The organism is Longimicrobium sp., from assembly GCF_036399935.1.
GTDB lineage: Bacteria > Gemmatimonadota > Gemmatimonadetes > Longimicrobiales > Longimicrobiaceae > Longimicrobium.
This window is the reverse complement of sequence record NZ_DASWMD010000040.1, coordinates 1-107,837: the sequence shown is the minus strand read 5'-3', so window position 1 is coordinate 107,837 and position 107,837 is coordinate 1. Positions and strand designations below refer to the sequence as shown.

The following is a 107,837-nucleotide window of genomic DNA, read 5'->3' as shown; positions in this document are numbered from 1 at the left end:
TCAGTCCAGGATTTCGGTGACGACGCCGGCGCCGACGGTGCGGCCGCCCTCGCGGATGGCGAAGCGAAGCTCCTTCTCCATCGCGATCGGCGTGATCAGCTCCACCGACATCTGCACGTTGTCGCCCGGCATCACCATCTCCACACCCTCGGGGAGGTTGGCGGTGCCCGTCACGTCCGTCGTGCGGAAGTAGAACTGCGGGCGGTACCCGTTGAAGAACGGGGTGTGCCGGCCGCCCTCTTCCTTGGTCAGCACGTACACCTCGGCCTTGAACTTGGTGTGCGGCGAAATGCTCTTGGGCTTCGCCAGCACCATCCCGCGCTCGATCTCGTCCTTGGCCACGCCGCGAAGCAGCAGCCCCACGTTGTCGCCCGCGCGTCCCTCGTCGAGCAGCTTGCGGAACATCTCGACGCCCGTGACCGTGGTGCTCTTGGCCGAGTTCATCCCGACCAGCTCCACCGTCTCGCCCACCTTGATGATCCCGCGCTCGATGCGGCCCGTGGCCACCGTGCCGCGCCCGGTGATCGAGAACACGTCCTCGACGGGCATCAGGAACGGCTTGTCGGTCTCGCGAACCGGCTCCGGGATGTAGCTGTCGACCGCGTCCATCAGGGCGGTGATCTTCTGACCCCACTCGCTGTTCGGGTCGCCCGACTCCAGCGCCTTGAGACCCGAGCCCGCGATGATGGGAATGTCGTCGCCGGGGAAGTCGTACTCGCTGAGCAGTTCGCGGACCTCGAGCTCCACCAGCTCCAGCAGCTCCGGGTCGTCCACCATGTCGACCTTGTTCAGGAAGACCACGATGTACGGCACGTTCACCTGGCGCGCCAGCAGGATGTGCTCGCGCGTCTGCGGCATGGGGCCGTCGGCCGCCGACACCACCAGGATCGCTCCGTCCATCTGCGCCGCGCCCGTGATCATGTTCTTCACGTAGTCGGCGTGGCCGGGGCAGTCGACGTGCGCGTAGTGGCGCGCCTCGGTCTGGTACTCCACGTGCGCGGTGCTGATCGTGATGCCGCGCGCGCGCTCCTCGGGAGCCTTGTCGATGTTGTCGAAGCTGATGAAGTCGGCGAGCCCCTTGGCCGCCTGGATCCGCGTGATCGCGGCCGTCAGCGTGGTCTTGCCGTGGTCCACGTGCCCGATGGTGCCTACGTTCACGTGCGGCTTGTTGCGCTCAAACTTGGCCTTGGCCATTGGTTTGAATCCTCATTTTCGAGGTGGTGGAGAAATGGATGGCTGAATGGATTCCGCCCGGGCGGCGCGTCTTGCGCGCCCCCGGGCCGGCGAACCGCCTCAGCCGCGGCTCGGGTGGTCCGGCGTCTCCGCGCCGGGTCCCAAGAACAGCACACCTCACCGCCTCAGCCGCTGCGGCAAGGTGCTCGTGCCCCAAAAATCCGGGGGCAAGACGCGAAGAATAGCGACAGACGCCCCAAACGTCAACCCCTGGCTCGCCCCAGCCTCGTAAAAACAGTTTCACGCAGAGGGCGCAGAGAAAACGGAGAGGACGCAGAGGGGCTCGGTGAGTTCCTCTGCGTCCTCTCTTTTCCCTCTGCGACCTCTGCGTGAAACCGTCCTACGAGAGGACGGGCACAGGAGCGAGAATCAGCCGCGGACCTTGGCCACGATCTCTTCGGCCTTGCTCTTGGGCACTTCCTCGTACTGCGCGAACTGCATGCTGTACACGGCGCGGCCCTGCGACATCGACCGAAGCGACGTGCTGTAGCCGAACATCTCGGACAGCGGCACCATGGCGTTGATCACCTGGGCCTCGCCGCGCTGGTCCATCCCCTGGATCTTGCCGCGGCGGCTGCTGAGGTCGCCGATCACGTCGCCCATGTAGTCCGAGGGGGTGATCACCTCCACGCTCATCACCGGCTCCAGCAGCACCGGCTGGGCGCGGCGGGCAGCCTCCTTGAAGGCCATGGACGCGGCGATCTTGAACGCGATTTCCGACGAATCGACGTCGTGGTAGCTGCCGAACACCAGCTGCACCTTGACGTCGACCATGGGGTAGCCGGCCAGCACGCCGGTGTCCATGGCCTCGCGAAGCCCCTGCTCGCTGGGCTTGATGAACTCGCGGGGGATCACGCCGCCCACGATCTTGTCCTCGAAGACGAAGCCCTGCCCCGGGTCGGCCGGCATCATGTTGATGACGACGTGGCCGTACTGGCCGGAGCCGCCGGTCTGGCGGACGAACTTGCCCTCGACCTTTTCCACCAGCTTGCGGATCGTCTCGCGGTAGGCCACCTGCGGACGGCCCACGTTGGCGTCGACCTTGAACTCGCGGAGCATGCGGTCCACCAGGATTTCCAGGTGGAGCTCGCCCATGCCGGAGATGATGGTCTGGCCCGTCTCCTGGTCGGTGTGAACCCGGAAGGTGGGGTCCTCGTCGGCCAGGCGGCGCAGCGCCTCGCCCATCTTGTCCTGGTCGACCTTGGTCTTGGGCTCGATGGCGACGTCGATCACCGGCTCCGGGAACGTCATGCTTTCCAGCACCACCGGGTGCTCCGGGTCGCAGAGCGTGTTGCCGGTGGTGGTGTCCTTGAGGCCGATGGCGGCGGCGATGTCGCCGGCGCGCACCTCGGGGATCTCCTCGCGCTTGTTGGCGTGCATCTGGAGGATGCGGCCCAGGCGCTCGCGCTTGCCCTTGGTGCTGTTCAGCACGTGCGAGCCCGAGCTGATGACGCCCGAGTACACGCGGAAGAACGTGAGCTTACCCACGAACGGGTCGGTTGCGATCTTGAAGGCCAGCGCCGAGAACGGCTCGTCGTCGGTCGCGTGGCGCTCGATGGCCGCGTCGTCGTTCTCCGGGTCGGTTCCCTTGATGGCCGGGATGTCGACCGGGGCCGGCAGGTAGTCGATCACCGAGTCCAGCAGCTGCTGCACGCCCTTGTTCTTGAACGCCGAGCCGGTGAGCACCGGCACGATGGCGCCCGAGATGGTGGCGTTGCGGATGGCGCGGCGCAGCTCGGCCTCGGGGATCTCCTCGCCCTCGAGGTAGCGCTCCATCAGCCCCTCGTCGTGCTCGACCGAGCCCTCGACGAGCGCGAAGCGGGCGGCGGCGGCGCGCTCCCTGAGCTCTTCGCGAATGGGCTGCTCCGTCCAGTTCTTCCCCATGGTGCTGTCGTCGTAGATCAGCTCCACCTGGCGAAGGACGTCGACGATGCCGACGAACTTTTCGCCGTCGCCGATGGGGAGGTGGATGGGCATGGGGTTGGCGCCCAGCCGGTCGATGATCATGGCCACGCAGCGGTCGAAGTTGGCGCCGGTGCGGTCCATCTTGTTCACGAAGCAGATGCGCGGCACGCCGTACTTGTCGGCCTGGCGCCACACCGTCTCGGACTGCGGCTCCACACCGGCCACCGCGTCGAAGACGCAGACGGCGCCGTCGAGCACGCGGAGCGAGCGCTCCACCTCGACGGTGAAGTCCACGTGCCCCGGCGTGTCGATGATGTTGATGCGGTACATCTGGTCGAAGCGCGACCACTGGCACGTCGTGGCGGCCGACGTGATGGTGATGCCGCGCTCCTGCTCCTGCTCCATCCAGTCCATCGTGGCCGCACCTTCGTGCACCTCGCCGATCTTGTGCGTACGGCCGGTGTAGTACAGGATGCGCTCGGTGGTGGTCGTCTTGCCGGCATCGATGTGCGCCATGATGCCGATGTTGCGGTACTTCTCGAGCGGTGTGGTGCGGGCCATTGGATTTCGTCTATCGGTAGCGGAAAACACGGGGCGCAAAGGGCAGTTTCGCCCTTCGCGCCGCCGCGGCTTCCTGATCGATCAATTCAGCCGGGCAAGCGCCCGGCCTGCCTTTACCAGCGATAGTGGGCGAAGGCCTTGTTGGCTTCGGCCATGCGGTGCGTGTCGTCCTTCTTCTTGATGGTCGCGCCCTCGTTGCGGGACGCGGCCAGAAGCTCGGCGGCCAGGCGGTCGGCCATGGTCTTTTCGCCGCGGGCCCGGGCGTAGCCCACCAGCCAGCGCATGGCCAGCGCGGTGCGGCGCTCCGGGCGAACCTCGACGGGCACCTGGTAGGTGGCGCCGCCCACGCGGCGGCTCTTCACTTCCAGGACCGGCTTGGCGTTGTTCAGCGCCGTCTTGAAGACCGTTTCGGCCGGCTGGCCGGAACGCTCCTCGAGCGTCTTCATGGCGTTGTAGAAGATGCTCTCGGCCGTGCTCTTCTTGCCGTCGAGCATCAGCGTGTTGACGAACTTGGTCACCGAGTCCGAGCCGTAGACCGGATCCGGGATGATGGGGCGCTTGACGGCGCGTGTGCGGCGGCTCATGGCTTATCTCTTCCCCTTGCCGCCCTTGCCGGCCGGAGCGCCCTTGCCGGCGGGCTGGCCCGGCTTGGGCCGCTTGGCACCGTACTTGGAACGGCTCTGGCGGCGGTCGTTGACTCCGGACGCGTCGAGCGTTCCCCGGATGATGTGGTAGCGGACGCCCGGCAGGTCCTTCACGCGGCCGCCACGGATGAGCACGATGCTGTGCTCCTGCAGGTTGTGCCCCTCGCCCGGGATGTAGGCCGTGACCTCGAACCCGTTGGTCAGCCGCACGCGCGCGACCTTCCGGAGGGCCGAGTTGGGCTTCTTCGGGGTCGTGGTGTACACGCGCGTGCACACCCCGCGCTTCTGCGGGTTGTTGCGCATCGCGGGCGACTTGCTCTTGTTGATGAGCGTCTGCCGCCCGTGGCGGACCAGCTGGTTGATCGTCGGCATACTGGAAGAAGAACCTGTACAATGGACGAAAAAAGCAGGCGAGGAGCACGGGCTCCCCGCCGTCGCCAACACGCGGTTGTGCGACAGACCGGGAAAAGTAAGGCGTTTGCTGGGGTACGTCAAGGGGCCGCGGGCACCTTCGCCCGCGGCCCCTCTCCGTCTCTCCCGGACCGAAGGCCGGGCGGCAGCGCTCAGAAGAAGACCGGCTCCTGGTACGCCCCAAAGACCTCTTCCATGGCCGCGCGGATCTCGTACAGCGTGGCGTAGGCGCGGACGGCGTCGAGCATGGCGGGGACCACGTTCTCGGTGGTGCGCGCGACCTGCTTCAGGTGCTCGAGCGCGGCGTCCACCTGCGCCTGGTCGCGGCGCTGGCGCATGGCGGCCATCCGCTCGCGCTGACGGATCTCCGCTTCTTCGGTGATCTTGAGCAGCGGGATCTGCAGCTCCTCGCCCTCTACCGTGAAGTCGTTCACACCCACGATGGTGCGCTCCCCCCGCTCGATCTCCAGCTGCTGCCGGAAGGCGCTGCGGGCGATCTCGCGCTGGAAGTAGCCCACCTCGATGCCGGGCACCACGCCGCCCAGCTTGTCGATCTCGGCGAAGATGCGCTCGGCCTCTGCTTCCATCTGGTCGGTGAGCGCCTCGACGTAGTACGAGCCGGCCAGCGGGTCGATGGTGTTGGGCACCCCGGTTTCGTACGCCAGGATCTGCTGCGTCCGCAGCGCCACCTGCACCGCCCGCTCGGTGGGCAGCGCCAGCGTCTCGTCCATGGAGTTGGTGTGCAGCGACTGCGTGCCGCCCAGCACCGCGGCCATGGCCTGGTAGGCCACGCGGACGATGTTGTTTTCCGGCTGCTGCGCGGTGAGCGTCACCCCCGCCGTCTGCGCGTGGGTGCGCAGGCGCCAGCTCTCCGGGTTCTTGGCGCCGAACTCGTCGCGCAGGTGGCGCGCCCAGATGCGGCGGGCGGCGCGGAACTTGGCGATCTCCTCGAAGAAGTCGTTGTGGACGTCCCAGAAGAAGGAAAGGCGCGGCGCGAAGTCGTCGACGTCCAGCCCCCGCTCGACGCCCCGGCGCACGTACTCGAGCCCGTTCTTGAGCGTGTACGCCAGCTCCTGCACCGCGGTGGAGCCCGCCTCGCGGATGTGGTAGCCGCTGATGGAGATGGGGTTGTACTTGGGCGCTTCCTTCGACGCCCACTCGAACATGTCCTCGATCAGCCGCAGCGCGGGCTCCGGCGGGTACACCCACGCGTGCTGCGCCTGGTACTCCTTGAGGATGTCGTTCTGCACCGTGCCGCGAAGCTGGCTGAACGATACGCCCTGCCGCTCGGCCGCCACCACGTAGAAGCAGAACAGGATGATGGCCGGGCCGTTGATGGTCATCGACACCGACACCTTGTCCAGCGGGATGCCGTCGAACAGCGTCTCCATGTCGTCGAGCGACGAGATGGCCACGCCGCACTTGCCCACCTCGCCCAGCGACCGCGGGTGGTCGCTGTCGTATCCCATCAGCGTGGGGAAGTCGAACGCGACGGAGAGCCCGGTCTGCCCGCGCTTGAGCAGGAAGTGGTAGCGCTGGTTCGTCTCCTCCGCCGTGCCGAAGCCGGCGAACTGGCGCATGGTCCACAGCCGCGTGCGGTACATGGTGCCGTACGGACCGCGGGTGAACGGGTACTCGCCGGGCAGCCCGATGCGCTCGGCGTAGTACGCGGCTTCCTCGGGGGCGGGGCGCGGCCGGTCGAGCGGCGTGTACAGCGGCTCCACCTCCACCCCGGACACGGTGGTGAACGCGGCGTCGCGGGCCCCGGTGCGCTCGTACGCGCCCTCCCAGGCGGCCAGGTCGGCCTTCAGCCGCTCGATCTCGCGGTCCTTTTCGTCCAGGGCGCGGACCAGGTCGGGAGAGACGTTGTGCTCGACGGTGCTCATGTTGGTCCTCCGGCGGGGCCCAGCCCCAGTTGGTTCACGATGAGGTCGGCGACGGCGTACGGCGACACTTCTCCCCCTTCGAGCGCGGCCAGGTGCGACTCCAGGATCTGCTCGCCCGGGCCCCACTGCCAGGCGAGGCGACGCAACCGGCGCTCCACCACGGCGCGCACCCGCTCGGCCAGGCGCGCCTGGCGGCGGCGGCTCAGCTCGCCCGACTCGTGGAGATACACCCGATGCTGGTCGAGCGTTCGCGCCAGCTCCTCGAGCCCTTCGCCGCTCTGCGCGACCGTCTTGAGCACGGGGATGGCCCATTCCCCGCCCTGCTCGGCCGCGGCCTTCACCCCTTCGCGCGCGGCCTTCTGCACCGACTTGAGGCTGACGCCGTGGTGGCCCGCGTTCGTGGGCATGTCGCCCAGGCGCATGTGCAGCATCACCTCGATCTCCTGCGCCAGGCGGTCGGCGCCGGGGCGGTCGGCCTTGTTGATGACGAAGATGTCGGCCACCTCCATCAACCCCGCCTTCATGGCCTGGATGCTGTCGCCCGATTCCGGGACCAGGACGACGACGCTGGTGTCCGCCGTCCCCGCGATCTCCAGCTCCGACTGGCCCACGCCCACCGTTTCCAGCACCACGCGGTCGTAGCCGTAGGCGTCCAGCAGGTCGGCGACTTCCTTGGTTGTGGTCGCCAGCCCGCCCAGGTGGCCGCGCGTGGCCATGGAGCGGATGAAGATCCCCGGGTCGGTGGAGATGTTGGTCATCCGGATGCGGTCGCCCAGCAGCGCCCCGCCCGTGAACGGCGACGACGGGTCGACGGCGACGATCCCGATGCGCTCGTCCAGCGTGCGGAGGTGAAGCGCCAGCTTGGAGGTGAGCGTGGACTTGCCCGCGCCGGGAGGCCCGGTGATGCCCACGCGGTGCGCGCGGCCCATGTCGGCGTGCAGGTCGTGAAGCACGCGCTCGAACCCCGCGCGTCCGTTTTCGACGATGGAGATGGCGCGCGCGAGCGCGGTGCGCTGCCCGGCGCGGAAGCCCGTGAGCAGATCGGCGTGCGGCGCGGCTTGGATTTCGGCGGTCATCCCGGGAAAGTGCCGCAAACGCTGGCTTTGTGTCAAGCGAGCGAACGACCGTTCGAGCCCCCCCGGCCGTGCGCCGGCCGCCGGGGCACCGCCGCCCGTCACGGTGGCCCGGAATCAAACGTTCACCTTCCCGCTTGCCGCGGCGGCCGCACCCGCCTGCGCCCCACGACCGGACGCACCGCCTGCGAGCGCAGGCTTCCGGCGCACCGGAGGCGACGATATATTCTGCTCGGCGCAACCCGGCCTGCTCCGGACATCCTCGCAACGTGGCGCGCAACCTCGGCACGCCAGGCCCCCTGCCACCCACGCTGTCCCCCATGGCTGCTAGACGAATCCTCCTCCTTGCCGCCGCCCTGCTCGCGGCCTGCGGCGACTCCACGGGGTCGTCCGCGCCCGCCACCGTGGCCATCGTGTCGGGGAGCGGCCAGGCGGGCACGGTGGCGCAGGCCGTGCCCAACCCGCTGGTGGTGCGCGTGACGACCGCGGGCGGCGATGCGGTGCAGGGGGTGGCCGTGCAATGGGCGGTCTCGTCCGGCGAAGGGTCGCTCAGCGCGGCGTCCACCATGACCGGCGCCGACGGCCTGGCCCAGGTGCAGTGGACGCTGGGCCCCCGCGCCGAGGCGCAGACGGTGACCGCCACGGTGCAGGGGCTGGCGCCGGCGGTCTTCACCGTCACCCCCGCCCCGGGTCCGTTCGCGCGGGTGACCCTCTCCCCCGACAGCGTGGAGGTGGGCGCCGTGGGCCTTTCCGTCACGCTGCACGCGACGTGGATGGACGCGTACGGCAACTCCATGGAACGGCCCGGCGGGGTGGTCTGGACGTCCCTGGACCAGGCCGTGGCCCGCCTGGAAACGGCCGCCACCGCCAGCCAGATTCACGTGGTGGCGGTGGCGGGCGGACGCGCGCGCATCGTGGTGCGCACCGTAAACAACCGCGCCGATACCGCCGTGTTCTGGGTGCGGCAGCACCCCGCCAGCATCACCGTCACCCTGCGGGACGGGGCAACCGTCACCGAGGGCGACACCACGCGCGCGTTTGCGGTGGTGCGCGACGCGGGTGGAAACCCCATTCCCGGCGCACCGGTCACCTGGAGCACCACGGATCCCGCGGCCGCCACCGTGGACGCCACGGGCAAGGTCACGGTGCTGCGCCCCGGCCCGCTGAACGTGGTGGCGGCGTCGGGGAACGTGACCGGCACGGCCACGCTGCAGGTCAGCGGCATGTTCCGCGTGGCGTCGCTGGTAGCCGGGGGGCACCACAGCTGCGCGCTGACCGCCGCCGGGCAGGCGTACTGCTGGGGGTGGAACCAGGCCGGCCAGCTGGGGGTGCCCGCCCCCGCCGCCGAGGCCGACCGGTGGTCCGACGTTCCCGTCGCGGTGCAGGCCGACGTGCGCTTCACGGCGATCGCGGCGTCTGCGTATCCGTTCCCCCCCCGCCAGGCGACGTGGGCCTTCGAGGGCCACAGCTGCGGCATCGCCACGGACGGCGCGCTGCTGTGCTGGGGCGAGCACGCGCAGGGGCAGCTCGGCCGGCAGGGCACCGCTGCGACGCACGTGCCGGCGGAGGTGGCGGGGGGCCGCACCTGGGCGGCCGTGAGCACCGGCGGCCGCCACACCTGCGGGATCGCCACGGGCGGCCAGGCGTACTGCTGGGGGCTGGACGGCGGGGGGCAGCTGGGCGCGGCGGCGACGGAGCTGTGCCCGCCCGGCACCGGCGCGGGGCCCGACGAGCCGTGCGCCCGCACCCCCCAGCGCGTGCTGGGCGGGCTGGCGTTCACTCGCATCAGCGCGGGGCCGGCGCACACCTGCGGGCTGACGGCTGGGGGCGCGGCCTACTGCTGGGGCCGCAACGGCTCGGGCCAGCTGGGCAACGGGACCACCACGCAGGCGGACGCGCCCGAGGCCGTGCTGGGCGGCCACGCGTTCGTGGAGATCAGCGCGGGTGCATCGCACACCTGCGCCCGCACCGCCGCGGGGGCCGCGTACTGTTGGGGCGCCAACGACGAAGGCCAGCTGGGCAGCGAAACCCCTGGGCAGGCCACCTCGCCGGTGGCGGTCATGCGCTCGTTCACGGGGGCGGGGGATACGTACACGGCCGTGGAGGCGGGGTGGTCGCACAGCTGCGGGCTCCTCACCGGCGGCAGGGCATTCTGCTGGGGCAGCAACCAGCACGGCCAGACGGGGAGGCCCTTTTCCCAGTCCGCGCCGGTGCCCGTCGAAGTCGTGGGCGGCTTTCCCTTCGCCTCCATCTCTACCGCCGGCTTTCACACCTGCGCGGTACGCACGGCGGACAACGTGGCCCTGTGCTGGGGCAACGACTACAAGGGCAAGCTCGGCTCGGGTCCGTTGAATTTCGCGCGCCCGCTGCCCCGGCCGGTGCGGGCGCCGTAGCCGCGGGAATACGGGGCGGTCACGGGAACGGAGCACGGAAAGGACGCGGGCGCAGAGCTCACGTCCTTTCTCCGTTTCCCGGCGTCCTCCGCCTGTGTGAGTGCCTGAGTGCCGAGGTCGAAGTGCGCCCGTTGCTGGTTTTCTGCCGACGCCCGCACGAGCACCTTCCCTTCTGCCGAATTTTGTGACATGCTTCTGCCGGACGCGCCGTCACATTTTGCAAATTGAGGATGGATGGCGGATCGCACGGTCCTGCTGATCGGGGATGATGCGGAGGTTCGCGACGCCGTGCGTGCCGCCTGCCAGCGTGCGGGCGCGGGGTTGAGCGCCGCGGCGACGCTCGGGGACGGATTGCGCGCGCTCTCCGCCTCTCGGCATGACGCGACGGTGCTGCTGGCGTCGGCGGTGGACGAGGACGGGGCCGTCATCCGCCGGATCGCGGCGGCGCCCCACGCGGGGACGCTGGTGCTGGTGGCCCGCGCGCCGTCGCTGCGCCTGGCCATCGAGGCCCCGCGCCTGGGCGCGGCCGAGCTGCTGACCGTTCCGCTGGACGTCGACCGGCTGGCGGCCCTGCTCTCCCCCGCCCCGCCCGGCGGCGACGTCGTCGCGCTTCCCCCGCCCGCGGCCGCATCCGGGGACGAGCTGGTGGGGAGCAGCCCCGCGCTGGTCGAGGCCTTCCAGACCGTCGGCAGGGTGGCGGGAAGCGATGCCACGGTGCTGGTGACCGGCGAGTCGGGAACGGGGAAGGAGCTGGTCGCCCGCGCGCTGCACGCCGCCAGCCGGCGGGCGGGCGGCGCCTTCGTGGCCGTGAACTGCGCCGCCATTCCCGAGGACCTGCTGGAAAGCGAGCTGTTCGGGCACGAGCGCGGCGCGTTCACCGGCGCCGTCGCGCGCAAGGTGGGCCGGTTCGAGCGGGCGAACGGCGGCACGCTGTTCCTGGACGAGATCGGCGACATGAGCCTGGTGCTGCAGGCCAAGATCCTCCGGGCGCTGCAGGAGCGGGAGATCGAGCGGCTGGGCGGCGAGGAGCGCATTCGCCTGGACGTGCGCGTGGTGGCGGCCACGCACCGCGACCTGCCGTCGCTGATCGCCTCGGGCGACTTTCGCGAAGACCTGTTCTATCGCCTGGCCGTGGTGAGGCTGCACCTGCCCGCCCTGCGCGAGCGCCCCGGCGACGTGCGCGCCCTGGCGCTGCACTACGCGGCGCGCTTCGCGGGCGAGCACGGGCGCGAGCTGCGCGGCATCGCCGGCGCGGCCCTGCGCAGCCTGGAGGCCCACGCGTGGCCGGGCAACGTCCGCGAGCTGCGCAACGTGCTGGAGCGCGCGGTGCTGCTGGCCCCGGGCGATGTGCTGCAGGTGGAGCACCTTCAGCTGGGGCCCGCGGCCGCTCCGGCGAAGGCGGCGGAGGGCGGGGCCGAGTCGCTGCCCGGCTACTCCCTGGGAATGACGATGGCGCAGGCGGAGGCGCTTCACATCGGCCAGGTGCTGCGGCAGGTGGACGGGCACTTCGGGCGCGCCGCGGAGATCCTGGACATGCACCGCAACACCGTTTCGCGCAAAGCCATCGAGTATGGCGTGATCCCGGGGTGACATCCCCGAAGCTGCCCGGCGACCACGGGCTGTCATCCTGAGGCCCAGGCGCACCCGACCGGCCCGTAGCACCTGCTTCGCGGGCCGAAGGATCTGGCCTGGGGCGCGTACCAGCCCGGGCGCGGCAGCGGTCACCGTTGCCGCGGCCCCGGCTGCCGTGGGGCCCTCACCCCGCCGCGCTGACACGCGTGCGACCCTCTCCCACAAGCAGCGTGGGAGAGGGGGTCCACTACAGGCCTGGGCGTGTCCCAGGCGGAGCTTTGTGCTCGGGCCGGCGCCCCCCATCCCCAACCCTTCCCCCGCAAACTGCGCGGGGGAAGGGAGCCAGTCGAGCGCGCGCGGCCTGCCGTCGTGCAATCGAATTCTCATCTCCCCCGTGGGGTGTATGGCGGAGAGGCCGGGGGAGGGGGCGGCCGCGGCATTCGCCGGACCCCTGTCGAACCCCCGCCGTAGTTCTCTCCTCCTCCGGCGCGACACGCCGCCGAACCCAGATCGACGTCTCCCCACCCTGCCGGTTCCTGCAACGCGCTGCTACAAAAACCGGCAGCCTGCCCGTCGCGCGGCATCGCCGAGGCGGGTAAACGGGAGCAACGGCAACACTTTCCATCGGTCGCCGCCACGGAACGGCACGTGCCCTTGCATCGGCCCATGACCGCAGCCGACCGCCCGTCCATCGACCACGCGTGACCCAGCGACCCCTGAAGATCGACGCCGCGCTGAAGGCCATCCCCGAAACGGATGACCTGGCGCACCTGCGCCAGGCGCTGCTGTCGGTCTCGCGTGCGGACGGCGGGCTGGCGTGGGGCTCGGCGGGGGAGTACGGCACCATCGACATGCGCCTGGCGGACCCGGCTGCGCTGGAAGGCCAGATCGAAGCGCTCGCCGACCGGGTGCGCCGCCGCGTGGAGATGGTGATGCGCCACACCGTTCGCGCCCTGGCCGCACTGGAACGGGGCGACGTCGCCGAAGCCGCACGGCACCTGGTGGCCGCCGGGGAGGTGGAGGAGGGCGAGCGGCGGCTGCTCGCGGCCCAGCACTTCTACGAGCGGGCGCTGGAGTTCGGCCGCAAGCCGCGCGACCGCCGCGGTGAGGGCCTGGCGCTTCGCCGGCTGGGCCGCGTCGCCCGTGCGATGGGCCAGTGGGAGCTGTCCGCGAGGCGGTACGAGGAGGGCTACGAAGTGTCCGTCGCCCAGCGCGACGACATGGGCGCCGTGGTGGCGTGCCAGGGGCTGGGCAACGTGCACGTGGACCAGAGCCGCTGGAGCGAGGCGCGCGCCTGGTACCTGCGCGGCGTGGAGCGCTGCCCGGCACGCCCGTCCACCGTGGAGTACGTGCACCTGTGCGTGGGGCTGTCGGTCGTGGAACGCCGCCTGGGCGACCTCGGTGCCGCGGCGGAGTGGCTGGCGCGCGGGGAGGAGAGCGCCGCGGGGCTGGGCGACGCGGTCATGGGGTTCGTGGACCACGCCTGGGGGCGCCTGCACCTGGCCCGCGGCCAGGCGGCCGAGGCCGAAGCAGCCTTCGGCCGGGCACTGGCGCGGGAGCTGGACCCGGTCGTTCGCGTGGCGGTGATGGTGGGGCTTTCCGAGCCCCTGCTGCGCCAGGGCCGCGCCGGCGAGGCCTTCACCGTCGCGCGCGACGCCGAGGCGCTGGCCATCCACTCCCGCGCGGTGCTGAAGCTGCCGGACGTGTACCGGGCGCTGGGCGCCGCAGCGGCGGAGCGCGGCGACACCGAGGCGTTCCTGTTCTACGAGCAGGCGCTGGAGGTGTGCCGCGACCACGAGCTTCCCGCGTTCGAAGTGGCCGCGACGCAGCATCAGTACGGCAGGGTCGAGGCACGGCGGGGCGATTCCGAAGCCGCGGCCGCCCGGCTGCGCGAGGCGCACAGGTTGTACGCGGAGTTGGGCGCGCGGATGGAGGCGGAGGAAGTGGCGGAAGAGCTGGGGCGCATGGGCGCCGTGGCGGACGACGACGAACAGGGGCGGACGGCATGAAGATGATGGCGGGCGCGGCGGCGCTCCTGTTGGGATTGCTCGCCGCGGCGTGCAACGGCGAAGTGGTGGGCGGCGGCCAGCGCCCCGCCCGCGTGGAGGTGGTGTCCGGCGACATGCAGTCCGACACGGTGGGCAAGGAGGTGGCGCAGCCCCTCGTGGTCCGCGTGGTGGACGACCGCGACCGCCCTGTGAAGAACCAGCTGGTGAACTTCGTCGTCATCACCGGCGGCGGATCGGTGTTCGCCGGGGCCGCCATCACCAATGCCCAGGGCGAGGCGCGGGAGCGCTGGACGCTGGGCACCGTGGCCGGCGACACGCAGCGGGTGGAGGCCCGGGCGGTGGACGCCGCCACAGGAGAGGCCATCGTCTTCGACACCTTCCGCGCGATCGGCGTTCCCGACGTCCCCGCCAGCATGTCGGCGGCCTGGGTGGGCGAGGGCGAGGCGGCCCCGGAAACGAACGTTGCGCCGGCGCCCGCGGTGCGTGTGACCGACCAGTACGGGAACAGGGTGCCGGGGGTGAGCGTCACCTGGGCCGTCACTTCGGGCGGAGGCACCGTTTCGGCCGCCGGCACGCACACGAACGCGGACGGTGTGGCGACGGTGAACTGGGTGCTGGGCCCGGGCACTGCCGTCCAGACGCTGGCGGCGACCGCGCCGGGGCTGGGGCCGGTGCAGTTCGCCGCGAAGCTCCTGTTGCCCGTGTCGGTCGCGAAGGCCACCGCGCCATCCAGTGTGGCGGCGAACTCGTCGACCGAGTACTCGTTCCTGGTGCTCGATGCCAAGGGACGCCCGTTGCCCAACACTCCGGTGCAATGGACGCTGAGCAGCCCCGGGGGCGCCACCCTGACTCCCACCGCCCCCAGGACCGGCGGCGACGGCATCGCGCGCGCCACGCTGACGGTCACGTCGCTGCAGGCGGACCACCTGATCGGCATCCGCGCCGGCAACGCGACTTCCGGCGCGGCCGTGTCCGTTGCCGGGCCCGTCACGGTGACGGACGTCAGCGGCAGGGGCGCGCGGGGCCACTACGCTGGCTATGCGCAGGCCAGGGTCAGTTCCACCGCCGGAGCCATCCTCCGCGTCCGCGCCAGCATCGCGGGGCGTGAAGGGGAGCTTTCGTACGACAATTCCACCGGGCTCTGGCGGGGGGAGATCGACCTGGCCAGCGTGGCGGGCGGAGCGTACACGGGTACGATCATCGCGACGGACGCGGCGGGGAACAGCCGTGCGGCGACGTTCGAGGCGCCCCACTCCCCCAATCCCGTGGTCGTCATCGTGGAGCCGTCCACCGACCCGGCGACGGCCCGGGGGAGCATCCGCATCCGCGCCACCTGCTCATGGCAGACCCACAACGTGGACGACGACTGCGCCGACCTGTACTCCTGGGTGTACATGGGTTCGACGCTCGTCCTGCCGGCCCTGACCGGCCGTTCCGGGATCGACATCACCGTGCCGCTTCCCGGCGAGGCAGCCACGGTGGTCTTCACGGTGCAGTGGGCCGACAAAAGTGCGGTGTACTACCTGGGGACGGACACCGTGACGGTCACCGTCACACCCTGACCCGCGCGCGCGCAGGTGAAACGGGTGCCGATGGAAGCTGAATTGGGGCGGGTTCCGGCTCATTGCGCGTTTGCCGGGTTTCGTATGTATTCAACATGCTCCGGGATTGCGTCCGGGAGCCGCCAGCCACGTCGTTCTCGCCTGTCTCCAGCCCCCCGGGTTGCTCCATGCTGCGTATCCGATTCCTTCCCGCGCTGGCCCTCGCCTCTCTCCTGGCGCTGGGATGCGAAAACCCCGCCGCAAGCACGGAGCCGGGGGTTCCCGCCAGCATGGTCGTGGTGTCCGGCGACATGCAGCCCGGCGTCGTCGCGGGGGCCGACGTGCCCGCGCCCCTGGTCGTTCGGGTGGTGGACGCCAAGGGAAACCCCGTACCCGACCAGATCGTCAACTTCGTCGTAACGGCGGGGGGCGGGCAGGTGTTCGCCGGCGCCGCCACGACCAACAAGGACGGCCTGGCGCAGGAGCGCTGGACGCTGGGAACCGTTGCCGGAGACACGCAGCGCGTGGAGGCCCGGGCGGTGGAGAGCGGCACGGGGCAGGCGCTGGTGTTCGCCAGGTTCCGCGCGGTGGCCAGCCCGGACGCCGCGCACGCCATCGCGGTGATCGGCGCGGCCGCCCGGACGGGAGTGGCCGGCGGCGCGCTGGGCGATTCGCTGGCCGCGCGGGTCACGGACAGGCACGGCAACCCGGTTCCCGGCACGCCGGTGGTGTGGTTCGTGGCCGCGGGTGGGGGCTCCATCTCGCCGGCGCAGGGGGCCACGGACGCACAGGGCATCGCCCGGGCCCAGTGGACGCTGGGCACCCGCGTGGACAGCACCCACGTGGCCGAGGCGGCCCTCTCGCTGGCCACGCGCGCCCAGTTCACGGCCACGGTGGGCCTGCCGTTCGGGGCCACGCTGGCCAAGCTGTCGGGTGACGGCCAGAACGCCACGGCCGGTACGGAGCTGGGCCAGCCGCTGGTCGTGCGCCTTTCGCTCCCCGACGGGCGGACCGTCGCGGGCGCCACCGTCACCTGGGTGGCGGCCGGGAACAGCGGCTCGGTGGCCCCAGCCACGGCGGTGACGGACCACCAGGGGCTGGCCCGCGCCACCTGGGGGCTCGGCACGGGTGCCGGCACGCAGACCGCTACCGCGACGGCGGGAACGCTTACCACCCTGTTCGCCGCCACGGCCACGGCGGCCGCACCCGCGGCGATGGCCGCGCTGGGCGGCGACGGCCAGACGGCGCACGCGGGGAGCGCGACGGCGGACCTGCTGGCCGTGCGGATCACGGATGCGTTCGGCAACCCCGTCCCGGGCGCCACCGTCTCGTGGTCCGTCGAACGGGGCGGAGGGACGGCCGCCCCCGCCCAATCGCTTACCGACGACGCCGGCGTCGCGCGCAGCCGGTGGACCCTGGGCACGCGGGTGGACAGCGCGCACGCCGCCGTGGCCGTGCTCGGCTCGCTCGAAGCGCGGTTCACGGCGACGGCCACCGTTCCCCCGACCGCGGTGCTGGCAGCGGTCTCCGGCAACGGGCAGTCCGGCCCGGTTGCGCAGCAGCTCCCGGAGCCCGTGGTCGTCGAGCTTCGCCTGGCGGACGGCCGCACGATCGCGGGCGCCCCCGTCACCTGGTCGGTGGGGATGAACTCGGGGATCCTGAACCCGGTGTCCACCGTCACCGACGCCCAGGGACGGGTGTCCGCACGGTGGACGCTGGGCGAGCGCACGGGCACGCTGACCGCGACGGCCGCTACCCCGGGCGTGGCCGCCGCGGAGCTGACCGCCACGGCCACGAGCGGCGCGGCTACGTCACTGGTGGCGGTGTCCGGATCCGGCCAAAGCGGTTCGGCCACCGTGCCGCTGGGCAGCCCGCTCGTGGTGCGCGCAACGGACGTGTACGGGAACCCGGTGCCGAGAGCCACGATCTCGTGGACGGCGAGCAGGACATCGGTCCTCACGCCCAACCCGGGGAGCACCGGCGCCGATGGAACCGCCCAGGCGCAGTGGACACCCAAGCAGGGCGGCAGCCAGACGGCGACGGCCACACTGTCCGCCGGGGGCCCGGCGGCCGGGTTCACGGCCACGGTGGCGTGGGCACCGGCCTCGATCACGGTGAGCCCCGCCAGCGGCACCGTGCTGATCGCCGACAGCGTGGAGGTGACGGCGACCGCCTTCGGCGCCAGCGGCGAGGTCCTGGTGGGCGCCCCCATCTCGTGGACGGCGACCGAGCCCAACGCCGCCACGCTGCGCGCGGCCGGCTCGACGGCGACGGTGTACGGCCGCACCCTGGACTTCAGCACCGGGCCCGTGACCACGTCGGTGCAGGCCTCGCTCGAAGGCAGGACGGGAACGGCCCTGCTGGCGGTCCGGCGCCCCCGCCTGGAGTGGGTAGACCCCACCGGTCGATGCGGGGTGAATGCGGCGGGCACGGCGCTGTGCCCGCAGCTCCCCTCGACCCAGCGGATCGCGCCCGAGATTCCGCTGGGGCTGCGGGCGGTAACGAGGATCGGCGCCGGGACGGACGCGGTTTGTGGCCGGGTGGGGGCCAACGCGATCCGGTGCATCCTCGCCAACGGGGCGGAGCGCGAGTTTTCCTATGCCACGGGGTTCGTGCCCTATTCCGCGCGATGCGACCTGAACGCGTCGGGACAGGCATACTGCTGGGGGCCGAACCAGATGGGCCAGGCCGGGAACGGAGAAATCGACACCAGCATCCCGCGCAAATGGATGCCCGTCGGACCCGTGGTGGGCGGCCTCACGTTTACGCGGCTGAGCGAGAGCGACAGCCACGCGTGTGCGCTCACGTCCGCCGGCGCCGCCTACTGCTGGGGCTCCGACCAGTTGGGGCAGCTCGGTACGCTGGCCCCGGTTCAGCAGAACTCCGGCGTTCCCGCCAGCCCCGAACCCGTAGCCGTCCAGGGCGGCCTCACGTTCTCGCAGATCACCGTGGGGAGCGCCCACAGCTGCGGAATCACCACGGCCGGAAGCGCCTACTGCTGGGGCAGCAACTCCCACGGGCAGCTCGGCACCGGGACCTCGGCCTCGTCGGAGACCCCCGTGGCCGTGCAGGCCGGCGGCGTCACGTTCTCGCTCATCGCCGCGTCGCGGGCCAATACCACCTGCGCCCTGGCGACGGACGGCCGCGCCTTCTGCTGGGGAGCGAACGACGCGGGCCAGCTGGGGAACGGCACCACCTCGGCGAGCCGCGTTCCGGTGCTGGTATCGGGAGGGCTGACGTTCAAGGACCTCGGGGCCTGGAACCAGGTTTCGGGGCTGACCACCGACGGCCGGCTGTTCCGCTGGGGTGGAGGGGTTACCCAGCCCGCCCAGATCCCCGGCCAGATCTGATCGCTCGCCGAGGGGCGGCACCAAGCCCGGATGACGACCGGCGTTCCGGCGGGTCGTGGAGGGCTGGGTTGCGCCGTCGCGCCAGACTACCGGCTAGCGGGGATCACGAGATGTCCGCGCAGGTAGCGGATGGCGGTTCCCGGGGTGGCGGGCGTGGTGTCCGCCGCCATGACCGTGGAGGTCGCGCTGGGCACGGGATAGGTCATGACGCCCTGCTGTTCCTGCCCGTCGCCGATGGTCACCGCCTCCATCAGGAGCTGCGCGCGCAGCCGGCCCCGCGGATCCACGAGGTCCACGCGGGCCAGGGCCGTGGGCAGCGCGCGTGGGGGCCGCCTATGATCGCAGGCGTTTTCGTGCCCCGCCATCGCCTGTCGCCGCAGGTGAGAGAGCGGCGCCTCGGCGCGCCACGCCGGCCCCTCGACGGCCACGCGTTCCCGCATCAGCGTCAGCCGGTACGTGGCGCCGGCGGCCTGCACCTGCATGGCCAGGCCGTCCTGGATGGTGACGGGCACCAGCGTGCCGCCGGCCACCCCCGGGATGCCGCCCCCCCAGTCGAACGTGGAGGTCTGCCAGGCCACGTCGCGGCCGCACCCGCGCACGATGCCGAGTTCCGCGGCCACCTGCCAGGCCGAGCCGTCCGGCGCCCCGGGCACCACGGCCAGCAGCGCCCCCCGCCCGTGGGCCTTCAGCAGGTACTCCGCGCTGCCGCTGAGCCGGTCGTACAGCGCCGTGTCGAGCGTCACGGTGTCGGCCGGCACCCGGCGGGGGTCGATCTTCGCCTCCGCGAACGCGGACCGCAGCCGCGCCGTCTGGTCGCGCTTCGACACGGCGAGCGCGCCCCACGGGCCGACCGCGGCGGCCAGCAGGGCGCCCGCCATCACGACGGGGATGGTGGACATCAGGGGCGCGCCGCGGCGGGCCAGGCGCACCGTGCCCAGCACCGCCAGGACCAGCAGGACCCCCAGAATGGCGACGCGCAGGTAGCGGAACTCCGTCCACCCGTACTGCCCCAGCCGTTCCAGCACGGCCCAGAAGGCGAGCGGAAGGAGCGGGAGGAGGAGCGCCGGCATCCAGCGCACCAGGAGCGAGAGCCCCCGGTGCTCGTCGTCCGCGTGCACCGGCTCCAGCAGCACGGCGCCGACGAAGCCGATCATCCCCGCGGCGATGACCAGCGGCGACACGAGGTTCTTGGGCAGCTCGCCCGTGGCCACCACCTTGAGGGCGTACGCGTACAGGATGGCCAGGTAGATGACCAGCACGGGTGCGTACAGCCACCGCCCCAGCCGGCTGACCGCCACGGGCACCCCCTCCGGCGGCGGCGCGACGAGCCGGTGGATGCCGCCCACAAAGATCCACGGCGCCACGCCGAAGAACACCGCGCCCGCCAGGTCGGTGAACAGGTGCTGGGGCTGCTTCAGGTCGAACAGGTTGACCACGGCCGCGAAGGCGCCGGCCAGGATGCCGTACAGCGCCACCGCGTAGAGGGCCACGCCCACCAGCCGCTCGGCGGCGCGCCACGTGAACGCCCACGAGCGGCGGCGGTCGCGTTCGGCCGGGGGCACGCCGGAGCTCATCGCCAGCACCAGCACGGCCGCGTCCGTCAGCATGAACCACCGCCAGCCGTGGGCGGAGCGATCGGGGTCGAACCACAGCAGGCCGAACAGGAGGCACCCCCCCAGGATCGCGGCCGTGGCGGTCCACCGGGCGGACGCGGAGATCACCCCCCGCGCCCGAAGGACGCTGGCGGCGAACACCAGCGGAAACGCGAGCACGACGGTGCCGGCCAGCCGCACCCACTCCGTTTCGTCGAAGCCCTTCGTGCGGACCTGGACGGAAAGGCTGGCCGCGAGGAGCAGGCCGAGCGCGACCTCGACCGGCGCGCTGGTGGCGGCGGCGCGCGCGTCGGCAGCGTAGGCGCGCAGGGTGCGGGAGAGCGGGTTGGGCACGGGAGAACCGGTCGGCGGGACGAGGGGCGGATGGCCACAAGGTGCGGGGATCACGCGCACGGCGTCAACCATGGCGCACTCACGCACTCACGCACTCACGCACTCACGCACTCATCGACGCACTCACCGACGCCCGTGCTCGGGGGTCGCTGCCGGACGGAGCACACTCCGGGCGAGCCGCGGGACTGATCGATGCCGAACGACCCGAGGCGCACTTCTTGCGGCAAAACATGTCCCACACCCTCCCACAGGGAAAGGCCCCCATGCCTCACCCGCCCCTCCCCCCATGGTCGAAGACCGCCACCCTCCATCTTGGGTTTTTGGTCGGTATCGCGGCCCTGGCGGGCTGCGACGGGAATCGGCTCATGCAGGCGCCCGCCGCGCCTCCTGACATCAGGGAGTTCGTCACCGGCGAGGCGGTGCTGGGCCTCGACAGCGACGGGAGGTTCACCTTCCCGGCCCCACCGGACGGCTCTGGCGGCCCCAGGATCAGCAGGGAGCGCGCGGGCGAGCTCGCGAAAGGCTTTCTTCGTTCGTACGGTCCCGTGTTCATCCGCGCGTGGGAGGACCCAAGGGAGCGCGGCGGGCCCATCCGCCTCGAGCGTCTGGAGATGGACCCCCGCGTCCTCTACACGGAGACTCCATACGACTACCAGCGCATCCCCCCGGAATTCCACCCGGCCAGCCGCCGGTTCTACGGTCCCCATTACGTCGTAGTTTTCCGCGACGGCCCCGAGCCCGTGCTCCTCATCAGGGTTTCGGTGCACAACACGGGCGCGCGGATCGACGACCGCGGCCGATATATCCCGCCGCTCCTGAGCGGCGGGGACATCGGCGCTTACCCTTTCCCGAGGGACACTGCCCGGCACCGATGGATCGGACCCGAGGAGGCCGTCGAGCAAGTCGGAAGGCGCACCGGCGCGCGCATCACCGCGGTTCCGGAGCGTCTCAACGCCGGACGCTACCTCCTGCCTTCCGAGTGGCCGTGGAAACTTAGCCTGGACCGCCCGCTACGGGTCCGCAGCGCCCGCGGGTCACGGGGCATGGAAGTGCGGGAGGTGTATCTGGGCGCGCGTGGCCAGTTGCTCGCACCCAGCGAAAACCAGCCAACCGTGGTGCACGGGGCCGGATCACTCCCCGGGGCGAATGGGACGGGAAGGGGTACCGGGAGCTTTGAGGTTCCCATCCGCCCCGGAGCCGTCACCGAGTTCGAAGAGGTGATCGTGCAAGAAGGGGGGAGCGAGCAATGACCGGTGCGAAGACGATTCCGGCTGCATGGATCGGGATCCTCCTGATCGGGGCCTGCGACGACCGGTCGTACACGGCTGCCCCTTGAAGGAAAGCAGCGCGTCAAACCCTTATCAGCTCAGCCACGAGCTCCGGATTAGTCCGCCGCCCTCCGCTCCGCGATCCACGCGCGGACGTTCTCCTCCAGCACCATCAGCGGCACCGAGCCGGAGCCCAGCACCACGTCGTGAAAGCGGCGGACGTCGAACCGGTCTCCGAGCGCCGCCTGCGCCTCGGCGCGCAGCTCGCTGATCTTCATCTGCCCCGTCTTGTACGCCAGCGCCTGCCCGGGCCAGGCGATGTAGCGGTCTACCTCGTTGGTGATGTTCAGCAGGGTGAGCGCACTGTTGGCGGCCATGAAGTCGATGGCCTGCTGCCGCGTCCACCCCTTCCAGTGCATCCCCGTGTCCACCACCAGGCGGCAGGCGCGCCACATCTCGTACGTCAACTGGCCGAACTGGCTGTACGGGTCCTGGTAGAAGCCCGTCTCGTAGCCCAGCTGCTCGGCGTACAGCGCCCATCCCTCGACGAACGCCGTGAAGCTGGCGAAGCGGCGGAACCGCGGCAGCCCCTCGAGCTCCTGCTGCAGGGCGATCTGCAGGTGGTGTCCCGGCACGGCCTCGTGGAAGGAGAGGGCTTCGATCTCGTACGTGGGCCGGCTGGGCAGGTCGTAGGTGTTCACCCAGTACGTCCCCGCCCGGGTGCCGTCGCCGGAGGGGCGCGAGTAGTACGCGGTGGTCGTCCGCGGCGCGATGTAGGCCGGGATCTCCTTGATGCCGTACGGCATGCGCGGCAGCCGGGTGAACAGGCGCGGCAGCTCGCCGTCCATGCGCTTGAGGACCAGCGAGGTGCGCTCCAGCAGCGCCTCGGGGGTGGCGACGTAGAAGCGCGGGTCGGTGCGCAGGAAGTGGACGAACTCGGGGAAGGTGCCCGTGAAGCCGGTGGCGCGCATCAGCGAGTCCATGCGGGCGCGGATGCGGGCCACCTCGCGCAGGCCGGTCTCGTGCACCTGGTCGGGGGTAAGGTCCAGCGTGGTGTAGCTGCGCACGCGCTGGGCGTAGATGGCGCGCCCGTTGGGCAGCTCCGACGCGGCGATGCCGCGGCGCGCGCCGGGAACGTACTCGCGCTGGATGAACGCCAGGAAGTCGCGGTAGCCGGCGACGACGCCCTCCTGGATGGCCGCGCGCCCGGCCGCCGCCAGCCGCTCGCGCTCGGCCTGGGGCACCGCGGCCGGAAAGTCGGCGAAGGGCTTCCAGAGCAGGCTCTTCGCGGGGTCGTCGACGACGTGGGGCTGGATGGTCCCCTCGATCCCCTGCAGCGACGCGGAGGGGAGCACCATGCCACGCCGGATGCCCTCGCGCATCAGGGCCACGTGGTCCGCCACCCAGGGGCGAAAGGCGCGCAGCCGGGCGATGTAGTTCTCGTAGTCGGCGACGGTGGCGAGCGGTACGTTTTCGCCCAGTTCCGGGAACCAGGTGTGGAACCCCTCGCGGTTGGTGATGGGGATCAGGTGAAGCCCCAGCTCCACCTCCTGGATGGTTTCTTCCTTCTGGCGGGCGAAGATGTCGTAGTCGATGCGGACACCCGGGGCCAGCGAGTCGCGCGGGATGGCGCGCAGGCGCGCGAGGAAGCGGCGGTTCTCCTCCGTCTGCCGCTGCACGTCGGCCAGGGAGACGGGGTCCAGGCGGTCGTTGTAGCGCGTGTCGCCCAGGCCGGTGGCGAACGTGGGGTTCTCGCGCAGGCGGAACTCCCAGTCGTCCGCGAACAGTCGTTCCAGCCGCTCGCCCGCGGTCTGCGCGGCGGCGGGGGTGGCGATGGCGATCGCGGCGAGCGCGAGGATCAGGCGGCCGAGGTGCATGGGAGCGCGTCAGGAAAGGGGGTGCGAGAGCCGACGGATCGAAAGTGCGGGGGCGGCGGACGCGGCGCAACGTGCGGATGAAAACGTCGTGCGCCCGGCCGGGGCCGGGCGCACGAAGGGGACTCGGTCCGGGACGTGGGTCCCGGCACCCGAAACGGGATCAGCTCCTGCGCCACTCGCCCGAGCCGCCCACCACCGCCGGGCCCACGCTCAGCCCGGCACCGGCAAACGTGCCCACCGGGAGATCGTTCTTGTAGAAGGTGATGTTCAGGGTGCCGCCGCCGGTGCCGACGGTGTACGTCCCCCAGCCGGTGAGCTCCGAGGGATTCACGTTGAACACCCCCGCTCCCCACACGATCCCGCCGCCCAGCCCCACGCCCCAGTGCTTGCCGTTGAACTCCATGGACGTGCCGTCGTCGAACCTGAGCTGCGCCACGACGGTGCCCCAGATGAACGCGGTGGCGAGGGTGACGGAGCCCGTGGCCCCGTGCATACCGGAAACGCCGGCGTCCAGGGCCGCGGCCGTGCCGCCGCCGAACTCGTCGTTCCACGCGGCGAGGGTGGCGGCGTGGGCCTGGGCGGCGCGCTCGCGGTACGTCTCGGTGGTTTCCTGGTCCAGAACGCTCATGATGATGCTCCCTGTGCTTGGAGGTTCGGAAATGGACCCCGCGGGCTCGTCCCGCGGGCGTCCGGGGTGGAACGGGTGGGGCAGGCGCCGCCGGTCAGCGCAGGGTCCAGGTGCCGCTGCCGCCGCCGACCGAGGCGTTGACGGCCAGCGCGGCGCCGGTGAACACGCCCACGGCCCCGCCGTCCCTGAAGAAGACCACCTGGACGAAGCCGCCCACGCCGGCCACCGAGTGCACCTCGTACGTTCCGCCGCCCACCAGCGCCGCGGGGGGCATGGAAAACACGGCGGCGCCGTAGCTGGTGCCGCCGCCCAGCCCCAGTCCCCAGTGCTCTCCGTAGAAGTTCATCTGCTCGCCGGTGGAGAACGTCAGGTCGGCGCTGACGTTCCCCCAGATGAAGGCGGTGGCGAAGGTGCAGGTACCGGCGGCCGTCCACTCCGCTCCGGCGCCCTGCAGCCGCTGCTCGCCCGCGGCCTTCAGGCTGCCGGCCTGCACGGCGGCCAGTGTGTCGGCCGAACGGGCCTCGTGCTCGGTGGCGGTGTCCTGGTCCACGACGCTCATGTGTGCTTCTCCTCGTGCGGGATGCGGGGGAAGAGTGCCCGCCGAGGCATCCCTGGCTGCGGCAGGCATGGGTACGCTGGACGCTCCGGCGCTTGTGCGTGCCGGAATCCGCCGCCAATATGATCCGCCGCTCTCAACCTCCTTCCCCCGCCACTTTCAGTTCGTGCGTTGATCTCTTCGCCGCCCCCCGCGTTTACGATTCAACTCCTTGGCAGTCCCGTACTTAGGGGCCCCTCCGGACCGGTTGCCGGGCGTGCGGCCCACAAGCGGCGCATCGCCCTGCTCGCCATTCTTGCCCTGGCGCGCGGGCGCGCGGTGGGGCGCGAGCGGGTGATCGGCCTGCTGTGGCCCGAGCACTCCACCGAGGCCGCGCGCCACACGCTGTCGGAGTCGCTGTACGTGCTGCGCAAGGAGGTGGGCGAGGGACTGTCCTCGTCGGGCGACGAGGTGCGGCTGGACCCCGCCGTGGTGGCCAGCGACGTGGGCGAGTTCGAATCGGCGCTGGAGGCGGGCAAGCTGGAGGAGGCGGCGCGGGTGTACGGCGGCCCGCTGCTGGACGGCTTCTACGTGGCCGATGCCCCCGAGTTCGAGCGGTGGGTGGAGGGGGAGCGCGACCGGCTGGCGCGCGCCTACGCCCGCGCGCTGGAGCAGCTGGCCGATGCCGCCGAGGCCGAGGGAAGCGCGCTGCGGGCCGTGGACTGGTGGCGTGCGCTGGCGGTGCACGACCCGTACAGCTCGCGGGTGGCGCTGCGGCTGGTGCGCGCGCTGGACGCGGCCGGCGAGCGCGCGGCCGCCCTGCGCTACGCCGCCACCCACGCCGCCCTGATGCGCGAAGAGCTGGGCGTGGACGACGACGCCGAGATGGAAGCGCTGGTGGAGCGCCTGCGCACGGACCCGGTACGCACCCCCGCGCCCCCTCCCCCGCCCCGCTTTACCGTGGGCGCGGCGGCGGCGACGGAAACCGCTCCGTCCGGTCCGCGGGCTTCCGCGCCGGTTGCGGACCCCGCGCACGCCCCGGTCCCAGCGTCACCGGGGACCAGGGACGCGACGGTGGATGTGACGGTTCCCGCGGATGCGGCGGAGGATGCAGATCGGACCGTGCCCACGCCGGGCGGCGCGGCGGGGGTCATCGACGCGGATGCGCCGGCCGCCACGGTGGATCGCGCTCCTCCAGCTCTCGTCCCCTCGATCGATTCGGAGCGTGCTACGCCGCCGCGGCTGGCAATCCCATCACCCGCGCGCCGGAGGCTGCCTCGGCTCGCGGGGGTGCTGGGGCTGGCGGTGGGGCTGCTGCTGGCCCTGCTGACGCGGCGTTCGGAGCCGGCGCAGGCGCTCGCCGCCGACGACTCGTCCGATCCGCGCCGCATCGCCGTTCTCTACTTCGACGACCACTCGCCGCGAGAGGAGCTGCGCTACCTGGCCAGCGGCCTCACCGAGTCGCTGATCCACGAGCTCAGCCAGGTAGAGGCGCTGGAGGTCATCTCCCGAAACGGGGTGAAGCCGTACCGCGACCGCGCCGCCCCGTTCGACAGCCTGGTGGACGCGCTGCGGGTGGGCAGCGTGGTGGAGGGGAGCCTGCAGCGCTCCGGCGACAGCGTGTTCGTCACGGTGCAGCTGATCGACGCCTCCACCGAGGCGCACCTGGAAAGCCGCGTCATCGGCCGGCCCATGGGCGACGTGATGGCGCTGCAGCGCGCCGTGTCGCAGGAGGTGGCCGCGTCGCTGCGCCGGCGGCTGGGCCGACAGGTGCGCCTGCGCCAGCACCGCGCCGAAACCGAAAGCGCCGATGCCCTGGCGCTGGTGCTGCAGGCCGAGCAGGTCCGCGACGACGTACGCAGCCTGGATACCCGGCGCCACCCGGTGGACGCGGGCTCGTGGCTTCGCCTGCTGGCCCGCGCCGATTCGCTGCTGGCCCAGGCCGAGGCGGCGGACCCGCGGTGGGCGCGCCCCCGGCTGCTGCGCGGGTGGGTGGCCATGGACCGCGCAGCCCGCGCCGGCTCGGAGCGTGCCGCGCTGGTGGCGCTGGCGCTGCAGCGCGCCGGGCAGGTGCTGGCGCGGGATCCAGGGGACGCGCGGGCGCTGGAGCTGCGGGGGTTCGCGGTGTTCTGGAGCGCGGTGCAGTCCGAGGGCGCCGCCGCCGACACGTCGCGGCTGGAGGGCGCCGAGCGCGACCTGCGCGCCGCGGTGGCCGCCGACCCGTCGCTGGCCACGGCGTGGAGCCGCCTCAGCCAGGTGCTGCGATACCGCGGTCGCCTCGCGGAGGGCGACCTGGCCGCGCGGCGGGCGCTGGAAGAAGACGCGTGGCTGGACGGCGCGGCCGACGTGCTTCACCGGCTGTACAGCAGCGGGGTGATGCTGGAGGACTACCGCGGCGCGGGCGAGTGGTGCGACCGCGGGCGCAGCCAGTTTCCCGACGACTGGCGCTTCACGGAGTGCCGGCTGACGCTGATGCGCGAAGACCGCTCGCGGCCGGCGGACCCGGCGCTGGCGTGGCATCTGGTGGAGGTGATGGAGCGGGTGGACCCGCCCGCCCGCGCCGCCGCCGAAGGGCGCGGCTACAGCCCCGTCTACCGGCGGGTGGTGGCGGCCTCCGTGTCTGCGCGGGCGGGGGATGCGCAGCGCGCCCGGGCAGAGCTGGCCCGGGCGCGGCGCGATGCGGGAACCGACGAGGACCTGCGCCTGTCGCTGGCCTACGACGAGGCGTACGTGCGGCTGATGCTGGGCGAGCGCGCCCAGGCGCGGCGGCTGCTGGACGGGCTGGTGGCGGCCCGTCCCGCACTGGGCGGCTTCATTCGCCGTGACCCGCTCTTTCGCGATCTTTTTTCTTCGGCGGGAACTGCTCCAGCGGCGTCGCGCTGACCCCCTCCGACGAGGAGACGGCCAGCACGTGAAGCCCGGTCGCGGCCGGCTGCTCGCCATCCACCGTCACGTACTCCGACTTCGGAATGTGGGCGATGGCGAACGGCTCCGCGTCGTCGAGTACCACGTCGTCCCGCTTCTGTCGCCCCCGATTGAAGACGTTCAGCAGCTTGCCCACCGCCTGCTCGGCCCGGTCGCCGGCGACGGAGGCATAGTACGGAACCAGGAACTTTTCCACCGCCGACTCGCTCCAGAACACCGCGTCCGCGGGGGTCGGCTCGCCCCCCTTCGGCTTCTGGTCGTACAGGTCCAGCAGGTTCACCACGCGGGGCTTGTTGGTCCCATCGCCCGCGCTCCCCCGGGCGAGCACGGACTGAACGTCGGTTGGGTCCGGCTCGCCAGCGTCGGCAAGCATTCCCGATCCGATCAGGGCCACATCCACCTTGGCCTCGTTGCTCACCGCCGAGTTCTCGCATTCGATGACGACGGTGTACGGCCCCGGCTCGGGCTCCTCGTGCACCATGTCCCACCCCAGCTCGTGCACCACCAGCCAGAACTTCTTTCCGCGGACGCTGCTGGCGCACTCCGCCATCGCGCGGAGCGCGTGGTAATCCAACCTGACAGCCATGGTGATCTCTCCGATCGAAGATGATGAGGGGGGCGGCGGCTGGGTCCACGGCCGCCGCGACGCACCGTTCCAGGGTGCGCGAGAAAGTTGCTCCGGGCCGTCAACCCGGCGTAGGAAGGCCGATCATCCAGGAGGTTGAAAGCCGAAAATCTGGCCGGCGCCTGAGAAATCCGGGTGGATCAGGCGACTGGCCCCAACGAAGAACGCCCCGCCCGGGACCTCCCCGGGCGGGGCGTTCTTCGCGGGCGGACTCACCCACTCACGTCGCTACTCCCACTCGATCGTCGCCGGGGGCTTGGACGAGATGTCGTAGCACACCCGGTTGATGCCGGTGACCTCGTTGATGATCCGCGTCGAAATCCTGGCGAGGACGTCGTGCGGGAACGGGTACCAGTCCGCCGTCATGCCGTCGCGGCTGGTGACCGCGCGCAGGGCGCAGACGTTCTCGTACGTCCGCTCGTCGCCCATCACGCCCACGGAGCGCACGGGGAGGAGAACCGCGAACGCCTGCCAGATGTCGTCGTACAGGCCCGCCGAGCGGATCTCTTCCAGGTAGATGACGTCGGCCTGGCGCAGGATGGCCAGCTCGCGCGCATCCACCGCGCCCAGCACGCGGATGGCCAGCCCCGGCCCGGGAAACGGGTGCCGCCCCACCATCTCTTCCGGCAGCCCCAGCTCGCGCCCCACCTGCCGCACCTCGTCCTTGAACAATTCGCGCAGCGGCTCGATCAGGGCGAACCTCATCTTCTCCTTCAACCCGCCCACGTTGTGGTGCGTCTTGATGGTGGCGGACGGGCCCTTGACCGACAGCGACTCGATCACGTCGGGGTACAGCGTTCCCTGCACCAGGTACTGGGCGTCACCCCCAAGGCGGTCCGAGGCGTCCTCGAACACGTCGATGAAGGTGTTGCCGATGATCTTGCGCTTCTTCTCCGGGTCCTCGATGCCCTTCAGCCGCTCCAGGAACAGCGCCGACGCATCCACCACCTCCAGCCGGATGCCCATGTGCGCGCGGAAGGTGCGCTCCACCATCTCGCGCTCCCCGTGCCGCAGCAGCCCCGTATCCACGAAGATGCACGTCAGCTGGTCGCCGATGGCCCGGTGCACCAGCGACGCGGCGACGGACGAATCCACCCCGCCCGACAGGCCGCAGATCACGTTGTCGGCACCCACGCGGGCGCGGATCTTCTCGATCTCGTTCTCGATGTACGACCCCGCCGTCCACGTGGGCTCGCAGCCGCAGACGCCGAAGACGAAGTTGCCGATGATGTCGGCGCCGCGGACGGTGTGCGCCACCTCCACGTGAAACTGCACGCCGTACACGGGCCGGTCGTCGGCCGCGAACGCCGACCAGGGCACGTCGTCGGAGCTGGCCAGGCGGTGGTAGCCCGGGGGGGGCTGCACCACGTGGTCGCCGTGGCTCATCCACACCTGCGTGCGCTCGCCGGGGGCGAAGCCGGCGAAGATCCCCGCGGGCTCGTCGATGGTCACGTGCGCGCGGCCGTACTCGCGCCGGCCGCGCTCCACCACCCCGCCCTCCAGGAAGGTGATCAGCTGCATCCCGTAGCACACGCCGAGGACGGGAATGCCCATCCGCAGCAGCTCCGGCTCCGCCGTGGGCACGTCCTCGCCGTACACGGACGAGGGCCCGCCCGACAGGATGATTCCCCTGGGCGCCCACTCGCGCACCCACTCCAGCGAGCGGGTGGGCGGCTGGATTTCGCAGTACACGCGCTGCTCGCGGATGCGCCGGGCGATCAGCTGCGTGAACTGCGAGCCGTAGTCGATGATCAGGATGCGATTGGGGTCCACGTGCCGCGCGCCTGAGGATGCCTTTGCCGATGGGGTGCGCCAAGATAGCCCGCGGGAACAGGCCCGGAAAGGAGCCTGGAGACCCCCGCCCGGCGCCGCTCCGCCGCCCGTTCGCGACGGTGATACCGTAGCAGATTGCACACTGCGGACGTTCGGCATGGAAATTCCACGGGCGAACGCGTATTGGGCAGGATGCCAGCGGGAGCGACATCCCGCGGACGAGACTGAGAAGCGAGGATGAGGATGGGAACGGTGATGCGCAACGCGCTGTCGCTTGGCGGTGCCGCTCTGCTGGCCGCGGTTCTGGCCGCCCCCGCGGGGGCGCAGGAAGGCACCGTGTTCGCCACGGGCATGATGGACGGCAACGAGACGGGGATCGGGCTGGTGGGGGTGTCGGTGCGCGGGTCCGGGTTCGGGCTGAAGCCCGTGGGCGTGCTGCAGGGCTACTATCTCCAGTACACGTTTCCCACCACCCCCGACCGGGACAGTATGGTCAGTCTGGTCGGGTTTCAGCCGCAGGTGGGGCTGGGGTGGTACGGGATGGGCGGGTCCGTCGAGGCCCGCGTGGGCTACAACCTCGTCTCGGGGCAGGACGGGGGCGCCGAGGGCGACGACGAGCCCGTGGTCGAGGGCGAGGGCGGCGGCTCGGGCGTGACCACCACGCTGCAGGCGCAGACGTGGGCCACGCGGCCGGAGCTGTTCGGCCTGGCGACGTACAACTGGGGCGAGCAGTACCTTTATACCCAGGGGCAGGTGCTGATGCCGCTGGGCCGGCTGGGCCTGGGCGCCGAGGGGGTGTGGCAGCAGCAGACCGGCGCCGAGGGCGGCGCGGCGAACTACCAGTCCACCTCGTTCGGCCCCGTGGTGCGGCTGGGGCTGAGCACCCAGTCGTCGGTGAGCTTCGCCGGCGGATACAAGGACGACAACGTGCGCGACCCCACCTGGTACGCGCGCCTCACCTTCGTCCGCTGGGGCATCGGCTTCTGATCGGCCGAAGCTCCCGCACGACGAAGCGCCCCCGCCATGACGGCGGGGGCGCTTTCGTTTACAGGAGGCCGGAGAGACCGGCCTTCGCCGCCGCGATCAGCATCGCCACGGAGCTGGCCAGCTGAACGGCCCGCAGTCTCCGCAGGCGGCGAACCATCTCCTGGCCCTGACCATCCGAGTAGTTGCTTGCCCGGAAGACGTTCACCTGCCAGAACGGGCTGCTTCCCATCCCGAAGTGCTCGCCCGGCTTGAGATCAGTCCGATACCGCTGGGCGAGGGGCAATAGAGCGAGTTGCCGGAATCCCGCGGCGATCCACGCAATCGCGGCGATCAAGAACGCGAATCCAGCCGCGCTCATGCTCGTCAGGTGTTGAGGATGCGCGAGGCGGCGCGGAAGTAGCCCGACTTGCGCCCGTATCCCGACTTCAGCGGGCCGCCGGTGTGCGCCACGCCCACCGCGTACCGCACGCCGATGGGCGTCTCGATGGCGCGCGAGAAGACGACCTTGCCGGTGCGCTCGGTGCTGGTGCCGGGAACGCGGAAGCGGATGGGCGTGCCGGGCGACACGGGGCGGTCCATCACCAGCCGCGCGCCGCTCTCGCTCAGGTCTTCCAGGAACGCCATCGGAGATCCGCCCGCGTGCTCCGGGCTGCCGCGGGGCAGCATCACCTGCGCGGGAAGCTGCACCGCGTGGCGGGTTTCGCCGCGAAGGTTGCGCACCCGCTCGCCGGCACGCTCCAAAAAGCGTAGGGCGGTGCGGTAGCGCGACTGCTCCAGCGGCACCGCGTGCTGCGTGCAGTGAAGCTCGATGGCGTCGCGCACGGGCACGGGCAGCCCCACGAACGCCGCCCCGCTGCGGTACATGGGCGGGTCGGTGTCTTCGATGCGGCTGGAGTGCACGATGCGGCCGCGCACGTTCATGGTCCCCGTGGTCAGCGACAGCGTCAGGCGCACCTCGCTGCCCACGCGCATGGGCTCGCCCGTGCGAAAGCCCACGCCGCCGGGGTTCAGGTTCTCGGTGAGCGCCACCATGTTGTGCGGCGTTCCCTCCGCCGAGCGCATGCGCACGTGGATGGGAAACTGGTCGCGGAAGCGGTGGTCGGCGCGCTGCTGGCGGATGCGCAGGCTCATCTGCACCACCGACGAGGCCAGCACGAAGTTGAGCGCCGCCCACACCATGTTCGCCACGAACCCCGGCGACCGCGTGCCCTCCCAGCCGTAGTCCACCCAGCCGAACCGCTCGGCCGCGAAGGCGAACGCCACCGTGGCCGCCGTCACCCCCATCAGCACCGCCTGCGGCGCGTACGTGCCGAAGGGAACGTGCCCCGGCCCCTTGGGCGTCACCTTGAAGCTCAGCGGCTTGCGGCGCAGGATGCTGAAGATAGCGCGGGTGTACGTCCAGAACTTGGCGACGTGAAAGCGCTCGGAGATCAGCAGGTTGCCGATGCCGCGCGACAGCAGCATCGACATCACCAGCGTAAGCGCCAGCACGGGGAGGAAGCGCGCCAGGAAGCCCGCGTTCAGCGCCCGGATGGGCAGAATGCCGGTGAGGAAGAACACGATGGGCGCCAGCAGGAACACCAGCTTCTGCAGCCCGCCCACGTACGCCGTCAGCGAGGCGAAGTACGAGAGCCGCTGCGAAAGCGTGAGCCCGCGGGTGAAGAGCGGGTTGAAGCGCTTGATCACCTGCATGGCGCCCTGGCCCCAGCGCAGGTGCTGGGTGTGGAACGCCACGGCCGACCCCGCCGCCAGCCCGTACGCCAGCGACTCGCCGTAGAACGCCGACTTCCACCCGCGCGCGTGCAGGCGCAGCGAGGTCTCGATGTCTTCGGTGATGCTGTGGTGGCTGAACCCGCCGATCTCGTCGAGCGCCGCGCGCCGCAGCACCGCCGCCGAGCCGCAGAAGAAGGCGGCGCCGCGCGCGTCCTTGCCGGGCTGCAGCACGGAAAAGAACAGCCGCTGCTCTTCCCACATGCGGCGGCCCGTCTCGTCGACCTCGTAGGTGAAGGCGTCGGTGTTGTAGAAGTCCTGCGGCGACTGCACGAAGGCGAGCGTGCGGTCCTGCGACAGGATGCCCAGCAGCCGGTCGAGCATGTGGGGGAGCGCCACGTGGTCGGCGTCCAGCACCAGCACGAACTCGCCCTCGGTGTTCGCCAGGCCGTGGTTGAGGTTGCCGGCCTTGGCGTGCTCGTTGGTCTCGCGGCGCAGGTAGCCTACGCCCGCTTCTTCGGCCATGGCGCGCACTTCGTCGCGCTTGCCGTCGTCCAGGATCCACGTCTTGTGCGGGTAGCGCATGTTGCGCGCGCCCACGGCGGTGCGGCGGATGACCTCCAGCGGCTCGTCGTAGCAGGGGATCAGCACGTCGGCCGTCAGCCCCGGCGGCGCCTTTACGGCGGAGCGGTGCTTGAGGCTCCACACCGAGTGCACGAACAGGAAGCCCGAGATCAGCCCCCACGTTTCCGCCAGGGCCAGGGGGATGGCGAACCACAGGTGGTCGGGGTTCAGCGTCCATCCCCAGCGCCACACGATGTAGTACGTCCACACGACGAGCGTGAGGATCGCCTGGGCGCGGATCAGCCACTCCTTCCACTCCGCCTGGCGCGGCACCACGTACCGCGCCAGCGCCCCGCCCTCGTCCTGGCGCCCCCTGCGGCCGCGGCGGCTGGGGCGCCCGGCGTCCTCCTCCGCGGGCAGGGCCACCGACGGGTCGGCGTCCACGGCGTCGAAGCTGGGCACCAGCTCGTCGACCTCCACCGGAACGATGTCCGGCGCGGAGCCGTCGCGGAGGTCGCGGTCCGGCACCTGGGCCAGCGTGGCCACCTCGGCCAGGATCCCCGCTTCGGTGTCCACGTAGGGCGGCACCGCGGCGGGCCTGTCCTCCCACGCATCCTCCCGGACAGCGTCAGATCGATCCGCATCTGCCGGGACAGCTTCGGACGGATCCGCGGCCGGCACGGCGTCAGACCGATCAGCATCGGCCAGGGCAACGTCGGATCGATCCGCATCGGCCAGGACAGCTTCGGATCGATCCTCAGCCAGTCGTTCGAGGTCGATCCCATCCGCCGCGCGCCGCTCCGCGTCGTGTCCATCGGAATCGGCCAGGGCAACGTGGGATCGATCCGCGTCGGCCAGGGCAACGTCGTGCTGATCTGCCTCGGGCCGCTCCGGGTCGATCCAGTCCGAACCGCGTCGATCCGCGTCCGCGAGATCCGCATCCGCTAGATCCGCATCCGCTAGATCCGCATCCGCCGACTCGACTGCCGATGCCGCCTCCGCTACTTCGGTCCGCGCGTCCGCGGCCGCGAACGGATTGTCGGACGCGCCGAAGTCCGCCACCGGCTCAGCGGTCGCGGGCACCTCGTCCACCGATCGATCTTCTTCGGCGGATGTGGACGCGTCGGCAAACGGGGGCGCGATGTCGGCCGGGGCTACGATCTCCGCGACCGGGGCCTCGGCTTCAGCCAGCGGAGACGAGGCGACGGCTTCCGGAACCGGCGTCTCGGCTTCAGCAGGTGGCGGCGTGATGTCAGCCGGGGCCACCACCTCACCAACCGGCGCCTCAGCCTCGGCGGGCAGCGCGATGTCGGCCGGAGTTGCGACCTCGGCAACCGGAGCCTCAACCTCGACCAGCGGCGGCGCGATGTCGACCGGGGCCACGACGTCGGCGACCGGAGCCTCGGTCTCAGTCGGCGGAGACGCAACGTCGCCCGGAGCCTCAATCTCAGTCGGCGGAGACGCAACGTCAGCCGGAGCCTCGGCGAGCAAAGGCGCGGCTTCAGCGACCGGCGGCGGGGGCTCCGCGGGCGGAGGACGGCGGCGGGGGGCCGCGGCGGGGGCCAGGACGGCGAAGACGCGGCACTCGTCGGGGAGACCCCAGCTTTCGCGCGGCGCATCGGGGCCGGCAAAGACCAGGGCCGCGCCTACCTCGCGGGCCAGCTCGTGCAGCCCGGGCGAGCCGGCGGGGACGTAGAGGAAGAGGAGGAGATCGGGATCCGAATCGCCGTGCAGCAGCGGCCCGGTGCCAAAGCTGGACAGCAGCTCGTCCAGGTCCGCGACCGGCGCGCCGACGGGGAGGAAGCGAAGCCCGCGCGCCTGCACCGGCCGCGCGGCCTCGCTGATGGAAAGCCCGTCGAACACCGCGTCGGTGACGCCCGCGCCGTCCAGCAGCCCCAGCGCCTGGTGCAGCGAGGGGCGCTGAAAGCCCAGGTCCGCCAGCACGGGCGAGCGGCCGAAGCGCGCGGCGGCCGTCGCCAGCTCCACGGCGGAAAGCGCGGCGCGCCCGCTGGACTCCGCCTCGCCCGCGGCCAGCAGAAGCACCGCGCGCCGGCCCGCAAGACGCTCGGTGAAGAGCGCCCGCAGGCCGGCTTCGGCGCGGCTCGCCCCCGGCCGCGGACGCGCCGAAGCGCCCCCGGCGGGAGGGGTGCCCGGTGCGTCGGCGGGGGGAAAAGGCTCACTCATTCGGTGCGATGACTGCGTTTCCGGGCCCCGCGGAACGCGAAGCCCGGGGTGTGCCTCACGCGAAGCCGCGGCCGGCGAACGGGGCCGCGGGCGCGGCACCCATCACCAGCTCGCTGCGCCGCAGGAGCGCGTCGAGCGTGGCCTTGAACTCGGTGAAGCTGACGTCCGGCGCAAAGCACACGTCGGCGCCGGCCGAGAGCAGCGAGATGCGCAGGTCCGGCGAGTCGGCGTCGATCACCACCACCGGGATGGCGCGCAGGTGCGCCGCGCCGCGGATCTCCTGCACCAGTCCGGCCACGTCGCCGCCCGCCAGCCTCGCGCCGACCACCAGCGCCTGCACGGCCCCGGCGCGAAGGCGCTCGCGCACCCCGGCCACGTCGGCCGCCGTCTCCGTCGCGTAGCCGGCCGAGTGCAGGCGCGTGGCCAGGCCCAGCCCGCGAAGCTCTTCGGGGTGCGCCACGTACACGTGCCCGCCCCAGCCGTAGCCGATGCCGTGCCGCTCGCGCTGGGCGAACACCCGGCGCAGCAGGCTGGCGACCACGGGATCGTACACCGAGCCGGCCTGCCGCTGCATCTCGTCGACCGCGGCGGCCACGCCCATCGGCTGGCGCCCCGGGCCGTCGGCCAGCAGGTGCGAGCACCCGCGCGCCACGGCCAGGATGCGCGCCGGGAAGGGAATGCGGTCCTCGGCCAGCCCGTCGGGCGTGCCGGTGCCGTCCCAGTGCTCGTGCTGGTGCGCCAGCGCGTCGTGCACCCCCGCGGGAAGCGCCACGCCCTGCAGAAGCTGAAGGGTGATGGCCACCTCGCGCTGGCCGTCGTCCCCCGCCCCGTTCATGGCCAGCCCGCCCAGGTCGCTGAGCAGCGCGGCCAGCGCCAGCGCGTTCAGGTGCTCGTCGCGCAGCTCCAGCTCGCGCCCGAGCGCCACGGCCAGCAGGCGCGTCAGCGAGCTTTCGGCGCCGAAGACGGCGCCGCGGTGCTCCAGCGCGCGCACCAGCACCTCCACGAGCGCCACGGCCTCGGCGCCCGCGCCGGGGGCGGCCGCGCCGTGCGAGGTGGAGACGGCCACCGACTGTCCCCGCTGCCCGTCCGGCGCGGCTTCGGGGCTGGGGGTGGCGCGGCCGGCCGGGACGTCGGCGGCTTCGGGGGCGGCCGGGTCGGCCGCGGCTTCCGACAGCTCGGTCATCATCCTCTGTACCTCCACGTCATCTTGCAGGGTGAGCAGGCGGCGGAAATGGTCCAGCGCCTCGTCGCGGCGTCCGGCGGCCCGGGCGGCCAGGCCCAGGCCGCGGAGCGCGGCGGGGTGGTCGGGGTTCAGCTCCAGCACGCGGCGCCACGACTGCTCGGCCTCGCCGTGGCGGCCCCGGGCGGCCAGCAGCTCGCCGAGCATGGCGTGGGCGCTGGCGTCGTCGGGGCTGTGGAGCAGGCCGGCGCGCAGCACGCGCCTGGCTTCTTCGGTGTCGCCGTACCGGCGGTGCGCGTCGGCGAGCTGCACGAAGACCCCACCGGGATCGCGGGCGAAGGCTTCGCGGAGCTTGCGGATTTCGCGGAGGCTGGCCTTGGCCATGGAGGCGCTGAACGGGAGCGTGCCGGGCGCCGGGGGGCGCCGGGCCGGTGGGCGGAAGCGCGGGGAGAGGCCTTTGCCCCGTGCGCCGCGGACCTTTCGCATGTATTCTGGCATGGTGCACCCCCGGCGCGCCAGAGCCTTGCGCGTTCCGGGGCGCAGGAACCGCGCGCCCGTGCACGGTTCCTGCGCGCAGGGCAGGCGCCGGCCGGCCCCCGCGCCGGCGGCACGCCCGCCAAAAACCCGAGAAAACTGCCCCCATGCGCCCCAACGAGGCAGCCGCCGCGGCCATCGGCTGGCTGAACCGCATCGTGATCCTGGCGGTCAGCGTCTTCGTCGTGCAGGCCCTGTGGCCCTCCGGCCCGGAAGACGACGACGAGTTCCCCGCCGCGCCGCCCCCGCCCCGGGGCGAACGCGTGGCGGCCACGCCCGTGCGCCCCGCCCCGCCCGCGGGCCGGCCCGCCGCCCCCGCCGAGGCCGGCCGGCGCGCGCTCCCCGGCGACGACTCGCTCCACGCCGACGCGGCCCGGCGCGCGTGGGCGTACGTGGAGCAGCAGTACCAGCCGGCGACGGGGCTGGTGAACTCGGTGGCGGGCTATCACTACGCCACGCTGTGGGACGTGGGCAGCGGGCTGGCGGCCCTGTACGCGGGTGCCGAGTTGGGGCTGCTGGAGCGGGAGGAATACGATCGCCGGATGGCGCGAGCGCTGCAGACGCTGAACACCATGCGCCTGTACGACGGAGCGGCGTTCAACAAGAACTACTTCACGACCACCGGGCGCATGGCGGGGCGCAACGACCGTGAGGAGCCGGATCCGGTGGGCTACGGCTGGTCCGCCACGGACATCGGGCGGGTGCTGATCTGGCTTCGCATCATCGCCACCACGCAGCCCCGGCACGCCCAGGCGGCGCGGGCCGTGGCGGCGCGGCTGGACCTGGACCGCATGGTGGACGACGGCTACCTGTACGGCGAAGACCGTGCCCCCCGCAGCGGCCGCAAGCGGCGCTACCAGGAGGGCCGCCTGCCGTACGAGCAGTACGCGGCCTCGGGCTTCGCGCTCTGGGGGCAGCGGGCCGAAAAGGCGCTTTCTCTCCGCGAGAACGCACGCCCGGTGAACGTGCTGGGCATTCCGCTGATGGCCGACAAGCGGGGCTACGACCACGTGACCAGCGAGCCGGTGATCCTGGCCGGGCTGGAGGTGGGGTGGACCCCCGAGATGGCGCGGCTGGCGCGCGGGCTGCTGGCCGCGCAGGAGGCGCGGTACCGGCAGACGGGCAAAGTGACGATCGTCAGCGAGGACGCCATTCCGCGCGCGCCGCACTACTTCTACTACTACTCGGTGGTCGGCAACGGCCAGCCGTTCGCGCTGAACGTGCTGAACCCGCGCACCCGGATCTCGGAGCCGCGCTGGGTGAGCGCCAAGGCGGCGTTCGCCTGGCACGCGCTGCTGCCGGGCGAGTACACGCAGCGCGCGGTGGCGGCCGTGGCTCCCGCCGGTGCCGGCGCGGGGGGCTGGGCGTCGGGCGTGTACGAGGGCACGCGCACGTCCACGCGCGGGCAGAACGTGAACACGGCGGCCGTGGTCCTGGAATCGGCGCTGTACCACGCCCGCGGCGGCCGGCCCTTCATCCAGCCGGCGGCCACGAAGCCCATCGTCCGGCAGCAGGCCCGGGCAGACTCGGTGCGGCGCGATTCGGCGAGGCGGGATTCCGTGCGGCGGAGCGCGGCTCGGCCGGACTCGGGCTGAGGGAGAAAAAGCGGGGGTACAGAGGGTACGGACAAGAGCCGGAAATACAGAGGAAAACCAGTCTTTCCTCTGTATTTCTGGCCGTTCTCTGTATCTCTGTACTCTCGCAATTCATTTCAGCGCTCGGCGAGAAACAGAAATAGAGAAACGCGCCGGAGAGGGCTTCCTCCCCGGCGCGTTTCCGTGTCTCCCGTCGTTCTCAGTTGCTCGCGAGCATCGTGGGGCGGATGGACGACACGTCGCTGTAGCTGGCCAGCACGCCGGCGTCGCGGACGGCGTCGCGGTAGGCCTGCAGCGAGGCGGCGCTGGAGTTCACGCGCCAGTCGGTTTCCTTGTCCATGTGGAACCACACGGCGCCGACGACGGCGGGGTGGCGGCGCATGTGGGCGAAGGCGCCGCGAATCCAGCGCGCCTTGGCGTCGCCCGTGCCCTCGTCGCTCGCCACTTCGCCGATGATGATGGGCTTGCCGGGATACCGCGAGGCCAGGTCCGAAAGCATGTGGTCGGCCTCGGCGCCGTCGACCATGGCGTCGAACTCCTGCCACGATCCCCCGTACAGCCGAGGCGCGTTGAAGCCGTGCGCGCCCACGTAGTCCACGTACGCGTCGCCGGGATAGTAGTGGCCGTACCAGTTCCAGTGCGCCGGGCCGGTGGCGCGGTTGGTCAGCGGGTTGCCCACGTTGGGGTTGAACACCCAGCGGACGTTGCTGGCGCCCTCGCGGCGGAAGATGTCGACGATGCGGCGCCAGGCGGCGGCGTACTTCGCCGGCGCGCCCTGGTCGCCGCCGTTCTCCACGCCCTGCCACACGTACTGCCAGTTGCCGTTCATCTCCCACGCCGGCTCCAGCAGCACCGTGCCGCCGACCGCCGCCAGCTGCCGGCCGATGCGCGCGAACTCGGCATCGGCGCGGCCCGCCGCGATGGCTTCCAGCAGGCCGGACTGCGGCGCGCCGGTCCAGCGCAGGTCCAGGGCGACGAAGTTGGTGGCGCCCGCCGCGCTCACCTCGCGCAGCACCTTGCCGCACCAGCCGGTGGCGGAAAAGTCGCACGACACCGGGTGATAGGTCTTCACTAGCGCCGGCGCCTTGCCCACCATGTCGCCGTACTGGCGGATGGCCGCGCCGATGCGCTCGGGCTTGCTGTCGGCTTCGCCCAGGAAGGCGCCGTGGAAGAACGGCCCCGGGGTGGGGGTCACCGGCGTCTCCGGCTTCGTGGGGTCTTCGGGACCGGTAACGGAGCCCGCGCCGTCGCAGGCCGCGCTCATGAGCACGAGCGAGCCGGCGAAGACGACGGATGCGAACGACGAGACACGAGACGAGAGCTTGCGCATGGACGGCACCTTGCTTCGGCGGCCCGACTGGCGTGGCGGGAGCAGTCCCGCGGTAGCCTCGTAGCTTTGCGTCCCCGCCTTTCGACGGGTTTGCCATTATCGGTCGGTGCCCGGGGGATTTCCGGGCGGGAACATCGAGCGCGGGGAGACCGCACCCGCGCACCACTCTGGCACGTCGCGTTCCGCACCCGGTCGATACGGCTAAGTGCCTGCCAAATGCCATACTTAGACACAACCCAGGGACGAAGCTCCCATGCCGGGCGCATGGCGTTTTGCGGAAGCCCGCGACATTTGCAATCGCCGCCTAACCCCTGATACTGCTGCTATATAGGATGCCGACCACCGCATCCGGCGTCCCGCCGAATGTCGTCCCGATGGAGCGGCCCCGACACACCAGCCGCCACCCCGTACCTGGCAGCGACTGAGGGATCCGCCATGACCATCCGAAGCGCGCCGCTCTCGCCCCCACATCAAACCCAACCGGCTCCCGGCGCATGCCGCGGGAGCCCCCTCTCCCCGGCCCTCTCCCCCGCTTCGCAGGGGAAAGGGAGAATTCGATTGCGCTCCGGCTTCGCACGCGACTGGCCGGAACGCGCGTGCGGTTGAAGCCCCGGGCGGGACGCGGCAGCGGCCCGAGGCGGGGCTTACCGCTTTCCCAGCGGCGGGTTCACCCGCGGATGGGCTACGGGGGCGCCCGCTGCTCCCTTGCACCACGTTCAGTGTGTGGCGGATCCCTCAGTCGCTGCGGTGCTTGGAGCACGCGCGGGTACGGCGTGGCCGCTCCATCGGGATGACAAGGCGGACGGCACAAAGCCCCTCCCCGCGTGGCGCGGGGAGGGGCTTCTGCTCAGCACGGACCGGCTTACTCCGCGGTGCCGCCCGCCAGGGTGGAGAGGCGGCGGAGGAGCGCGTTGAGCGCCGCGCCTACTTCGGTGAACGTGGCCGACGAGGCGAAGCACAGGTCCGCGCCCGCCGCCAGCAGCGACGGGCGAACCTCGGCGTCGTCCGCATCGACGACGACGATGGGCATCCACGCCGCCGCCGGGATCGCCCGAAGCTCGCGCAGGGTCTCGGCTTCCGTGGCGGCGAGCTCGGCACCCACGATCAGCGCCAGCGGCAGGTCGCCGTGCAGCCGCTGCCGAAGCGTGCCGACGGCCGGCGTCTCGGCCTCGAACCCCGAGGCGTGCAGCCGGCCCGCCAGGTCCATCGACCGGAGCTCGCGCGGATGCGCCACCATCACCCGCCCGCCCACGCCATAGCCGATCCCGTACAGCTCGCGCCGCGCCAGCACGCGCCGCAGCACGCTGACCACCATGGGATCGTACGCGGTTCCCGCGCCGCGCTGAAGCTCGTGCACCGCCGCGTCCGTGCCCCGGCGCGACGATCCCGTCAGGAGAGCGGCCGCGTCTCGCGCCACGGCCAGGACGCGCGCGGGGAACGGAATGCCGTCCTCGCGCGGGCCACCGTCGCCGCCGTCCCAGCGGCGGTGCTGCATCGCCAGCGCCTCGTGCACTTCCGGCGTCAGCGGGACGGATTCCATGAGCGTGAGCGATACGTCGGTGCCGCGCTGCGCCTGTCCGCCGCCGCGCAGGAACAGCCCGCCCAGGTCTGCCAGCACGGCCGCGAGCGCCAGCCCGTCCAGGCGCGTGCCCTCCATCCCCAGCTCGCGCCCGATGGAGACCGCCAGCAGGCGCCGGACGCTGCTCGCGGCACCGAGGACGTCGCCGTCGCGCTCCAGCACGCGCACCAGCGCCTGCGCCAGCTGCACGGGGTTGGCCCGCCCGGTGAGCGTCGGCGCGGGCGCCCACGGCTCGCGCGGGGCCGCGACGAGCGCCACGGACGGGGCCGGCGGCGCCTTGGGCTCCTGGGGCGCGCGCTGCGTGGCCCGGTCGAACCAGGCGCGGGCCACCGCGGGGTCCGGCGGAAGCGCGGGCGGGAAGTTGGGGGCTGCGTCCTCGGGGCGCGCCTCGGGAGTCGCCAGCGAAGCAGCGGGCCGTGCCGCCGCCGGACGGGCCTGCGGGAACGCGATCGGAGCCGACACCTCGGGCGCGGCAGCGAGGGGCGACGGTTCCGGGTCCAGCGTCACCCCGTGCGGCAGCCTGGCCCGCGTGGGCCAACCGCCTGCGTCCACGGGAGGCGCGTCCGGCGCGTCGGTGCCGACGGCCACGGGCGGATCGAGTTCCGCGTCCTCGTCCGCCGCCGGAACTGCGTAGGCTTCCACAGCGTCCAGCGCTTCCGGATCGCCGGCAACTACGTCATCGAACACGTAACCGGCCGCAGGCTCTCCCGGCTGACCCGCATCCGAAGCACCCAGCATCGCGAACGCATCCATCGGCTCCGCGCCGATCGGCTCGGCGTGATCGGCGAAGGCGACGGCTGCGGCGGGCTCGGGCTCTCCTGGCTGATCCGCATCGGACGTGTCTGCCCTCGCGGACGTACCTGCCGGCTCCACGTCCACGTCCGCATTCGCAGGCGTGGGCGCATCCACCGGCTCCCCGTCGGCCCCGATCGGCTCGGAGCGATCCGCGAAGTCCACGGCGGCGGCGGGATCTACCTCGTCGCCGAAGTCCACCGCCTCCGCGAGATCCACTTCGTCCGCCCGATCGTCCTCACCCGCGCCGGCCGCGTACAGCGCAGGGGCGACGGCGATCGTGGGATCGGCATCGTCGATGGCGCGCAGCCAGTCGGCGATCGGCTCGGGCTCGGCGGGTGCCTCGACTGCCTCCATTGCGTCGGCCGTGGCGGCCACGTCGGCTGCGGCGCTCACCGTGTCATCCGCGTCGGCGATGCCGCCCGCGAAGCCGTCCGCATCCGCCGCCGCGCTGACGGGCTCGTCCGCTTCGGCGAACGCGCCCACGAAGGCGCCCACGTCCACGTCGGCATCGACTGCCTCATCCGCGTCGGCCACTCCGGCCGTGAAGCCTTCCTCGGCGGGGGCATCCAATGCCTCCTCCGCTTCGGCCACCTCTTCCAGGGCCGCGGGCTCCGCCACCGGAATCGCGGGAAGCTCGAACCCGGGGCCGAAGCCGTCCTCGCCGACCGCGGCGGGCGCAAAGGATTCGTCGGACCACGCGGCTTCGTCGATCCCCTCCACGGCCTCGATCGCCTCGGCGGCGTCGACAGCGTTCGATTCGGCGGGGGCGAACGACTCGTCGGACCAGGCGGACTCGTCGACGCCTTCCGCGCTTGCGACCGCCTCGATCACGGCTGCGGCGTCCGGTGCTTCTTCGGCCACGGCCTCGCTCAGGGACTCGGACGTGAGCGGTGCGGCGGCGACGGATTCCTCCACCGCGGCCTCGTCCGACGGCTCGGACGCGAGCGGCGCGGCGGCGACGGATTCCTCCACCGCGGCCTCGTCCGCCTCGTCCTCGTCCTCGTCCATGAAGACGATGTCGAAGCCGGCGAGCGCCTCGTCATCGTCCCACTCTTCGAACTCCGCCTCGGCGAAATCCGCGGAATCGGCCACCGCGCCCTGCAGCGAGGCGTCGGCGTGGAAGGCGATGGGGACGGGAGCGGCGGCATGGGCCTGGGGCGACGGATCGGCAGCGCGCATGAACGGCGACTGCTCCGCACCCGGCGCATCGGCCGTGAACGACGGCGCGACGAAGGCCTCACGCGACTGCCCGGAGGTCGGATCATCCCCACGGCCGAACCGCCCCTGCGCCGCATCCGGCTCGTCGGGCGCGAACGACGGCGCGACGAAAGACTCACGCGACTGCCCGGAGGTCGGATCATCCCCATGGCCGAACCGCCCTTGGGCCGCATCCGGCTCGTCGGCCGCGAACGACGGGTTGACGAAGGCCGCGCGGGACTGCCCGGAGGTCGAATCATCCGCGCCGCTGAACCGCCCCTGCGCCGCATTCGACTCGTCCGCCGTGAACGAGAGCGTGGCGGCGGGAGGCGCGGCCTCCGGCTCGTCACCGGAGAACGACGGACGGACGTGGGAATGCCTGGCATCCACGTCGTCCGGGGTGAACGACAGCGGCGCGCTGGCCTGCTCCACGTCCCCCTCGTCGGGGGTGAACGAGGGGATGGGATCGGCGGACGGCTCGCTGCCGGTGGCACGTTCCGCTTCCCAGGCGCGGGAGGCCGTGCGCAGCACCTCGGCCGGATCGGCGTCCGGGTCGACGGCGGGCCCGGCCGGGACGTCCGCCGCCGCCGGCGGCGCCGCGAAGGGATCGCGGGCGGCGGACTGCGGTTCCTGCCCCGCGTGGCCGAAGTCGAAGCCGGCGTTCTCCACGCGGATCAGGCGGCGGAAGAAGCCCATGGCCTCGTCGCGCCGGCCCGCGGCCTCGCTGATGTCGGCCAGCGCGCGCAGCGCGGGCACGTAGTCGGGGTCCAGCCCCAGCACGTCGCGCCACACGCCCTCGGCCCGCTCGGTATCGCCCCGGTCCGCCAGCACCCGCGCCAGCGCCGCCCGGGCGCGCGGGTCGCCGCCGTGGTCGCGCAGGCCGCGGACGAGCATCTCCTCGGCGCGGTCCAGGTCTCCCGATTCACGGAGCGACTCGGCCTGCTGCACGAAGCGAGGCAGGGGGTCGCGGGCGCCGGCCGCGGGCGAGGGCTGGGCGGGGGAGGGGCTGAACACGTGCGGTGGCGTGGTTCGGGAGTCGGGGCACTGCGGGCGCGGCGCGCCCATGGAGATCGAGGTCTGCCCAAAATGCACGCACTACGCGCGAAACGCCAGTGTCCTCGCGCCGAAGCGATCCAGGCATCGCCGTCGCGCGTTGCAGTCCGCGGAGAAACAGGATTTCCTGATACGACCCGAAGTGGCACCCTGCTTGCACCGGCCAAGCCTGTGGTTCCCGCGCGAAAGCCATCTTTTTCCATCCCGGAAGCCCTCGCGCGGGGGTCCCCGAGCCCCCAAAGCCGGAACATGACTGCTCCTGACCGCATCCGCCGCCTGGCCGTGATGCTCGCTTCATCCTGCGCGATGGCCGCTTCCCTGGCCGCCTGCGGCGTGTTCGCCGTGCCGCCCGAGGGAGCGCCGCCGACGGCCACCACCGGGCGCACCGTGATGCCCGAGGAGGGCCCGCCGCCCGAGGTGACCGAGGCCCTGCTGAACCAGGGCCCCGACCCGCTGCGCCTGGGCGACATCGTGCGCCTGCGCATCTGGCGCGAGGCCGAGATGTCGGGCGACTATCCCGTCAACGAGGACGGCGACGTGGTACTGCCCCGCGTGGGCGCCATCCACGTGGCCGGCGAGCAGCCCGCCGAGGTGAAGACGCGCATCACCCAGGCGTTCTCGCGCTACCTGCAGAACCCGTCCATCGAAGTGACCCTGCTGCGCCGCGTGCAGGTGCTGGGCGCCGTGCGCAACCCGGGGCTGTATCCGGTGGACCCCACGATGACCGTGTCCGACGCGCTGGCGCTGGCGGGAGGCACCACGGCGGACGGCAGCCCCAACCGCGTGGTGCTCATCCGCGACGGGGTGCGGCTGCCGGTGAAGCTGGAGGCCAACACCCCCATCGCGGGCGCGTCCATCCGCTCGGGCGACCAGATTTACGTGGACCAGCGCAGCTGGCTCAGCCGCAACACGGGCGTAGTCACCGCCGCCATCACCGGCGTGGTGAGCCTGATCATCGCCTTCGCCAAGTAGGCACAGATGGAACCCTTGATGCTGCCGGGGCAGGTGGCGCCGCCGCCGTACGTTCCCCCCGCGCCCGAGCCGGTGAAGGTGCGCGAGCTCTGGCGGATGGTGAAGCGCCACCGCCTTTTGATCGCCGCCTGCACGGCCGTGGGGCTGGCGATCGGGCTGCTGCTCGTTTCCCGGAGCCGCCCGGAGTACGAGGCGACCGCCAAGATCGAGGTGGACGACAACCGCGCGCGGGTGGCGCAGGTGCTGGGGACGGAGGTGACGAACGAAAAGGGGCGGATGGCCACGGAGATGGAACTGCTCCGCAGCCGCCAGCTGGCCCGCGCCGTCGCCGACTCGCTGGAGCTTCGCGTTTCGGTGGTGAAGCCCGAGGGGGTGCCGCGCAGCGAGGTGCTTTCGGGCATTCGGCTGAACCCGGAGGCCGACACGTCCACGATTACCTTCGTCAAGCAGGCGTACGGCGAGTTCGAGGCCCGCAACGCCGAAGGCAGGGTGATCGGCCGCACCAGCGCCGGCTCGCCCATGCAGGTGCCGGGCGGGCAGCTGGTGCTGGCGCCCGAGGCCGTGGACCACCCCGAGTTCACCGTCGCCATCGGCACGCGCGAGGGCGCGGCCGAGGCGGTGTCCAACCGGCTGGACATTTCGCGGCCGGATGAAGATGCAAACGTGGTGTACGTCACCTACCGCTCTTCGGACCCGGCGCTGGCCCGCGACGTTCCCAACACGCTGGCGGCGCGCTTCATGGAAATGCGGCGCGACGTGCACGGCACCGAGGCGCGCAGCACCGTGCTGTTCCTGCGGGCCCAGGTAGATACGCTGCACGGCCAGCTCACCGCGGCGGAGCAGCGCCTGCGCGTGTTCCGCGAGCGCGAGGGCGTGGTGGCCCTGCCGGTGGAGGCCAGCACGCAGGTGACGCAGCAGGCGCAGCTCCAGGCCGAGCGCAACCGGCTCGAGGCCGAGCGGGCGGCGCTGGCCAACACCATCGCGCAGGCCCGCCGCGGGTCGGGGCCCACCGCCGTGTCGCCGTACCGCAACCTGATGTCGTTCCCCACCCTGCTGCGCAACGAGACCGCTACGCAGCTGATTTCGCAGATCGCGACGATCGAGAACCAGCGCGCGGAGCTGCTCCAGCGCTACACCCCCGACAATCCCGAGGTGCAGTCGCTCACGCGGCGCATCGAGCAGATGGAGGGGCAGCTGGGCGGCATCGTGAACACCTACGTGCAGGGGCTGGGCAACCAGGTGGCCGCCATCGACGCCAACCTGGGATCGTTCGGTGCGCGGATGGGCCGCATTCCCGCCCAGGAAGTGGAGCTTGCCCGGCTGACCCGGGAGACGGAGGTGCTGGCCGGATTGCACGGGCAGTTGCAGGCCCGGCTCAAGGAAGCCCAGGTGGCCGAAGCCGTGGACGCGCCGGGCGTGCGGGTGATGGACCCGGCGTTCCCCGAGCGTTCGGACGGCGGAACGCCCCTGGTCGCCGGGGTGCTGGCCATGGTCGGCCTGCTGCTGGGCGTGGGCATCGCCTTCGCCCGCGAGTACGCCGACGTGTCGGTGCACACCCGCGACGACCTGCAGGCGGCCACCGGGTTCCCCGTCCTGGGATGGGTGCCGCGGATGGGGGCCACCCTGTCCCCCGGCAAGAAGGCGCTGCGCGGGATGCGCCGGATGCTGCGTCCGGGGCGCGCATCGGACTCGCACGCGGGCCGGGCCCTGGTGCCCACCGCCGGCGTCGCGTCGCTGATGCCCTCGCTTCCCGCGGGCGCGCCCACCGCCACGGCCGATTCGTACGAGTGGCTGTACCGCAACCTGCTCTTCCTGAAGCCGGGCGAGGACGTGCGGGCGGTGCTGGTCACCAGCCCGCTGCCGGGAGACGGCAAGACCACCACGGCGGCGGGGCTGGCCTCCACGCTGGCGCAGCGCGGGCTGCGGGTGCTGCTGATCGACGCCGACCTGCGCCGGGGAGCACCCGCGCCCCAGGGCGGCGGGGGCACCCCGGGGCTTTCGGACCTGCTGGCGGGCACCGTGCCCCTGGCCGACGTGGTGCAGCTGGTGAACGTGGGCGAGGGGCGGCAGCTTCACTACATTCCCGCCGGGCACCTGCCGCCGGACCCGGTGCAGCTGCTGGGGTCGCCGCGCATCCAGGTGCTGATGGAGTGGCTGCGCGAAAAGTACTTCATCGTGGTGCTGGACTCGCCCCCGCTGAACCTGTTCGCCGACGCGGCCGTGCTGGGCGCCTGCGCCGACGCCACGCTGCTGGTGTCCCGGGCGGGGGTCACGCCCTTCGAGGCGGTGGTGCACGCCGCCGAGCAGTGCCGCCGGGCGCGCATGCCCACCGTGGGCACGGTGCTGAACGACATCGTCCCCGACCGCGACCGCGACTACGACCCCGCGTACAGGTGGTACGAAGAGGGCCGCGCCTACTACGCCCGGGTGGGCTGACCGCCGAACGAGACGGGGTCCGAGGCAGAGCGGAGGAGCAGGGGACGGGCCGTCCGCTGCTCCTCCGCTTGCTTCGGGGTACCCCTGGCCTCGACCGGGATTCTGCGCGGATGCTGGCGTTTCGCGTGGCTCCCGCGCATCCGGTGAACGACGGCCCCGGACGGCCGGCACGGGCGGAAGGACCGTTGCGGGCCTGCACGCCTTCGCGAAAGTCTTCCCCTCCGCGCCGCCGCGCACCAGGAGGTTTGCGAAACATTCAAATCCGCGCCGGCGTGCCGGACGATGGGCTAACTCGTTCCCAGATCAGGACGAGAAGGCACAAACAGGTGCCCCGGTGGTATAGAATTCGCTTTGATGACGGCCTGGGGCCTCCGGGCCGTGCAGCACCCGACAAGAGCACTCCCGCCGCGAGGCGGGGCCGCAGAGCCAGGGGTCTTGGTTGGCGCAGGGGATCGCCAAGACAGCCCAGCCGCCGAAGGTGGTAGGACAAAGCCATGCAGCGCAGCATCATCGCCCTCGAGGGCACCACCCGCCGGGGATCACCCGAGATCGGCCTCCCGCCCGAAGTTCCGCGCGAAGCGCCGGCTGTTCCCGTCATCCACGAGCCCGCGTCAGTGCCCGTGCCGCCCACCCTCACGGTGTCGGCGGCGCCCACGATGCTCCCCTCGCGGGTTCCCGCGCTTCCCACCGAAGTGCAGCGCACGGTGGACACCTTCGTGTGCGTGGGGCTGCTGCTGGCGGTGTGGATCGGCACGGCGCTGGGCACCATGCCCGGCGGGCTGAACGAGGTGCTCAAGCTCCAGATCACCATCCGGCACGCGCTGCTGACCGGGCTGTTCGCCCTGCTGTGGCCGCGGCTGTTCTCCATGGCCGGCGTGTACGACGCGCACGTGGCGCCCAACCGCCGCCACGCCATCCTGCGCATCGTGGCCGCCACGGGGCTGGGCAGCTTCATCGCCATGACCTTCGTGATGCCCACCCTGGCGGGGCCGTACCGCATTCCCGCCGCGGCCGCGTTCTGGTTCGCCTCGGCCGCCATCGCCGTGGCCGTTCGCGTGCCGGTGTGGGCGCTGGCCAACTCGGCGGCGCGCACCCACGTGCCCCGGCGGGTGCTGATCATCGGCAGCGGGCCGCGCGCCCGGCGCCTGCGCGACGAGATCCTGTCGCGCCCCGCCGGCGGCGTCGAGCTGCTGGGATGGGTGGATTCCGACGACCACGCGCTGGACGCCCGGATGGACCTCCCCAAGGTGTGCAGCCTGGACGGGCTGGAAGACTGGCTGATGCACCACGTGGTCGACGAGGCGCTGATCGCCCTTCCGGTGAAGTCGTGCTACGCCGAGATCCAGCGCTCCATCGAGGTGTGCGCGCGGGTGGGGGTAGAGAGCAAGTACCTGGCGGACGCCTTCCAGGTGTCGGTGGCCCGGCCGCGGCTGGAGCACGACCGCGCGCTCCCCTTCCTGACCATGAAGACCTTCTGCGACGACCACCGCGTGCTCATCAAGCGGGCGGTGGACATCGTGGGGGCGGCCGCGGGGCTGCTGGTGCTGTCGCCCTTCCTGATCGGCATCGCGGTGGCCATCAAGCTCACCAGCCGCGGGCCGGTGCTGTTCGCGCAGGAGCGCTACGGGCAGAACAAGCGCCGCTTCAAGATGTACAAGTTCCGCACGATGGTGCCCAACGCCGAGGCGCTGATCGCGCACCTGGAAGACAAGAACGAGGCGATCGGCCCGATCTTCAAGATCAAGGACGACCCGCGCGTGACGTCGGTGGGCCGCTGGCTGCGCAAGACCTCGCTCGACGAGCTTCCGCAGCTGTGGAACGTGCTGATGGGCGAGATGTCGCTGGTGGGGCCCCGCCCCATGGCCGTGCGCGACGTGCAGCTGTTCGACCAGGCGTGGTTCATGCGCCGGTTCAGCGCGCCCCCGGGGATGACCGGGCTCTGGCAGGTGAGCGGGCGCAGCAACCTGGGCTTCGACGACTGGGTGACGCTGGACCTCAAGTACATCGACGAGTGGTCGATGACCATGGACATGAAGATCCTGGCCCTGACGCTGCCCACCGTGCTTCGCGGCACCGGCGCCGCGTGACCGGGCCGCCCGTTCGCGGAAACAAGTGACCGAACCGCCCCTTCCGGGGCGCACACTGGGCGCCCGAACTCTTTCGGCCGCCCAGTGGCGTCTTGGCACCTCCCTCGTGCAGGGCCTGCTGCAGTTCGCCACCGGCGTTCTGCTGGCCCGCCTGCTCCCTCCCCGCGACTTCGGCCTGGTGGCCCTGGCGCTGGTGGTCACCGGCCTGGCCACGCTGGTGGCCGACCTGGGGCTGGGGCCGGCCATCGTGCAGCGGCGCGACCTTACCCCGCGCCACCTTCGCACCGCCTTTTCCGCGTCCATCCTGCTGGGGCTGGGCATCACCGCCCTGGTGGCCCTGCTGGCGCCGGTGGCGGGCGTGCTGCTGGCCAGCCCGCAGCTTCCCGGCGTGCTCGCCGTGCAGTCGCTGCTCTTCGTGATGGGGGCGTTCGGCGTGGTGCCCCGGGCCATCCTTCAGCGCGAGATGAGGGCCGGGGCCCTCTTCACCGTCAGCGTGACCAGCTACGTAGTGGGCTACGCCATCGCCGTCACCGCCCTGGCGCTGGCGGGCTTCGGCGTGTGGAGCCTGGTGTGGGGATCGCTGATCCAGACGGGGCTGGAAAGCGTGCTGGCCCTGGCCATCGCCCGCCCGCCGCTGAAGCCGCTGCTGGGACGGCCCGAGCTGCGCGACCTGCTGGGGTACGGGGCCAAGGCCAGCCTGAATGCCATCGTCAACTACTTCGCCCGCAACGGCGACAACGCCATCGTGGGGCGGGTGCTGGGCGCCGCGGCGCTGGGCCTGTACGGCCGCGCCTACAACCTGATGCTGCTGCCGCTGAGCCACCTGGGCGGCGCCACCATCGCGGTGCTCTTTCCCGCCCTGGCCGAGGTGCAGAACGACAAGCCGCGGCTGAAGCGGGGCTACCTGCTGGCCGTGCAGTTCACGGCGCTGGTGGCCGCGCCGGTGATGACCGGCATGGCCATCGCGGCGCCGCACATGGTGGTGACGCTGTACGGGGCGCGGTGGAGCGGAATGGTCCCCGCGCTGCAGGTGCTGTGCGCCGCCGGCCTCTTCCGGGCCGTCTACCACCTGGCGGGGGCCGTCACCGCCGCCTCCAACCGGCTGGGCGAAGAAACGCGGCGGCAGTTCGTGTACGCCGCGCTGGTCATCGTGGGCGGCATCGCCGGCACCCGCTGGGGGGTCACCGGGGTGGCGGTGGGGGTCAGCCTGGCCATCGTCTACATGTACGTGGCCATGTCGTCGCTGGCGCTGCGCATATCCGAAGGCACCTGGGGCGAGTTCCTGGCCGTGCAGGCGCCGGGGGTGGCGCTGGCGGGCATGGTGGGCGCGGCGGCGCTGGCGGCACGCCTGGCGATGGAGCGGCTGGGCGCCGGCGACGGCGCCATCTTCCTCGCCATCCTCGCGGCCAGCGCCCTGGCCATGCCCGCGGGGGTGTACCTGCTGCCGCCGCGCGTTCGCCCGGTGGCGCTGTTCGACCGCCTGGCGCCCAACGTGGCCCGGCTTCCCCGGCCGCTGCAGTTCGCCATGGTGCGCGTGCTGCGCCTGTCCCCCGACGCGGGGCGCCTGCCGTGACTCCGGGGGTGCTCGCGCGCCGCGTGGCCTCCAACGCCATGCGGCTGCTCCCCGTCACCGCCTACGGCCGCGTGATCCGCCGCGAGGCCATCGGCCTGTGCTACCACGTGGTGAGCGACGGGCCGGTTCCCCACGTTTCCCCGCTCTACCCCTTCAAGACGGCCGCCCAGTTCCGGGCGGACCTGCTCTGGCTGAAGGCCCGCTTCCGCTTCGTCTCCTTTCCCGAGCTGATGGAGGCGCGCGACGCTGGCCGGGCGCTGGGGCCCAACCGCGTCTTCCTGAGCTTCGACGACGGCTACGCGGAGTGCTTCTCCGTCGTCCGGCCCCTGCTCCTGGAGCTGGGCATCCCCTGCACCTTCTTCCTCACCACCGACGTCATCGGCAACGGGCAGGCGCTCGCCTTCAACCAGGTGGCGCTGTGCGTACAGGGGATGGAGGCCATGGACGGCGCGCGGGTTCGGGCGATCCTGGAGGAGATGGGGGCGGCGGCGGGGCGTCCCCTGGCGGACCCGGAGGCGGTATCGGCATGGATCCGCCCGGCGCTGCGCAACCCCGACTCGCCCGCGTACGCCACCCTCGCCCGGCTGGTGGAGGTGGCCGGGGTGGACGTGGGCGCGTTCCTTCGGACGCAGCCGTACCTGGCGGCGGAGCAGGTGAAGCAGATGGCGGCGGAAGGCTTTTCGTTCGGCGGGCACTCGCGGCTTCACTGGCACCTGGGGTCCATCGCCGGGCCGGAGCGGGTGGAGCACGAGATCGTGGAGTCGTGCCGGGTGGCCGCCGCGCTGTCCGGCGCGTCGCGCGTTCCCTTCGCCTTTCCGTACGACGGGTTCGGGCTGGACCGCGGGCTGCTGGCGGAGGTGCTGCGGCGGAACCCGTTCATCGGCCCCGTGTTCGGCACCGGCGGCGTGGCGCAGGAGGAGCAGGTGCTGCACCGGATGATCGTGGACCATCCGCCCAAGCGGCCGGGGGTGCCGTCCACCCTCCCCGGGGTGTTCCGCGACGCGTACCTGTCCGAGGCCCTGCGGCTGCTGGGCGGCGCACGGGCCGCGCCCCCGGGCTGACGCGGAGCGCTGGCACGGGCGGTGCACCGCAAAGCGGTAGCAATCTCGCGCCGGGGGACCCTCCATCGAGTTCCGCTTGCGCGGGCGCCGCGTTCCATCGCGCCCGCCTGCGTACGCCCCCGGCTGCACGGACAGGAGCACCATGAGCACCACCGCCCCGCCCGACCTGGTATCCGTCGTGGTTCCCTGCCACAACGCCGAGGCGTTCGTGGCCGCGACGCTGGAATCCGTGCTGGCGCAGTCGTACCCGGAGGTGGAAGCCGTCGTGGTGGACGATGCCTCGACGGACGGCAGCTGGGCCGTCATCGCGGGCTTCGTGGCCCGCCACCCCGACCGGGTTCGCGCGCTGCGGGTGGACCGCAACCGCGGCGGCGGCCACGCGCGCAACCGCGGCGCCGAGCTGGCGCGTGGGGCCTACCTGATGTTCCTGGACGCGGACGACGTGATCACCCCCGGCGCGCTGGCCGCCCTGGTGGGGGTGGCGCGCGGCCGGCCGGGGGCCATCGCGGTCGGCGACTCCGCCAAGCTGGAGCTGGGCGCCGGGGGGGAGTGGGTGCGCACCGCCCGCGACCCGGGGCCGCCCAGCGAGGACCGGGACGAGGCGCTGCGCGGCTGGCTGGAGTCGTCGTGGGTGCCCACCTGCGCCGTGCTGTGGCGGCGCGACGCCTACGAGCCCACGGGCGGCTGGGACGAGGAGCTGGCCCGCAACCAGGACGGCGACATCACCATGCGCGCGCTGGTGCTGGGCGCCTCCATCGCGCGTACGGTCGAGCTGGTGGGGCTGTACCGGATGCACGGCGACACCCGCGTGTCCGTCAGCCGCAACTTCGTGCAGGCCAACAAGCTGCAGTCGCAGATCCGCGTGCTCGACCGGCTGGTGTCCATGCTCGAGGCGCAGGGCCGGCTGCCGCTGTTCGCCCGCTCGCTTTCGCGGTCGTACCACGCCGTGGCGATGCAGGGCTTCCAGAACGGGCACTGGGAGCTGGGCCGCGAATGGCTGGGCAAGGGCCGCGCGCTCGCCCGGTCGCCCGCGGTGTCGGCCACCCCCGCCGGACGCACCCTGGAGCGGGTGCTGGGAATGGAGCGCAAGGAGCGGCTGGTGCAGCGCCTGGCCACGCTGGGAGTCATGAGCCGCGGCCGGCGCACCCTGGCCGGGCTCCACGCCCGCGCTACGGGGGAGACCACGCCGTGAAGGTGGCCGTCTGCGCGGTGACGTACCTGCGGCCCCGCGGCCTGGCCCGGCTGCTGGAGGGGTTGTCGGCGCTCCGCTTCGCCGGGGGGCGCGGGCCGGAGCTGGAGATCGTCGTGGTGGACAACGACCCCGCGCGCTCCGCGGAAGCCGTCTGCGACGAGTGGTCGGACCGGCTTCCCTGGCCGCTGCGCTACCGCCACGAGGAGCGCCGCGGCGTTTCGCACGCGCGCAACGCCGCCGTGGCCGCCGCCCGCGAGGCCGGGGCCGGGATGATGGCCTTCATCGACGACGACGAGGTGCCCCAGCCCGGCTGGCTCGACGAGCTGCTGCGGGTGCAGGCCCTGCACGACGCCGACGTCGTGGCGGGCCCCGTGCTCCCGGTGTTCGAGGGCGAGGTGCCCGAGTGGGTGAAGCGCGGCGGCTTCTTCGAGGCCCCGCGGCTCCCCACGGGCGCCCACAAGCGCGACCCCGGCGCCGGCAACGTGCTGATCCGCATGGCCGTGCTCCGGGACATGCCCGAGCCCTTCGACCCCCGCTTCACCCTCACCGGTGGCGAGGACACGCACCTGTTCCTGCGGCTGGCCAGCGCCGGCGCCCTGATGGTGTGGGCCGACGAGGCGGTGGCGCACGAATGGACGCCGGCCACGCGCACCCGCGCCCGGTGGATCCTGCAGCGCGTCTACCGCACCGCGAACACCTGGAGCGCCTGCGAGCGGGAGATCCATCCCTCGCCCCGCGCCGCGGCCGTGCGGGTGGCCAAGGGGCTGGCCCGCATCGGCATCGGGGTGGCGACGCTGCCGGCCGGGCTGGTGAAGGGGCGCAGCGGCGTGGTGCGCTCGCTGTGGTACATCGCCTTCGGCGCGGGGAACCTCACCGGGCTGACGCGGCTGCGATTCCAGGAATACCGGACGATCCATGGCGACTGAACTGCTGGCGCACCCGGGCGCCGCCACCCTTCCCCGCCCCGCGGCCGCACGGCCGCGCGCGCCCCGCCACGCCGTGCTCGAGGACGCGCTTTCCGCCGCGTACCGGGGCCTGGAGGTGGCGTTCGCCATCGTCGCCATCTGCCTGATGTCGCACGCCGTGGTCCTGCTGCTGATGCAGGGCGGCAGCGTGGGCAACGCCGAGGCGTACGAGGGCAACCTGGTGATGCGCACCATGTTCGGCGTCGTCCACGCCATCAGCGTGGGGATGGTGGCGGTGCGCTGGCGGGCCTCGCTGCAGGCCATCGGCCGCCGGGCCACGCTCCTGCTGCTGATGGCGCTGGCCCTGGCATCCACCGAGTGGTCCGCCGCGCCCGACCTTACGCTGCGCCGCGCGATCGCCTTCGTGGGCACCACGGCGCTGGGTGTGTTCCTGGCCGCCCGCTTCACCCCGCGCGAGCTGCTGCGCGTGGTCGCCGCGGCGTTCGGGGTGATGGCCGTGCTCTCCGTCGTCTTCGCCCTGGGCCTCTCGCAGTACGGCGTGGACCACGGCATTCACCCGGGCGCGTGGCAGGGCGTGTTCACCCACAAGAACGTGCTGGGCAAGGCCATGGTGATCGGCTCCGTCACCTTCCTGCTCCTGCGGGGGGACCTGCCCCGCGAGCGGCGATGGATCGGCACGGCGGGACTGGCCCTGTGCGTGTTCCTGGTGCTGATGTCCACCTCCAAGACGGCGCTGAGCATCATGCTGGTGCTGTTCGCCTCGGCCGCGCTCTTCCGGATGCTGCGCCTGCGGATGGACCTGGCCGTGATCGTCTTCGTGGGCGCCGTGGTGGTGGGGGGCAGCGTGGTGGCGCTGGTGGCCAGCAACTGGGAGTCGCTGCTGCTGGCGATGGGCAAGGACCCGTCGCTCACCGGCCGCATTCCCATGTGGGAGGTGCTGGGGCGCACCATCCAGGAGCGGCCCTGGCTCGGCTACGGCTACAACGCCTTCTGGCTGGGCGAGGAGGGCCCGTCCGCGGCGCCGCTCAAGGAGATCGGCTGGCTGACGCCCAGCGCCCACAACGGGTACCTGGAGGTGGCGCTGCAGCTGGGGCTGGTGGGGCTGGCCGTGTTCCTGGCCGGCTACCTGGCCGCGTTCCGCCAGGCCGTGGCCGGGGTGCGGCGCACCCTGACGGCCGACGCGCTCTGGCCGCTGCTGATCCTCACCTTCACGCTGCTGTACAACTTCAGCGAGTCGGTGCTGCTGGAAAAGAACAACGCCAGCTGGGCGCTGTACGTGGCCGCCGTCTGCTCGCCGCTCCTGGCCCGTCCCCCCGCGCCGCGGCGCCGGGGGTGGATCCCGGTGCCGGACGCGGCCCCCACCGCGGCGGGCCGATGAACGACACCGCGCCGGGGGCGGACGGCAGCAGGCGCCCGCTCTTTTCGGTGCTCGTCGCCGCGTACAACCAGGCGGAGTGGGTGGAAGACACGCTCGACACCGTCGCGGCGCAGACCGTCGCCGACTGGGAGCTGGTGGTGGTGGACGACGGGTCCACCGACGATACGGGCGAGCGCGTGCAGGGGTGGATGGACGGCCTTCGCGCCACGCGGCCGGGCGTGCGGACGGTGCTGGCGCCCATGCCGAACGGCGGGCAGTCGGCCGCCATGGAGCACGGCTTCGGCCTGTGCACCGGGCGGTGGATCGCGCTGCTGGACTCCGACGACCGCTGGCTCCCCGAAAAGCTGGAGCGCATCGCCGCCGCCATCGCCGCCGATCCCGCGGCGGGGATGGTCGTGCATCCCATGTACGTGATCGACGACCGCAACCGGCGCACGGGCGACGTCCGCCCCCAGCGCGCCGCCCTCTCCGAGGGCGACCTCCGCGAGCAGATCCGCCAGACGACGCGTCACGTGGCGCCCGCCACCTCGGCGGTGGCCATCCGCGCGGACGTCTTCGCCCAGCTGGTGCCCATGCCCACGAAGGGGTTCCGCACCGCGGCCGACGCGTACCTGACGATGGGCGCCTCGCTGCTGGCCCCGGTGCGCGCCGTGCACGAGCCCCTCGCCGAGTACCGCATGCACCCCGACGGCAACCACATCCGCACCATGCTCTCGGCGGAGGGCGTGAAGCGCTGGGTGGAGCTGCAGACGGTGATCGCCGAGCACTTCGGGCTGGGCGCCGCGGCGGACCGCAACTCGTTCTTTTTGCGGCACGTGTTCGCGCTGCAGAAGTTCCAGGGCGGGCCGGGGCAGCAGGTGGGCACCTACGCGCGCCTGGCCCGGGCCACCTGGTCCGACGGGGCGTTCGGCGCGCGGGAAAAGCTGATCTTTTCCGCCTTCTGGACGGCGTGCCTGCTGGCCCCGCGCCCCGTGTTCCGCCGGCTGTGGCGCACCTTCCAGATGAAGCAGACTGGGTTCGACAAGATCGGCCTGCGCTCCACCACCGACAGCTCCATCTGACCGTGCGAGAGGCTGCCCGGGCCGGAAAGCGGAAGGGTGCGCCTCCCGCGTTCCCCGCGCCCCGCGTGACCATCGCGGGCGTGCCGGTAGACGTGCTGACCCGCGAGGACGCAGCCGCCTGGGTGGTGCAGCGTGCCCTGGCCGGCGAGCCGCCGGGCTACGTCGTCACCCCCAACGCGCACCACGTGGCACTTCTGCGCGACTCGGAGCGCTTTCGCGGCGCCTACGCCGGCGCGGCGCTTTCCGTGCCCGACGGCGTGTCGCTGGTGTGGGCGTCGCGGCTGCTGGGCGTGCCGCTGCCGGAGCGGGTGGCCGGGGTGGACCTGTTCGAGGACGTGTGCGCGGCCGCGGCGGGAACCGGCATCCGCATCTTTCTCCTGGGCGGCCGCCGGGGGGCGGCGGATGGCGCCGCGCGGGTGATGCACGGGCTGTATCCGGGGCTGGAAATCGCCGGGACGTGCTGCCCGCCCCACGGCTTCGAGCGCGACCCGGCGGAACGCGAGCGCGTCGCCCGGGCGATCCGCGCGGCGGCGCCCCACGTGCTGTTCGTGGCCCTGGGCGCGCCCAAGCAGGAGGTGTGGCTGCAGGAGAACCTGGCCGCTCTCGGCGTTCCCGTGGGACTGGGCGTGGGCGCGGCGTTCGACCTGGTCTCCGGGCAGGTGCCGCGGGCCCCGCGGTGGATGCGCGGCGCGGGGCTGGAATGGCTCTTCCGGCTGGCGGTGGAGCCGCGCCGCCTGTGGAAGCGCTACGCCGTCACCAACACGCGGTTCGTGGCGCTGGTGCTCCGCCAGCGGATACGCGGGCGCGGGGAATGAACTTCTTTTCGTCCGACGCGTTCCTGCACGCCCTGGCCGCCGCACGGTTCAAGGGTCGGACGTGCGAGCCGGTGCTGGTTGCCGCCGGCGGGCAGGTGTTCCGGGTGCTGGCGGTCGACGGCACACCCGTCACGGGCGCCCCCTTCGTGGACTTCCTGGAGCCGGTCGCCGGCGACCCTCCCGCGGGCGTCCGCCCCGTGCCGTGGATTCCCGTGGCGCTGCGGGGCACCGTCACGCTGGCCGAGTGGAAGGCCGCCGGCGCGCCCCCGGATTGCGAGCCCTGCCCCTACCTGGAGTGGCGGGGAACGGCGTCGTGGGACGAGGCCGCCGCGCGCCTCCCCCAGCAGACGGACACGCGCCGCAAGGGGAGAAAGCTGGAGGCCGAGATCGGCCCGATCCGCTACGTGGCGGACGACTCCGATCCCTCCGCGTTTCACCTCTGCCTGCAGTGGAAGTCGCGGCAGTACCGCGCCACCGGCGTGGGAGACGGGTTCGCCGACCGGCGGAACGTGGAACTGTTCGAGCGGCTGCGCGACACGGGCCTGCTGACGGTTTCGTCGCTGTACGCGGGCGGGCGGCTGGCCGCCGTGCACTTCGGCGTGCTGCACGAGGGGCGCTTCGCGTCGTGGATCCCCGCGTACGACACGGAGCTGCAGAAGTACTCCCCCGGCAGGCTCCTTCAGCACGCCATGATGGAGGACAGCTTCCGCCGGGGCGACACCGAGTTCGACTTCCTGATCGGCGACGAGGAGTACAAGTACCTGTACGCCACGCACGTGAGGATCGCCGGGCCCGTGGGCACGCCCCCGCTGAAGGTGCGGGCCCGCAAGGCGGCGAAAGGCGTGGCGCGGGCGGCGCTGCAAAGCACGGGGCTGCTGGACCGCGCGAAGCAGCTGAAGCGCTGGCTCCGCGACCGGCGGCAGTCCGGCTAGGCAGGGGGGCGATCACGCACGAAACGCGGAGGCGCGGAGAGACATTTCTCTCCGTGCCTCCGCGTGTCTCCGTGATGACCTTCGCCGGTGGATGACTACGCCGTCGCCCGGCGCAGCGCGTCGCGGACGGGCAGCACTTCGATCCCAGCCTCGGTCACCGTCCGCAGCGCATGCTCCAGGATGGCCGGCGTGGAGCCGTACGGCGCGGGCGTTTCGGAAACGTCGTGGGTGAAGAAGACGATCCACCCGTTGCGGGCCTTCGCCTCCGCCACCTGCTGCTCGATCCGCTCCGCCGTCCAGTGGCGCACCTCCAGCGACACCGCCCAGAGCTGTCCCAGGTCCAGGAGCCCCGCGTTGATCCCCGGACGGATGCCGCGGCAGCAGGGGTACAGCCGCGAAAAGAGCAGCTTGGTCCGCGGCGAAACGTCGCCGAAGGGAAAGGCGAAGCTCGACAGCTCCACCTCGCCCAGGATGCCGCGGACGAAATCGGCGTTCCGCCGGGCGTCGGCCAGCAGCTCGCTCGAGCGCACCTCGGGAACGTGTTGGTGAAAGTACGTGTGCGAGCCCACCTCGTGCCCCGCGGCGTGGAGGGCCCGCAGGTCGTCGGCATCGTAGTAGTCGATCCCTTCTTCGCGGATGCCGCAGAACCGGCCCGCCGTGAAGTAGGTGGCCCGCCCCCCGAAGCGCTCCACGATGGGTCCCCCGGCCGTCCACGCCGACCTGGGAAAGTCGTCGAACGTGATGCTGGCCACCGGCCCCGTGAGCCGCGACCGGGCCCACTTCACCGGCATCCGGCGCGACGCCCAGTTGACGAGGCGGTCGCGAAAGGTGAAAGGCTTTCCCATGCTACGCCGCGGCGGTGCCGTCCCCCGCCGGAGCGGCGGGGACGACGGCGGGTCCCGCCGGGTTCTGCCAGCCCGGCGCCGGGCGGCGGCCGGCGAAACGGTCCTTGAACGCCTGCAGCGGCGTCTCGAAGTAGCGGTAGCTCACCGAGGCCGCCACGATGCTGATGGACACCGCCACCAGGTACATCCCCCACCCGGAAAGGGGCAGGCGCCGCGTAACGTTGATGGCCAGCATGTGCATCAGGTACAGCCCGTAGGAGATGGAGCCCAGGTAGGCCAGCACCCGGTTGCTGAGCGCCCCCTTGAGCGCCGCATCCGGCCGGATGCACCCCGCGCCGACCACGGCGGCGATCAGCAGCGTCATCCACGGGTTGGGCACCTTCAGCGCGTACGCCGCCGACATGGCCACGAACGCCGCCGGCAGGCTCCACCGCCGCCCCAGCACCGCGTACACGGCGTTGAACCCCTGCGCCCAGTGCAGGGCGTACGCCAGGGCGCACCCCACCAGGATGGGCGCCGACGGGCTGGTGACGACGCGCGCCCACGTACCGCCCATCCGCAGCACCCCCGCGCCGATCAGCTTTTCCAGCAGCAGGTCCACCGCGAACACCACCGCCAGGAACGCCGCGGGCACCCACTTCCGGCGCGCCTTCTTGACGATCCAAGGCCACACCAGGTAGAACTGCTCCTGCGCGGCCAGCGACCAGGCGAAGTAGAAGATCACCCGGCTGGCGTCCAGCGATACGAACCAGTTGGCGGTGAACGTCAGGTACGCGGGAAGGTTGCGCCAGAACGCGGCGCCGGCCTCGGTGCCGGACTCCATCGTCCACACCAGCACCACGTACATGGCCAGCACGGCGTAGTACAGCGGGTACAGGCGGATGGCCCGGCGGATGAAGAAGCGGCGCGGCGAGATGTCGCCGTACTTTTCGCGCTCGCGCAGCAGCAGCGTGGTGATGAGGAAGCCGCTGATGGCGAAGAAAAGGGCGAAGTGGATGGGGTAGCCGAAGACGCGGCTCTTCAGCCCCAGCGCGTGGTGGCCGATGACGAAGAGGATGGCCAGCGCGCGAAGGCCGTCCAGCGTGTCGAAGTAGCGGATGGCGCGGAACGCCTGGTGCGGCGTCGCCGGCGGGGCCGCCGTCGCGGTCGCGGCCACGGCTCAGGCGCCGGCCGCCACGGGCTCGCGCGCCGCCGCGGCGCGGTAGTGCCGCATGTACAGGTCGGCCGAGCGCTCCAGCGACAGCTCGCGGGTGACGTAGTCCCGGGGCGTGTAGCGGTCCAGGCCGGCCACGAAGCGGTCCAGCGCGGGCTCGAAGTCGCCCACGTCGCGGAATTTTTCCCCGCACTCCGGGGCAAAGTACGGCACCGACGACGCCGGGACGGGGTGCTCCTCCCACCGGGGGCGGTTGGGGTCCAGCCAGAAGCCGTTGTCCCAGGCCAGGATCGGGACGTTGGAGGCCATCGCCTCCTGGTAGGCCAGCCCCTGCGTCTCGTGCTCGCACAGGAAGAGCATTCCGCGCGAACGCCCCAGCGCGGCCTGGTAGGCCGCGTGGTCGTGAAAGCGGTAGCGCAGCACCTCCACCCGCAGCCCGCGCCGCTCCATCGCGGCGAGCACCGGGTCCAGCAGCTCCGGAACCAGGCGGTCCCGGTCCCAGCGGATCTTGTCGTAGACCAGGATGTCGGTGGTCTTTTCCTGCCCGCGCGTGTCCCGCCACTCCGACGTGTCCAGCCCCGAGAACCACAGCACCACCTTGCCGCCGTAGTACGGACGGAACATCTCGTCCATCCAGCCGCAGGGCACGATGTACGAACGGAACCGCGGGTCGTCCATCAGCCGCGGCGCCAGGCTGGGGTGGTCCAGGAGCCCCGGGCCCAGCACCGCCGGGTTGGGAAGCCTCCAGCCGTCCAGGATCTGCGGATACCCCGCCACGCCCACCGGGTGCTCGGGGTGGCGCAGGGCCAGGGCGCGGTCGTTCACGCGCACGTCCAGCCCCCGCCGCCGCAGCGCCCGCACCAGCCCCTCGAACGCCACTTGGAATCCCGACACCTTCTGCCGGCCGGTGAGCGCGCGGTACAGCGGCCTCACCATGGGCTTCAGGTAGCGGTCGCCCTTCACCCAGCGGTCGGTTTCCGGCGGCCCCGCGTAGAACAGCAGGACCGTGTCGTCGCTCAGCGGCGGCATGCTCAGTAGCTGGCCAGCCGCTGCTTGATCAGCGCCCCCACCTTGGTGGGGGTGCCCTTCCAGTCCAGCACCAGGAGCGACCGCGAGCAGATCGGGTCCTCGGCCGTCTCCTGCCGCGTGGAATCACCCGTCGAGGGCGCGCTCCACGACCAGGCGATCCATCCCATCCCCAGCGCGTCGGCCCGGTCCAGCATGGCGCGGACGTACGGCTCCTTGCAATCCAGCGTGCCGAACTCGGTGGCGATCAGGGGGTCCGTCTTGGCCAGGAACGCCCAGTCGCTTTCCCACGACGACGGCTGGTTCGCGGTCGGGTAGTCCGGATGGTTCCAGGGATGCGGCGAGTACGCGATGTTGTGGCCCTTGATGCGGTGGCTGGGAACCCCGGAAAGGTTGTATCCCCAGTTGGTCCCGGCGATGATCACCACGTTCTGGGCGCCCGTGGCGCGCACCACGTCGTACATCTCCTGCATTCCCACCGCCTGGAACGCTGGCCGCGGGTCGTAGGTGTTGTCCGCCGCGTGCAGCCCGCCCTTCTGCCACATCTCCCAGTTGTTGAACCCGTTGGACCCGCCCCGCGGATACGGCTCGCTGAACAGGTCGAACAGCACGCCGCCGTCGTTCTTGAACCGGTTGCCCAGGTCCGTCCAGAACGGGATGGAGTGGTTGCGGTCGGGCATGGGCTGGTGCGTGTTGCCCACCGGGTCATAGTCGGCGATGCCGCGATCGCTGGCCTGCAGCGTGACGATCACGTACAGCCCCGCGGCGCGCGCCCGCTTGACGACCCGCTCCACCCGCGCCGGGTAGCCGGGGTCGTAGCTGCGGGCCGTGGGCACGTAGTAGTACTGCGCCACCTCGATGCGCACCGTGTTGGCGCCCCACGAGCGGATGGCGGCGAAGTCGTTGGCCGCCATGGAGTCGACGCCCAGCCGCCCGCCGCCCGTGCTGAACGAAAGCGACGGCCGCGATACGCCCACGAAGCGCGTCGGGCGGCAGTCCGTGACGCTCAGGAGCTTGTTGCCCACGGCGACGAAGCCGTTGGGCGCGGCCGGCAGCTGCTCGCCGTCCAGCGTCACCTTGCCCGTCCCGTCGCACTCGGCCTGCGCCGTGGGCGGCTTGGCTCCGGTGGAGTCACCCAGCAGCTCGCACCCGGAAAGGGCGGCCATGGCCAGCAGGGCCGCCAGGGCGGGCCTGGCGCCGGGGGAGAATGAATGCAACATTGGGATCACCTGCGGCATAGCGGCGGGCGTACCGCAACCGGCTGGGAACACAGGCGTTGTGCTCCGCGCCGACAAACGGGTGTGCCCACGGGGTACAGAACCGGTGATGGCAAGGTTCAGGCCATCTGCCCCCGTGTGCTACGACGGGCCGGAGCACGGAACTTGCCCGTCCGCGTGGGCGAGTGCGGGCGGCGCGGGCCGCCCGGCAGGCACGCCCCTCATCCCATGCGCGACCTCCGATGCACCCTGGTGGTACCCCGCCGGCGCAGCCGCCTCTCCAGCCGCAGAGCTACGAGATGCTGGGCGTGCGGTTGAACCTGGTCGACCGCCCCGGGCTGCTCGACGAGATCGAGCGCGCCGTGGAGGCGGGCGAGCGCCGGGTGGTCGGCGGGCACAACCTGCACAGCGTCTACCTGTACCACCGCGACGCGCGCATGCGCCGCTTCTTCGCCGAGTCGCGGGTGACGTTCGTGGACGGGATGCCGCTGGTGTGGGTGGCGCGGATGCTGGGGTACCCCGCCCGCCGCAAGCACCGGAACTCGCCCCTGGACTGGATGCCGCCGCTGCTGGAGCGGGCCAGCCAGCGCGGGTGGCGGGTCTTTTTCCTGGGCAGCAGCCCCGAGATCGAGCCGAAGGCGGCGCAGACGTTCCGCGAGCGGTATCCGGAGCTGAAGCTGGAAACGCACCACGGCTACTTCGACACCCGCCCGGGGAGCCGCGAGAACGAGGCGGTGCTCGCGCGCATCCGCGCCTTCCGCCCTCACCTGGTGGGGGTGTGCATGGGCATGCCCCTGCAGGAGCAGTGGATCGTCGACAACCTCGACGCGCTCCCCCCGGCCGCCATCTTCGACCTGGGCGCACTGATGGACCAGCTTTCCGGCGAGCTTCCCTACGCGCCGCGGTGGGTGGGGCAGCTGGGGCTGGAATGGTTCTACCGCCTCTGCACGCAGCCGGGCCGCGTCTGGCGGCGGTACCTGGTGGAGCCGTGGTTCCTGCTGCCGCACCTGGCGCGCGACCTGGTCCGCAGCCGCCGCGCCCCGGCCATCCGCGGCGAGTAGGGTTCGGGCCCGCGATCTGCCTTGCGGTGGGGCGTTTCCGGGAGTAAACTCGGCACCCTTTCTGCGGTGCTTTTTCATCGGCGGATCGCCACCATCCGTTTGCGTCGCGAAGGGCCTCTCCGGGGCGCCCGCCGACGCTCATCCTGGTCCCGGTTTTCGCCACTGTCCGTCCCTGAGCGGGGCTCCCCCGGCCCCGCCGCACGTCCGCGCTTCTGCTCCGTGGTATCGACAATGTGGTTTGTGGGTCGCCGTACCGCCGCGCCGTTCCTCGTCCTTTCCGCGCTCGCCTCCGCGAGCTGCGACGCCCTCGAACAGAACGCCATCCGCGAGGTGGGGCTGGCCAGCCGGCTGGCGGCCGAAACGCCGCCGACGCGGCAGCCCGCGCCCGCGCCGCCGGCCCCGCGCGAAGCGATGCCGCCCATCATCCGCGGCATCTACGTGAGCTCGTACGCCATGGGCAACCCGGTGCGCCGCGCCGAGCTGCTGGCCCTGGCCGACAGCACCGAGATCAACGCCTTCGTCGTCGACGTCAAGGACGAGGACGGGGTGCGCTACCACAGCGGCATCCCGCTGGCCATGGAGGCCACGCACCCGGGGAGCATTCCCGTGCGCGACCTGAAGGCGGTCGCCGACACGCTGCGGGCGCACGGCATCCATCCCATCGCCCGCGTGGTGGTGTTCAAGGACCGGCGCCTGTCGCGCGTTCGCCCCCAGTGGTCCATCCGCACCCCGGCGGGAGAGCCGTGGCGCGACCACCAGGACCTCACCTGGGTCAGCCCCTGGGAGCGCGGCGTGTGGGAGATGAACATCGCCATCGCCGAAGAGGCGGTGCGCGCCGGCTTCCGCGAGGTGCAGTTCGACTACGTGCGCTTCCCCGAGCAGTACCGCAGCCTTCCGCTGCAGGTGCATCCGGCGGCCGACAGCACCGGCGACCGTACGGACGCCATCGCGGGGTTCCTGGCCGCCGCGCGCGCGCGCATCCACCCGCTGGGGGCCACGATCACGGCGGACGTGTTCGGCCTGTCGATGAACGAGTCGCGCGACGTGGGGATCGGGCAGCAGTGGGAGCGCATCTCTGCCACGGTCGACGGCGTGCTGCCGATGGTCTACCCCTCGCACTACTTTCCCACGCACCTGGCCGGCATCGCCCGTCCCAACCGCATGCCGTACCAGACGGTGCTGCACTCGGTGGGAATGGGCGTCATCCGCAACCAGCGGCTGAAGGAGGCCGGGATTCAGCCGGCCCGCATCGTTCCCTGGCTGCAGGCGTTCACCGCCACCTGGAACGACCGCGGCTTCCGCTACGGCCCGCAGCAGGCGCGCGACCAGATGCGCGCCGTGTACGAGCTGGGGCTGGAGGACTGGATCCTCTGGCACCCCAACTCCAACTACGGGCAGATCGCCGGGGCCTTCGCCCGCGAGACCGCGCCCGAGTCCAGGCGCGCGGCGCCGCCGGGCTCGCTCGCGGCGACGGTGGACCGGTTCGACCGCGAGGGCGCCGCCGCCGAACGCCAGCGCCTGGCCGCCGCCGCCGACTGAGCAAAGCCGGACGAAGGATGACCAAGACGCCTCTGGGACCTCGGGTCCCGGAGGCGTTCTTCTTTGGCGCGAACACTCACGGCTGACGCCACCTGCAGCACATTTCCGCTCCCTCCGCGCCAGAGGTGGTACCAAGACCATTGCGCCCACCTCCTGCCCCTTGCAGATTTTCTGATCTTCATACATTCTGCAGGAGCTACACCGTGGCACAGTCGGAATCCATCAAGGTAGGCAAGCGGGGCGCGATCGTGCTTCCGGCCGCGCTTCGCCGCCAGTACGGCCTCGAAGAAGGCGCCACCCTCATCGCCGAGCCCACAGAGGAGGGCATCATGCTCAAGCCAGCCGTGGTTCTTCCGTTTGAGCGGTACACGCTCCAGCGCAAGGCCGAGTTCCTGCTCAACAACGCCATCGGGGCCGACGAGTACCGCTGGGCCGCCGCCGAGGTGCGCCGCATGGGGCTGGACCCCGACGGCATCCCGCACGAGCAGCCCTCGTCCTGAGGCGTGGACGTCCTGTTCCTGGACGCCAACGTGCTGTTTTCGGCCGCGTACCGGCCCGAGTCACGACTGGCGCGGTTCTGGTCTCTGCCCGGCGTGGAGCTGGTCACCTCGGCGTACGCCATCGAGGAGGCGCGCCGGAACCTGGCGCACGCCGAGCAGGTGGAGTGGCTGGACGTGCTCACGGGCGGGCTGCGCATCGTGCACGAGCGGGGAACGTGGGCGCTGCCGCGCGACGTGATCCTCCCCGACAAGGACCGGCCCATCCTGGCGGCGGCGGTCATCAGCGGCGCCACCCACCTGATCACGGGCGACCAGGCGCACTTTGGCGTGTGGTACGGCCAGCAGCTCTGCGGCATCCTGGTGCTGCGCCCCGCCGCGTACCTCGACTCGCGGCGCTGACGCTGGTCCACACGAAGAGAAAAGCGCCTCCGGGGCATCGGTCCCGGAGGCGCTTTCGTGTGCGGCTGACGGCGAGATCAGAGGTCCATCTCGGCCGCGACCAGGTCGTCCACCGTTTCGCGGCGGCGGACCAGCGTGGCCTCAGCCCCGTCCACCATCACCTCGGCGGGGCGCGGGCGCTGGTTGTACTGGCTGGACATGGAGAAGCCGTACGCGCCCACCGTCATGATCGACAGCAGCTCGCCAGGCCTGGGCACCTCCATCTCGCGGTCCAGCGCCAGGAAGTCGCCCGTCTCGCAGATGGGGCCCACCACGTCCACGTGGCCCCGGGCGCGGCCGTGCGGCTCCACCGGCTCCACGGCGTGCCACCCCGAGTAGTGGCTGGGGCGCAGCAGGTCGTTCATCCCCGCGTCGGTGATCACGAAGCGCTTGCCGCCGCCTTCCTTGACGTACAGCACCCGCGTCAGCAGCGCGCCCGATTCGCCCACCAGGAAGCGCCCGGGCTCCACCACCAGCTTCAGCCCCGTGGCGCCGACGGCAGGAACGATCTCGTCCGCCCACTCCGCGGCGGAGATCCGCGGCCCGCCCTCGTAGCTGATTCCCAGCCCGCCGCCCAGGTCCAGGAACTCCAGCTCCACCTCTTCGCGCTTCAGCTCGTGCGCCAGGTCCAGCACGTAGTCCAGCGCCTGGCGAAAGGGACCCACCTCCAGGATCTGGGAGCCGATGTGGACGTCGATTCCTCGCACCCGCACGCCCGGCATCTTGGCGGCGATGCTGTACAGCGTGCGCGCCCGCGCCGCGGCGATGCCGAACTTGGTCGCCGCGTGGCCGGTGCGGGTGTACGCGTGCGGCGTGGGGGTGTCGATGTCGGGGTTCACGCGGAGGGCCACGGGCGCGCGGGTGCCCATGGCGCAGGCGAGGTCCGAGAGGGCGCAGAGCTCTCCCTCGCTCTCCACGTTGAAGGCGTAGATGCCGGCGGAGAGGGCGGCGGCCAGCTCGATCACCGTCTTCCCCACCCCGCTGAACACGATGCGCTCCGGGGGAATGCCCGCCAGTAGCGCCCGGTGAAGCTCGCCGCCGGAAACGATGTCGGCACCGGCGCCCATGGCGGCGAGGGTGCGGAGAACGGCCAGGTTGCCGTTGGCCTTCACCGAATAGGCGATCAGGTGGGGCACCGGCGACAGCGCGTCGTCCAGCTCGCGGAAGCGTTCGCGGATGGCGTTCTGGCTGTACACGTACAGGGGCGTCCCCCAGCGGGCCACCAGCTCCTGCATGGGAACGTTCTCGCAGTGCAGCACCCCGTCCACGCGCGGGAACGCCTCAGCCGCTACCGGCTCAGCGATGTTCTCCAATCGTATTCCTCCCCTGTTTACGCTGTCGCTCGGACCGCCGCGCCAGCAAAAGGGCCGCCCCCACGGGCGGCCCTTCACCGTGTCAGTACGACTTGGCCCAGACCGCCTCGTGGCTGGCCGCCGCGCCGCACACCAGGCATGCCTCGGGCGCCGCCTCGGAGCGGAACTCCTCGAAGGGCAGGCAGCGGATGGTGGCCTTCGTCTCGTCCTTCACCTTTTCTTCGCACTCGCCCGAGCCGCACCAGCCCGCGTAGACGAACCCGCCCGGGCCGTCCATGATCTCGCGGAAGCGCTCGTACGAGTCCACGCCCCGGTGCGAGTTGGCGTCGCGGCGTACGCGGGCGCGCTCCAGCAGGAACGCCTGGTAGTCGTCCAGACGCTGCGCCATCGACGCCAGCACTTCCGCCTCGGGAAGGAACTCCTTGCGCTGCTCGCCTTCGGGAATGCGCCGCGCCAGCACCACCTGGCCCTTGGCGATGTCCTTGGGGCCCACCTCGATGCGGAAGGGCACGCCCTTCATCTCCCACTCGAAGAACTTGGCGCCCGGCGTGAGCTTGTCGCGGTCGTCCACGTGCGTGCGGATGCCCGCCAGCGCGGCGACGATCTCGCGCGCCTTGCCCAGCACCAGCTCGCGCTCGTCGTCCTTGCGGTAGATGGGAACGATCACCACCTGGATGGGCGCCACGCGCGGGGGCATCACCAGCCCCGCGTCGTCGCCGTGCGTCATCACCAGCCCGCCCACCATGCGCGTGCTGGCGCCCCACGACGTGTTCCAGGCGAACTCCTCGGCGCCGCTCTCGCTGGCGAACTTCAGGGCGAACTGCTTCGCGAAGTTCTGCCCCAGGTTGTGCGAGGTGCCGTTCTGCAGCGCCTTGTTGTCGCCCATCATCGCCTCGCACGTGTAGGTGCGCAGCGCGCCGGCGAACTTCTCGGACTCGCTCTTCTGCCCCGTCACCACGGGCATGGCGAGCCAACCTTCCATGAACTCGCGGTACACGCCCAGCATCTGCAGCGTCTCGGCCTCGGCCTCGTCGTGCGTGGCGTGCGCGGTGTGGCCCTCCTGCCACAGGAACTCGGTGGTGCGCAGGAACAGGCGCGTGCGCATTTCCCACCGCACGACGTTCGCCCACTGGTTGTACAGCAGCGGCAGGTCGCGGTAGCTCTGCACCCACTTGCTGAACATCTCGTAGATGATCGTTTCCGACGTGGGCCGCACGATGAGCGGCTCCTCGAGCTTGCTGTCGGGGTCGGGGATCAGGCCGCCGCCCTCCACCGCCTTGAGCCGCGTGTGGGTGACGATGGCCGCTTCCTTGGCGAACCCCTCCACGTGCTCGGCCTCGCGGGCCAGGAAGCTCTGCGGGATGAAGAGCGGAAAGTAGGCGTTCTGGTGCCCGGTTTCCCGGAAGCGCAGGTCCAGCCGATCGCGCATCAGCTCCCACAGGCGGTAGCCGTAGGGGCGAATGACCATGCATCCGCGCACGGGCGAGTAGTCGGCCAGCTCGGCCTTGAGCACCACTTCGTTGTACCAGGCGCTGAAGTCTTCGGCCTGGGTGGTCAGCGCTTTTTCGTTGGCCATGAGATCGGTATCGGTCAGGCCGCCGATGAAGGCGGCGGCGATGTCAGTTGCGAGGGAATCCGATTCGGCTCAGCGCTCGAACAGGTGGCGTACAGGCACGTGCATCCCGGGGACCAGATCGGACAGGTCCAGTTCCTCGTCCACACCGAGTTCGGCCGGTTGGCTCCCGGAACAATAGACGGTGGCAGTCACGCAATCATAGTCGATGACCAGCACCACACGCGTCCCTGCGCCCAGCCAGCGAGTCACCCGGGCCGGCATATCCGCCGCTGAACGAGCGTCGGACGCGACCTCGCCCGCGAGGTCCGGTGCGCCCTCGAAGTAGAAGTCGTCTTCGTAGCGCGCCGGCGGCGTCCAACGCCCCACCGCGACGAACGCGAAACTCGGAGCCAGAACGGTATCGGGAGCACGTTCCAACAGGAAGCCGGCGGGACCCACCACCTCGCCCATTCCGCGGCGGTACACGTGGTCGTCCACGGCGAAGAGCCCGTTGCTCGCGAGCCGTGCATGCCGCCACCCTGCGAGCGGCCGGTCGTGGATCACTCCACGGATCAGTTCGCGGCGCGTGTTGCTGTCCGGCATCCGGAACAGCTCCTCCGCAGTTACGAGCCTGCTGGTCGTGCCCGTCATCCCGCCCTCCAGTTCCCTGAACGCACACCTGTCTGCGCGAACAGCCCGCGCCGGCTCAGCCGTACGTTGCCGGCGCGGGCGTCACGGTCGGCCCAGCTCGGCGAGGGGGACGCGCGACTCCTGGCCGGTCTCCATCTCCTTGACGACGGCGACGCCGTCGGCCAGCTCGTCCGGCCCCAGCACGACCGTGCGGCGCGCGCCCACGGCGGAAGCGTTCTTGAACTGCTTGCCGACCCCAGCCTGCTTGAGCCCGTACTCCACCGATGCCCCCGTTTCGCGCAGCCGGTGCGCGAGCGCGAGCATGTCGTCGCGCTGCTCGGGGGTGACGGCGATCAGGTAGTAATCCACGCTCTGCTTGGTCGACGGCAGCAGCCCGCGGTCGGTCAGCAGCTCCTTGAGCACCACGTCGCCCATCCCGAAGCCGAGCGCCGGCAGGTCTACGCCCGCGATCTGCTTGAGCAGGTTGTCGTAGCGGCCGCCGCCGCAGATGGCGCGCAGCTCGCCGCGCGTGTCGAACAGCTCGAAGACGATCCCCGTGTAGTACGCCAGCCCGCGCACGATCGACAGGTCGAAGCGCACGTAGTCGCCCAGCCCCATCGCCCGCAGCGCCCCGAAGAACTGGCCCATCCGCTCGATCTCGGGCCCTACGCCCTCGGTAGACCCGTACGCCTGGCGCACCGCGTCAAAGTCGGTGTAGCGGAAGATGTCGAGCACGCGTTCCGCCGCCTCGTCGCTCAGCCCCGCCTCGCCCGTCAGCCGCTTCGCGATCACCTCGCGCGGATCGCGCTCCAGCTTGTCGACGATGTTGTAGACCAGGATCAGCTGGTCCTCGGGCGTTCCCGCGTGCAGGAGCAGCGCGCGCAGCAGCCTGCGGTCGGAGATGCGGGCCACAAAATCGTCGGCGGTGAGCCCCAGCACGCGCAGGATGTCGATGGCGGCGGCCAGCAGCTCGGCGTCGGCGGCAACGTCTTCCTCGCCCAGGATGTCGAAGTTCAGCTGGAAGTGCTCGCGAAGACGCCCGCGCTGGGCCCGCTCGTAGCGGAACAGCTGCGGCAGCGAGAACCACTTGATGGGCTTGCGCATTCCACCCGCCCGCGCGCCGGCCATGCGCGCCAGGGTGGGCGTCATCTCCGGGCGCAGCGCCACGTGACGATCACCCTTGTCGACGAAGTCGTACAGCTGTTTGACGATCTCGGGCCCCGACTTTTCCGTGTACAGCTCCAGCGGCTCCAGCGGAGGCCCGTCGTATTCCTGAAACCCGTAGCGGCGCGCCACCTCGCGCCACGCCGCCATGATGTGCGTGCGGATAGTGAGATCGTCGGGATAGAAGTCCCGGAACCCGGGCAGCGCCTGAAAGTTGGAGTTCGACATAGCCGGAGAATGTATCTTCGCAAGGCCGCACGGAGCAACCGGCCAAACGGCGCGGCGCCGTCCAGTGTGCACTCGCACCGGACAAATCATAGGACACTTGATCGGACAACCGCGCCGATGTACATTGCGTCCGGTAGTTGCCACACCCGGAGGGTTGATGATGAGTCTTGTGCAGACGGAGCGGCGGGCAGCGGCGGATGTGATCGACTGGGCGCATTCCGCGCTGGCTTTGAACTACGGCGAAATCGGCGTTGCCCTCAAGACCACGGAGCGTACGGTGCGTCGCTGGAGAACGTGCAAGTTCACCCCTCGCGGCGCTGCCCGCGACCGGCTGGAAACCCTTCGTGAGCTGCGGCACCTGCTCACGGCGGTGTTCGGCACCGAGGCGGCTGCCGCCGAGTGGCTGCATTCATCGGTCCCCGCGCTTCGGGGCCGCACGCCGGCCTCTCTTCTGCGAACCGGTGCCATCGAGTCCGTGATCGAACTCCTCGCGACGATCGAGTCTGGAGCGTACGTGTGATATGAGAGTGACGCGGCGTGTCTGGAGACACGTCCCTGTCGGCGCCGAGCCACTGCATCTGGGGTGGATCTTGAAAGCCGGGCGGGGTCGCTGGAATAGCCGGCGGCCCCGCCTTCCTTGTTTATACACATCTTTCACGCCAGAGACGGCCATCGCGGAGTTCGAGAAGCACGTAACTGCCTATGGAGCCGGGGCTTTGCGACGCGACCTCGTGTCCATCGACGTGTCCGTCGGCCCCGTTCTCGACCTCACCTGCCCTGCCACGCTCCGCCGCTACGGCCTCAGTGCCGCGGCGCTGGGGAGCGACGATCCGTACGACCTCGCGCGCTGCCGGGGACTCGCGGCGCGCGCGATCATCGACGACGACCACCGCGCCATCCTCGCCCCATCCGCCGCACTCCCCGGCGGAACCAACCTGATGATCTACATCGAGAGCCGCGCCGGCCGGCTGGAGCTCGCCAACGGGCCGGATCGCATCACCATCACGCCCGGGTTCCGCCTTGGCAGCTGAATGCAGGCAGACGACTTGCTCCGATACACGCGCATGTCGCTGCTCGCGGTGGACCTGGGGCTCCGGACGGGGCTGGCGCTGTACGGGGATGATGGACGGCTGCGATGGTACCGCTCGCAGAACTTCGGCAGTGCGACGAGGCTGCGGCGCGCGGTGCACGGCCTGCTTCACACGCTCCCCGAGGTCCGCTGGCTCATACTGGAAGGCGGCGGCAACCTGGCCGGCATCTGGGAGAACGAGGCCGAGAAGCGCGCGATCGACGTCCTGCGCATCGGCGCGGAGGTGTGGCGGCAGCGCCTGCTGTACGGCCGCGAGCAGCGCACCGGCGCGCAGGCCAAGAGCAGCGCCGATCCGTTTGCCCGCCGCATCATAGAGTGGTCCGGCGCCCCCCGCCCCACCTCGCTGCGCCACGACGCCGCCGAGGCCATCCTCATCGGCTTCTGGGGCGCCCTGGAAGTGGGGCTTCTCGATGGAATTCCACCGGAGCTGCGGCGCTAGACGATCGGAATTCCGAGCGCCGCCAGCGCGTCGCCGACGGTGTGCACTGACCCGGTGACGAGTACGGTTCCGTAGGGCGCCATCGTCTCCGCGCGCGTCAGGGCGGCGGGAAGGTCGGGGATCACGCGGATGGGGATCTGCGCGTCCAACGAGCGCGCCACGTGCTCCGGGTCCCACCGCCGGCCCTCCGGCGCGGTCGGCGCGGTGGTGAGGATGGCGGCGTCCGCGCGGGCCAGCAGCGGCGGCAGCATCTCGTCCCACTCCTTGTCCGCTAGAATCGCGGCGATAGCGATGAGCGGCCGGTCGAACACGACCGCGTCCAGTGAGTCGCAGAGCGCCTGCACGCCCGCCGGGTTGTGGGCCACATCGAAGATCCACGTCCCGCCACGGATGCGCTCCACCTGCATCCGCCCCGCCCAGCGCACCTCCGCGAACCCCCGCTCGATCGCCTCCCATCCAGGACGGACGTCATCGGGCAGGAGGCCCAGCAGCTCCGCCGCGAGTGCCGCATTTCGCGCTTGATGCGCCCCGATCAGCGGAATGCGTACCTCGTGGCTCCCCCAGCGCTCCGAATCCAGCCGGAATCGCGTTCCTTCGAGCGAGAGATCGACCTCGCCGATGCGCGCCACGCGGTCCAGCTCCGTCAGCGGCGCGCCGACTTCCACCGCGCGCCGGCGCAGGACGTCCAGCGGCCCCGGCGCGGTCTCCGCCGTAATCGCGGGGACACCGGGCTTGAAGACACCCGCCTTCTCCGCCGCGATCTCCTCCAGCGACTCGCCCAGGTACTCCGTGTGGTCGCGCGCCACGTTGGTGGCGGCGACGGCGAGGGGGTCGATCACGTTCGTGGAATCCAGCCGCCCGCCAAGCCCAACTTCGACCACGGCCAGGTCCACGCCCGCCTCGGCGAAGCAGAGGAAGGTGAGCGCCGTGGTGGCCTCGAAGAAGGTGGCCTCCGTCCGCTCGATGGCGGGACGGAGCCGGGCCTCGCACGCCGCAAGGAGGTCCGCGTCCACCGGGCGCCCGGCGATCCGGATCCGCTCGCGGAACGAAACCAGGTGCGGCGAGGTGTATAGGCCGACCGTCCGCCCCGGGTGCGCGGCGCGGAGGGCGGACTCGCACAGCGCCGATACCGAACCCTTGCCGTTGGTGCCCGCCACGTGCAGGGAAGCGAATCGCCGGTGCGGATGGTCCGCACCGGCGAGCAGTTCTTCCGTCCGTTCCAGCCCCCAGCGGATGCCGCCCGAGGTGCGGGCGAAGAGCCAGGCCGCGGGATCGTCGGACGTCACGCCGCTTCCCAGGCCCGCGCCGCCTCCGACGCCGGCAGCCCCATCATGTGCCGCAGCATCCGCGACACGTACGGCTTCATCTTGCGGCGGTCGATGATGTCGTCGAGCATGCCGAACTCCAGCAGGAACTCGGAGCGCTGGAAGCCTTCGGGCAGCTCCTGCTTGATGGTCTGCTCGATCACCCGCGGGCCCGCGAAGCCGATCAGCGCGTTGGGTTCGGCCACGTTGATGTCGCCCAGCATGGCGTACGAAGCCGTCACGCCGCCGGTGGTGGGGTCCGTCAGGATCGACACGTAGGGCAGCCCCTCCTCGTGGAGCTGCGCGAGGACGGCCGAGGTCTTGGCCATCTGCATCAGGCTGAAGATCCCCTCCATCATCCGCGCCCCGCCCGACTGCGAGATGATGATCAGCGGCTTGCGCCCCTCCAGCGCCCGCAGCCCCGCGCGCGCCAGCTTTTCGCCCACCACGGAGCCCATCGACCCGCCGATGAACGAAAAGTCCATCACGCCGATGGAAACGGGAACCGCGTCCAGCTCGCCGTCGCCGGTGAGCACCGCGTCGCCATGGGTGCTCTTGCGCTCGGCCGCGATCAGCCGGTCGCGGTAGGGTTTCAGGTCCACGAAACCCAGCGGGTCGGCCGAGCGCAGGTCGGCGTCGAACTCGGTGAACGTGCCCTCGTCGATCAGCAGCGACACGTACCCGTCGGCCGAAAGCCGCAGGTGAAAGGCGCAGCTGGGGCAGACGTTCCAGTTTTCCTTGAGCTTCTGGGTGTAGAGGATGTCGTTGCAGTTGGGGCACTTTTCCCACAGCTCGCCGGGCAGGTCGCGGCGGTCGGCCGCCTGCAGGCGCGTCTTGGGCTTGCGAAACCAGGCCATGAGGACCGGAGATTGGATGCGGTGAATACGGACGGAGGCCACATCGAGAGGCGCGCCAGCCCCGAGGGGGCTAGCGCGCCTTTTCGGCGGCGATTCGCTGGATGACGGCCATGGCCAGCAGGTTCACCAGGAGGAACGAGCCGCCGTAGCTGATGAAGGGCAGCGGAATGCCGGTGACGGGCATGACGCCCACCGTCATCCCCACGTTGATCAGCACGTGGGTGAACCAGCTTCCCAGCAGGCCGATGGGCACCAGTGACGCGAAGGGATCGCGCGAGCGCTCGGCGATGCGGATCAGCCGCCAGAAGATCAGGCCGAAGGTGATCAGCACCGCCATCACGCCGACGAAGCCCAGTTCCTCGCCGATGACGGAAAAGATGAAGTCGGTGTGCTGCTCGGGAAGGAAGGCCAGCCGCTTCTGCGGCCCCTCCAGGTACCCCTTGCCGAACCACCCGCCGCTGCCGATGGCCACGCGGCTCTGGATCAGGTTGTAGCCGCTCCCCCGCGGGTCGATGCTGGGGTCCAGGAACACCAGGAAGCGGTTCTTCTGGTACGGCTTCAGCACGTTCCACAGCGGCAGCGCCACCGCGCCCGCCACCGCGTTGGCCACGAAGATGGAAACCTTCTCCGACAGGAACGCGTTGCGGTAGAAGAGCATGGCCAGCAGCAGGACGATGTACACGCCCCACACCCATGCGCTGATGGAAAGGAACAGGCTGAGCAGCGGGCTGACCAGGAAGAAGATGGTGGCCAGCGGGGTGCCCGCCCAGTACAGCGACCACACCAGGATCGCCGCGAAGGCCAGCGCCGAGCCCAGGTCCGGCTGCAGCATCACCAGCCCCATGGGCAGGGCCACCACGCCGATGGGCTTCCACAGCTGCCACAGCGTCTTCGGGGGCTCGCGCCACTCGCCCAGCACGCGCGCCAGCATCAGCACCGTGGCGATCTTGGCCATCTCCGAAGGCTGAAGGCCCACGGGCCCGATGCGGATCCAGCTCTTGGTGCTGGCGCCCGTGGTGCCGCCGCTGCCGAACACCAGCGCGGCCATCAGCAGCACCAGCCCCAGCGCGTACGCCGGCTGCGCCCCCCACTCCAGCCACCCGATCCGCACCTTCAGGATCATGTACAGGATGGGCATGGCCAGGCTGAACCACATCAGCTGCTGCTTCCACGTCCCCTCGGCCCGGGTGCCGGGAACGTCCACCATCCCCGCGCTGAAGATCATGGCGATGCCGAACAGCGCCAGCCCCACCACCAGCCAGAAGAGGACCGGGTCGCCCAGGCGCACGGCACGATAGCGCTTCACCGGGCCACCTCCGGCAGCCGGGGAAACGCCATCGAACTACCCTCGGAAAGCATCCTGCTCATCGCTACGCCACCGCCCGGTACGCCGACGCCGCGGCCACCCCGGCCGCCGCGGCGTACGCCGCGGCCACCAGCGAGAAGGCCAGCACCGTCACCGGCCCGGCACTTTCGTTCACCATCATCAGCAGGTACATCCCCGCGTCGTACAGCCACTTGCCGATGAACAGGTATGCAGCCAGCAGCACCGGGCTGTCGCCCGCCACCACCTCGCGCGAGCGCGCCCCGATGTACCCCAGGATGCTCAGCACCAGCGCGCCGGCCCCCAGCGTGTGCGGGTTGGCGGCGCCGTCCAGCACGCCCAGGAGGCACCCCAGCCCCGCCGCCCACCCCGCCCGCATGCGGCGCGCCGCCAGCAGCAGCGCCACCAGGAGCAGGTCGGGCGCAAAGGCGCCCAGCCCCAGCCCCACCCGCAGCACGAAGTACAGCAGCGCGAGCACCGCCACGAACCCCACGAATTGCCAGCGCGTCCCCTCGGTCACGTCCCCTCACTCCACACGGCTGGTGTCGGCAGCGGCCGACGGATTTCGGGGCGCCGGCACTCCCGGCGGCACCCGCGGCTCGCCGGGGAACACCGGGGTTCCCGGCAGTTCCGGCGTTGGATCTACCCTGCGCGGGCGCGGAGCCGGGCGGGTCTGCGGGCGTGCCTGCGGCCGCGTCTGCGCGGGCCGCGCCGGCGCCGCCGCGTCGGGCGAAAGCGGGCGCGCCGTGTCGGCCGACGGGGGCGGCGCCGTCAGCCGCACCCCCCAGGCCGCCGCCAGGTTCTGGTCCGAACGCCCCGTCACCGGCTGGCCCAGCACCAGCACGTGCGCCATCTGCGCCGGCGCCACCAGCGGCCGGACGTAGTAGATGCGCTGCCAGCCGTCGGGGTCCTTGCCCGTTCCCGCCACCCGGCCCACGGGAATGCCCTGCGGATACACGCCGCCCTCGCCCGAGGTGACGATCATGGCCCCCGTGTCGGGCGCCGTGTGGAACGCCACCGGGCTGAACGCCAGCAGCCGCTCGCCGTTGCGCTCGATGGGTTCGGCCACGCCGTACGTCTCGCCGTCCAGCGTCATCACCGAGGCGCGGAAGTTGGGGTGCATCCACGCCCGCATGATGGCCGACTCCGACCCCAGCTGCGACACCTGCCCCGCCAGTCCCTCGGCGGTGATCACCGCGGCGCCGTCGGTCACCCGGTCGCGCCGCCCGGCGGAAAGGCGAAGCATGCCGTCGGAGCCGGGACCCGCCATCCACCGCCCCTCGGCGGGAACGAACGAGTACGCCAGCCGCTCGCGGAAGCCCAGCAGGCCGCGCAGCTCGCGGTTCTCCGCCGCCAGCGTGGCCTGCCCCACCAGGTAGGCGGCCAGGCTGTCGCGCTCGGCGCGCAGCCGTGCCGCGTCGGAATAGCGGCCGTGGCGGTCGGCCGCGCCGCGCTGCATGGCCAGCACCGGCCGCAGCGCCGTGGCGCGCAGGGCGTGGCCCACGCCGTCGCGGTAGGGCTCGGGCATCAGCAGCAGGAGCAGCGAAAGGGCGGCGAACACCCCCGCCAGGGCCAGGTCCCGCTTGCGGCCGCGCTCGCCCGCGCCGCGCAGGTAAGGTCTGAACGCGCTCAGGACGTCAACACTCCTCTGTACTTGACCACGTCGTCCAGGATGCGCCCGGCGCCGCGCACGACGCAGGTGAGCGGGTCCTCGTCGACGTGGATGGGAAGGTTGGTTTCACGTGCGATCAGGCTGTCGAGCCCCCGGATCAGCGCGCCGCCCCCCGTCATCACGATTCCCCGGTCGACGATGTCGCTGGCCAGCTCGGGGGGGGTGATCTCCAGCGCCCGGCGAACCGCCTCGACGATGGCCTGGATGGGCTCCTGGATGCATTCGCGGATCTCCTGCGAGTGCACCCTCACCGTCTTGGGGATCCCCGACACCAGGTCGCGCCCCTTGACGTCCATCTCGCGCTCGTCGCCGGTGCTGTACGCGCTGCCGATCTGGATCTTGACGGCTTCGGCCGTGGCCTCGCCGATCATCAGGTTGTAGTTCTTGCGCATGAAGGTGACGATGGCGTTGTCGATCTCGTCGCCCCCCACGCGGATGCTGGTGTCGCACACGATTCCCGACAGCGCGATCACCGCGATCTCGGTGGTGCCGCCGCCGATGTCGATGACCATGTTGCCCGTGGGCGTCTCCACCGGCAGCCCCACGCCGATGGCCGCGGCCATGGGCTCGGCCACCATGTAGACTTCCTTGGCCCCCGCCGCCGCCGCGCTCTGCCGCACGGCCCGGCGCTCCAGCTCGGTGATGCCGCTGGGCACGCCCACCACCACGGTGGGCTTCAGCTTCAGGAAGCGCTTGCTGGTGACCGTCTGCAGGAAGTAGCGGAGCATGATCTCCGTAACGTCCACGTCGGCGATCACCCCGTCCTTGAGGGGGCGCACGGCGGTGATGCCTTCGGGGGTGCGCCCCAGCATGCGCTTGGCCTCCAGCCCGATCCCCTTGATGCGGTTGGTGGCTTTTTCCACCGCCACCACCGAGGGCTCGTTCAGGACGATCCCCTCGCCCTTTACATATACGAGCGTATTCGCCGTCCCTAGGTCGACGGCGATGTCGTTCACCGGGATGAAGCTGCCAGACCGTAACCAGCGAAACATGTCTTTCGTCGTAACTTTCTCGACCGGGGGCAGAACCCGCGGGCGCGTCGTTTCGGCGTGCAAACCGTGGAAATATCGGAGCCTGCAAAGCTAGGCCTCCCCACGTACCCCCGCAACCCGGCGCCCCGGAAGTCGCCGCCGCCAGATGCACGGGCCATGCCGGGCGGGCGCGCCCTCAGTGGCCGGTGGACCCGAACCCCGATTCGCCCCGGCCGGACTCGCTCAACTCGTCCGCCTCTTCCACCTCGGGCGCCAGGAACCGCGCGAACACCAGCTGGGCGATGCGGGTGCCGCGGGGAACGGGCACCGGCTCCGTCCCCGCGTTCCACACGATCACCTTCAGCTCGCCCCGGTAGTCGGGGTCGATGGTGGCCGGCGAGTTGGGAAGGGTGATGCCGTGGCGAAGGGCCAGCCCCGAGCGGGGGCGCACCTGGCACTCCACCCCGTCGGGCAGCTCGATGGCCAGCCCGGTCACCACCAGTCGCCGCTCGCCGGGGTGCAGCACGAAGTCCGCTTCGGCCGAGGCCACGTCGTAGCCGGCCGAGCCGGGGGTCTGCCGGGCGGGAAGCGGCAGGTCCGGGTTGTGGGGGAGCCGCTTGAAGCGGACGCGGATGGGTTCGGTCATGGGCGGGGTTCGAGGGAGGTCCCGGATGCGGAACAGCCCCCACCGGCGCCAGGTCCGGTGGGGGCTGCGGGCCGTCTCCGTCCGCAGGCTACACGAGGACGGACTGCAGCGGCACCAGCGGAAGGCCGAAGGCCTCGGCGACGCCGGGATACACCACCTGGCCGTTGACCACGTTCAAGCCCAGCGCCAGGGCGGGGTCCTGGCGGCAGGCTTCCTTCCACCCCAGGCGCGCCAGGCGCATGGCGTAGGGGAAGGTGGCGTTGGTCAGCGCCAGCGTGGAGGTGCGCGGCACGCCGCCGGGCATGTTGGCCACGCCGTAGTGGATCACCCCGTCGATCTCGTAGATGGGGTCTTCGTGCGTGGTGGGACGGATGGTCTCTACGCAGCCGCCCTGGTCCACCGCCACGTCGACGATCACAGACCCGTCCTTCATGCGCTTCAGGTCGTCGCGCTTGATCAGGTTGGGGGCCTTGGCGCCCGGCAGCAGCACCGCGCCCACCACCAGGTCGGCCTGCTCCACCCGCTCCATCAGGTTGTGGCGGTTGCTGTAGATCAGCTCCACGTTGGCCGGCATGACGTCCGACAGGTAGCGCAGGCGCTCCAGCGACACGTCGAGGATGGTGACGCGGGCGCCCAGCCCCGCCGCCATCTTGGCCGCGTTGGTGCCCACCACGCCGCCGCCGATGATCACCACGCTCGCCGGCGCCACGCCGGGCACGCCGCCCAGCAGCATCCCGCGGCCGCCGTAGTACTTTTCCAGGTACTTGGCGCCGGCCTGGATGGCCATGCGCCCCGCCACCTCGGACATGGGCGTCAGCAGGGGCAGCTCGCCGCTGTCCAGCTGCACCGTCTCGTACGCCACGCACACGGCACCCGAGTCGATCATCCCGCGGGTGAGCGCCTGGTCGGCGGCGAAGTGGAAGTAGGTGAACAGGAGCTGGTCCGGCCGGGTGCGGCCGTACTCGATGGCGATGGGCTCCTTGACCTTCATGATCATCTCGGCCCGCGCCCACACCTCTTCCACGTCGTGGATGGTGGCGCCGACGGAGGTATACTGCTCGTCGGTGAAGCCGCTGCCCAGCCCGCCGCCGCGCTCCACCATCACCTGGTGGCCGGCCTGGACCAGGGCCTCGGCGCCGGCGGGCACCAGGGCGATGCGGTTCTCGTTGGTCTTGATTTCCTTCGGAACGCCGATCAGCATCGTCAGCAGCGGGTTCGGGTATTTCGGTGGTGCGTCTGGCCCGCTCACTTCGGCGGGCGGGCACAATATACACGCGCCGCCGGGTTTGGCGAGTGTCTGGACGAAAGCCAGTGCGTGAGTGCGTCAGTGCGTGAGTGCGGCAGTCGCCTGGACGCAGGCGGCCGGCCGCGGGGCGCCTCGGCCGGCCGTCCTGATCGCGCGACGCGGTCTACGCCTCGTTCGCGTGGCCGTCGGCCTCGCGGGGGTTGGCGTCGGCGTCCGATGCCGCGTCGCGCTCGCGGGCGTGCTGCGCGCAGAGCCGGGTCTCGGGAATCACGTCCAGCCGCTCCATCCCGATGTCCTGGCCGCACACGTCGCACAGCCCGAAGCGCTCCGGCTCCTTGTACAGCAGGCGCAGCGATTCGTCGATCGCGTACAGGCGCCGCCCCTCCATGCTGGCGAAAAGGAAGTCCTTTTCGTGCTCCTGGTGCTCGGTGGCGATGTCGGCCGGGTGGTTGTCGGCCAGGCTCAGCTCGCCCGTGCGCTCGCGCAGGTCCTTGGCGGTCTCGTCGAATTCGCCGATCGCGTCGAGCACCTGCTCGCGCTCGCGCAGCAGCCGCTGCTCGATCTGCCTGCGCTGTTCTTCCTGAAGCATCGGGGGTTGCGGTCCGGGTTAGGTTGTCGGCGGCCCAGTGCCGCGCGTGCCGCCGGCGCGCACCGTCAATCTCCGTGCCTGCCCCGTGACCGACACCGGTTCCGCAGTGACTCAGCCCCGTCCCCCGCTGGTGGGGTACCTTCCCGGCCTGGCGCTTTCCGCCGCGCTGGCCGCCGCCGCGTGGGTGCTTCAGGAGGTGGAGGTGCGGGCCACGGGGCACGCCGTGGTCGAGGCGCTGGTGCTGGCCATCCTGCTGGGGATGATCGTCCGCACCTTCTGGGAGCCGGGTGCGCGGTGGGAGCCGGGGATCAGGCTGACGGCCAAGCAGGTGCTGGAGGTGGCCATCGTCCTCCTGGGCGCGTCGGTGAACCTGCCCCTCCTCCTTCGCGCCGGCGCGCCGCTGGTGATCGCCATCCTCGCCGTCGTGGCGACGGGGCTGGTGGCGGGGTACGGCATCGGCCGCGCGCTGGGGCTCAACCCGCGCCTGGCCACGCTGATCGCCTGCGGAAACGCCATCTGCGGCAACTCCGCCATCGCGGCGGTGGCGCCCGTCATCGGTGCCGACGACGAGGACGTGGCTTCGTCCATCGCCTTCACCGCCGTCCTGGGCGTGGTCGTCGTCCTGGGCCTGCCCCTGCTCATCCCCCTGCTGGGCTTCGACGCGTACCGCTACGGCGTGCTGGCGGGAATGACGGTGTACGCCGTTCCGCAGGTGATCGCGGCCACCTTTCCCGTCAGCGCGCTGAGCGGCGAGGTGGGGACGCTGGTCAAGCTGGTGCGCGTGCTGCTGCTGGGTCCCGTCGTGGTCTTCTTCGCCGTGCGCAACCGCAGGATCGGCGAGCAGAAGCTGGCGCCCGGCGCCTTCGTTCCCTGGTTCATCACGGGCTTCCTGGTGCTGGCCGCCGCCCGCTCGCTGGGCGCCATCCCCGCCGAGGTGGCGCTGCCGGTGCGCGAGCTGTCGCGGTGGATGACGGTGGCCGCCATGGCCGCGCTGGGGCTGGGCGTAGACGTACGGGTGCTCGGCCGCGTGGGCGGCCGGGTGATCGCGGCTGTCACGGGATCGCTCATCGTGCTGATCAGCCTGAGCGCCGCGCTGATCGTGCTGCTGGGAATCGGCTGACCCGGAAACGCACTCACGCACTCACGCACTCACGCACTCACGCACTCACCCACTCACGCACTCACGCACTCAAAGAGGCCCGCCCGGAACATCCGGACGGGCCTCTTCTGCTCGCCAGCACCGTGCGTCGACGCGGGCTAGCGGGGATCGGCGATCACGCCGAACGAGTCGGGCGCGCGGTCCAGCGGGCCCGCCAGCCACACCCGCGCACCAACGGCGGACCGCAGGGTCTCGGGAAGGCGAGCGATGGGGAGCCTCCTTCCATCCTCAGTGACCAGCGCGAATCCCTCCCCCTCGCGCGCCAGGATGCCGTCCACCGCCGTGACGCCGCTGGCGGAGCGGACCGCCACCCGGGCGACGGCGAAGCGCCCCCCGGCCGCCCGTTCGCCCCAAACGGTCACCTCGAGGCCGGTGAGCCGCCGCAGCACCCCGGCGTCGCCGTCCAGCGCTACGTCACGGGTGCCCCCGTCCACGCGGAGCACCACCCAGGTCGCCGGCTCCGAGCCGACGACGTCCACCGTCCCGCGGAGCGAGTCGGCCAGGACCGCCTTCCCAGCGGGGGCGGGAGTGCCCCGCGTACACGCCAGCAGCGCGAGGACGCAGGGAACCAGGAGGGCTGGCCGCACCCTACTGCAGGCGCGCGACGGCGATGCGCAGGTTGGAGGACGGCGCTCCGCCGCCGTTCGCCTCCAGCCGCAGGAGCTGCGCGGCCGTCTGCGTGCCGGTGAACTCGTAGTACCGCGTTCCGCCCCCGCGCAGCGTGAGGGTGCTCAGCGTCGCGACGCCTCCGAAGCTCAGCGGCGTGGGCACCAGCGGGAACGGCGTCGTGTACGTGCTGGGGAGATCGGCGTTCAGTCCCGCGTAGATGCTGCGCAGGTTCCAGGTGGGAAACTGCAGGTCGGTGCTGGGTACCCCCAGCGCCGGGTGGTCGTCGGCGTAGAGCGTCAGCCCCCATCCGCCCAGCAGCTGGTCGATGGAGACGCCCGCCCGCCCACTCAGGTTGGTGACCCCCGTCGTGGTCGAGTTGGTGAGCGCCGTCAGGAACGCCGCGTCGGAGGCGCCGTAGCGGTCGATGGCGTAGCGCACCAGCGACCACGAGATGGCGTAGTAATTGGACCCGGTGTCGTCCTGCGAGGGCCCGAAGGGCGAGTAGAAGCGCGCGTTCTGGGCAACCAGATGGTTGTTCAGCGACGTGAAGTGCCGCTGCATGATCGACGCGGGGCGGCGCGTGTTGGCCGAGCACTCGGGCCAGCTGGGCGGCACCCGCACGTCGCAGTAGACGTTGATGGGGTTGGCCGCGCTGCCGTAGCCGGTGTTCGCCTTCCACGCCACGTTGTCCACCGCGTTCCTCATCCACAGCTCCTCGGAGTGCCGTGCCGTGCCCTCCTCCAGGAACCCCGCCTCCAGCGGCGCACCGTTGGCGACGCGCGCCGACATCGACGCCACGTGCTTGCTCTCGTGGATGAAGGTGGAGCGGATGGTACGGTACCAGTTCTCGGCGGTGTTCCCGCTGTAGCCCGTTCCGGGCGTGACGGGCTGGTAGGCGTAGAAATACTCGCCGAAGTTGCTGGAGCCGCTGGACGCGGTGCCGGTGTACGGGCCGCCCACGGCCGGCGTGCTCGCATCGTCGTTGGGATACTGGTCGCAGCTCACCACGAAACCGGCCACCCCGGTGAACGAGGTGTTGATGCGCGGCGTGAACAGGGCGATGAGGATCCCGTTGTTGTCGGTGACGGCGTCCCGCCGAAGGATGTCGCCGAAGTTGGTGCGGACGATGGGCTCCATGTCGGCGTTGAACTGGTCGCCGATCTTCTGGTAGTTGGCCGCCATCGTGGGGTTCAGCGAGCTCTTGAACGCGTCGGGCGTGGCGTCGTCCTCGTAGATGGCGATCTTGCCGTTGGAGTACACCCTCGTGGCGCTCACCACGTAGAAGCTGTTGCAGAAGCCCGCGGCGGCGATGTTCGCCACCCGGAAGGTGCGGGTGAGGGGCGGATCGCCCATCACCACGTTGCGGTTGACGCGGCCGGTGCGCGTTCCCCCCGCCCCCGCGCCGAAACGGCCGCGAAGCCGCTCGTACTCCACGCGGTTCTGCTCCAGCAGCCAGTGGTGGCGCTCGTCGGCCGCGCGCTGGCGGGCGGCTTCCATCCCCTGCTGAAGAGACACGCCGGGACGCAGCGGCTGCTCGGCCACGGGCTCCGCCTGCAGCTGGACCGGGGCGGCCAGGCCGCCGTCGGCCGAGAACTGGAAGGGCGTATTGGACGTGGGCGACGAGCTGACGCTGAACACCGTCACCACGTACCGCGACGCGGCGCCCGTGGCCGTGAGCTCGTTGCAGTGCGAATCGGTGGAGCTCGAAAGCACCAGCGCCTGGCCCACTCCCACGGTGCGCTGCGTCACCTGCAGCGGGTGCGTGAGGGAACGGCCCGTCATCCCGCCCTGGGTGACCGTCACCGGCACGGAGCCCGAGGCGGTGCACGGAACCGTCACCGTCAGCGACGTGCCTCCCGCGCCGCCCGTGACCGTGGCCGCGCGGCCGCCGATGCTGACGGCGTTGCTCCCCGGCGTCGCGTTGAAGTTGATCCCCGTGATGGTGGCGCTGGCCCCCGGCACCAGGGTGGCGGGGGAAACCGACGTCACCTGCGGCGCCACGGTAGCCAGGGCGCCGGAGGGCATTTCGGTCGCCACGTACACCGAAAAGGTGAACGAGGTGGCGCCACCCATGTTGAACTGCCATTGCTTGGCGGCCGACGCCTCTCCCGACGCCAGGATGCCGTCGGCGCCCAGCTCCCCCTGGTCCGTCCCGCCGATGCTTCCGCCGTACTGGTAGTACGCCTGTCCCGGCGCCGTGAACTCGGCCGTCCCGGTGGGGTTGGCGACCGTCACGATGCCGCCGCTTCCCGACGGAGGCGCGATCAGGAACACGCGGATGCCGCCGTCGTGGCGCGCTGCCCCGGTGGCCGTGGCCATCGGCAGGTTGGACAGGTTCTGCACGGTGGCGTTGAACGAGAACACCTGCGTCCCCGCGTCGTACGCCGCACCGGACGACGCCATCCGCACGTAGACGCCCTGGCCACCCACCGTCCGCTGGTCGAAGCGCGGCCCGGGGCCCGGGATCGGGGCGGCGGGTGCTGCCCCGCCGGGAGCCGCGCACTCCACCGCGCCGCTGGCCACGTCGGCCGCGCACTCCAGCCGCGCGATCACCACCGTGGGAACCGCGGCTTCGCGGTTCGCCCGGGTGGGAGCGTCGTCGCACGCCGCGGCGGCCAGCGGTGCGCACACGAGGGCCAGCAGCCGGAAACCGGGCAGGCGCGTAAAAAACGATCGCATGGGGTGCTTGGGTGACCAGAGGGGGCGGTGCGCGCCGGGGAAAGCGGCGCACGCGCGAAATCGGGGGGATTTTCGAATCTGAAGATCGCGCAGAAGCCCAGCAGCGTCAATGCCCCCGAACGGGACACGATTTCCCAAAAAACAGAAAGAATGGTGCAGGTGGCGCGCGCCTCGCCGGGAAAGGGCCGGGGTTCCCGCCGGGGACCTCCGGAGGGGCGCGGGGAGGAGCTCCACGAACGAACCGGCCCGCCCCACGAGGTGGAGCGGGCCGGCAGTGCCCGGAGTCGGACTCGAACCGACAATCCCTTGCGGGAGGCAGATTTTGAGTCTGCTGCGTATACCGATTTCGCCATCCGGGCGGACGGCCGCAAAACTAACGGAAAGGGCCCGCGGGATCAACCACCGCCGGGGCGGGCGCCCCTTCCAGCAGCTGCAGCGCGTACACGGCGCGGCGCAGCGCGCGGATGCTGTCGCCCGAGGCGAGCCCGGCCCGCGCGCCCAGCAGCAGCGCGCGGGCGTTCCGCTCCGTTGCGCCGGACGCGGCACCCGCCTGCAGCCGGGCCTCGGCGCTGGCCAGCAGCCGCAGCCCCACGGCCATGGGCGACTGCGCGCGGGCGGCCAGCGTCCCCTCGCTCAGGTGCCGCACGGCGGCGGCAGTGTCGCCGGCGGCCAGGGCGGCGCGGGCCTCCTGCGCCCGGGCGGCGACGGACGCGGCGGCGGCGGCCAGCTCCGGGTGGGCGCCCAGGTCCAGCCGGGCGCGGGCGCGGTCCGTCCACGCCTCCAGCGCGGCCAGCGCACCCAGCATCCGCCCCGCGTCGGGGGCGTGCGCCACCCCGGCGGCGGCCTCGCGCAGGGCCTGGGCCTCCAGCCGCAGCGCCTCTTCCGGCCGTCCAGCGGCGCGGGCCCGCAGCGCGCGTGCGCGAAGCGCGTCCACCCCGGCGCGGTGCGCCGGGGACAGGTACGGGAGCCAGGTTTCCGCCCGCGGCAGGCCGCGGGGCTCGGCGACGGCCACCCAGGCCCGGCCGCCCGCGACCTGCACGTACGAGGTGGGCGCGGTGGGCCCGTCGTCGCACGCGGACACCGCCAGGAGCGCGGCCGCGCAAAGCACCGCCAGCGGGCGGAAGACGCGAAGGGGCATCGGGTTGGGAGCAGGAACGGGTGCCGCGGAAGTGGAGGAGAAACATAGGGCGGCGGGGCGCCAACGGTCAAGCGGCGGCCCGCTCCGTACGCTTGACACCCTTTCCGCGCGCGGGATAGGTTGACGGACGTTCGAACACGGTTTCCCGGACACCCGCAGATGAGCACGGACGAGCGCAGCGCGTACGACGAGAAGCTGGAGAGCATCCTTCGCGCGGCCGCCCGCATCTTCGCCGAGAAGGGGTACCACCAGGCCAGCATCCGCGACATCGCGCGCGCCACGAGCGTCAGCCTGTCGGGGCTGTACTACTATTTCAACAGCAAGGAAGAGCTGCTCTTCCTGATCCAGGACCACGCGTTCGGCACGCTGCTGAACAACCTGGAGCGGCTGCTGCAGGGCGAGGAGCAGCCGCACCGGCGCCTGCGCCTGCTGATGGAGAACCACCTTCGCTACTTCATCGCCAACACGGCCGAGATGAAGGTGCTCTCGCACGAGGCCGAGGCGCTGACGGGGGACTTCCGGCGGCGGGTGAACGCCAAGAAGCGGCGGCTCACCGAGATCGCCCTCGACATCTTGCGGGAGATCCGCCCCGGGGGCGACGTGGACCTGCGCGTGGCGACCTTCGCCATGTTCGGGATGATGAACTGGCTGTACAACTGGCACCGGGCAGACCGCGACGTTCCGCTCGACAAGATCGTCGACGACATGTACCGCATCTTTCTCGAGGGATTCCAGCCCGCCGGCGCCAAGGTTCCCGCGCTGGCGCGCGAGGCCACGCCCGGCGAATCCCGTCCTTCGATCTGGCGCTCGGGCGCCGACGAGTAGCGCCGACGCCCGAACCTTTCACTTCACCACCGGAGCAACCTGATGGCAACGCTTGCCGCTGACGTGCCGACCGAATCCCCGACGCTGGTGCACTACGAGGTGCAGGACGGCGTGGCGATCTTCACCCTCGACGATCCGCCGGCCAACACCTACACGCACGAGATGATGCGCCAGATCGACGCATGCATCCTGCGCGCGCGGTTCGACAACACGGTCGACGTGATCGTCATCACGGGCAAGGGCGAAAAGTTCTTCTGCGCCGGCGCCAACATCAACATGCTGCAGAAGGCCGATCCGACCTGGAAGTACTACTTCTGCCTGCACGCCAACGAGACGCTGCTGAAGCTGGAGCACACGCCCAAGCTGGTGATCGCCGCGCTCAACGGGCACACGGTGGGCGGCGGGCTGGAGATCGCCATGGCGGCCGACCTGCGCATCGCACGCCGGGGCGCCGGCAAGATCGGCTTGCCCGAGGTGGCGCTGGGCGTGCTTCCCGGCACGGGCGGCACGCAGCGGCTGACCAAGCTGGTGGGCACCAGCAAGGCCATCGAGCTGATGGTCCAGGGCAACAACATCGACTTCGACGAGGCCGCGGCCATGGGCATCGTCAACCGGGTGATCGACGCCGAGGGCCGCGACGCGTTCCTGGCCTCGGTGCTGGAGTACGCCCGCCAGTTCACCCGTCCCAACAAGGCCACCTTCGCCGTCGGCAACATCAAGCGCTCGTGCCAGAGCGGCGCCGAGCTGCCGCTGGAGCAGGGGCTGGCGCTGGAGCGCGAGCTGCAGGCGCTGCTGTTCAACTCGCAGGACGCCAAGGAAGGCCTGAACGCCTACGTGGAAAAGCGCACCGCGCAGTTCACGGGCAAGTAAGCTTCGCAGGGTCCGACCGGGAGGGAGCCTCGTGCTCCCTCCCGTGCTATTTTGGGTGACGGGACCACGCACCACATCAAACGAGCGCACATGACGGATACGGCGACGCTGGACATCCAGCCGGGACGGCTGTTCATCGGGGGCGAGTGGCAGGACGCGGCCTCGGGCAGCACCTTCGACACCATCAACCCCGCCACCGCCGAGCCGCTGACGCAGGTGGCCGAGGCGGGGGCCGAGGACGTGGACCGCGCCGTCCGCGCCGCCCGCGAGGCGTTCGAGAGCGACGCGTGGCAGAACATGGACGCCCGCAAGCGCGGCAAGCTGCTGTACGCCATCGCCGACCGGCTGGAGGAGCGCGCCGACGAACTGGCCGCGCTGGAAACGATGGACAACGGCAAGCCCGTGCGCGAGGCGCGGATGATCGACATCAAGGAGTCGATCGACTGCTTCCGCTACTACGCGGGCTGGGCCGACAAGATCGCCGGCGACGTGATTCCCGTCCCCGGGCCGTACCTGAACTACACGCGCCGCGAGCCGGTGGGAGTGTGCGGGGCCATCATCCCGTGGAACTACCCGCTGCAGATGGCCGCGTGGAAGGTGGCGCCCGCCATCGCCTGCGGAAACACCGTCGTCCTGAAGCCGGCCGAGCAGACGCCGCTGACGGCCCTGGAGCTGGCGCGCGCCGCGGCCGACGCCGGGCTCCCCGCCGGCGTGCTGAACGTGATCCCCGGCTTCGGCGAAAGCGCCGGCGGCGCGCTGGTGAACCACCCCGACGTGGACAAGATCGCCTTCACGGGGTCCACCGCCATCGGCAAGCTGATCCAGCGGCAGGCGGCGGATACGCTCAAGAAGGTGTCGCTGGAGTTGGGCGGAAAGAGCCCCAACATCGTGCTGGACGACGCCGACATCGAGGCGGCGGTGCGCGGGGCCAGCATGGCCATCTTCTACAACAGCGGCCAGGCCTGCACCGCGGGCTCGCGCCTGCTGGTGCACGAGAAGATCCGCGACGAGTTCGTGGAAAAGCTGCTGAAGCGCGCGGCCGGCTTCGTTCCGGGCGACCCGATGAACCCCAAGACGCGCCTGGGGCCGCTGGTGTCGGAGGAGCAGCTGGACCGCGTGCTGGGGTACATCGAAAAGGGCAAGCAGGAGGGCGCGGAGCTGCTGCTGGGCGGCGACCGCGTGGAGGTGGGCGGCAAGCGCGGCTACTTCCTGAACCCCACCGTCTTCGGCAGCGTGACGCCGCGGATGACCATCGCCTGCGAAGAGATCTTCGGCCCCGTGCTGGCGGTGCAGACCTTTTCCGACATGGACGAGGCCATCCAGATCGGCAATGCGTCGGAGTACGGGCTGGCCGCCGCCGTGTGGACGAAGGACGTGAGGAAGGCGCACCACGTCGCCCACAAGCTGCGCGCGGGCACGGTGTGGATCAACACCTACCACAACCTCGACACCGCGTCGCCCTTCGGCGGCTACAAGCAGTCCGGCTACGGCCGCGAGCTGGGCCGGTACGCCCTGGATTTGTACACGCAGGTGAAGAGCGTGTGGGTGAACCTGGCGTAGAGTATGGGATGCGAGGCGGTACCAGGCCGCCTCGCGAAGTTTGCGGACACGGGTACGTAACCTGGGGGGTCAGCCATGCGACTGGAATTGACGGCCGTTTTCGAAAAAGTACCCGAGGGCTACATCGCGTGGGTGCCGGAGATCCCCGGTGCCAATACGCAGGGCACGACCCTCCAGGAAACCCGCGCCAACCTCGAGGAGGCGGTGCTGCTGGTGCTGGAGACCAACCGTATGCTCGCTGATCAGTTCGGGGGGAGCGAATCGCAAATCCGCGAAACGCTCCTCATCCAGAGGCGTGAAGCGGCGTGACCTGATTCGGCATCTGCTGCAGCATGGCTGCGTGTACATCCGAGAAGGTAGCAACCACACGATTTACGCCAACCCCGCGATCTTGAGATCGTCTCCGATCCCGCGCCACCGCGAGCTAAATGAGAAAATCGCGCGGAAGATCTGCCACGATCTCAAGATTCCGCCGCCGTAACATCAGCGGTATTTTCCAATAAAATGGCAACTGACGCATACATCATCGACGCCTGCCGCACGCCGGTGGGGCGGTTCAACGGCTCGCTCGCGAGCGTCCGGCCCGACGACCTGGCGGCCACCGTCGTCAGGGCGATCGTGGAGCGCACGGGCGTGGACCCCGCCCTCGTGGACGACGTGATCTTCGGGTGCGCCAACCAGGCGGGCGAGGACAACCGCAACGTGGGCCGGATGGCGCTGCTGCTGGCCGGCCTTCCCGTCTCCGTCCCCGGGCAGACGGTCAACCGCCTGTGCGGCTCCGGATTGGAAGCTGTCCGCAGCGCCATGCACGCCATCCGCGCGGGCGAGGGCGAGACGTTCATCGCGGGCGGCGTGGAAAGCATGACGCGTGCGCCGTGGGTGATGCTCAAGCCGGGTGAGGGCTTCGCCCGCGGAGTGCCCGAGATGGCGGACTCGCTGCTCGGCTGGCGCTTCGTGAATCCGAAGATGCCGGCGGAATGGACGGTCAGCCTGGGCGAGACGGCGGAGATCGTGGCCGAGGAGTACGAGGTCAGCCGCGCCGACCAGGACGAGTTCGCGCTGCGCAGCCAGCAGCGCGCCGCCGCCGCCATCGCCGCCGGGCACTTCGCGGGCGAGATCGTCCCGGTGACCATTCCGCAGCGGAAGGGCGCGCCCAAGGTGGTGGACACCGACGAGCATCCCCGCGCCGACACCACGCTGGACTCGCTGACCGGGCTGAAGGCGGCGTTCCGCAAGGAGACGGGGACGGTGACGGCCGGCAACGCGTCGGGACTGAACGACGGCGCGTCTGCGCTCCTGGTCGCCTCGGCAGCGGCGGCCCAGCGCATAGGCCGCGCGCCGATGGCACGGATCGTCGCGAGCGCCGTCGCCGGGGTGGATCCTCACCGCATGGGCATCGGCCCGGTGCCGGCCACGCGCAAGGCGCTGGCGCTGGCGGGGCTCTCCATCGGCGACATGGGGCTGGTGGAGCTGAACGAGGCGTTCGCGGCGCAGTCCGTGGCCTGCGTCCGCGAGTTGGGCATCGACCCCGAGATCGTGAACGTGTCCGGCGGCGCGGTGGCGGTCGGCCATCCCCTCGGCTCGTCCGGCGCGCGCATCCTCACCACCCTGGTGCACGAGATGGGGCGGCAGGGCGTGCGCTACGGCCTGGCGTCCATGTGCATCGGCGTGGGCCAGGGGATTTCGATGATCGTGGAGCGGGTGGAATCGTGAGCGATACCATCCGGCTGTCCGTGGAGGACGGCGTCGCCTGGGTCACGCTCAATCGACCCGACCGGCTGAACGCCTTCGCCGGGCGCATGCGCGACGACCTTTACGACGCCATCGACCGCGCGGCCGCGTCGCCCGAGGTGCGGGTGATCGTCATCACCGGCGCGGGCCGCGGCTTCTGCACCGGCGCCGACGTGGAGGTGATGAGCGACCTGCTTGCGCGCGGCGACGACACGACGTTCGACGGGCTGGTGGAGGCCGGGATGCGCGTAGTCCGGCGCCTGGCCCGCGTGGAGCAGCCGGTGATCGCGGCGGTGAACGGCCCCGCGGCGGGCGCGGGCGCGTCGCTGGCGCTGGCGTGCGACTTCCGCATCGCCTCGGAGCGCGCGACCATCGGCTTTACCTTCAACCGCATCGGACTGCACCCGGACTGGGGCGCCACCCACTCCCTGCCCCGCCTGGTGGGCCCGGGGCGCGCGGCGGAGCTGGTGATGACGGGGCGGATGGTGGATGCGCGCGAGGCCGAGCGCATCGGCCTCTTTCAGCAGGTGTTCGCCGAGGACTGGTTCCTGGACGAGGTGCGCAAGCTGGCGAAGGAGCTCGCCTCCAAGCCGCCGCTCGCCCTCACCCTCGCCAAGCGCACCCTGGCCGCGTCGCCCACGTCGGACCTGGACGCCATGCTCGCCGCCGAGCGCGAGCAGCAGATGCGCTGTTTCCGCAGCGCGGACGCCCGGGAAGGCATCACCGCGTTCAACGAGAAGCGGAAGCCCGTTTTCCGAGGGGAGTAACCCAACTGCCGGCGGACAGGGCGACGCTCACCGGTCCCGCAGGTCTTCGGCAGTGATGAGAAGGACCGTTCCCTCCGCTACCGCTCTCCGCACCTCGTCGTCGGCCTCGCCACGTCCGGTGAACAGCGCCAGGTGCACGCGCGTCGTCCCGGCGAGTTCGGCGGCGAGCATGTTGGCGCGCTGGCGCAGGGTTGCCAGGTGTGCGGCGGTCACCCGTCCCCACTTGCATTCGCCCACGAGCAGTTCCCCGCCCGATGCCATCGAAACGACATCCACCTGGTTCTGCGACGTCGCGTCCCACCATTCCCCCACGCGAATGGGCCTGAACGGCAGGCGATGGGTGCGGCGCACGAAGTCCCGGCAGACCTCCTCGAACACGGGGCCCATGATGTCGTCGAGATCGGGCCCCACCACCTCGTCCCACAATCGCTCCGGCTCCACCAATCCAAGGCTCCCAGCATTCACCAGACGGATCACGGTCCTGTGCCAGAACGCGACGTAAGGGTCGATGATGCGGTACAGCACGCGCTTGGAACGACGCGGATTCCTTTCCGTGATCGGAACGATACGCGCAATCACCTGCATCTCTTCGAGCCACTGCAGGGGACGCTGCAGAGCACCGCCCACCCGCCCCACCCGCTTCGTGATCCCGCTCCAGGTCTGCTCTCCGCCCGCGATCGCTTCGATGATGGAATAGTGGACGTGCGCATCGGATGTAAACGCGTCCAGCATGTGCTGTGCATCGTCCACCAGCCGCCCCGAGGGAGACAGCAGGGCGGCGGCGGCGTTTTGCGGTAGGGACCGCTCCGCGTCCAGCAGGCTCAGGTGCCCGGGAAGGTGCCCGAACAGCCCGTACGCCACCAGTTGGTCTCGCACGCCATATTGCGGCATGAAGAGCGCGGCGTCGGCGAAGCCGAATGGATTCACGATCAGCTTGGCCGTGCGCCGCCCGTACAGCGGCTGATCGATCTGTTCGAGCTGGTTCATCGCCGAGATGTAGGAACCGCTCAGGATGAGCTTCATCCCCGTTTTCTGCCAGTCGTGGTCCCAGGCGCTCTGGACGATCGACGTCAGCGCGGGGGCAGCGGCGGCGAGGTACGGGAATTCGTCGAGCACGAGCAGAAAGGGGTTCCCGCCTGCTCGGTCCGTCACGTAGGCGAACAGCTCCTCCCACGAGGGAAAGTTGATGCCGCGGCGGAGCGCCGCATCCTGAAACCGAGCGCCTACGATGCGGCTGAGCGCCGCGAGCTGCTCGGCCTCGGTTCGACGCGTCGCCTGGTAGTAGATGCCGTCGACCTGCCTCGCAAATCGCGAAAGGATGAAGCTTTTCCCCACGCGGCGACGCCCGACGGCAAATACCAGATCGGGGCGGGCCCTCTCCCAGATCTCCTCCAACATCCGCCATTCAGCATCGCGATCGAGTACTTCTGCTGGTTTGGGCATGTCGGCGATCAGTAGCGAGGTCGTGACTGGTGATTTTCGGAGCTACCACTAGTGGAACTACCAACATTGGTAGTTCCACCGGAGGTAGTCAAGTGGCGAGTGGCCGCTCGTATGACGATGCGTAGCCCGCCACGTGAGTTACGTGGCGCAAGCCGCGCCCGACTCGTACTTTGCCACTCGCCGGCCGTCAAGATCTCGTGGCGCGGTGCTCACTCCACCTCTTCTGCCCGCAACTTGATCTCTCGTTCTTCGCGCGGCTTGATCATTCCAGCCATGCTCGCGCTCTCCGCCTGCGGCAGCGACGTGACGCCCGAGGGGCTCGCCCCGGCGCCCTGGTTCACCATCGGCAAGGGGCCCGTGGGATACACCGCGCTGGATACGTCGCGCATCCAGAGGGATGGAGCGCGCCGCATCGTCTGGGTGCGGACCGAATTCCTGGAGCCCGACTCCGCGCCCCGCCTGCCGGGCGCGGTCGTAAAGGCCCGCGAAACGCGCCACGCCCTGGACTGCGGAGCGCGGCGCGTCACGGACCTGGAAATCATCCTCCGCGACAGTGTGGGCAAGCCGCTCGCTGCATCCTCCGCCGGTGGCGTGGCGCGGGCCTTCGAGGTGCATCCGTACGGCCCCAAGATGTTCCCCACGGTGTGCAACGCGATCAGCATCACTGCGAGGCACCGGGAGCAGGGCCGATAGATCGGGATGAAGCCTCGCGCGGTTTGCGGGGCTTTCCGCTCTCGACGCGGCGGCCAGGAAGTAGCCGCACGGGCCGGTAGCGAGCCGCCCCGCCCGCGCATACTTTCTGGCGAACCCCACATCCGCGGACGAGCTGCCGTCCGCATCACCACCAGAGGGCGGACCCCAGTGGCGGACGACCAGACGATGAGCACCGTCGCCGTGCTCGGTGCGGGAACCATGGGCAACGGCATCGCGCAGGTGTGCGCGATGGCCGGCTACGCCGTCGCGCTTTCCGACCCGCAGCCCGACGCGCTGGAGCGCGCCGTGAACACCATCCGCGGCAACCTGGAAAAGGGGGTGGACCGCGGAAAGGTCTCCATCGAAACTCGCGACCGGGCCCTCCAGGGGCTGCGCAAGGCCAGGAACGTGGCCGACGCGGTGGGCACTGCGGACCTGGTGATCGAGGCGGCGCCGGAAAGCATGGACCTGAAGACGGCCATCTTCCGCGACCTGGACCGCCTGGCGCCCGCGCACGCCGTGCTGGCCACCAACACGTCGTCGCTCAGCGTCAGCCGCATCGCCGAAGCCACGGGGCGGCCGGGGTCGGTCATCGGCCTGCACTTCTTCAACCCCGTGCACATCATGAAGCTGCTGGAGGTGGTGCGCGGGCGCGAAACGTCGCAGGAGACGCTCGACGCCTGCCTCGCCTTCGCCCGGCGCATCGGCAAGGAGCCCATCGTGGTCACCGACACGCCGGGGTTCGCCTCGTCGCGGCTGGGGGTGGTGCTGGGATTGGAGGCCATGCGGATGGTGGAACAGGGCGTCGCCAGCCCGCAGGACATCGACAAGGCCATGGAGCTGGGCTACAACCACCCCATGGGCCCGCTGAAGCTGACGGACCTGGTGGGGCTCGACGTGCGGCTGGGCATCGCCGAGTACCTGCACGGCGAGCTGGGGGGCGAGCAGTACCGCCCGCCGGATCTGCTGCGGCGCATGGTGGCAGAGGGCAAGATGGGAAAGAAGAGCGGCCAGGGCTTCTACCACTGGACGCAGGAGGCGTTGTGAGCGCGTACGAGCTGCTGCGGATCGAGCGCGACGGCGCGGTCGCCATCGTCACCATCGACCGCCCCGAGAAGCGGAACGCGCTGAGCGCCCAGGTTCGCGCCGAGCTGATCGCCGTGCTCGACGCGCTGCGCGACGACGACGCCGTGCGCGTGCTGGTGGTCACCGGCGCGGGCGACAAGGCGTTCGTCGCCGGCGCCGACATCGGCGAGTTCGCGCAGCGCACGCCGCTGGAGCAGCGCGCGGCGATGACGGGACGCCGCGTGTTCGACGAGGTGGCGGCGTATCCCAAGCCGGTGCTGGCCATGATCAACGGGCTGGCGCTGGGCGGCGGGTGCGAGCTGGCGCTGGCCTGCGACGTCCGCCTGGCGGCCGACACGGCCAAGCTGGGGCAGCCGGAGATCAACCTGGGCATCATCCCGGGCGGCGGCGGCACGCAGCGCCTTCCGCGCGTGGTGGGCACCGGCCAGGCGATGAGGCTGGTCCTGTCGGGCGAGATCATCGGCGCGGCGGAGGCGCTCCGCATCGGCCTGGTGGACGTGGTGCACCCCGCCGCCGAGCTGCGGGAACGGACGCTGGAGTTCGCGCGGGGGATGGCCGGCAAGTCGCCCGTCGCGCTCCGCATGGCCAAGTCCGCCGTCCGCGCCGCCGCCGAGATGCCGCTTGCCGCGGGGCTCCAGTACGAGACTGAGGCGTTCATCACCTGCTTCGGCAGCGACGACAAGCGCGAGGGCGTGGCGGCGTTCCTGGAAAAGCGCACGGCGGAGTTCACTGGCCGATGACCCCGAGCGCGCTCCGGCTGCCGTTCGGCAGGGCACTCGTAAATAGCGGTCATCCCGTAAGGCCGTCCCGCACCGTACGGCGTTCCCGCCGCGCTTCCACGGTGACGGTGCCGCGACAGGATCCGATCCCGACGGTGATCGTATTGAAGGGGATGGCGGATTGGCGAAAGTAGTTGACTTGTCTTGAGTAGGTCGGTACGATGAGCCTTGGTGTCAATCGGCCGCTTCGGAAACGTCGCAGAATGTTTGTGGAAATCCTGTTGCACGCGTATTTCGTCGCGTTAGGGGTTCCGGTAATCTTGATCGGCGTCGGAGCCCTCGCGAAGAAGCTGATCCGGGGTACTAGCTGGATTCGGCAGGACTTTTTTCTCGGTGTGGACCTGGCGCTGGCGAGCCTATCTTCCGGCCTGATATATCTTTATCAGGTCCTTGAATCTGCCAGAAACGCACATGGTGTTCAGCCCCCGAACGCCGCATCAGCGGACCAGAAATTGCTCTTGGGCGTGAGCTATGTCGTGGTAGCTCTTTTTGCTCTACTAGTAGTAATGTCCGCACATCAGGATCAAGAGCGAAACACAACGAACCCGATGAAACAGATCATCTGGTTAGGCGTAATAAGTAACTTGGTAGGGGGAGGTCTGCTCGCGGCCTTCATTCTCCTTGTACAAGGAGTAAAGTGATGGAACCGAAGCTAGCCCGTCGTGCATCAGATACTTCGTCGCTCGACATCGCGGCGTTCATCGCGTCGCTCGCAGGCGTATCGCTCACGCTTGGGGCAGCGGCAGCGACAGCGCCGATGATCATGACGGCCGCAGCGGGTGCCCTAGCCATTGGAGCGGGCCTCAAGATTACTGCCTCTCGAGTAAAGTCCCAAGACGGTAACGCTGCCGAGGCACCCCGGCCTGCTGCTGAGGGGCGCGAGAGACGCGGTGCACGGGTCGCAGCGGGATAATTCCCGGTTCGACTGATGAACCACGCGGTCTGCCGTTCAGGCTGCGCTACTTGCACCCGAATACTTAACGACCCGGGCCCGTGTTCGCACCGAGCCGCTGACGATGTAGACCGCTGGCGACCGCGCTATGCATTCCCCGCTTGTCCTGTCAACGTACTTGACAGCGTGGGTGCCTGAGCGCCGTCCGTGGGGACCTCTGAGCTTCCCGCCGTTTCCGCGCGGCCCCGCCCGGCGTAGATTAACCACCTCTTGGGCCCTCCCCAGCCGGCGCGGCCGCTCCTCGCCGCGCCCCTATCCCGCCCCGCAGCACCGGACACCCATGCTCGACACGTTCACCATCGAAACCTTTCAGCCCCGCCTTGGCGAGCTGTTCCACGTCGTCGCCGAAGGGCACCGGCTTCCCGTGAAGCTGACGCAGATCCACCCATGGGGGCCGGAAGCAGCGAAAGGCCGACCGCGCGTTCCGTTCTCGCTGGTTTTTCACGCCGTGCCCCAGCTGGTGCTCCCCCAGGCCATCTACCGTGTGGAGAACGACCAGATGGAGCCGTTCGAGCTGTTCCTGGTCCCTCTTGGCCCCGACGAGCGGGGAATGCAATACGAGGCCGTGTTCACCTGAGGGGTCTCGCAGGCCAGGAGCAAGCAATGAGGGCCCTCCGCCGAACGGCGGAGGGCCCTCCCTCATTCGCAGCGGGCGGGGCCGCTCAGGGAATGGAGCAGTTGCTGAACCCCGAGGTGGCGGAGATGAGCTGCGTACCACCGGCGGACGGGTTCTGCCCGCTCACGTAGGCCTCCACCCCCGGCGTGGCGGCGGCGGCCATCCCCGTGACCCCGAACACGTTCACGGCGGGGTTCGTTCCCTGCTTCCGCAGGCCGATGCCCAGCGCTCCGCCGCTCCCCGCGCTCTGGTTCCCCGTGGCGTTCAGGCACACCACCGCGTTGCCCAAAGCGCTGCCCGCGTCCACTCGGATGCCCTGGCGCACGCCCGACAGCGGAGCCGCCACCACGTTGTTGACCACTGTCGCACGCACTGTCGCGGCCGAGTTGCGCGCGGTGGTGAGGATGCCGTTGCCATCCGTCGCGCTGATCACGTTGCTGTCGATTCGCACCGTGAGCTGCGGGGCGTCGTTCACGTCGAACGTCCGGTCCGCGCCCACGCCGATCCCCTGGCTGCCGAACGAGTTGTTGGCCACGATCCGGTTGCGCGCGATGGTCGTGGTGACGTTTACCTGGCCGATCGCGGAGTGCGCGATGGCGGTGCCGGCCACGTGCGAGATCGGGTCGGCCGCCGTGCCGTTGTCGGAGATGTCGAAGTTGCCCTGCCCGCGCCCGTTCACCAGCGCGATGACCGCCGAGGTGCCCATGCGCGCCCCCGGCTGGCCGCTGATGCGGTTGCCGGTGATGGCGATCACGCTGGACGCGCTCCCCGGCACCCCGAAGGTCGCCGCCGGCCCGCCCGCGGTAACGTTGCCACCCTGCGCCTCGATCCCCGCCCCGCTGGGGAAGTTGCGGACCACGTTGCCGCTGATCGAGGCACGCGTGACGCTTGCCGTCCCGGCCGCCGAGCCCCTGGCGAGCAGGCGGATTCCCGAACCGAGCGAAGCCGCGGCCGAGGTGGCGCTGGTGATCGTGTTCCCGGCGATCTCCACGTCGGTGATCGTCCCGCTGAAGTTCACGATGTCGATGCCGTGGTGCCGCGCGCCGGAAAGCACGTTCCGGCTGATCTCCACCGTGCCCGACAGGTTGTTCTCGGTTCCCGCCGCGGCCGAGTTGAACGCCAGGTTCGACTCGCCGGCGCCCCCCGCCGTCCCCGAGTTCTGGATGCTGCCGTCCGTGAAGCGGAAGTTCACCACGGCGCTGCCGCGCACCCCGCTGCCACCGGTGTTGGAGACGGCCACGTGGCCGAAGAACACGTTCGACACCCCGGTAAGGACGATGCCGGCACCCGACATGTCCTGGATGGTACCACCGCTGGCGGGGGTCCCGGAGCCGGTCACCTGCATGCGGCCGGTGTTCTCCAGCACGATCCCGCTCGTGCCGTTGGCGGCCGAGATGCTCTCGAAGCTCAGACCCGCGGCACCCGTCGACGTATCCAGCACCCGCAGCGCCGTGCCGGCCGAGGTGGCGAGCGCGTTGCCGGCACCCGTCACCGACACCGTGCCCCCGCCCGTCGCCTGGAACGCCACCCCGGTCGTGGTGCCCACCACCAGGCCGCCTCCGCCAAAGGAGACCTGCGCCCCGGTGTTGTTCGACAGCAGCACGCCGCCGTTGGCACCCGTCGAGAGCGTCTTGCTGGGGCCGGTGAAGGAGATGCTGCCGCCGGAGTTGTTCGCGACCTCGATCCCCCGCCCGGTGGACGCGATGGCCCCCGACAGGGTCAGCGTGCCGCCCGTGCGCCCGGTCACCGAAACCGCCAGCGGACCAGTGACAGCCAGGTCGCCGCCGTAGCTGAACGTTCCCGCCCCGCCGGTCACGAGCACCCCCGGCCCCGCCGAAAGCGTCACCGACCCGCCCGCGGCCGAGAACGAGCCGCCCACACCCACCAAGCGAATCCCCGCACCCGCGCTGGCGCTGGACGACAGCGCGCCGAACGAGCCGAACACGTCGCCGGACGACAGGTCCAGGGCCGGGCCGCCGGTGGCGGACACGGAAATCGAGCCCACCGTCAGCGAGCCGAAGCCGCTCCCCGCGATCCCCGCGCCCGACGACGAGGTCACATCCACGCCCTGCACCACGTTGTCGGCCGCTACCTGGATCGCCGCACCAGACGTCGTGCGCGCCACCACCGGCGCCGAGCCGGCGGCCAGCAGCACCAGCGTCTGCCCGTTCAGGGTCGCGGTGACGCTGGACGGAACACCCTGCCCCGTCAGCGACTGGGTGCCCTTGAGGGTGATGCCGCCGTCGTACGCGCCCGCGCCGGTGCGGACGAAGATCGCCTCGCCCGACGCCGAGGCGGCCTCCACCCCGGCCAGCGTGGTGAACGGCGACGCATCCCGCCCGTCACCCGGCCCGGCGCCCGCGTTGTCCACGTACCAGACGCGGTAGGCGGAAACCATCGTCGCCGACGCGCTGACCGAGTCCTGCCCGTCCGTCACCGTGTAGACGAACCCGTCGGTGCCCGTGAAGCCGGCCGCGCCCAGGTAGCTGAAGCTGCCGTCCGCGTTCACCGTCACGGTGCCGCCACCCGTCGTCGGGTACGTGCCCGGCACCACCTGCAGCGGGTTGTTCTCGCCATCCGTGTCGTTGGCCAGCAGGCCCGGCGCGGCGACCGGCACGGTGACGTTGCCGATGGCCTGGAACGTGTCCGCCTGCGCGACCGGCGGGGTGTTGGGGTTGAAGACCGTCAGCACGGCCGCGTCGGACGCGGCGCCGGACGACGCGGTGATGGACGCCTGCCCCGTCGCCACGCCGGTGGCCAGCCCGGACCCGTCCACCGTCGCGACGGACGGTGCGGAGCTGGACCAGGCGACCGGCGCCCCGGGGATCGCGTTCCCGTGCAGGTCCGTGATGGCGGCCGTGAACTGCTGCGTTCCCCCCACCGGCACCGCCGCCGAGTCGGGGCTCACCAGCACCTGGGCGGCGATCCCGGTCTCGATGCGGAACTTCACCGGCAGCGCCTGCCCCGCGATCAGCGGAACGAACTGCGCGCGGTCGACGGCGTCCTTCTCCTTGCCCGTGCGCACCACGTCCACGTCGGCGTAGCCCAGGCGGAGCGCGCCCACGAACACCTGCACACGGTAGAACTTCGCCGGGTCCAGCGACTTGGGGGTGATCCAGTTGGCGATGTAGTGCTGGGCGGCGGCGTCCACGCGAACCGACGAGGACCCGGAGCCGAAGGGGAAGGCCGCGACGGTGGCGCCGCAGGCCGGCCCCACCAGTTCGCAGACCTCCACGCGCGGCTGCAGCCCGCCGTCGAAGGTGCCCGTGAACGAGGCCGACTGCACCGTCGGCGGAAGGAAGTAGAACCCGGGGACAGCCCCGCTGTGCGCCGCGTCGGCGATGGCGAGCAGGGCACCCGCGTCCTCCGATGATCCGGGCGCGGTTACATCACTGGTGCAGGCCGCGAGCGCGCAAAGCAGCGCCGCGCGTCCGGCGTACTTGGAATGGAACATGGAACTCCTCGATGCGAAGAGGGTGCGGCGGGCCGCCGACAGTTGTTCCTACGCTGGCCCCAGGAGAGCGTGCGCAAGACATGACGGAATTGGGGGGTGGCGTGCCCGCGCCGGGGAAGGGGGGATCGGGACGGCGCATCGGTGCGAGTCCCGGCCATGGCTCCCGACGCCGGAGAGAGTGGCAGGAAGCACGCCCTACCTGTTCCGGGCGGAAAGGATGGCGTAAGTGCCGTAGAATCCTGCACCCTCACACGGTGAACAGCGACGTCGCGGCGGACAGACTGTGGCGCAGCTGTCCCACGCCGGGGCAAGAGTGGTACAAACCGCAGTCGGAGGGCCCGCTGGTGGTCGCTGGGACAAACCGGGCCGCCCTCAGCGCCGCTCGACGACGGGGCGGCGCCAAGCGCGCGGGATCAGGGCGCGGACGGAGTCCGCTCCATCAGCAGGTACACGCCGCGGTCACCGGCCTGCACGAACCCCATCCGCTCGTACAGGCGGCGCGCCGGGTTGTAGATTTCCACGTGGATGCTCACCTTGCGGCCGGTCGCGTCGCCCTCGGCAAGCAGTGGCTGGATCAGCTGCGTCCCCAAACCGGCGCCCCGGTACTCCGGCATCAGCGCAATGTCGACGATGCGGATGTCGTCGGGCCAGCGCGCCACGTACAGCCGGCCGGCGGGCACCCCGTCCACCAGCACCAGGTCCCACGAGGTGTCGGTGTAGTTCGCCCGCCAATGCGCGTGCTGCGCGTGGAACTGCTGGTCGACGAAGGCTGCCTTCTGCTCCGCCGTCCAGGGCACCTGCGTGAGCTCGTCTTCGCGGGTGGTGCCGTACAGGCGCAGCAGAAAGGGCATGTCTTCGTCCGTGATCGGCCGAAGGGTGACGCGTGGGCTCATCGGGTCGGGGCGGGCGGTAAAGGTTCGGGCGAGGGGCGGAATCCCCCGCTTCCCGTCGATCTGTTCACGCGCAGGCCAAAAGGGGGCGGCCATCTGGCCGCCCCCTTTCGCCTACGACGGCCGTTTCCGCGGCTAGGGCCGCGGCGGGAAGATCCCCTGCAGCGCGATGCAGAAATTCAGGGTCAGGTACGGCTGCATGTTGTTGTGCGGCAGGCCGCCACCCGCCGGTGGAAGTGCCTGGAAGGCCAGGTTGGTGTTCACCGGCGGGGGCGCGTACTGGCCCACCCCGATGCCTGTCGCCAGCAGCTGGCTCCCGGGAAAGCGCTCCAGTGCGTCGCCCTCCGAAACCACCACCGAGTGCGTATGGACGGGAATCTCGCTCGTGAGCAGCGTGATGGTCTCCACCCCGCTCATCTCGCCCAGGTCGCGAAGCGACAGGCCCTGGCCCTGACCGGGCTGCATGGGCGCGGATCCCTGCAGGTCGGGAAGCGCGAAGGTCGATTTGCCGTCACCGCCGTAGACGGTGCCCAGCAGTGCGAACAGCGCCGTGTTCTGCGAGATCGGCATCAGCTGCCCATCGCAGAAAGCCCACCCGGTCGGCGCGAAGTTGAATGGAAAGATGCGGACTTCCGCGAGGAACTGGTCGGACATGGCTGCTCGCTCCTCAGGTTTGGCTCGGGAAGATCCCGAACAGCGAAATGATGAAGTTGAGGCAGAGGAACGGCTGGGTGTTCTCGTGCGGCTGGCTTCCGCCCTGCGGGCCCACCGACGCGGCATTCAGGGTCGTGGTGGGCTCGTCCGTGCCGTAGGGAAAGAGCGTGGCGCCGTTCGTGGCGGCCAGGACGTTGTTCGTCGGCGAGTTCTGCGTCGCCAGCGCGCCCGTGCCGAACAAGGTGTGCGTGTGATTCGGAATCTGCTGCACGGTCAGGGTCTCCTGCTCCGTGCCGGCCATCTCCCCGATCTGGTACGTCGTGCCGTCCGGGCCCGGGCCCATGTGCATGGGCAGCCGGCTGGCCAGGTTCGGCAGGTTGAATGTTTCCTGGCCATCGCCGCCGTACGTTGTGCCGATCAGCTGGAACAGCACTTCGTTCTCGGAGATGGGAAGGGGCTGGCCTTCACAGAACATCCAGCCGGCGGGCGCGAAGTTTCCGGCGAACATCCGGATCTCGCCCACGTAGGGTTGTGCCATGGGTGGTCTCCGGATCAGTTATGGGAGGGGAAGATGCCCTGCAGCGCGATGATGAAGTTCAGCACCAGGTACGGCATCATGTTGTTGTGGGGCTGGCTTCCGCCCACGGACGTGATGGCGTTCGGGGCCATCGGCTGGAGCTCCGACGGGCCGGCGTACAGCGTGGTGGCCGACGACGTGGCCAGTACCACGTTGGGATTCGGCGAGTTCGTGGTTGCCACCACCGAGGTGGCGTTCAAGGGGTGAAGGTGAGTCGGCAGCTGCTGGATGTTCACCGTCACCGCCGTGCTCCCCGCCGCTTCGCCGAGCGTGTGCCCACTGCCCCTGTGGATGGGCACCCTGCCGCGCAGGTTCGGCAGGGCGAACGTGGTCTGGCCGTTGCCGCCGTAGGTGGTTCCCAGGAGCGCGAACAGCGCCTGGTTCTGGTTGATGGGCAGGAACTGCCCATTGCACAACGCCCAGCCCTTTGGTGGGAAGTTGAACGACACGATCTTGATCTCCGAGAGGAACGGCTCAGACATCAGGTGCATCTCCTTGTGGGAGGTGGGGAAGAGGGAACTGCACCCGCAGGGTTCCGGGAGGAACCCGAACCCGGGCACGGCGCGTTCGCGCCGTGCCCGGGGTACCGCCAATCGGAAAGGGTCTCAGGGAAGCGAGCAGGATTCGTACGTGGCCGCCGACACCAGCGCCGCGGCTCCCCCCGTGCCGAACGAGCCCGTGGTGCTACTGGGATTTGCGCTGCTCAGGAAGGTTTCCGCCTGCGCCTTGGTCGCCCCCGAGGAGGGAGACAGGTTGTGGATGCGGAACGTTCCCCCCTTGGGCCCGCCCGGCGGGTTCGGGTTCGTCCCTGCCGCCTCCTCCCGGATGTTGATGCCGGGCGACGTGCTCCCCGTGCCACTGTTGGTGCTTCCCCCCGTCACGTTGCTCTCGATGCGTGCGCATACCATCGGCTGGCCCGCCGAGCTGCCCGCGTCGACCCTGATCCCCGCCCGGGCCGAGCTGGTGGTGTTCGGCGCGGCCACGGTGTTTCCGATGAGCTTTACCTTCAACGTGTCGCTGGAACCCCGGGCAAGGGCGTAGATGCCCACGCCGGTGTGCCCGCTGACGTTGTTGTTGGCGACCGTGGCCGTGTAGCTCGCGAAGCTCGCGATCCCGGAGGTGCTGTCGGCGCCGATCTCCATGTTCGTGGCGTCGAACAGCGGCGCCGAGACGATCACGTTGTTGGTGACGGCCGACTGCATGCGGACCTGGCCGAAGGCCGACACACCCATGGCGCGGCCCTTCGTGTGGCGGATGTTGTTCTGGTCCACCACGAAGTTGCCCTGGCCCTGGCCGTTCATGTTCGCGACGATGCCCTCGCTGCCGATGGGCGCCGCCGCGCTCACCCCCCAGATCGTGTCCTTGCTGATGGAGATCACGTTGGTGGCGCTTCCGGGCGTGCCGCAGGTGCCGTAGGCCGACACGCCGCCGCACACAACGTTGATCCCGACACCCGTAGGTACGTTGAGGATGTTGTTGTTGTCGATGGCGCCCTTGGTGATCGAGGCGCCTCCGCCCTGCAGGTCGACGATGATGCCGCTGCCCACCGAGTTGGTGGACGAAGTGGGCGTGGTGATCACGTTGGTCGAGACGTTCAGGTTCGAGATCGTCCCGCCGCGGTTGTAGAGGTAGATCCCGTGGTACAGCGCGTTGGAAAGCGTGTTGTTGGTGATCGTCACCACGCCGGACACGTTCGTCGAGCTGGTCGTGTTCGCGAAGTCGTAGAAGAGGATGTTCGACTCGTTCACCGAGGCGCCCGGCGAGGGACCGTCGCCGGACTGGTCGATGGTGCCGTTGGTGAACTCGAAGTTCGTGACGCCCTTGCCGTGCACGCCGCTGTGCGTGGTGTTCAGGACCCGCACGTTGTTGAACTTGGGGTCGAACGTGCTCGTAAGGACGATCCCCACCTGCGTGTGGTTCTGAAGGGTGCCCCCGGACAGCGCTACGCCGGTGCCGGCAACCGTCAGGCCGCCGTCCGAGCCCGTGTTGTTCAGAACGATCCCGTTGGCTCCGCCGTTGGCCGCGATGCTCTGGAACGTCATCCGGCCCGAGCCGATCGTGGTGTTCTGGATGTTCAGCGCCGCCCCGCCCGTGGCCGTCAGGGTATTGCTGGCCCCGGTGACGTTCACCGTTCCGCCGCCGGTGGCGGTGAACGCCGCCCCGTCGTCGGTGCTCACCACCAGCCCGCCGTTGGTGAAGTTCACGGTGGTGCTCGTGTTGGTGCCGGACAGGTTCACGCCGGCGGCCGTGCTGCCCGCCGCGAGCACGATGGACTTGGTCTCAGTCGCCGGGTTGCCGTCGAAGGTAATGGTCGCGCCGGTGGTGGAATTCACCAGGATGCCCGCGCCGGTCCCGCTGCTGCGCTGGAACGAGCCGGAATAGGTGAAGGCCAGGGGCGAAGCGCCGCTCACGATCCGGATCAGCTCGTTGGTGGCGTTCGTCACCGACGCACCCGCACCGAAGGTGATGCTGCCGGTCGACGTGTTCTCGACGTCGATGCCCGCGTCACCGTTGAGGAGCGTGGTGGTGCCGTTGAAGTTTACCGTGCCGTCCACGTCGTTCAGCAGGATTCCCGTGCTCGAGGTGTTCGCCGCGATCGTCCCGGTCTGGAAGGTGATGGTGCCGTTCGCCGCGCGGGAGGCCCCGCCGGACTGGCTGGAGATGTCCACCGCCCGCTGCGCGTTCACCTGCGTGATGTTGCCGTTGTAGGTGACGTTCGGTGTGCTGGCGTTCACCCGGAACGCCGTGCCGGCCGGGCTGGTGATGCCCGTCCCCGTCCCGAAGGTGAAGGTGCCGCCCGAGCCCGACACGATGTCCACCCCCGCGTCGCCGCCGCCCAGCGTGGTGGTGCCGTTGAAGCTCACCGTGCCGTCGGCGTTGCTCAGCGAGATGCCGGTGCTGAGGGCGTTCGTGCTGTTGGCGAGCAGGGTGCCCGTGTTGAACGTCACCGCGCCGCCCGTCTGCTCGCCGACCTCGACCAGGCGGCCGGTGCTGGTGCCGCTCTTGGTGATGTTGCCGCTGTACGTCACCGTCGGGGCGCTGCCGTACACGTTCACGCCGGTCCCGGCGGTGTTGGTGATCTGCGTGGACGCGTTGAAGTTGAACGTGCCCGTGGAGCCGTTGGTGATGTCCACGCCCGCGTCGGTGCCGCCCAGGCTGGCGCTGCCGCTGAAGGTGTAGGTGCCCAGTGCCGCGTTGAACTGCAGGCCCGTGCCGTTGGTCGCCGTCAGCGCACCGGAGAAGGTCAGGGTG

General features: G+C 71.0%; 84 protein-coding genes, 1 tRNA gene and 2 riboswitches. Of the genes, 40 read left to right on the top strand and 45 right to left on the bottom strand.

Features of this window, described 5'->3' with window-relative positions:
- The 6 genes from tuf to meaB all read right to left on the bottom strand — a co-directional run bounded on the left by tuf (position 1) and on the right by meaB (position 7,716).
- Positions 1–1,194, bottom strand: a complete 1,194-nt coding sequence (gene tuf, locus VGB24_RS13200; RefSeq protein WP_331073414.1) for an elongation factor Tu — start codon at positions 1,192–1,194, stop codon at positions 1–3.
- A 408-nt stretch (positions 1,195–1,602) separates the two neighbouring features.
- Positions 1,603–3,699 carry an elongation factor G gene (fusA, locus tag VGB24_RS13195; RefSeq protein ID WP_331073413.1) on the bottom strand — a complete coding sequence of 699 codons (2,097 nt, stop codon included), beginning with the start codon at positions 3,697–3,699 and terminating at the stop codon, positions 1,603–1,605.
- A gap of 113 nt (positions 3,700–3,812) precedes the next feature.
- Entirely contained in the window at positions 3,813–4,283 is a 471-nt protein-coding gene (rpsG, locus tag VGB24_RS13190) for a 30S ribosomal protein S7 (RefSeq protein ID WP_331073412.1), read from the bottom strand.
- Between the two features lie 3 nt (positions 4,284–4,286).
- Positions 4,287–4,715, bottom strand: coding sequence for a 30S ribosomal protein S12 (gene rpsL / locus VGB24_RS13185; protein WP_331020777.1), 429 nt, complete (start codon positions 4,713–4,715; stop codon positions 4,287–4,289).
- 191 nt (positions 4,716–4,906) lie between these two features.
- On the bottom strand, positions 4,907–6,640 hold the full coding sequence (locus tag VGB24_RS13180; protein ID WP_331073411.1) for a methylmalonyl-CoA mutase family protein: 1,734 nt from the start codon (positions 6,638–6,640) through the stop codon (positions 4,907–4,909).
- On the bottom strand, positions 6,637–7,716 hold the full coding sequence (meaB, locus tag VGB24_RS13175) for a methylmalonyl Co-A mutase-associated GTPase MeaB (RefSeq protein ID WP_331073410.1): 1,080 nt from the start codon (positions 7,714–7,716) through the stop codon (positions 6,637–6,639). Before meaB ends, VGB24_RS13180 begins: the two co-directional genes overlap by 4 nt.
- Before the next feature lie 317 nt (positions 7,717–8,033).
- On the opposite strand from meaB, the gene VGB24_RS13170 reads away from it, so the two are divergent.
- The 5 genes from VGB24_RS13170 to VGB24_RS13150 all read left to right on the top strand — a co-directional run bounded on the left by VGB24_RS13170 (position 8,034) and on the right by VGB24_RS13150 (position 18,578).
- The gene (locus VGB24_RS13170; RefSeq protein WP_331073409.1) at positions 8,034–10,106 is read left to right on the top strand and encodes an Ig-like domain-containing protein; all 2,073 of its coding nucleotides are present in this window, start codon (positions 8,034–8,036) and stop codon (positions 10,104–10,106) included.
- Between the two features lie 234 nt (positions 10,107–10,340).
- On the top strand, positions 10,341–11,696 hold the full coding sequence (locus VGB24_RS13165) for a sigma-54 dependent transcriptional regulator (RefSeq protein WP_331073408.1): 1,356 nt from the start codon (positions 10,341–10,343) through the stop codon (positions 11,694–11,696).
- A 683-nt stretch (positions 11,697–12,379) separates the two neighbouring features.
- Positions 12,380–13,687 carry a tetratricopeptide repeat protein gene (locus tag VGB24_RS13160; RefSeq protein ID WP_331073407.1) on the top strand — a complete coding sequence of 436 codons (1,308 nt, stop codon included), beginning with the start codon at positions 12,380–12,382 and terminating at the stop codon, positions 13,685–13,687.
- On the top strand, positions 13,684–15,249 hold the full coding sequence (locus tag VGB24_RS13155; protein ID WP_331073406.1) for an Ig-like domain-containing protein: 1,566 nt from the start codon (positions 13,684–13,686) through the stop codon (positions 15,247–15,249). Before VGB24_RS13160 ends, VGB24_RS13155 begins: the two co-directional genes overlap by 4 nt.
- A gap of 167 nt (positions 15,250–15,416) precedes the next feature.
- Positions 15,417–18,578 (top strand): Ig-like domain-containing protein, encoded by a 3,162-nt coding sequence (locus VGB24_RS13150; protein WP_331073405.1) that lies wholly within the window; start codon positions 15,417–15,419, stop codon positions 18,576–18,578.
- 86 nt (positions 18,579–18,664) lie between these two features.
- On the opposite strand, the gene VGB24_RS13145 is transcribed toward VGB24_RS13150, so the two are convergent.
- Positions 18,665–20,524 (bottom strand): DUF4153 domain-containing protein, encoded by a 1,860-nt coding sequence (locus tag VGB24_RS13145; RefSeq protein WP_331073404.1) that lies wholly within the window; start codon positions 20,522–20,524, stop codon positions 18,665–18,667.
- 365 nt (positions 20,525–20,889) lie between these two features.
- Between VGB24_RS13145 and VGB24_RS13140 the strand changes: the two genes are divergently transcribed.
- Positions 20,890–21,774, top strand: a complete 885-nt coding sequence (locus VGB24_RS13140; RefSeq protein ID WP_331073403.1) for a hypothetical protein — start codon at positions 20,890–20,892, stop codon at positions 21,772–21,774.
- A gap of 134 nt (positions 21,775–21,908) precedes the next feature.
- Here the strand turns inward: VGB24_RS13140 and VGB24_RS13135 are convergent, their stop codons facing one another.
- From VGB24_RS13135 to VGB24_RS13125, 3 genes are all read right to left on the bottom strand, one after another.
- Positions 21,909–23,669, bottom strand: coding sequence for a DUF885 domain-containing protein (locus VGB24_RS13135; RefSeq protein ID WP_331073402.1), 1,761 nt, complete (start codon positions 23,667–23,669; stop codon positions 21,909–21,911).
- Between the two features lie 160 nt (positions 23,670–23,829).
- On the bottom strand, positions 23,830–24,297 hold the full coding sequence (locus VGB24_RS13130; protein ID WP_331073401.1) for a hypothetical protein: 468 nt from the start codon (positions 24,295–24,297) through the stop codon (positions 23,830–23,832).
- 94 nt (positions 24,298–24,391) lie between these two features.
- Complete coding sequence (locus VGB24_RS13125; protein WP_331073400.1) at positions 24,392–24,856, bottom strand: hypothetical protein; 465 nt, start codon at positions 24,854–24,856, stop codon at positions 24,392–24,394.
- Between the two features lie 330 nt (positions 24,857–25,186).
- On the opposite strand from VGB24_RS13125, the gene VGB24_RS13120 reads away from it, so the two are divergent.
- Positions 25,187–27,715 carry a BTAD domain-containing putative transcriptional regulator gene (locus VGB24_RS13120; protein WP_331073399.1) on the top strand — a complete coding sequence of 843 codons (2,529 nt, stop codon included), beginning with the start codon at positions 25,187–25,189 and terminating at the stop codon, positions 27,713–27,715.
- On the opposite strand, the gene VGB24_RS13115 is transcribed toward VGB24_RS13120, so the two are convergent.
- The gene (locus tag VGB24_RS13115) at positions 27,645–28,343 is read right to left on the bottom strand and encodes a hypothetical protein (protein ID WP_331073398.1); all 699 of its coding nucleotides are present in this window, start codon (positions 28,341–28,343) and stop codon (positions 27,645–27,647) included. The two genes, VGB24_RS13120 and VGB24_RS13115, sit on opposite strands and share 71 nt — an antisense overlap.
- 267 nt (positions 28,344–28,610) lie before the next feature.
- Complete coding sequence (guaA, locus tag VGB24_RS13110; protein WP_331073397.1) at positions 28,611–30,155, bottom strand: glutamine-hydrolyzing GMP synthase; 1,545 nt, start codon at positions 30,153–30,155, stop codon at positions 28,611–28,613.
- 237 nt (positions 30,156–30,392) lie between these two features.
- Here guaA and VGB24_RS13105 point away from each other — a divergent pair, with 237 nt between their 5' ends.
- Positions 30,393–31,142, top strand: coding sequence for a hypothetical protein (locus tag VGB24_RS13105; RefSeq protein WP_331073396.1), 750 nt, complete (start codon positions 30,393–30,395; stop codon positions 31,140–31,142).
- A gap of 58 nt (positions 31,143–31,200) precedes the next feature.
- Here VGB24_RS13105 and VGB24_RS13100 read toward each other — a convergent pair whose 3' ends face one another.
- The 3 genes from VGB24_RS13100 to VGB24_RS13090 are packed head-to-tail and all read right to left on the bottom strand — an operon-like array spanning position 31,201 to position 37,164.
- Positions 31,201–31,500: a hypothetical protein gene (locus VGB24_RS13100; RefSeq protein ID WP_331073395.1), complete on the bottom strand. Its 300-nt coding sequence runs from the start codon at positions 31,498–31,500 to the stop codon at positions 31,201–31,203.
- A 5-nt stretch (positions 31,501–31,505) separates the two neighbouring features.
- On the bottom strand, positions 31,506–35,600 hold the full coding sequence (locus VGB24_RS13095) for a glycosyltransferase (protein ID WP_331073394.1): 4,095 nt from the start codon (positions 35,598–35,600) through the stop codon (positions 31,506–31,508).
- Between the two features lie 55 nt (positions 35,601–35,655).
- Positions 35,656–37,164, bottom strand: coding sequence for an HD domain-containing phosphohydrolase (locus tag VGB24_RS13090; RefSeq protein WP_331073393.1), 1,509 nt, complete (start codon positions 37,162–37,164; stop codon positions 35,656–35,658).
- A gap of 257 nt (positions 37,165–37,421) precedes the next feature.
- Between VGB24_RS13090 and VGB24_RS13085 the strand changes: the two genes are divergently transcribed.
- Entirely contained in the window at positions 37,422–38,909 is a 1,488-nt protein-coding gene (locus VGB24_RS13085) for a DUF3131 domain-containing protein (RefSeq protein WP_331073392.1), read from the top strand.
- Between the two features lie 199 nt (positions 38,910–39,108).
- Here the strand turns inward: VGB24_RS13085 and VGB24_RS13080 are convergent, their stop codons facing one another.
- Both VGB24_RS13080 and VGB24_RS13075 read right to left on the bottom strand, forming a co-directional pair.
- Positions 39,109–40,239, bottom strand: a complete 1,131-nt coding sequence (locus VGB24_RS13080; protein ID WP_331073391.1) for a glycoside hydrolase family 26 protein — start codon at positions 40,237–40,239, stop codon at positions 39,109–39,111.
- A 14-nt stretch (positions 40,240–40,253) separates the two neighbouring features.
- Positions 40,254–40,344: riboswitch (cyclic di-GMP riboswitch) on the bottom strand.
- A gap of 757 nt (positions 40,345–41,101) precedes the next feature.
- Positions 41,102–44,824 (bottom strand): HD domain-containing phosphohydrolase, encoded by a 3,723-nt coding sequence (locus tag VGB24_RS13075; RefSeq protein WP_331073390.1) that lies wholly within the window; start codon positions 44,822–44,824, stop codon positions 41,102–41,104.
- 288 nt (positions 44,825–45,112) lie between these two features.
- On the opposite strand from VGB24_RS13075, the gene VGB24_RS13070 reads away from it, so the two are divergent.
- The 11 genes from VGB24_RS13070 (at position 45,113) to VGB24_RS13020 (ending at position 59,296) form a co-directional block, all read left to right on the top strand.
- Positions 45,113–45,835, top strand: coding sequence for a polysaccharide biosynthesis/export family protein (locus tag VGB24_RS13070; RefSeq protein WP_331073389.1), 723 nt, complete (start codon positions 45,113–45,115; stop codon positions 45,833–45,835).
- A 6-nt stretch (positions 45,836–45,841) separates the two neighbouring features.
- The gene (locus tag VGB24_RS13065; protein WP_331073388.1) at positions 45,842–48,271 is read left to right on the top strand and encodes a GumC family protein; all 2,430 of its coding nucleotides are present in this window, start codon (positions 45,842–45,844) and stop codon (positions 48,269–48,271) included.
- Between the two features lie 385 nt (positions 48,272–48,656).
- A riboswitch (cyclic di-GMP riboswitch) is annotated at positions 48,657–48,748 on the top strand.
- Between the two features lie 17 nt (positions 48,749–48,765).
- Positions 48,766–50,358 carry a sugar transferase gene (locus VGB24_RS13060; protein ID WP_331073387.1) on the top strand — a complete coding sequence of 531 codons (1,593 nt, stop codon included), beginning with the start codon at positions 48,766–48,768 and terminating at the stop codon, positions 50,356–50,358.
- A gap of 25 nt (positions 50,359–50,383) precedes the next feature.
- Positions 50,384–51,931: a lipopolysaccharide biosynthesis protein gene (locus tag VGB24_RS13055; protein ID WP_331073386.1), complete on the top strand. Its 1,548-nt coding sequence runs from the start codon at positions 50,384–50,386 to the stop codon at positions 51,929–51,931.
- Positions 51,928–52,992: a polysaccharide deacetylase family protein gene (locus VGB24_RS13050; RefSeq protein ID WP_331073385.1), complete on the top strand. Its 1,065-nt coding sequence runs from the start codon at positions 51,928–51,930 to the stop codon at positions 52,990–52,992. Before VGB24_RS13055 ends, VGB24_RS13050 begins: the two co-directional genes overlap by 4 nt.
- A gap of 142 nt (positions 52,993–53,134) precedes the next feature.
- Positions 53,135–54,184 carry a glycosyltransferase family A protein gene (locus VGB24_RS13045; RefSeq protein ID WP_331073384.1) on the top strand — a complete coding sequence of 350 codons (1,050 nt, stop codon included), beginning with the start codon at positions 53,135–53,137 and terminating at the stop codon, positions 54,182–54,184.
- Positions 54,181–55,110 carry a glycosyltransferase family 2 protein gene (locus VGB24_RS13040; protein WP_331073383.1) on the top strand — a complete coding sequence of 310 codons (930 nt, stop codon included), beginning with the start codon at positions 54,181–54,183 and terminating at the stop codon, positions 55,108–55,110. Before VGB24_RS13045 ends, VGB24_RS13040 begins: the two co-directional genes overlap by 4 nt.
- Positions 55,100–56,488, top strand: coding sequence for an O-antigen ligase (locus tag VGB24_RS13035; RefSeq protein ID WP_331073382.1), 1,389 nt, complete (start codon positions 55,100–55,102; stop codon positions 56,486–56,488). Before VGB24_RS13040 ends, VGB24_RS13035 begins: the two co-directional genes overlap by 11 nt.
- Positions 56,485–57,549, top strand: a complete 1,065-nt coding sequence (locus tag VGB24_RS13030; protein ID WP_331073381.1) for a glycosyltransferase family 2 protein — start codon at positions 56,485–56,487, stop codon at positions 57,547–57,549. The genes VGB24_RS13035 and VGB24_RS13030 overlap by 4 nt, the downstream gene beginning before the upstream one ends.
- Positions 57,550–57,614: 65 nt before the next feature.
- Complete coding sequence (locus VGB24_RS13025; protein WP_331073380.1) at positions 57,615–58,364, top strand: WecB/TagA/CpsF family glycosyltransferase; 750 nt, start codon at positions 57,615–57,617, stop codon at positions 58,362–58,364.
- Positions 58,361–59,296 (top strand): GNAT family N-acetyltransferase, encoded by a 936-nt coding sequence (locus VGB24_RS13020; RefSeq protein ID WP_331073379.1) that lies wholly within the window; start codon positions 58,361–58,363, stop codon positions 59,294–59,296. Before VGB24_RS13025 ends, VGB24_RS13020 begins: the two co-directional genes overlap by 4 nt.
- 95 nt (positions 59,297–59,391) lie before the next feature.
- Here VGB24_RS13020 and VGB24_RS13015 read toward each other — a convergent pair whose 3' ends face one another.
- Genes VGB24_RS13015 through VGB24_RS13000 form a run of 4 tightly spaced genes read right to left on the bottom strand, consistent with a single transcriptional unit; the run spans position 59,392 to position 63,540 of the window.
- Entirely contained in the window at positions 59,392–60,141 is a 750-nt protein-coding gene (locus VGB24_RS13015; RefSeq protein ID WP_331073378.1) for a polysaccharide deacetylase family protein, read from the bottom strand.
- Between the two features lies 1 nt (position 60,142).
- Complete coding sequence (locus VGB24_RS13010) at positions 60,143–61,297, bottom strand: acyltransferase (RefSeq protein ID WP_331073377.1); 1,155 nt, start codon at positions 61,295–61,297, stop codon at positions 60,143–60,145.
- Between the two features lie 3 nt (positions 61,298–61,300).
- Positions 61,301–62,323: a hypothetical protein gene (locus VGB24_RS13005; RefSeq protein ID WP_331073376.1), complete on the bottom strand. Its 1,023-nt coding sequence runs from the start codon at positions 62,321–62,323 to the stop codon at positions 61,301–61,303.
- A gap of 2 nt (positions 62,324–62,325) precedes the next feature.
- Positions 62,326–63,540, bottom strand: coding sequence for a glycoside hydrolase family 5 protein (locus tag VGB24_RS13000; protein ID WP_331073375.1), 1,215 nt, complete (start codon positions 63,538–63,540; stop codon positions 62,326–62,328).
- A 239-nt stretch (positions 63,541–63,779) separates the two neighbouring features.
- On the opposite strand from VGB24_RS13000, the gene VGB24_RS12995 reads away from it, so the two are divergent.
- The 4 genes from VGB24_RS12995 to VGB24_RS12980 all read left to right on the top strand — a co-directional run bounded on the left by VGB24_RS12995 (position 63,780) and on the right by VGB24_RS12980 (position 67,036).
- Positions 63,780–64,598: a WecB/TagA/CpsF family glycosyltransferase gene (locus tag VGB24_RS12995; RefSeq protein WP_331073374.1), complete on the top strand. Its 819-nt coding sequence runs from the start codon at positions 63,780–63,782 to the stop codon at positions 64,596–64,598.
- Positions 64,599–64,838: 240 nt separating this feature from the next.
- A complete protein-coding gene (locus VGB24_RS12990; protein ID WP_331073373.1) occupies positions 64,839–66,137 on the top strand; it encodes a putative glycoside hydrolase in 1,299 nt (432 codons plus the stop codon).
- Positions 66,138–66,340: 203 nt separating this feature from the next.
- Positions 66,341–66,637, top strand: a complete 297-nt coding sequence (locus tag VGB24_RS12985) for an AbrB/MazE/SpoVT family DNA-binding domain-containing protein (RefSeq protein WP_331024042.1) — start codon at positions 66,341–66,343, stop codon at positions 66,635–66,637.
- A 3-nt stretch (positions 66,638–66,640) separates the two neighbouring features.
- Positions 66,641–67,036, top strand: coding sequence for a hypothetical protein (locus tag VGB24_RS12980; protein ID WP_331073372.1), 396 nt, complete (start codon positions 66,641–66,643; stop codon positions 67,034–67,036).
- A 77-nt stretch (positions 67,037–67,113) separates the two neighbouring features.
- Here the strand turns inward: VGB24_RS12980 and lysA are convergent, their stop codons facing one another.
- The 4 genes from lysA to hisS all read right to left on the bottom strand — a co-directional run bounded on the left by lysA (position 67,114) and on the right by hisS (position 71,965).
- Positions 67,114–68,388 carry a diaminopimelate decarboxylase gene (lysA, locus tag VGB24_RS12975; protein WP_331073371.1) on the bottom strand — a complete coding sequence of 425 codons (1,275 nt, stop codon included), beginning with the start codon at positions 68,386–68,388 and terminating at the stop codon, positions 67,114–67,116.
- Between the two features lie 82 nt (positions 68,389–68,470).
- Entirely contained in the window at positions 68,471–69,964 is a 1,494-nt protein-coding gene (gene proS, locus VGB24_RS12970; protein WP_331073370.1) for a proline--tRNA ligase, read from the bottom strand.
- A gap of 69 nt (positions 69,965–70,033) precedes the next feature.
- Positions 70,034–70,594, bottom strand: a complete 561-nt coding sequence (locus tag VGB24_RS12965; protein WP_331073369.1) for a Uma2 family endonuclease — start codon at positions 70,592–70,594, stop codon at positions 70,034–70,036.
- An 81-nt stretch (positions 70,595–70,675) separates the two neighbouring features.
- Positions 70,676–71,965 carry a histidine--tRNA ligase gene (gene hisS / locus VGB24_RS12960; RefSeq protein ID WP_331073368.1) on the bottom strand — a complete coding sequence of 430 codons (1,290 nt, stop codon included), beginning with the start codon at positions 71,963–71,965 and terminating at the stop codon, positions 70,676–70,678.
- A gap of 169 nt (positions 71,966–72,134) precedes the next feature.
- On the opposite strand from hisS, the gene VGB24_RS12955 reads away from it, so the two are divergent.
- The 3 genes from VGB24_RS12955 to VGB24_RS12945 are packed head-to-tail and all read left to right on the top strand — an operon-like array spanning position 72,135 to position 73,494.
- Positions 72,135–72,485, top strand: coding sequence for an antitoxin Xre/MbcA/ParS toxin-binding domain-containing protein (locus VGB24_RS12955; RefSeq protein WP_331073367.1), 351 nt, complete (start codon positions 72,135–72,137; stop codon positions 72,483–72,485).
- A gap of 1 nt (position 72,486) precedes the next feature.
- Positions 72,487–72,996 carry an RES family NAD+ phosphorylase gene (locus tag VGB24_RS12950; protein ID WP_331073366.1) on the top strand — a complete coding sequence of 170 codons (510 nt, stop codon included), beginning with the start codon at positions 72,487–72,489 and terminating at the stop codon, positions 72,994–72,996.
- A gap of 33 nt (positions 72,997–73,029) precedes the next feature.
- Positions 73,030–73,494, top strand: a complete 465-nt coding sequence (locus tag VGB24_RS12945; protein WP_331073365.1) for a hypothetical protein — start codon at positions 73,030–73,032, stop codon at positions 73,492–73,494.
- Here the strand turns inward: VGB24_RS12945 and VGB24_RS12940 are convergent.
- From VGB24_RS12940 to VGB24_RS12900, 9 genes are all read right to left on the bottom strand, one after another.
- On the bottom strand, positions 73,491–74,780 hold the full coding sequence (locus VGB24_RS12940) for a folylpolyglutamate synthase/dihydrofolate synthase family protein (RefSeq protein WP_331073364.1): 1,290 nt from the start codon (positions 74,778–74,780) through the stop codon (positions 73,491–73,493). The two genes, VGB24_RS12945 and VGB24_RS12940, sit on opposite strands and share 4 nt — an antisense overlap.
- On the bottom strand, positions 74,777–75,655 hold the full coding sequence (gene accD / locus VGB24_RS12935) for an acetyl-CoA carboxylase, carboxyltransferase subunit beta (protein ID WP_331073363.1): 879 nt from the start codon (positions 75,653–75,655) through the stop codon (positions 74,777–74,779). Before accD ends, VGB24_RS12940 begins: the two co-directional genes overlap by 4 nt.
- A gap of 70 nt (positions 75,656–75,725) precedes the next feature.
- Entirely contained in the window at positions 75,726–76,961 is a 1,236-nt protein-coding gene (gene rodA, locus VGB24_RS12930) for a rod shape-determining protein RodA (RefSeq protein ID WP_331024031.1), read from the bottom strand.
- A 64-nt stretch (positions 76,962–77,025) separates the two neighbouring features.
- The gene (locus VGB24_RS12925) at positions 77,026–77,499 is read right to left on the bottom strand and encodes a rod shape-determining protein MreD (RefSeq protein WP_331073362.1); all 474 of its coding nucleotides are present in this window, start codon (positions 77,497–77,499) and stop codon (positions 77,026–77,028) included.
- Between the two features lie 6 nt (positions 77,500–77,505).
- Positions 77,506–78,540, bottom strand: a complete 1,035-nt coding sequence (gene mreC, locus VGB24_RS12920) for a rod shape-determining protein MreC (protein ID WP_331073361.1) — start codon at positions 78,538–78,540, stop codon at positions 77,506–77,508.
- Between the two features lie 68 nt (positions 78,541–78,608).
- Positions 78,609–79,643 (bottom strand): rod shape-determining protein, encoded by a 1,035-nt coding sequence (locus VGB24_RS12915; RefSeq protein ID WP_331073360.1) that lies wholly within the window; start codon positions 79,641–79,643, stop codon positions 78,609–78,611.
- Positions 79,644–79,818: 175 nt separating this feature from the next.
- On the bottom strand, positions 79,819–80,268 hold the full coding sequence (gene dut, locus VGB24_RS12910; RefSeq protein WP_331073359.1) for a dUTP diphosphatase: 450 nt from the start codon (positions 80,266–80,268) through the stop codon (positions 79,819–79,821).
- Between the two features lie 88 nt (positions 80,269–80,356).
- Complete coding sequence (gene ald, locus VGB24_RS12905; protein WP_331073358.1) at positions 80,357–81,469, bottom strand: alanine dehydrogenase; 1,113 nt, start codon at positions 81,467–81,469, stop codon at positions 80,357–80,359.
- 208 nt (positions 81,470–81,677) lie between these two features.
- The gene (locus tag VGB24_RS12900; RefSeq protein ID WP_331073357.1) at positions 81,678–82,103 is read right to left on the bottom strand and encodes a TraR/DksA C4-type zinc finger protein; all 426 of its coding nucleotides are present in this window, start codon (positions 82,101–82,103) and stop codon (positions 81,678–81,680) included.
- Between the two features lie 106 nt (positions 82,104–82,209).
- Here VGB24_RS12900 and VGB24_RS12895 point away from each other — a divergent pair, with 106 nt between their 5' ends.
- Positions 82,210–83,223, top strand: a complete 1,014-nt coding sequence (locus VGB24_RS12895; RefSeq protein WP_331073356.1) for a YeiH family protein — start codon at positions 82,210–82,212, stop codon at positions 83,221–83,223.
- A gap of 137 nt (positions 83,224–83,360) precedes the next feature.
- On the opposite strand, the gene VGB24_RS12890 is transcribed toward VGB24_RS12895, so the two are convergent.
- The 4 genes from VGB24_RS12890 to VGB24_RS12875 form a co-directional block, all read right to left on the bottom strand.
- A complete protein-coding gene (locus VGB24_RS12890) occupies positions 83,361–83,849 on the bottom strand; it encodes a hypothetical protein (RefSeq protein WP_331073355.1) in 489 nt (162 codons plus the stop codon).
- Between the two features lies 1 nt (position 83,850).
- Entirely contained in the window at positions 83,851–86,550 is a 2,700-nt protein-coding gene (locus tag VGB24_RS12885; protein WP_331073354.1) for an IPT/TIG domain-containing protein, read from the bottom strand.
- 275 nt (positions 86,551–86,825) lie between these two features.
- Positions 86,826–86,909: transfer RNA gene (locus VGB24_RS12880), tRNA-Leu, on the bottom strand.
- Positions 86,910–86,923: 14 nt separating this feature from the next.
- Positions 86,924–87,688 carry a hypothetical protein gene (locus tag VGB24_RS12875; RefSeq protein WP_331073353.1) on the bottom strand — a complete coding sequence of 255 codons (765 nt, stop codon included), beginning with the start codon at positions 87,686–87,688 and terminating at the stop codon, positions 86,924–86,926.
- A 159-nt stretch (positions 87,689–87,847) separates the two neighbouring features.
- Here VGB24_RS12875 and VGB24_RS12870 point away from each other — a divergent pair, with 159 nt between their 5' ends.
- The 7 genes from VGB24_RS12870 (at position 87,848) to VGB24_RS12845 (ending at position 93,441) form a co-directional block, all read left to right on the top strand.
- Complete coding sequence (locus VGB24_RS12870; RefSeq protein ID WP_331073352.1) at positions 87,848–88,513, top strand: TetR/AcrR family transcriptional regulator; 666 nt, start codon at positions 87,848–87,850, stop codon at positions 88,511–88,513.
- 42 nt (positions 88,514–88,555) lie between these two features.
- Positions 88,556–89,383, top strand: a complete 828-nt coding sequence (locus tag VGB24_RS12865) for an enoyl-CoA hydratase/isomerase family protein (protein ID WP_331073351.1) — start codon at positions 88,556–88,558, stop codon at positions 89,381–89,383.
- A gap of 90 nt (positions 89,384–89,473) precedes the next feature.
- A complete protein-coding gene (locus VGB24_RS12860) occupies positions 89,474–90,943 on the top strand; it encodes an aldehyde dehydrogenase family protein (protein WP_331073350.1) in 1,470 nt (489 codons plus the stop codon).
- A gap of 75 nt (positions 90,944–91,018) precedes the next feature.
- Positions 91,019–91,252 (top strand): type II toxin-antitoxin system HicB family antitoxin, encoded by a 234-nt coding sequence (locus VGB24_RS12855; RefSeq protein WP_331073349.1) that lies wholly within the window; start codon positions 91,019–91,021, stop codon positions 91,250–91,252.
- Entirely contained in the window at positions 91,239–91,424 is a 186-nt protein-coding gene (locus VGB24_RS25335; protein ID WP_349263918.1) for a type II toxin-antitoxin system HicA family toxin, read from the top strand. The genes VGB24_RS12855 and VGB24_RS25335 overlap by 14 nt, the downstream gene beginning before the upstream one ends.
- Before the next feature lie 23 nt (positions 91,425–91,447).
- Positions 91,448–92,656 (top strand): acetyl-CoA C-acyltransferase, encoded by a 1,209-nt coding sequence (locus VGB24_RS12850; protein WP_331073348.1) that lies wholly within the window; start codon positions 91,448–91,450, stop codon positions 92,654–92,656.
- Positions 92,653–93,441 (top strand): enoyl-CoA hydratase/isomerase family protein, encoded by a 789-nt coding sequence (locus tag VGB24_RS12845; RefSeq protein WP_331073347.1) that lies wholly within the window; start codon positions 92,653–92,655, stop codon positions 93,439–93,441. The genes VGB24_RS12850 and VGB24_RS12845 overlap by 4 nt, the downstream gene beginning before the upstream one ends.
- A gap of 27 nt (positions 93,442–93,468) precedes the next feature.
- On the opposite strand, the gene VGB24_RS12840 is transcribed toward VGB24_RS12845, so the two are convergent.
- On the bottom strand, positions 93,469–94,884 hold the full coding sequence (locus tag VGB24_RS12840) for an ATP-binding protein (protein WP_331073346.1): 1,416 nt from the start codon (positions 94,882–94,884) through the stop codon (positions 93,469–93,471).
- A 258-nt stretch (positions 94,885–95,142) separates the two neighbouring features.
- Between VGB24_RS12840 and VGB24_RS12835 the strand changes: the two genes are divergently transcribed.
- The 5 genes from VGB24_RS12835 to VGB24_RS12815 all read left to right on the top strand — a co-directional run bounded on the left by VGB24_RS12835 (position 95,143) and on the right by VGB24_RS12815 (position 98,971).
- The gene (locus VGB24_RS12835) at positions 95,143–95,577 is read left to right on the top strand and encodes a surface-adhesin E family protein (RefSeq protein ID WP_331073345.1); all 435 of its coding nucleotides are present in this window, start codon (positions 95,143–95,145) and stop codon (positions 95,575–95,577) included.
- Positions 95,578–95,745: 168 nt separating this feature from the next.
- Positions 95,746–96,624, top strand: coding sequence for a 3-hydroxyacyl-CoA dehydrogenase family protein (locus VGB24_RS12830; protein WP_331073344.1), 879 nt, complete (start codon positions 95,746–95,748; stop codon positions 96,622–96,624).
- Positions 96,621–97,403: an enoyl-CoA hydratase/isomerase family protein gene (locus tag VGB24_RS12825; protein ID WP_331073343.1), complete on the top strand. Its 783-nt coding sequence runs from the start codon at positions 96,621–96,623 to the stop codon at positions 97,401–97,403. The genes VGB24_RS12830 and VGB24_RS12825 overlap by 4 nt, the downstream gene beginning before the upstream one ends.
- 242 nt (positions 97,404–97,645) lie before the next feature.
- The gene (locus VGB24_RS12820; RefSeq protein ID WP_331073342.1) at positions 97,646–98,083 is read left to right on the top strand and encodes a hypothetical protein; all 438 of its coding nucleotides are present in this window, start codon (positions 97,646–97,648) and stop codon (positions 98,081–98,083) included.
- A gap of 591 nt (positions 98,084–98,674) precedes the next feature.
- Positions 98,675–98,971: a DUF6916 family protein gene (locus VGB24_RS12815; protein ID WP_331073341.1), complete on the top strand. Its 297-nt coding sequence runs from the start codon at positions 98,675–98,677 to the stop codon at positions 98,969–98,971.
- 85 nt (positions 98,972–99,056) lie between these two features.
- Here VGB24_RS12815 and VGB24_RS12810 read toward each other — a convergent pair whose 3' ends face one another.
- The 6 genes from VGB24_RS12810 to VGB24_RS12785 form a co-directional block, all read right to left on the bottom strand.
- On the bottom strand, positions 99,057–102,464 hold the full coding sequence (locus VGB24_RS12810) for a beta strand repeat-containing protein (RefSeq protein ID WP_331073340.1): 3,408 nt from the start codon (positions 102,462–102,464) through the stop codon (positions 99,057–99,059).
- Positions 102,465–102,877: 413 nt separating this feature from the next.
- Positions 102,878–103,357 (bottom strand): GNAT family N-acetyltransferase, encoded by a 480-nt coding sequence (locus VGB24_RS12805; protein WP_331073339.1) that lies wholly within the window; start codon positions 103,355–103,357, stop codon positions 102,878–102,880.
- Positions 103,358–103,489: 132 nt separating this feature from the next.
- A complete protein-coding gene (locus VGB24_RS12800; protein WP_331073338.1) occupies positions 103,490–104,008 on the bottom strand; it encodes a phage tail protein in 519 nt (172 codons plus the stop codon).
- 13 nt (positions 104,009–104,021) lie between these two features.
- The gene (locus VGB24_RS12795) at positions 104,022–104,546 is read right to left on the bottom strand and encodes a phage tail protein (protein ID WP_331073337.1); all 525 of its coding nucleotides are present in this window, start codon (positions 104,544–104,546) and stop codon (positions 104,022–104,024) included.
- 14 nt (positions 104,547–104,560) lie between these two features.
- Entirely contained in the window at positions 104,561–105,067 is a 507-nt protein-coding gene (locus tag VGB24_RS12790) for a phage tail protein (RefSeq protein ID WP_331073336.1), read from the bottom strand.
- A gap of 123 nt (positions 105,068–105,190) precedes the next feature.
- Positions 105,191–107,837: hypothetical protein (locus VGB24_RS12785; protein WP_331073335.1), on the bottom strand; the 2,647-nt coding region annotated here is incomplete at its 5' end.

Coding starts and splice junctions, on each gene's coding strand:
- VGB24_RS13085 (WP_331073392.1), top strand. CDS start 37,422: ATGCGCCCCAACGAGGCAGCCGCCGCGGCCATCGGCTGGCTGAACCGC.
- VGB24_RS12875 (WP_331073353.1), bottom strand. CDS start 87,688: ATGCCCCTTCGCGTCTTCCGCCCGCTGGCGGTGCTTTGCGCGGCCGCG.
- VGB24_RS13150 (WP_331073405.1), top strand. CDS start 15,417: ATGCTGCGTATCCGATTCCTTCCCGCGCTGGCCCTCGCCTCTCTCCTG.
- VGB24_RS13135 (WP_331073402.1), bottom strand. CDS start 23,669: ATGCACCTCGGCCGCCTGATCCTCGCGCTCGCCGCGATCGCCATCGCC.
- VGB24_RS12850 (WP_331073348.1), top strand. CDS start 91,448: ATGGCAACTGACGCATACATCATCGACGCCTGCCGCACGCCGGTGGGG.
- VGB24_RS13020 (WP_331073379.1), top strand. CDS start 58,361: ATGAACTTCTTTTCGTCCGACGCGTTCCTGCACGCCCTGGCCGCCGCA.
- tuf (WP_331073414.1), bottom strand. CDS start 1,194: ATGGCCAAGGCCAAGTTTGAGCGCAACAAGCCGCACGTGAACGTAGGC.
- VGB24_RS13080 (WP_331073391.1), bottom strand. CDS start 40,239: ATGCGCAAGCTCTCGTCTCGTGTCTCGTCGTTCGCATCCGTCGTCTTC.
- VGB24_RS12820 (WP_331073342.1), top strand. CDS start 97,646: ATGTTTGTGGAAATCCTGTTGCACGCGTATTTCGTCGCGTTAGGGGTT.
- VGB24_RS13005 (WP_331073376.1), bottom strand. CDS start 62,323: ATGCCGCCGCTGAGCGACGACACGGTCCTGCTGTTCTACGCGGGGCCG.
- VGB24_RS13100 (WP_331073395.1), bottom strand. CDS start 31,500: ATGAGCGCGGCTGGATTCGCGTTCTTGATCGCCGCGATTGCGTGGATC.
- VGB24_RS13070 (WP_331073389.1), top strand. CDS start 45,113: ATGACTGCTCCTGACCGCATCCGCCGCCTGGCCGTGATGCTCGCTTCA.
- VGB24_RS12790 (WP_331073336.1), bottom strand. CDS start 105,067: ATGTCTGAGCCGTTCCTCTCGGAGATCAAGATCGTGTCGTTCAACTTC.
- VGB24_RS13015 (WP_331073378.1), bottom strand. CDS start 60,141: ATGGGAAAGCCTTTCACCTTTCGCGACCGCCTCGTCAACTGGGCGTCG.
- VGB24_RS13125 (WP_331073400.1), bottom strand. CDS start 24,856: ATGAGCGTCGTGGACCAGGACACCGCCACCGAGCACGAGGCCCGTTCG.
- VGB24_RS12950 (WP_331073366.1), top strand. CDS start 72,487: ATGAGAGTGACGCGGCGTGTCTGGAGACACGTCCCTGTCGGCGCCGAG.
- proS (WP_331073370.1), bottom strand. CDS start 69,964: ATGGCCAACGAAAAAGCGCTGACCACCCAGGCCGAAGACTTCAGCGCC.
- VGB24_RS12995 (WP_331073374.1), top strand. CDS start 63,780: ATGCACCCTGGTGGTACCCCGCCGGCGCAGCCGCCTCTCCAGCCGCAG.
- VGB24_RS12865 (WP_331073351.1), top strand. CDS start 88,556: ATGGCAACGCTTGCCGCTGACGTGCCGACCGAATCCCCGACGCTGGTG.
- hisS (WP_331073368.1), bottom strand. CDS start 71,965: ATGTCGAACTCCAACTTTCAGGCGCTGCCCGGGTTCCGGGACTTCTAT.
- VGB24_RS13045 (WP_331073384.1), top strand. CDS start 53,135: ATGAGCACCACCGCCCCGCCCGACCTGGTATCCGTCGTGGTTCCCTGC.
- VGB24_RS12800 (WP_331073338.1), bottom strand. CDS start 104,008: ATGTCCGACCAGTTCCTCGCGGAAGTCCGCATCTTTCCATTCAACTTC.
- fusA (WP_331073413.1), bottom strand. CDS start 3,699: ATGGCCCGCACCACACCGCTCGAGAAGTACCGCAACATCGGCATCATG.
- VGB24_RS13105 (WP_331073396.1), top strand. CDS start 30,393: ATGAGGATGGGAACGGTGATGCGCAACGCGCTGTCGCTTGGCGGTGCC.
- VGB24_RS12810 (WP_331073340.1), bottom strand. CDS start 102,464: ATGTTCCATTCCAAGTACGCCGGACGCGCGGCGCTGCTTTGCGCGCTC.
- VGB24_RS12860 (WP_331073350.1), top strand. CDS start 89,474: ATGACGGATACGGCGACGCTGGACATCCAGCCGGGACGGCTGTTCATC.
- VGB24_RS12870 (WP_331073352.1), top strand. CDS start 87,848: ATGAGCACGGACGAGCGCAGCGCGTACGACGAGAAGCTGGAGAGCATC.
- VGB24_RS12815 (WP_331073341.1), top strand. CDS start 98,675: ATGCTCGACACGTTCACCATCGAAACCTTTCAGCCCCGCCTTGGCGAG.
- VGB24_RS13115 (WP_331073398.1), bottom strand. CDS start 28,343: ATGGCTGTCAGGTTGGATTACCACGCGCTCCGCGCGATGGCGGAGTGC.
- ald (WP_331073358.1), bottom strand. CDS start 81,469: ATGCTGATCGGCGTTCCGAAGGAAATCAAGACCAACGAGAACCGCATC.
- VGB24_RS12900 (WP_331073357.1), bottom strand. CDS start 82,103: ATGCTTCAGGAAGAACAGCGCAGGCAGATCGAGCAGCGGCTGCTGCGC.
- VGB24_RS12795 (WP_331073337.1), bottom strand. CDS start 104,546: ATGGCACAACCCTACGTGGGCGAGATCCGGATGTTCGCCGGAAACTTC.
- VGB24_RS12945 (WP_331073365.1), top strand. CDS start 73,030: ATGTCGCTGCTCGCGGTGGACCTGGGGCTCCGGACGGGGCTGGCGCTG.
- VGB24_RS13065 (WP_331073388.1), top strand. CDS start 45,842: ATGGAACCCTTGATGCTGCCGGGGCAGGTGGCGCCGCCGCCGTACGTT.
- VGB24_RS13165 (WP_331073408.1), top strand. CDS start 10,341: ATGGCGGATCGCACGGTCCTGCTGATCGGGGATGATGCGGAGGTTCGC.
- dut (WP_331073359.1), bottom strand. CDS start 80,268: ATGACCGAACCCATCCGCGTCCGCTTCAAGCGGCTCCCCCACAACCCG.
- VGB24_RS13000 (WP_331073375.1), bottom strand. CDS start 63,540: ATGTTGCATTCATTCTCCCCCGGCGCCAGGCCCGCCCTGGCGGCCCTG.
- VGB24_RS12840 (WP_331073346.1), bottom strand. CDS start 94,884: ATGCCCAAACCAGCAGAAGTACTCGATCGCGATGCTGAATGGCGGATG.
- VGB24_RS13140 (WP_331073403.1), top strand. CDS start 20,890: ATGCAGGCGCCCGCCGCGCCTCCTGACATCAGGGAGTTCGTCACCGGC.
- rpsG (WP_331073412.1), bottom strand. CDS start 4,283: ATGAGCCGCCGCACACGCGCCGTCAAGCGCCCCATCATCCCGGATCCG.
- VGB24_RS13030 (WP_331073381.1), top strand. CDS start 56,485: ATGAACGACACCGCGCCGGGGGCGGACGGCAGCAGGCGCCCGCTCTTT.
- VGB24_RS13090 (WP_331073393.1), bottom strand. CDS start 37,164: ATGGCCAAGGCCAGCCTCCGCGAAATCCGCAAGCTCCGCGAAGCCTTC.
- VGB24_RS13095 (WP_331073394.1), bottom strand. CDS start 35,600: ATGAGTGAGCCTTTTCCCCCCGCCGACGCACCGGGCACCCCTCCCGCC.
- VGB24_RS13130 (WP_331073401.1), bottom strand. CDS start 24,297: ATGAGCGTTCTGGACCAGGAAACCACCGAGACGTACCGCGAGCGCGCC.
- VGB24_RS13035 (WP_331073382.1), top strand. CDS start 55,100: ATGGCGACTGAACTGCTGGCGCACCCGGGCGCCGCCACCCTTCCCCGC.
- VGB24_RS12855 (WP_331073349.1), top strand. CDS start 91,019: ATGCGACTGGAATTGACGGCCGTTTTCGAAAAAGTACCCGAGGGCTAC.
- VGB24_RS12915 (WP_331073360.1), bottom strand. CDS start 79,643: ATGTTTCGCTGGTTACGGTCTGGCAGCTTCATCCCGGTGAACGACATC.
- VGB24_RS13155 (WP_331073406.1), top strand. CDS start 13,684: ATGAAGATGATGGCGGGCGCGGCGGCGCTCCTGTTGGGATTGCTCGCC.
- meaB (WP_331073410.1), bottom strand. CDS start 7,716: ATGACCGCCGAAATCCAAGCCGCGCCGCACGCCGATCTGCTCACGGGC.
- VGB24_RS12805 (WP_331073339.1), bottom strand. CDS start 103,357: ATGAGCCCACGCGTCACCCTTCGGCCGATCACGGACGAAGACATGCCC.
- VGB24_RS13180 (WP_331073411.1), bottom strand. CDS start 6,640: ATGAGCACCGTCGAGCACAACGTCTCTCCCGACCTGGTCCGCGCCCTG.
- VGB24_RS13170 (WP_331073409.1), top strand. CDS start 8,034: ATGGCTGCTAGACGAATCCTCCTCCTTGCCGCCGCCCTGCTCGCGGCC.
- rpsL (WP_331020777.1), bottom strand. CDS start 4,715: ATGCCGACGATCAACCAGCTGGTCCGCCACGGGCGGCAGACGCTCATC.
- VGB24_RS13060 (WP_331073387.1), top strand. CDS start 48,766: ATGCAGCGCAGCATCATCGCCCTCGAGGGCACCACCCGCCGGGGATCA.
- VGB24_RS12965 (WP_331073369.1), bottom strand. CDS start 70,594: ATGACGGGCACGACCAGCAGGCTCGTAACTGCGGAGGAGCTGTTCCGG.
- accD (WP_331073363.1), bottom strand. CDS start 75,655: ATGGCCTGGTTTCGCAAGCCCAAGACGCGCCTGCAGGCGGCCGACCGC.
- VGB24_RS12885 (WP_331073354.1), bottom strand. CDS start 86,550: ATGCGATCGTTTTTTACGCGCCTGCCCGGTTTCCGGCTGCTGGCCCTC.